We start from the raw sequence: 90,551 nt of genomic DNA on the forward strand, positions 1-90,551 counted from the left end.
CGGTATCGGCTGTGGTCGCGCGGCGGCCATATCGCAGAGCGCGCCCCCCCCCGTCAGCGAGCCGGTAAAGCCGACCGCCTGGATCGCCGGATGCTTGACCAGCGCTTCACCGACCCCCGCGCCGTAGATCATGTTGAACACGCCCTTGGGCATGTCGGTTTGCTCGGCGGCGCGGATAATTGCATCGGCCACCCGTTCGGCGGTCGCCATATGCCCGCTGTGGGCCTTGAACACCACCGGGCAACCAGCGGCGAGGGCCGCAGCGGTATCGCCGCCGGCGGTGGAGAAGGTCAGGGGGAAATTGCTTGCGCCGAACACCGCGACCGGGCCAACGCCGATCCGGTATTGGCGCAGATCGACTCTGGGCAGTGGTTGACGCTCGGGCAAGGCGCGGTCGATGCGCGCGCCATAAAAATCGCCACGGCGCAGGACTTGCGCGAACAGGCGCATCTGGCCGCTGGTGCGCGCGCGTTCGCCCTGGATACGGCCGCTGGGCAGGGCCGTTTCGCGGCTGACCAGGGCGATAAAGTCATCACCCAGTGCATCCAACTGCGTGGCGATGGCCTCAAGAAACTCCGCGCGGCGGTTGGCCGACAGGTTGCGAAAAGCCGGATAGGCAGACGCCGCAGCCTGGGCGGCGGCGTCTACTTCCCCGACGGTGGCTTGGCTGAAAATGAAGGGCAGCGCCTCACCGGTGCTGGCGTCATGGCTGTGCAAGGTGAGGCTGCCGGCGGCGCTACGCGCACCGCCGATGTAGTTGTGGCCGATGATCTCGGACATGGAGAACTCCTGTCGGAAAAACTCAGAGGCCGACGTCCGGCAACTGCGGACGACTGGCCATGGCCTTGGCCATGATCTGCTCGACAAACAGCCGGTCGGCTTCCGGCAAGGCCAGGCGTGGCGGACGGGTCAGGGCGCTGCCGCGACCGGCGATGGCCTCGCACAACTTGATGCACTGCACCAGGTCGGCCCGGGCGTCGAGGTGCAGGATCGGCATCAGCCATTCATAGATCGGCATGGCTTCGGCGAAGCGTCCGGCCTTGGCCAGGCGGAAGATGGTTTCGCCTTCGATCGGGAACACGTTGGACATGCCCGAGACCCAGCCTTCGGCGCCCACCGCGATGCTTTCCAGCACCACATCGTCGAGGCCGGCGAACAGCACGAAACGGTCGCCGACTTCATTGCGCACGTCGATGAAACGCCGGGTGTCGCCGGAGGAGTCCTTGAAGCACACCACGTTGTCGCAGTCGGCCAGAGAAATCAGGATGTCCGGGGTCACGTCGTTTTTGTAGATCGGCGGGTTGTTGTAGACCATCAGCGGCACATCGGCGTTTTTCGCCACATAGCGAAAGTGCTCGGCGGTCTCGAACGGCTTGGAGCCGTAGACCAGCGCCGGCATCAGCATCACGCCGTCGACCCCGACCTTGCGCACGGCGTTGGCCACCTTGGCCGCTTGCACGCTGGTGAATTCAGCGACGCCGCAGATCACCGGCACGCGACCACGGGAGGCGTCCACCGCGACTTCGGTCACGGCGATCTTTTCTTCGGCGCTCAGCGAGGTGTTTTCCCCCACCGAACCACACACCACCAGGCCGGAGACACCGTCACGGATGACGTTGGAAATCACCTGGTGGGTCTTTTCCAGGTTGATGGTGAAGTCGTCGTTGAATTGAGTGGTGACCGCCGGGAAGACGCCGCTCCAGTTGATGCGTTTGCTCATGATGTTCTCCAGTGATTAAACGTATTTCGTATACGATATTTTAAGTGAAAAGATTAGGCCAGTATTTTTTCGCCGGACGCCGCCGGTTTGTCTCAAACCGCCGTCAAGCCTTGGCGTTGCTGCTCAAGCACCGGGCCAGGTGTCCGACAACCGGTAGCCCTGTGGCCAGGGATCGCTCGGGTCGAGCAGCAATTGATGGGTGCCGGTGATCCAGGCCCGCCCGGACAGGCACGGGTAGATCGCCGCGCGCCCGGCCAGTTCGGTCAGGGAGTCGATGCGGCAATGAAACTCCGAGCCGATGATCGACCGCCCGATAAAACGTTCGCCGACCTGCAGCAGGCCCTTGGCCTGCAACACCGCCATGCGCGCCGAGCAGCCGGTGCCACAGGGCGAGCGGTCGATCTTGCCGGGACGGATCACCACGGCGTTGGCCCCGCTGGCGATGCCGTTCTCGTAGACCAGCGGCGCGGCGATCTGGCAGAAGGAGATATGCGACCAGTCCGGGTTCAGCGGGTGGACGAACCCCAGTTGCTCGTTGGCCGCCCGGGTGATCTTCAGACCGATCGCGACCATGTCCCGGGCTTCGTCGGGGCGAATGGCAAACCCCAGGCGCTGGGCATCGACAATGGCGAAGCTGTCGCCGCCATAGGCGGTGTCGACCTGGATCGAGCCCAGGCCCTCGACCTCGATCCAGGCATCGAGGCGGTCGGCGAACGACGGCACGTTTTTGATTTCGACCCGCTGGACCTTGCCGTCCCGGCACTCGGCCACGGCTTCGATCAGCCCGCCGGGGGCTTCGAGGACCAACCGGGTCTGCGGCTCGCTCATCGCCAGGATGCCGCTGTCGAGCAGCACCGTGGCCACGCACAGCGAATTGGAGCCGGACATGGGTGGGGTATCGGCCGGTTCCATGATGATCCAGGCCATCTGCGCCCGCGGGTCCTTGGCCGGCACCAGCAGGTTGACGTGGCGGAACACCCCGCCGCGCGGTTCGTTGAGGACGAAGTTGCGCAGGCTTTGATCCTCGGCGATCCAGCGCGACTGTTCCCAGACGCTGGCCCCGGGCGGGGCGGCGACGCCGCCGACAATCACATCGCCGACTTCACCTTCGGCGTGGCAACTGACCACATGCACGATTTTCGATGAGCGCATTGCATACTCCTCTTGTGATTGTCCGCTGCCCCTACAGGGGGTGTTTTATTCAGGGATCATGGTTATTTCACGGATTTGAGGAACGCCGCCGTTTCCGGCCGCACGGGGTTGCCGATGACCTGGTCGGGCGCGCCGATCTCGTGCACCAGGCCGTTGCGAAAGAACGCCACGCGATCGGATACATCACGGGCAAAACGGATTTCATGGGTCACCAGGACCATGGTCATGCCGTCTTCGGCGAGCATGCGCATGGTGTCCAGCACCTCGCCCACCAGTTGCGGGTCAAGAGCCGAGGTGGCTTCGTCGAACAGCATGTAGTCCGGCGACATGGCCAGGGCCCGGGCAATCGCCATGCGCTGCTGCTGACCACCGGAGAGCTTGCCGGGGAAGGTCTTGAGCTTGTCACCCAGGCCCACGTGGCTGAGTTGCCGGACCGCCAGTTCCTCGGCCTCCTGCTTGCTCTTGCCGAGCACCTTGCGCGGCGCCAGCATCACGTTTTCCAGCACGGTCAGGTGCGGGAAGGCGTTCCACTGCTGGAACACGATGCCGATCTTCTGCCGCAGGCGGTTGAGGTCGGTGGCCTTGTCGTGGACCTCGATGCCGTCGACGCGCACGCTGCCCTTGTGAATCGATTCCAGGCCGTTGATGCACATCAGCAGGGTCGATTTACCCGAGCCGGAACCGCCGATGATCGAGACCACCTCACCCTTGTTCACCGTCAGGCTGACGCCCTTGACCACTTCGAGGTCGCCGAAGGATTTGTGTACGTTGTCGATCTCAATCATTTTCTTGCCACCTTCTTTCCAGACGAGCGCCGAGGCGAGCGACCACCAGGCTCATGACGTAGTAGATAAGGCCCGCGATGCACAGCACCAGCAGCGGTTCCTGGATGCGCGTGACGATGGTTTGCGAGGCGCGCAGCAGTTCGACGATGCCGATCCACATCACCAGCGCGGTGTCTTTCATCACCCCGAGCACCAGGTTCAGCCAGCCGGGAAAGGCCACCCGCGAGGCCATCGGCAGGACGATCCAGCGCAGGTCCTGGAAAAAGCTCAGGCCCAGCGAGCGGCTGGCCCGGCGCAGGGTGAGCGGCACCGACAGCACGCCACCGCGGACAATCTCGGTGAAGTACGCGGCGGTGTAGATCCCGAGCACGATGCAGCCGACACTGAAGGCGCTGATGTTCAGACCGACGATGCTTTTCAGCGAATTGAACAATACGAACTGGATCAGCAACGGCACGCTGCGAAACGCGTCGAGGACCCAGGCCAGGGGCAGGCTGGCGCGCGGCAGCAAGGCCCGCAACAAGCCGAACAGCAGTCCGGCGCAAGAGCCGAGGAGGATCGCCCAGAACGTCAGTTGCAAGGTGACCCAGGCGCCGTTGAGCAGGAACAACAGGTCGTTCCAGGAGAAACTGGTGGAAAACATGCTCACCTCCTCAGTAGCGGAACAGTCGCCAGGCCATCAGCCGGGCCGCCGCGACGATCGCCTTGGCAATCAGGTAATACAGCACCGCGGCAATGGCGAAGAATTCGAAGGTACGGAACGTCTTGACGTTGTACTCCTGGGTCACTCCGGTCAGGTCATTGTTCAGCCCGACCACCACCCCCAGCGACGTCATCAATACCGCCCAGACCATTTGATTGCTCAGCGGATAGAAGACGATGCGCAGCAGTTGCGGGACGATGATCATCCGATAGGCCTGGAAGGCACTCATGCCCAGCGAACGGGCGGCGCGTACTTGGGTTTCGGGCACCGCCTTGAGCCCGCCGCGAAAGTTTTCCGCGAGATAACCGGCGTTGTTGAAGGTGATCCCGGCGAGCAGCGCGAACCATGAGCTGACATGCAGATCCAGCGAGCCGAGGCCGAAGTAGAGGATGTAGATCTGGAACAGCGAAGGGGTGTTGCGGGCGATCGACACCCAGCCATTACCGATGCCGCGCAGCAACGGATTCCGGGTTTCGCGCATCACCGTCAGGGCCAGGGCGATCAGCACGCCGAATATCATCGACAAGGCGGCGGTCTCGAAGGTGACGACGGCTCCGCCGAGCATGTCCGGCAAGGCGCGCAGGGCCGCGCGCCATTGGAAGGTGTAATCAAACATGTGCGCGATTCTCCTGTGGGACGGCCGCTGCCAGCCAGGCCGGCAGGCGCCCGCTGGCCCTGGCGGTGCAGGCGGCATTGACGCATTCGGCCAGGCTGGCGAAGTGCACCTTGCGGCCCACCAGCCCGGGGGCGTAGTGGGCGTACTTGCCCGAGTTGGTCATCAAGCTGGTCGCGGCGGGTGGGATCACCGGCTCGCCGAGCATGCACCAGCAGGTATCGGTCACCAGGCTGGCGCCAAAGGCTTCGATCACGGCGATATGTCCGGCGGCGCGCGCCTGTTCCAGTACCGCGCGCCCGCAGGTGATGGCGAGGACCACGTCGGGGTGCTTGCGCCAACCCCGGCAGAGACGGGCCAGATGGGCAAATTCGCCGAGGGAAAAATGCGGATTGCCCAGCGATACCACATCCACTCGAGGATCGTCGGCACTGTTGAGTTCCCGCCAGCTCAGCAACAGGTCTTGCAGGCGGATCTTTTCCAGCGGTAGCGGCGCATCCGTCTCCAGCACCTGGCTCGGGTCAAGGGCCTCCGGGGTCACCCCGGCGATATGAAACAGTGGCGCCGCGGAAGTGGTGGCGAAGGCCGCGCCGAAGGCTTTCAGCTCGTCCAGGCTCGGCTGGCGCTGTTCCAGCCCGAGGACCAGGGGAATCCGGCTGCCGGCCAGGGCGCCGATGTGATAACCGAGCAGCGGGTAGAACGAGTCATCCAGTTCGCCCAGGGCCGGCAGTTCGATTTGCAGTTGGGCTTTGCGTTGGGCGTCCAGATGGCAGCCGATCATCGGCGCGCGACCCGTGAGGGCAATGCAGATATCCAGGTAGTCCGGATACTTCAGGGTACGCGCGCCGAGCACGCTGTTGGCATAGACCACGGCATTGGATTCGGCCCAGACAATCTGTTCGCCGGCTTTCGGCGCACTGTCGAGCAAGTAGGGCGCGCAGGTGAAGCTGAGCTGCGCGCCCATTGCCATATAGGCATCGCCCAAGGCGCTGGCCGGGACACCGAGGGCCGGGTCGATGCCCAACTCGCGCCAGCGCCGCTGGTCCACGGAAATGGAATTGAGGGTGGTCGGGACACGCACGCGCGCGCCCCATTGCACCAGTTGTTCGGCAAAGCGCAGGCTCGCGGGCCCCGTATAGATGCAACCGTCGATATGCGCCTGGGTCACGTCGAGCAAGGCCGGTGCACCTTGCAGCTCGGCCATTTGCAAGATGATCCGCATGGCCACCTGGGCGGCCTGGCCATACTGGCCGTCAAGCAGGGCCAGGTCGTGTTCGCTGAGTTCGACGCTGCTGGCCGCCGCGGGGGCCGGCAGCAGGGTGGTCGGGGCCTGCCAATGATCGCCGGGTGTCTCGTCGAAGAGTTTCAGGCTGGCGCCTTCGACCCGCGCAAAGGCCTTGCCGCGCAAGGCGGCGAAGGCCTCCTGGCCGATGCACAGCACCGGCAAGGAGCGTTGGAAAATCACCTGGGCCACCAGCACGCCAAGGGTCAGGATCTCATCGGCCTCGGCCAGCACCAGTGCCGCGGGCGCATGGCCGTTGCTGATCAGTTCCATCATCACGCTGCTGCCGGTACACGAGCCGCGGCCGCTGGGCAGCGCCAGCACGCGGCCGGCCAGCTGTTCGCCGCTCAAGGGGTGATGGCGGTCGATCACCTCGCCACTGAACGGATCGACCCCGCCCCAGAAACTCAGGCCGACATCGGCGAACAGCAAGGGACCTTGGGCTGCTCCCTCGACCAGGCGGCGTCCGGTCAGGGCAGTGGGCGTGCTGGGCATTCAACGCTCCTCAGTAGTAGACGTGGGGCACGGTCAGGTCGGTCGGCGGAATCTCGGTGCCGACCCATTTGACGAACAGCTCCTTGTAACGTCCGGTACGTACCTGTTGGTTGATGAACAGGTTGAGGTAGTTGATCAGGCCATACTCGTTGCGCTTGGCGCCCAGCGAGACGTAGTCGATCACGTAGGGGGCATTGCCGGCGACCTTCAGGTTCTTGTATTTGCCTGATTTGAGCGTAGCGGCCGCCACGGTATTGGTGACGACGGTGGCGTCGATATGACCCTGGGCCACGGCCAGGATGGTGTCGTTCTGCGATTGATAGGCGCGGAAGCTGCCGGTGCCCCAACTCTTCTGGTCTTTTTCCAGGGCGAGGGCTTCAAAGGTGCCGCTGGTGTTGCCGACCGGCTTGCCCTTGAGGTCCTCGTACTTGTTGATACCGGTATCGCCGCGGGTCAGGACCACCATCTGGAAGGCGAAGTAGGGCAAGGACAGGCCAACGGTCTTGGCCCGCTCGAGGGTGTCGGAGGTAGAGGCGACGATCACGTCGGCGCGGCCCGAGACCAGCGCCGGAATCCGATCTGGAAACGGCGTTTCGACGATCTCGGCATCGACCCCGAGGACCTTCGCCAGGTCGTTGCAGTAGTCGACATCGAAGCCCACTGGCTTGTTGCTTTCATCGCGGGAGCCCATCGGCGGGAAGTCCAGGGTCACCGCGCAACGCAGTTTGCCCGAGCCGATGATGTCGTCGAGTTTGTCGGCCTGGGCCGTGGCGATAAATGAGGTACTGAGCACAGCGCTGAGGGCTACGGCAAATGCGGGGTTTTTCATAGAGGCCTCGTGGTCGGTTAAGTGCTGTTAGATATCGTATTGCGAATTTCGTATACGATATTTTATTAGCAATGAGCGTGCCCGTTTCAACGTCAGGGCGTGAACTCTTCGTTGGTCCTCGGCTTAGAAGGGTTGCCGGGGGGGCAGGACTCAGGCGTTTACTGATAGGGAGGGAGGGGATGTTACTGAAGGGAGCATGTTTTCGTGGCAACGCCCTGTAAAGGAACACCAGCGTCAGCCAGAGTCGACTCAGTCACTGTGGGAGGATCAGCGCCGGCTGTCGCGATACTGGCTGGGGGCGAGGCTGGTCAGGGCGCGGAACTGGCGGCTGAAGGCGCTGTGGTCGGTGTAACCGCAGCGCAGGGCGATTTCGGTGATCGGCAAGTCGGTGTCCAGCAGCAGCCGCGAGGATTCCTCCAGGCGGGCCTTGTGAATCATTTGTCGTGGGGTGAGCTGGAACACCCGCTTGCAGTGGCGTTCCAGCTGCGCCACCGAGAACCCGGCAATCGCGGTCAGTTCGGCGAGGCTGATGGGCCGGGCGAAGTGGCGGCGGATATGTGCATCCACCGCCGCGAGCTTGGGGAACGCCGGGTGGCTGGACTGGGGCAATTGCAGGTCGCGGGAGATTCCGGCGAGGCCGACGATACGCCCTTGCAGGTCGTGCAGCGCGAGCTTGTGGGTCAGGCACCAGATCGGCTGGTTGCCGTAATAGAGGTGCAGCTCGAGTTGGTCGGCGAGCTCGCGACCACTCGCCAGCACCCGGCGATCCTGCGCGGTGTACAGCGGGCCGAAGCGTTCCGGGAAGACCATGTCGGCGGTGCGCCCGAGCAGCTCGGCGCTCTGTTTGAAGCCGCAGCGCCGCGCCAGCGTCTGGTTGACGAAGGCATAGCGGGCTTCGCTGTCCTTGATGAAGAACACCACGTCCGACAGGGTATCGAGCAGCGGCGCGATCGGCTGCAAACTGCTCAGCAGCGTGGGCAGGTCGCAGGGTTTGAAATGGTTGAGCGAGGCGTACATGGCGCTGCAAGTCTGGGGGCGATCCTGCCGATCATAGAGACTCGCCGCCAGCCCCGGAAGCCCCGGGCCGGCATTCAGGCCGGCGGCGAGTCGTCCAGGCATGCCAGGGTCTCGATCCGGGCCGGGCTGAAGGGCGGGCGCGGTGCCGGAGGTTGCCAGCCGAACAGGTGCTGCGCGGCGGCGCCACAGACCCGGCCCTGGCAGGCGCCCATCCCGCAGCGACTGGCCAGTTTGGCCGCGCGCCAGTCAGCGTGCGGCGTCAGCGCGGCATAGGGCACATCCTCGCAGCGGCACACCAGGGTGTCGGGCCGGGCCAGTGACTTGAGCCGTGGGTCGAGCCTGAAGCTGTTCTGCAAGGCCTTGGCAAAGCCCTGCCAGCGTGCGCGTTGCGGCCACCAGGCCTGGGCTTGCGCACGCTCGCCGACCGCCGCGTGACCGGCAATCATGCCTTCGACCAAGGCCAGCTCACTGCCACCGAAACCGGTGCATTCGCCCGCCGCATAGTGATCGGCGCGGTTGCTGGCTTGCCAGGCATCGACCGCCAGCGCCTGGCCATTGAGTTCATAGCCCAGCGCCTGGCCGAGCTGGGTGTTGGGGATCAGGCCGAAGCCGCAGGCCAGGCGCTCGCAGGCCAGCTCGACGATCTTGCCCCGCTGTTGCAGGCGCACGCCTTCCAGGCGATCAGTGCCCAGGGCGGCGAGGACATGGCTACCGGTCCGATAATGCCGGTCGAACAGGCCGAACGACTGCAGCAGCTTGCCCGGCCAACGCGGCAGTTGCGCGGCGAAGGCGGCGATGGCGCTGGCGCCGGCCTGCTCGGCAATGCGCAGCACCTGGGCGCCGTGCTGGCGGGCCGTCGCGGCGCTGGCCAGCAGCAAGGGCCCGCTGCCGGCAATCACCAGGCGTTGATCGCGTACCGCCAGCCCGCCCTTGATCAGCGCCTGGAGGCCGCCGGCAGCGGTCACGCCGGGCAAGGTCCAACCGGGGAAGGGCAGCAGCAATTCGCGCGCGCCGGTACACAGGATCAGTTTGCCGTAGGTAATGATCCAGCCGCGCTCATCGTTTTCCACCAGCAACTGTTGCGGACCGGCACAGGCAATCACCCGCGTGCTGGCATGGCGCTGGATATTGGCGCGGTTCTCCAGTTGCTCGCGCAGACGACGGGCTTGGTCCGGCAGCTTGGCCTGGGGCCCGTCGCGCCAGATCTGTCCGCCCGGCAGTGGGTTGTCGTCGAGGATCACGATCCGCGCGGCGCTTGGCGCGGCGGCGAGCGCGGCGGCCATGCCGGCGGGGCCGGCACCGATGATCAGCAGGTCGGCGTATTCGCTCATGGGAGGGTCTCCACCCGCATGCCGTCACGGCAGAGGGTCTGGCAGGCCAGGCGACGGCGCCCGTCGATGGTCACTCGGCATTCCTGGCAGATACCCATGCCGCACAGCGGCGCGCGCCGTTGGCCGCCGACCGAGGTTCGCGTGCAGCCGTCGCCGACCAGGGCCAGGGCCGCCGCGACACTGCTGCCCTCGGCAACCTTCAGGGCACGTCCATCCAGCATCAAGTCAGGCATAAACAGGTTCCCCGAGAAAACGTTGCGGCAGATAGGGTTGTGCCGCCAGCGGTGGCGTTTCATCGAACAGTTGCGCCACCAGCAGGTCGGCGGTGCCGGGCGCCGTGGTAACCCCCAGGCCTTCGTGACCGACGGCGAGCCACAGACCTTGGCGCTGCGGGTGCTGGCCCACCAGTGGCAAGCCGTCGGGGCTGGCGGCGCGAAAGCCGGTCCAGGCGCGGATGCCATTGAGTTGCGCCAACCCGGGCATGTACTCGACGGCTCGCTTGAGCATCCTGGCGAGCATCCAGCCTTCGACCTGCGGGTCGCGGCTGCCGAATTGCCGCGAGGCGCCAATAAACAGCTGCCCGGTCGGGCGCGGCTGGATATTGCAGGCGGTCGAAGGCCCGCTGGCGTTGTGGGCGCTGGTGACATAGCCGAGTTCCACCAGCGTATGGGTGATTTTGCCGGGGTAGCGGTCGGTGATCAGCAAGTGGCCTTTTTTCGGCTCGATCGGCAGTTCCGGACACAGCTCGCTGGCCTGGACGCCGTTGGCCAGAATCACCGCCTCGGCCTGCAGCCAGTGCCCGTCGTCGAGGCGCACGCGGTTGCCCTCGACTTCACTGACCCGCGCCCGACGCTGTTGGATATTCGCGGTTTCGAGCATCCAGCGCGCCGTCTCCGGGGCATAGAGAATGCCGTCGCCATGGATCAGCAGTCCGCCTTCCAGGCCCTCGCGCAATGCCGGTTCGCGTTGGCGCAAGGCGTTGCCGCCGACCAACTCGCAGGCCACGCCATGGGCTTGCAGGTTCAGGTATTTACTCTGGGCGACGGCCATCTCTTCGGCATTGGCCGCCAGCCACAGGGTGCCGTTGCCACGGTAGGCGCAGCTGTCGGGAAGCGCCGCCGCCGTTTCGCGCCAGCGTTGCAGGGAGTATTGGCTGAGGGCCAGTTCGGCCGGGTTGTCGTCGAGCACCAGCAGATGGCCCATGCCCGCCGCTGTCGCCCCGGGCAGGCCAGCGTCCAGCACCAGGACCTGCAAGCCGCGCCGGGCCAGCGCCTGGGCACAGGCGGCGCCGATGATACCGGCACCGATCACGATCACATCGGCCACCTGGCCCGCGTTCACGGACGAATGCCCCAGGCGAACGGGTCGTCCTGTTCGATGATCAGGCAGGTTTCGGCGCTGATAAAGGCCCGGCCACGAATGGTCGGCACGATGCGCTCGCCCTGACGTTCGTAGGAACCCTCGAATTCGCTGCCGATGACACTGGCCTGGCGCCAGATCTGCCCCGCTTGCAATTTGTCATCGGCCGCCAGGCACGCCAGTTTGGCGCTGGTACCCGTGCCGCAGGGGGAGCGGTCGTAGGCCTTGCCGGGACACAGGACGAAATTGCGGCTGTCGGCGTGCGGGTCATCGGCGAACAGTTCGATATGATCGATCAAGCCGCCATCTTCACCACGAATACCCTGGGCCTCGAGGGCTTGCTGGACGGCGAAGGTATAGGCGGTCAGGGCCTCGAGATTGTCGCCGGCGATGTCCAGGCCATGTTCGGCGATCAGGAAAAACCAGTTGCCGCCCCAGGCGATATCGCCAACCACCGAGCCGATGCCCGGCACCTCCAGCGCCAGGGCTTTTTGGTAACGATAGGCCGGGACGTTACGCACGCTCACCGAATGGTCTTCGTGCAAGGTTGCCTGCACCGTGCCCACCGGCGTTTCGATGCTGTGCACGCCGGGGCCGATCCTGCCCAGGTGCGCCAGCGAGGCCACCAGGCCGATGGTGCCGTGGCCGCACATGCCGAGGTAGCCGCTGTTGTTGAAGAAAATCACCCCGGCGCAGGCGCTCGGATCCACCGGCTCACAGAGCAGCGCGCCGACCAGCACGTCGCTGCCGCGGGGTTCGAGCACGCAAGCGGCGCGCCACTGATCATGCAGTTCGGCCAGGCGCTGGCGTCGCACGGCCATGCTGCCATGGCCCAGGTCAGGAAAACCGGCGGTCACCAGGCGGGTGGGCTCGCCGCCGGTATGGGAGTCGATCACGCTGATACGTTTCATGGGGAGGGCCACGTCCGTTCCGATAAGTGAAGGACAGAGTGGCCCGCGCAGGGGGGCGCCGGCTTGAGGGTTTTAGCCTGTGCCGATGACGAAATCGGCACAGTGCGTTGCGCCATCAATGGCTGTGGGGCAGGTGCTCGAACAGGGTCTTGCAGACGCCGGCGATATGCTCGTCGAGCAGCTTCACCGCGAGATCGACGTCACCGGCGCGACAGGCCGCGAGAATCTCCCGGTGTTCATGGTCGGCGCGCTCCTTGCCGGCCGAAAGGCTCATCTGCATGCGCAGGTAACGCTCGAGCTTGTCGTTGACCGAGCGGATCAACCCGACCAGGAACGGCCGTTGCGCCGGTTCGTAGAGACAGGCGTGCAATTCCCAGTTGAGTTCGGCCCAGCGGCCGACGTCATCTTCGCCAATAAACTCCTGGCAGATGCGTTCGGCGCGGGCGAAGGTCTCTGCGGTCATGTTCGGAATCGCCAGGCGCAGCACCTTGTCCTCCAGCAGCATGCGCACTTCGAACATCTGCGCCAGCTCGGCATCGGAAACCCGCGTGACCATCGCCCCGCGATTGCGCTGGAACAGCACCAGGCCTTCGGCTTCCAGGCGCTTGAGGGCTTCGCGCACCGGAATCTTGCTGACGTTGAACTGGCGGGCGATATCGTCCTGGCGAATCGGCTGATCCTCGGCGAAATGCCCGGCGACGATGGCGTCGCGCAGATGACGGGTGATGATTTCCGAAGTCGAGGGCGAGTTGCCAAGGTCGGGAGCGTTGAGTTTTGGTAGGGCCACGGTATTGATCGTTCAGAATGATTTGCGTAGATGGTATACGAAATTGGCCGGGTGTTCCTGTGTGGCGGCCCGGGCGGTTGCCTGTCGCGAAGTTTTTCGGTGCGCCTTGAAAAGGCCGCTTTCAACGGGGGCCCAGAGTGAGTAGCAGAAGGACGACAAGCGAGGACAGCGCACTATAATTAATCCGTGTGGCCGTGGCGCGTACTCCACGGTCGCGCCCATGGGATGAACAGTACGTCTGAAGACTCGACAGAGGGTTCTGCCATGAAAAACCACTCCTTGCAGCATTACTCCCACGATCTGGGCATGGCCGTGCACGACACGTGGACGACCACCCGGGTCAAATCCGCCCTGGCCCGGGCGGACTCGGCCCAAAGCCTGCACATCCACGTCAAGACCCATGCCGGCACAGTGGCGTTGAGCGGTCGGGTGCTGACCTATCGTCAGTACGACCAGGTGCTTGAGCGGGTCCGTGCGGTACCGGGCGTGCTCGACGTCGATGCCCGGGAGCTGCGGACCCATGTGTCCGTGCCCACGGGCTCAATGCAAGCGCCCAACGCGGAGGAGACCAACGAGTACCGCTCGCCATTGCCACCTCGCGAGGATGACCAATAGCACTCCCACCTATCGGCGGCAGGGGCGACGGTTGCCGACCCTGCCTGGCCAGGGTCCTTGGGGCGTGTTCGGTATTAGCATCGACTGGGTATCCGGCGCCGCGACGGCAACAGCACCGGGTTAGTCGCCACCCTTGATGTCATCGGCGAACTTGCGCATGAGCCGCACCAGGTCGGCAACCTCCTGAGGCTGCCAGGTGGCGAAAATGGCTTGCCCAATCCTTTCCCGCGCTTCATCGATCCGATCCGTCATCGCCTTGCCTTTCTGCGCGATGACGGTTTCCCGGACGCGGCGGTCGCTGGCGCTCTCCTGGCGGTTGACCAGGCCGAGGCTTTCCAGCTTTGCCACCTGTCGGCTGACGGTGGTGTAGTCGCGCCCGACGCGGTCAGCCAGCTCGACAACCCCGATGGGACCTAACCGCTCTACCAGAACCAGCAATGGGAACAGCGCGCGGTCGAGGGCTATGCCGGCCTCTCGCACCATTGCTTCGTCGCGCTGAGGGCGGTTCATGACACCCACAATCTCGACCAGGGCCCCATGCAGCTCGCGGAGCTGAGCGTTTATATGTGTATTTTGCACTTTTTCTGTTGACACGATTTTCTCTCGGGACTAACACTTATATGTGCAAACTACACATATTGAGGTCGAGATGAAAGAGCAATTTGACGTCGACGTACTGATTTGCGGCGCGGGTGCGGCCGGTTTGACGCTGGCGATCGACCTGGCGCGAAGGGGCATTGCCTTCCGTCTGATCGAGAAGCTGACGAGCCCCTTCGGTGGCTCGCGTGGCAAGGGTATCCAGCCCAGAACCCAGGAGATTTTCGAGGATCTCGGCATCCTCGAGCGACTTGTCGCGACCGGTGGGGAATACCCGCCTCAGCGGCATTACCGCGCCGATGGCAGTTCTACCGACACGGATGGCATGGAGCGCGCCGAGCCGACACCGGGCGAGCCTTATCAACGGCCATTGATGGTGCCGCAGTTCCTGACCGAAGGCGTTATGCGCGAGCGTTTGCTCGAGTTGGGCCACCGACCGGAGTTTGGCTGTGAACTGGTCGCTATCGAACAGGATACGGACGGTGTTACGGCGCGTCTCGCCGGCCCGGCCGGTGACGAGCGCATCCGCGCGCGTTGGCTGGTGGGCGCCGATGGCGGCCGCAGTTTCGTGCGCAACGCGTTGGATATCGGCTTTGCGGGCAAGACCCTCGGCGTTCGCGCGATCGTCGCCGATGTCATGTTGACGGGCCTGACGCGTGATGTCTGGCATTGCTTCAACGACGGCGACATGCAGCGGCAGATCTATCTTTGCCCGCTCGCCGGAACCGAAATGTTCCAGATACAGGGCCCCATCGCGCTCGACGTCGATATCGACCTGGGTGTCGAAGGGCTGGCGGCCATGGTGGCGCAGCGCACTGGACGCGATGATATCCGGATCCAATCGGTCTCCTGGGCATCGGCTTACAACATGAATGCGCGGCTGGCCGATCGCTATCGCGTCGAGCGCGTGTTCCTTGTCGGGGATGCCGCGCATATCCATCCGCCGACTGGTGGCCAGGGTCTCAACACCAGCGTGCAGGATGCCTGCAACCTGGGCTGGAAGCTTGCGGCGGTGGTGCATGGGGCGGCGCCGACGTTGCTCGACACCTACGAGGAGGAGCGCCGCCCGGTGGCGGCGGCAATGCTCGGCCTGGCGACCCGGCTGCTCGATGCCCAAGGGCGGGGCAATATGCGCCGTGGTCGTGAGGTACACCAACTGGATATCGGTTATCCCGAATCCTCGCTTGCGCTGCAAAAGGTCGCCGGTAGTGGCTCGGTGGTCGCCGGCGAGCGCGCGCCGGACGCGCCGGTCCGGGGCGCGGCTGGCCAACCGATCCGGCTGTTCGCCTTGTTTCAAGGGGCGCACTGGACTTTGCTCGGATATGAGGCCGAGCGCGGGTTGGTACCGCCACGTCCAGGGCTGCACATCCATATCATCGGCCCACGCGGCGACCTGTTCGATGATGGAGGCCACTTTCGTGACGCCTACGCGCCCACCGCCGGCGACTGGGTGTTGGTGCGTCCGGACGGCTACATTGCGGCCATTCTCGCCAGCGACGAGGTCGCGCTGTTGCAGGGCTACCTTGCGCGGGTCGGACTCGCCGCCGGTTGAGGTAATGAGCTGGCCTGTATGCAATGGCGCGGGATAAAGCCGAGACCGATGGCCTGCTACAGGTCGGCTGTGGCCGTGCCGTGCTTGATCTATCCTATAGGGGGGGATAGTATATTTGGGTAATTCATTGAGACCCGAGACGCCCGTCATGAGTGAGCACGAACACGGCCACCCCCATCCTCATCCCCACCAGAGTCATGAAGCGATCATCAAGCGGCTGAAGCGCGCCGACGGTCATTTGCGCGGCATCATCACCATGATCGAAGAGGGTCGTGAGTGCGTCGACATTGCCCAGCAACTGCACGCAGTGGAAAAAGCGGTGTGCCAGGCCAAGCGCACGCTCATCCAGGATCACATCGATCACTGTCTGGAAGACACCGTTTTGGCACTGAACACGGGCGAGCGCGCGCCCCTGGAAGCCTTTAAACAAATCACCAAGTACCTCTAGGTTCTGACATGCCCAACTTCGCTGAACTCTTGCAACAGGGCGGTTCACACGCCTGGCTGTACTTCCCGAGCGCTATCCTGCTCGGCGCCCTGCATGGCCTGGAACCCGGCCACTCGAAAACCATGATGGCGGCGTTCATCGTGGCGATCCGTGGCTCGGTAAAGCAGGCTGTGTTATTGGGCCTGGCCGCTACGCTGTCGCACACCGCGGTGGTGTGGTTGGTGGCCATCGGCGGTATGTACCTGGGCAAAGGCCTGGATGCGCAGACCACCGAGCCTTACTTTCAGCTCGCGTCCTCGGCGCTGATCATTCTGATTGCGCTCTGGATGCTGTGGCGGACCTGGCGTGGCGAGCAGATGTTCAAGTTCGAGCAAGGCGATGATCACCATCATGGTGAGCATGACCATGACCATGACCATGACCATGACCATGGTCACCATGACGAAACCCATCGGATCGATACCGGTCATGGCCGCGTCGAACTGTCGATCTTTGAACAGGGCATGCCACCGCACTGGCGCTTGAAGACACTGAGCGGGCAGGCGTGGTCGGCTTCAGACGTGCGCTTGACGACCAGCCGTCCAGACGGCAGCACTCAAACCTTTGCGTTCGTCGAGCGCGAAGGTTTCCTGGAGTCGACGGTCGATATTCCCGAGCCGCATGAATTCAGCGCGCGCCTGAGTCTCGGGCACGCCGGGCATTCCCATGATTACGATCTGGAATATCTGGAGCATGATCACGGGCACGTACATTCCGAGCTGGAAGGCCTGGAGTTGTCGATCGATGGCTATCAGGACGCCCATGAGCGGGCGCACGCCAATGATATCCGCAAGCGCTTCACCAACCGTGAGGTCACCACCGGGCAGGTCATCGTGTTCGGTCTGACCGGCGGCTTGATTCCTTGTCCGGCGGCGATCACGGTTCTGTTGCTCTGTCTTCAGGTCAAGGAGGTCGCGCTGGGCGGGATGCTCGTCCTGTGCTTCAGCATCGGCCTGGCACTGACCCTGGTCACGGTGGGGGTTGCCGCGGCGATTGGCGCCCGGCAGGCGTCCAACCGCTGGCCTTGGCTGGGCAGCGTTGCGCGTCGGGCACCTTATCTGTCCAGCGTCTTGATCATTGGCGTTGGCCTGTACGTGGGTATCCACGGTTGGATCGGCCTGACCGCCTGAGTGCTTGGCCCGCCCGTTACATTGGTCTGTTCCTGGCGGCATCCGCTGCCGCCACGTGACTGCCCAGGTGTGCTGAAGCCGTGGCTCAATTGCCAGGATAATCGGCGATGACCTGATCGGCGCCTGATTGGGTCTGGCCTATCACTTGATACGGCTGCCGGGTTGGGCCGCCATCCATTCCGGGCGACCCCATGGGCATGCCGGGAACCGCGATTCCGACGAGGTCGGGGTGGTTCTTCAAGTCGCGGATCTGCGCGGCTGGCACATGTCCCTCGACGAATTTACCGTCAATCACCGCGGTATGGCAGGAGGCCAGGCGCGGAGCGACGCCAAGGCGCTGTTTGAATTCGCTCATATTCGGTTCGACATGGTCGCGAACGCTGAAACCATTGCTCTCAAGATGCTTGATCCAGGCCTTGCAGCAGCCGCAGTTCGGGTCGCGGTAAACGTCGATGACTTCAGCGGCCTGGGCCGCTCCGGTCAGCAGCAAGGTCGTGAGCATCGCGATGCGTAATCTGGTGTTCATGGGTGTTCTCCCGTTCAAAAAACAGCACTGACCGATAGCCGCAACCACGCTGCGGCTTTCTTGGATTCTGACTTTATCTTCAACCTTTCCACAGTGGTAAGGTCAAGCCGACTTCCCGGACTCAAACTATCGAAACACGGCGCAGGCGCAAAGCATTGAAGACCACCGAGGCCGAGCTGACGCTCATGGCCAGCGCGGCAATCAGTGGGGACAGCAGGTGTCCGCTCAGCGGGTAGAGCAAGCCGGCGGCCAGCGGGATGCCCATGGCGTTGTAGAGGAAAGCGAACGTCAGGTTCTGATGCATGTTTCGCACTGTGGCCAGCGACAGGCCGCGAGCCCGCAGGATACCGAGCAGGTCGCCCTTGACCAGGGTGACCTGGGCACTGTTCATCGCCACATCGGTGCCGGTGCCCATGGCGATCCCCACGTCGGCGCGCGCCAGTGCGGGGGCATCGTTGATGCCGTCGCCGGCCATTGCCACGTGGTGTCCGGCTTGTTGCAGCGCCGCGACCAGGCGTTCTTTGTCTTGCGGTTTGACCTCGCCATGCACTTCCTCGATACCCAACTGGCGGGCTACCGAGCGCGCGGTGCCGAGGCCGTCGCCCGTGGCCATGATCACCCTGACTCCATCCGCCTGCAGACGCTCGACCGCCCGTTTCGAGGTCGGCTTGATGGGGTCGGCAACCGCCAGCAAACCCGCCAGGGCGCCGTTGACCGCCAGGTACATGATGCTTGTGCCGTCGCCACGCAGCTTGTCGGCCTGCGCTTGCAAGCGCTCGGTGGCGAAGCCAGCCTCCTGCATCAACAGCGTATTGCCCAAGCGCAATTGGTGACCTTCGACCAGGCCGCTGACGCCAATACCGGAGGCGGACTCGAAGTGTTCAGCTGGGCTCAGTATCAGGCCGATGGCCTGTGCTTGTTTGACGATAGCCTGGGCTAGCGGGTGCTCGCTGCCCTGATCGAGGCTCGCGGCCAGGCGCAGTACTTCCTGCTGAGTAAATCCGGGTAAGGCCTCGACGCTATGGAACGCGGGGCGGCCTTCGGTGAGGGTGCCGGTTTTGTCGACGATCAGGATATCTATCTTGCGCAGGTTCTCGATGGCGGCGGCATCGCGAAACAAGACACCGCTGCCCGCCGCCTTGCCGGTGGCGACCATGACCGACATGGGCGTTGCCAGGCCAAGGGCACAGGGACAGGCGATGATCATGACCGCGACCGCATTGATCAGGCCGAACACCCAGCTGGGTTCGGGGCCCCACAGCCCCCAGCCGAGTAGCGTCAGGGTGGCGATGCTGATCACCACCATTACGAAGTAACCGGCAATCACGTCCGCCAGACGTTGCATCGGCGCTTTTGAGCGTTGCGCCTGCACCACCAACTGCACAATCTGCGCGAGCAGGGTGGCCGAGCCAATTTTCTGCGCCAGCATCACCAAGCTGCCGTGGCTGTTGAGAGTCGCGCCGATCAACGTGTCGCCCGGCCGCTTTATCGTCGGTATCGGCTCGCCGGTGAGCATCGACTCGTCCACGGCACTTTCGCCTTCAAGCACCTGGCCGTCGACTGGCACTTTTTCCCCTGGTCGCACCCGTAGCCGGTCACCGTTGTGTACGTGGCTCAGGGGGATGTCTTGTTCCGTGCCATCGGCGTTGATCCGTCGGGCTGTTTTGGGGGCCAGTCCAAGCAGCGACTTGATGGCCGCCGAGGTTTGTGAGCGCGCCTTGAGTTCGAGCAACTGGCCGAGCAGGGTCAGCGAGATGATCACGGCCGCCGCCTCGAAGTACACACCAACGCGACCCTCCATCATGAAGTCGCTGGGGAAGGCGCTGGGGGCCAGGGTGGCGACGACGCTGTACAGGTAGGCCGCCGCGGTACCGAGGCTGATCAGTGTCCACATGTTCGGGCTGCGCTGAATGACTGAGCGCACCCCACGCCGATAAAACGGCCAGCCGGCCCACAGCACGACGGGGCTGGCCAGTCCAAACTCGAGCCAGTTTTGCGTGGCAGCGTGAAACAGCACCAGGGCATGGCCACCCATGGCCAGCAGGGTGACAATTACGGTCAATGGCAAGGTCCACCAGAAGCGCCGGGTGAAGTCCTTGAGTTCGGGGTTCTCTTCTTCCTCCGGTTCGGCAATCAGCGGTTCCAGGGTCATGCCGCACTTCGGGCAGATGCCGGGGCCGATCTGGCGGATTTCCGGGTGCATGGGGCAGGTGTATTCAGTGGCCGCCGCGGGTGCCGCTGTTGCGAGCTGTTCGATTTCAGATTGGGTTATTGGGGGGTGCCCATGATGGTGTTCAACACTGTGCATGAGTTAATTCCTTTTCTCATCCTGGGTGGGAGCCGAGCTTTCTCCGTGATGTCCGTGACCACTGTGGTGGTGCCCGAAGAAATGCATCAGCGGGCACAACAGCAAAATCATATAAGGCAGCACGCCCAGCATATGGCCATAGTGCTCCCTGGCCAGATAGAACATCCCGATCACCAGCAGCATGCCTAGCGCTATGCCAGGTCTGCTTCTCCAGAAGGTCGGCGAGGTGTTGCTGGCGTGGGGGGCATTCATCATGGTCCTGTACTCCTGAAAGAGTGCTATCCAGTGGTTCGATGTTTGGCGGTTTCACCCTGGCCTGGCCGGCCAGGGCGAAATCGCCATTGCAGCTACATCGCTATGCTCGGGATCACTTGCCCATGGGCATTTTCATCATGCTCGACTGTTGATCCATCATCTTCATCATCATGTTCATCATTCCCATGCCGCCGTTGTTGCCGGACATGCCCATGCCGTTACAGTTTTGCTGCAGCATGCCCACGCCGTCTTTCATCGTCTGCATGCCTTCCTGCATGGCCGCCCTTCGCTCGGCGGGGGTCTTGGCGGCGACCATTTTGTCGCGTGCCGCCTGCATCTTTTGCATTTGTTCGGTCATGGCCTGGTTCTGCATGGGCGTGGTTGTGTCGCTGGTTTGAGCCGGCGCGCTCGGCGTCTGCTCCGGGTGATGCTCGTCGGCGGCCGAGGCAATGAATGGGCTGCTCACAAGCAGGGCGGCCAGGATCAATTTCAATGAGCTATGCATGACAATCTCCAGAGGGTGAGGACAACACAGGTAAAAGCAAGCCGCGCCGGGTTGGCGCAGTCAGGTGTAGCGGCCGGAGTTCGGCGCGCTGAAAGTCGCTTTAATCGTTGAGGCGGACGAAAATCAGGCGGGCAGGCGGCTTGGCTGGTGCAAGGCGCCGTAGGACGAGAAAGGGACAAACAGACAGCGTGGCGGGGTACAACATGAGCAACGCGGGGATCAGCAACAGCAACGACCAACTGAACAGGTCGAACGCTTGAAGATGGGGCGAAGGACTCACGGCTATCGCGGTATCGGCACAGTGTTGCAGGCAACCAGAGGCATGGGCATCGTGGCTGGCGCCATCTTGCGCGATGTTGAGCGAAACATGGGTTGTCGCCGGATTGTGCTCGGGAAGTACCAGGCAGCCCTGGCTCGCCGCCAAGCCAAACGCCAACAGCCACAGCACGATGGCCAGGCGTATGAACGTTGCTTGACGATGGCGAAACCAGGACATGACGCTTCCCCGGGAATGGGTGACGGGTTGTGGTTTTTCAAACTACAGAACCTCGAAGCGTCACGATTGATCTACATCAAAGTAAGCCGCCGGCTGGTTTCGATTCAAGCATCGGTCGTCACGCCACGGCGTTTCTGCCGCTCGGACTCCAGCCAGATCACCAGTGCCAGCAGGCTGCCACCGGCTATCAGCAAACTCATCAGCCAACCCAGGGTCTCGGCGAGTTGAGTGAAAAACAGCGTGTAGAGCTGGATGATGAAGAAGGTCGAGCCATAGCCCACCAACATGCCGAAACGCAAACGAATCCCCAGCGCCAGAATCCCCAGGCTGACCAGCGCCCAGAGCAGGTTGTACCTCACCAGCTCGCCGGCATCGGCCAGGTGCCAGGGGTCGTCGATCAACTCGTAGCTGCCAAACAGCGACAGCAGCCACAGCGACATTTCGGCGACAAACAGACCGCAGGAAATCCACACCTTGGCAAAGCCGTTGTAACGCCGCAGCAAGCTGGCCTCACCGTGCAAATGCAGCGCGCCCGTCGCGATCAACGCGACCGCGGCGCCGAGAAAACGCAGCGGGTAGTTCATGCCGAACCAGTAGGCGCCCCAGCCGGACTGATAGCCGCTGCGACCGCCAAACCAGACAAAGAACAGCACGCTGCACAATGTCAGCAGCAAGACGTTGTTCAGGACATAGCTGAGCACCAGCAGTATCAGCAGATCGACCAGCAGCAACGCCGGCCAGTTGCCCGAGCCATCCGAATAGATCATGCCCAGCACAACGCTGGTACCGATCAAGGCAAAGCCGCCAAGCAACTCCAGCGTGCCGCCAAACAGCTTCAGTTGCCTGCCGATCAGCCAGCGGCCGCCGATAAACAACCCCAGCGTTACCAGTGTCAGGCTGACGGCCAGTTTCGGCAGGCTGAACTCCAGGTGTTCACGCAGAAACAGCAGCAGTCCCGCCGCCAGGCTGATCGCGCCAAAGGTCAGGAACCAGCGGCCCAGAGAGCGCCAGTCCCAGCGCGTCAGTACGTAGCGCTGGCCAATCCGGGCGTGCTGGTCGATGTCGATCTGGCCATCTCGCAGCCATTGATCCAGTGCCTTGTGCACCTGTTGATTGCGCTGATCCGGGCTCATTGTGAGGCTCCCTTGCCGCTCAGGGCCAGGCGTTCAAACGACCAGCCGAGTAACAGGCCGATGATCCCACCGACCGCGAAAAACGTTGCCACGCTCAAGCGGTCCCATGAGTACTCATAAAACCGCGTGTACAGGTCGATGCCCAGGAACACGACGGCGAAACCGGTGAAGCTCGGATGCTTGAAGCGCGCGCCGATCACCAGTTGGCCGATGGGCACCAGGGTAAACAGCACGGTCCAGATACGCGTGTCGCGGCCCCAATCATCCAGGCTGAGAAACCAGAGCGAGCAATTGAGGTAGAGCAGCCCGAAGATCACATACAGCCGGCCAAATCCGCAGAAGCGACGCAGTTCACGCTCCTCGGCCAGTTGGTGGCATAACCCCAATACCGCCGCCAGCGCGGCAATCACCGCCATCGAACGCGGATCCTGGATATTGAAAAAATAACCGCCATGCCCGACGTACCGGCCCCAGGCGCCTAGTCCGTGGAATGCACACAACAGCCCCAGCAGCAACGGCCAGCGCAAACGGTAACGGTAGGCGGTGAGGATGCTCAGCAGCGCCGTGACCAACAGCGCCAACGGCACATTGCCCAACTCGCCCTCGTAATCATTTGAGGAGCCCAGTAACAGGCTTGCGCCGATCAGGATCAGGCCGATGGTCAGGATCGCGACACCAGTGACCGGCGTCCGTTGGGCCGGATTGCGGGCCATGCGCACACCGACCCACCACAAGCCGGCCCCGGCGCAGCAGAACAGCACTGCACCGACCATCACCGACTGGCTGAACAGGCTCAGGCCCCCCAGCACCGCCATGCCGATCAGCAGCACCGCGCCGATCCCCAGCCATTGCAGCACGCTGGACAACAGCTGGCCAGGTTGTTCGTAAGGTGCGCTCAGCCGCTTGCGGGCTTCGGCGTCGATCAGGCCACGATGATGCCAGTCGGCGATTTCGTGAACCAGCAACTGCTTTGTCGTTTTTCTCATGGTGTCCAGCGGTCCGTGACGTGAAAAATCCAATGGCCTACAGCACATTAGTGTCATTTTCGGCCCGTGGCGTCACATTTTGAAAAACGAATTCTGCCCAGGCCCCACGCGTGGCCTGATCCGAAGCTCGATACGATCAGCCTTGCACGTGACACCTCACCCGTTGCTGTGTCTCTCCCAGCAATGCCTGCGGTTTTTCACAGCCGGCAGTACACAAGGCGCACCGCTCACGAAAGAAACAGCCCGACGGAAGGCGACGGTTTCCCGGCAACTCGGTCGGCGCCGCCATCTGTTCCGCATGCAAGGGCACGCCCAGTCGCGGTACTGCTTCGAACAGCAGGCGGGTGTAAGGATGGCGCGGCTGATCCAGCACCTGGGCGGCGCTGCCCAGCTCGACGATCTGCCCCAGGTACATCACCGCCACCCGGTCGGCCATGTGCCGCACCACGGACACGTTATGCGAAATCAGAATGTAGGTCAGGTTGCGCGCGCGTTGCAGTTCCGCCAGCAGGTTGAGGATCTGCGCCTGCACCGAGATGTCCAGCGCCGAGGTCGGCTCGTCGAGGACAATGATGTCCGGGTCGGACGACAGGGCGCGGGCAATCGCGATCCGCTGGCGCTGGCCACCGGAAAACTGATGGGGGAAGCGGTCCAGGTACTCCGGGCGGATGCCGACCTGGGCCGCGACCCTGGCCGCGATCGCGCGCATCTGTGCCCGCGGCGCGTGACCCCGGGCGTACAGCGGCTCGGTAATGATCCGCCAGATCGGCAGGCGTGGATCCAGCGAGGATTGTGGGTCCTGGAACACAATCTGCACATTGCTGCTGGCCTGGCCGTCGGCGCGGGGGGCCCAGCTCAGTGCGCCGCTGCTCGGCGTCACCAGGCCCATCAACAGCTGCGCCAGGGTGCTTTTGCCGCAGCCCGACTCACCGACGATGCCCAGGGTTTCGCCGGCCCTGACCTGCAGGTCGATGCCGTTCAGCGCGTGGGCGTAGCCCCGTGGTCGGCCCAGCCAGTCATTGCTCACCGGGAAGCGTACGCGCACATCGTCCAGCCGGAGAATTTCCGGCGCCGTGTCGGTCACGGAGTGAATCACGGCACTGTTCATCACGAAAGCTCCTTGACCGGTAACCAGCACGCGCTTGCGCGTTGCTCATTACCGTTGATGGGATTGAGGCGCGGGCGCTGAGCGCAGATCGGCATGCTATGCGGGCAGCGTTCGGCGAAGGTGCAGCCGACGGGCAGGGCGGCCAGGTTCGGCACCTGGCCGGGGATGGTCAGCAGCGGCTGTCCCGGCTCGACCATCTCCGGAAGGCCGCTGAGCAAGCCCTGGGTGTAAGGATGCTGCGGATTGCCCATCACCTCGGCGGTGCAACCTTGCTCGACCACGGCGCCGGTGTACATGACGTAGACCCGGTCGCAGAACTGCGAGACCAGGGCCATGTCGTGAGTGATCAGCAAAATGGCGGTGCCTTTTTGCCGGGCCTTTTCCCGGAGCAGCAACAGCACCTGGCGTTGCACGGTGACGTCGAGGGCGGTGGTCGGCTCGTCGGCAATCAGCAGTTGCGGTTCGCAGGAGAACGCCAGCGCGATCATCACCCGTTGGCGCATGCCGCCGGACAGCTCGAACGGATAGCTCTCCAACACCTGTTCGGGGCTGGCGATATGCATGTCATGCAACAGCGCGATGGCCTTGAGACGGGCTTCGGCCGCGCTGATCTTCTGGTGATGGATGATCACGTCGAGCATTTGCCGACCGATGCGCCGGGTCGGGTTCAGGGCGGTCATCGGTTCCTGGAAAATCATCGCGGCGTCGCGGCCGCGGATCTGTAGCAAGTCCTTTTCGCTGGCCGCGAGCATGTCGCGATCGAGCATGCGCAGGCTACCGGCGGTGATGCGATAACTGCGTTCGGGCAGCAGACGCATGCTGAGCATGGCGGTCACCGACTTGCCCGAGCCGGACTCGCCGACCACGCCGACGATTTCGCCGGGATTGACCTGCAACGAAACGCCGTTCAGCGCCTTGACGTTGTTCTTGTACGCCGGGAATTCCAGGCTCAGGTTATCGATGGCCAGTACTGGAGTGGAAGTGTGCATGCTCATTTCCCCTGTTGCCGTGGATCGAGCAGATCGCGCACGCCATCGCCGAGCAGATTGAAACCGGTGGCGGTGATCAGGATCGCCAGGCCGGGAAAGGTCGAATACCACCAGTTGTCGAGGATATAGTTGCGCCCGGTGGCGACCATCGCCCCCCATTCGGCGGTCGGCTGTTGTGCCCCGAGGCCGATGAAACCCAGGGCCGAGGCCATGAGAATGGCGCTGCCGATATCCAGGCTCAGTTGCACCAGCAACGGCGGCATGGCGTTGCGTGCCACGTGCCAGTGCACCATGTGCCAGCGGCCGGCGCCGAAGGTCTGCGCGGCCTTGACGTAGCCCATCTGGCGGATGCTCAGGGCCTGGCCGCGGGCCAGCCGCACATAGGATGGAATCCGCACCAGGGTGATCGCCAGCATGGCGTTGAACAGGCTGGCGCCCAGTGCCGCGGCCAGGGCCATGATCAGCACCAGCGAGGGCACCGACAGCATGATGTCCATCAGGCGCATGATCAGGGCGTCGAAACGCCCGCCGATCACCCCGGAAAAACACCCCAGCAAGCCGCCGATCAGACACGAGGCAAAGGCCACGAACAGGCCGACCCCCACCGACTGCTGGCTGCCGAACAGGACGCGGCTGAACAGGTCGCGACCGACCTCATCGGTGCCGAACCAATGCTCGGCCGACGGCGCCATCAGGCGCGCGCCGAGGTCCAGCGCGTTGGGATCGTGGCTGGCCAGCCAGGGGGCGAAGATCATGCACAGCAGCACGATAAAACTGATCGCCAGGCCGGCCATGGTCAGCGGGCTGCGGCGGATCTGGTAGGCCAGGTAGGCGAGTTTTTCGTTCCAGCGTGGACCGCGCGCGGCGGTCAGGGGGATGGACATTTCAATTCACCTCGCCGATGCGTGGGTCGATCACGCGGTACAAAAGATCGATGGCCATGTTCAGCAGCACATAGATGAATGACACCAGGATCGCGAAGCCCATTACCGCCGGAAAATCCAGTGACTGGATCGACTTGACCACATAGGCGCCCATGCCGGGCCAGGCAAATACGGTTTCGGTCAGCACGGCGCCATACAGCAGGTCGCCGAGGGTCAGCCCGAGCACGGTCACCGAAGGGATCAGGGCATTGGGCAGGGCGTGGCGCAGGATCACCGTCCAGCGCGACAGGCCATAGGCGCGGGCGGTGCGAATGTAGTCCTCGGCCAGTTGTTCGAGCATCGCCGAGCGAATCTGCCGGGCGACCACGCCCAGGGTCACGAAGCCCAGGGTCGCGGCGGGAAGAATCAGGTGTTGCAGCACGTCGAGAAACAGGCCGCCGTCACCGGCCAGCAGCGCGTCGATCAGGTAGAAACCGCTGAAGGTCGGCGGCGGCGCCAGCCCTTCGGACAGCCGGCCACCACCGGGCAACCAGCCCAGTTGGCCGTAGAACAGCACAATCGCGCCGAGGCCGAGCCAGAAGGCCGGGGTGGAAATGCCGGTGACCGCGAGGGTGCGGGCGATCTGGTCGATGGCGCGGTTATGGTAGACCGCCGACAGCACGCCCAGCGGCACGCCGACCAGGATCGCCAGCAGCAGCGCCACCAGCGCCAGTTCCAGGGTCGCCGGGAAGAACGCCTGCAAGTCTTCGAGAACCGGGCGGCTGGTGCGTATCGAGGTGCCCAGGTCGCCGTGCAGCAGGTCCAGCAGGTAACGGCCGTATTGTTGATACAACGGCAGGTCCAGGCCCAACTGGTGGCGGATGCCGGCGACCAGCGCATCGCTGGCGCGGTCGCCGGCGATCAGCCGGGCCGGGTCGCCGGGGATCAGGTGCGAAATTGCAAAGGTAATCAGCGAAACACCGAACACGACCAACACCAGGCCGAGCAGGCGCTTGCGCAATAAAGTCAGGAAGGCCATTTGGCACCTCAGTCACAGCAACGACGAGAATCAGACGCCGCGCCAGCCGCGAACGGCTGACGCGGGGGGAGCAGGTTTACTTGCTCATGCCGCCCAGGTTGAAGACCTGTTCGAGCATCGGGTTGAACACGTAGCCTTTGACCGAATCGCGCATCGGCAAGGTGTAGCTCTTCTGATAGAGGTAGGCGTAGACGCTGTCCTTGAGCACCATTTTCTGCGCGCTCTGGTACAGCTCGACGCGCTTGGCGGTGTCACTGGTGGCGGCCGCTTCGCGGATCAGCGTGTCGACTTCGGGGTTGCTGTAGAACGAACGGTTGCCTTGCAAGCCCTGCATCTTCGAGTCAAACCAGAAGTTCATGAACATGTAGGGGTCGGCAAAGTCCGGGCTCCAGGCGCCCGAGGCAATGTCGTAGTCGGCCTGGCCGACGCGTTCGCGCAGGGTCGCGTTGGCGAGTTTTTCCATTTTCAGGTTGATGCCCAGTGGTGCCAGCGCGGCTTGCAGGGTCAGGCCGATCGGTTCCCAGTTGGGATCCTTGTCCGAGTACATGTAGCTGAGGTTGGTGATCTTCTGCGGGGCCTTGGCCAGGCTGGCCTTGGCGGCGGCGAGGTCCTGTTTCATCGGCGGCAACGAGCTGTCATAGGCCCACATGCCATCCGGGATCGGCCCGTTCATCAGCTTGGCCTTGTCCTTGAGAATGCCTTTGACGATGCCGTTGTAGTCCACCGCTTCGGTAATCGCCCGGCGCGCATCGACGCTGCTCAGCGGACCCTTCTTGTTGTTCAGGTACAGGTAGGTCACCCGCAACGACGGGAACTCCCTGACCACCACGCCGGACTTCTTGGCGAGTACGCCGAGCTGGTCTTCGGGCATGTCCTCGATGATGTCCAGGTCACCGTGTTCCAGTTGCAGGCGGCGCACCGAGGGTTCGGCGATGATCTTGATGACCACGCTTTTCAGCGCCGGCTTGGGCCCGGCGAAATAGCTGTTCGGCTCCATCGTCAATGACTGGCCTTTCTGCCAATTGCTCAGGCGGAAGGGACCGGAACCGGCGGTGTGACTGGACAGCCAGGCGTTGACGTCGGCGCTCTTGGTCAGCACATCCGGGTTGATGATCGAGGCGCCGTTGTGGGCCAGGGTAAACAGGAAGGGTGCAAACGGTGTTTTCAGGGTGAAGCGGATGGTCTGCGGATCGACCACCGTCACCACCATGTCCTCGGGGAAGGCGCCGGACGGCCCTTGCTTGAGGGTCATCAGACGGTCGAAGGAAAACTTCACCGCGGCGGCATCCACCGGGGCGCCGTCATCGAATTTGTTGCCGGGCTTGATCTTGAATTCCCAGACCAGGTTGTCCGGGGAAACAGTCCAGCTTTCGGCCAGGTCGCCCTGGACCTCGGTGCTGCTCTTGTCGCCCTCGATCTTGTAGCCGACCAGGCGTTGGTACGACGGATAGGTAATGGTCCAGTCGTTGTTGTCAAAGGTCACGGCCGGGTCGAGGGTCTGCGGATCGGCCGGTTTGCCGATGACCAGCGTGTCTTTGGGGACCGCCGCCGTCGCGGCCTGCCAGGCGCCGAGGCTCAAGGCGCTGAACAGAACGGTCAGCAGCAGTTTGCCAGTGCCGGGAAAGGAGTTGCGGGTCACGGTGTGCGTTGGGTTCATGCCGGTTTCCTCGATCATTCGATGTATGGAAGTGCGTCAGGTTTTTTATAAAAGCTATAACCGGGCAGTTGCAGGTGAAGCATCAATAATGCGGTCTTGTTGTTGTTATCAGCCGCACCCGAGGTGGGCTGTGCTGTGTCGCTTGCGAAACTCTGTGGCTTCGTCAGTGTTGGCGTTGTGGCTCGAGCGGTTTTCGCGGTGGTTGCTTACTCATCCTCCAGCAGTGGGTAGTCGTCGGCATTCGGTAGTTCGTAATGCCACCATTCCGTGGCAATCGCCTGGAATCCGGCGCCGAGCATGATCCCCAGCAGCAGCAGGCGATTGCGCTGCACGTCGGCGGGCAGGTCGGGGTAGAACTGATGGGAGCGCTCTTGCATGGCGTCGAAGGCGGTACCCATCTCCAGTGGCTCGCCCGCGCCGTCCACCAGGGTCAGGTCCACGGCCACGCCACGGCTATGGTGGGAACCCAGGTGCGGGTCGCGCACGTAGTCGTTGTCCGGCAGCGCCTGCCACAGCAGGAACTGGGCGTAGGGCGGTCGATAGGCGTCATAGATGCGCAGGGTCAATCCGGCCTGGCGCGCCAGTCGGCTGGCCTTGTGCAAACAGTCGGCGGCTTGCCGATGCAAGCGGCAACGGGCCGTCGGGTAGATCACTTTTCCAGCCAGGTTGTCCGCACTGGCGTAGATCAGGTCGATTTGCACCTGATAACGCTCGGCATCAATGTCTACAAGGGGGCTGTGGTTCACGCAAATACTCCAGTCGATGGGTCAGCCTTCGAACTGACCGAAGGCTTTTTGCAGTTGACGATTCTTCGCCAGGCGCTCGTCGAGACGCTCGCCGTACTTCTCCGCGACGGCCGAAACCACCAGGTTCAACAGACAGGCCAACGGGGCGGGGGAGTCCCAGAACTGCCCGACATCGGTTTTCAACTGCAACAGATCCAGTGGGTAGTCCCGGGCCCAGGGGCATTGCAGGTCGGTGATCAGGGCCAGCGGCAGGGCGTTGTCCAACGCTGCCTCGCAGAAGGTCTGGGTCACGCTGGAATAAGCCCGGAAGTCGGCAATGATCGCGTAGGGATTGGCAAAGCCGGAGTTCAGGGTTTCGGCGTAGATGCCCGACAGACCGTCGACGTAGTAGACCTTGGGGCGAATGTACTCAAGGTGGCTATGAAACGCGGTGAGAATCCCGCGGGTCGACTGGATCCCGAGAATGAACACGGCGTCGGCTTCATGGATGCGCTGCACGATCTTGGCAAAGACCTCGCCGCGTGCCAGGCCATAGGCGTGCTGGATTGCCTCGATCTCGCGATTCAGGGAGCGGTCGAGCGCGTCGTCCTGGTTGGCTTCGGCACGGAAGGCGGCAATCCGGTCGGTGATCAGCCACGACGCCGGCGCTTCACCGCGCAGGCTGCGCTTGACCTCGTCGATGTTCTGGTAACCCAGGGAGCGGAAAAAACGCCCCACGGAAATCCCGGTGGTGGACGCTTGCTGCGCGATGCTGTCGGCCGACTCGAAAGGCAGCTGTTCCGGGTTGCCCAGCAGATAGCTGGCAATGCGTTTCCCGGTGGGGGTCAGGCTGGAGAACTGTTGCTCCAGCAACTGAAGAAAGCTGTTCTTTTCCAGGGACATATCGGCGCGCCAGGATTGGGGTTGTTATTTGTGTGTCATTTATTTTCTTGGTGTTATAAACATAACATTGGTTTTCAAGACAACACAACGTCTTTTTCCGGCGATGTCATACGGCGCTTCGCACGGAGCATCCGGGTTTCTTGATTAACATCAACGGCGGGCGCCGGTTGGCGCTGTAGCCTCGCAGCAGGCCGATGACCGACGGCTCCAGGGCAACGCCCCGGTGTCCGGGCCATGGGGCCGACCTCATTCCATCTCCTGCCGATACCTAGGGCCCCATGATCTATCCGCTGTTACTCACGTTGCATCTGTTTGCCGCGCTGGTGTTTATCGGTACCGTGTTCTTCGAGGTGCTGTTCCTGGAGAGCATTCGTCGGCAGCTTCCGGCCCGGGTCATGCTGCTGGTCGAGCAGGGTATCGGGCGGCGCGCCCGGACGTTGATGCCCTGGGTCTTGCTGGTGTTGTTCGGCGCCGGGCTGGGCATGGTCTGGTTGCGTTATCTGCCAGCCCTCGCGGCGCCGCTGGCCTCTTCGTTCGGTACCTTGCTGGCCTTGAAAATACTGCTCGCCACCAGTGTCCTCGGGCATTTCCTGGTGGCCATGTTCCTGTTCAAAAGCGCACGCATGAATACCCGCTACCTGAACTTCATTCATTACAGCCTGTTCGGCCATATGGTGCTGATCGTGCTGCTGGCCAAGGCGATGTTCTACCTGAGCTGGTGAGGCGCGCGCGGGTGCCGCGCCTGCTTGATGTAAATCAAGGAGCGCCGGGCGCTAACACCGGACACTGCAGATCCGTAGCCCGGCTCGGAGCCCTGTCATGTTCGATTCTCTTTACCTACGCAGCGAACTGCCGGTTCGACGCGATCAAGGCGTTCTCGACCTCAACGGTCATGCCGACACCCGCAAGTTTCACACCGGTATCGGCTCACTGGATTTGTTGCGGGCCTTGCGTGGCAGCCGGCAGAAGCGCCGTCCACTGTCCTTGGCCGTGCAGCTTCTCACCCTGAGCGATCAGCGCGACCGTAGCGCGGCGTATCTGCAGCGACTGGAACGCGAGATCGATCTGGTCGCTTGTCACCTGGGCACGGAGCAACGGATCGAGCAATTCCACCTGGGTGGCGCCACCCCGGACGCGGGCGGGCTGCGGCGGTTGATGAACCAACTGCGCAAGCGCTTCGATTTTCTCGATCACGATGGCGGCGACTACAGTGTCGAAGTCGATCTGCATCACACCGACTGGGCAACCATGGGCTTGCTCCGCGAACAGGGCTTCAACCAGGTCAGCATCGGCGTGCCGGATATTGGCACGGACAGCGAACTGTCCGTGGCCTGCTACCAGAACCCGGCCCCGATCCATTCGCTGATCGACGCCGCCCGGACCTTTGGCTATCGCTCGGTCAATGTCGACCTGGGCTATGGCCATGCCTGGCAGACCCCGGCGAGCTTCGCGCTGAAACTGGCGACCCTTATCGAGCTGGAGCCCGACCGCCTGCAGGTGTTCGACTACGCCCAGCCGCCGCGCCGCTACCGCTGCGAGAACGATCACCGCAGAGCCGCCAGCAGCCAGGCGGACAAGGCGGCGATGCGGCGGATCTGCTTCGAGCAGTTGCTGGCCGCGGGTTACCAGTACATTGGCCTGGGGCAGTTCGTCCGCGCCGACGATGACTTGCTGATGGCCCAGGAGCGCGGCCGCTTGCGCCGCAACTGTCAGGGGTTTACCTGCCACGGCTATTGCGACCATATCGGTTTCGGCCTGGGCGCCATCAGCCAGCTCGACGAACTGTCGGTGCAAAACAGCGAAGCGCTTTCAGATTATTTGCAGCAACTGGACATGGGCCAGTTGGCCACCTGCCGTGGCTGGCGCTGCGAGGCCGGCGAGCAGGTCAGGCAACGGGTCATGGAGCGCCTGGAATGTGACCTGGAACTGGACATCCCGGCCCTCGAAAGCCGCTACGGACTGATTTTCCGCCAGTACTTCTCGGCCGCCTGGCCGCGCCTTGAGCAAATGGCCCGCGACGGGCTGGTGGAGTTATCGGAGCGTTTCATCAGTATTCTTCCCGCCGGCCGGCCGGAAGTGGATGCCATCTGCCAACTGTTCGTCGCGGATGTGCACAGCCCGGCGTATTCACCCCATCACGAGTTTGTCGAACATGATGCCTGTCTTTGATTTCAACCGCGCCCTGGTCGAGAAGTACGATCGTCCGGGGCCGCGCTATACCTCTTACCCCACCGCGCCGCAGTTCCATCAGGCGTTTGCCATGGACGACTACCAGCAAGCGGTGCGGGCCAGCAACCAGGCGACGACGCCCAAGCCCCTCTCGGCCTACATTCATATTCCGTTTTGCCAGAGCCTTTGCTACTACTGCGCCTGCAACAAGATCATCACTCGCAAGACCCATCGCGCGGTCGAGTACCTGGGCTACCTCAAACGCGAGATCCTGATGCAGGGCGCCTTGTTCGAACCTGGTCGCAAACTCACGCAACTGCACCTGGGCGGCGGCACGCCGACCTATCTGAGCGGCGAACAGTTGGCTGAACTGATGGCGTGCCTGCATCAGGCCTTTGATATGGATGACAGCGACGACCACGAGTTTTCCATCGAGGTCGACCCGCGCACTATCGATACCGAGCAGATCCATGTGTTGCGTCGACTGGGCTTCAATCGCCTGAGCTTTGGCGTGCAGGACTTCGATCCGGCGGTCCAGGCGGCGGTCAACCGCCAGCAAAGCGAAGCACAGATCTATGCGCTGGTCGAGGCGGCGCGGCAGGCGCGCTTCAAGTCGATCAGCGTCGACCTGATCTACGGCCTGCCGCTGCAAACGGTGCGGAGTTTCGATGTCACCCTGGGCAAGATCATCGCCCTGCGCCCGGATCGGATCGCTGCCTACAGCTACGCGCATTTGCCCGAGCTGGTCCGCGCGCAGCGGTTGATTCGCCCGGCGGACATGCCACCGCCGGAGCGCAAGCTGGAGTTGCTCGAGCTGACCATCCGCCGCCTGACCGAGGCCGGCTATGTGTACATCGGCATGGACCATTTCGCCTTGCCCGAGGACGAGCTGGCGCTGGCCCGGGCCAACGGCACCTTGCACCGCAACTTCCAGGGCTACTCGACCCATGCCGATTGCGACCTGATCGGCCTCGGAGTGTCGGCCATCGGCAAGGTCGGCGACAGCTACAGCCAGAGCGTCAAGGAGCTTTCGCAGTACTATGCGCGGCTCGATCAAGGCTTGTTGCCGGTGCATCGCGGTTACCGCCTGAATGCCGACGACCTGTTGCGCCGCGAAGTGATCAACGACCTGATGTGCCATGGCCGCATCGACTTCGGCAAGTTCGAGGCCGCCCATGGCATCCGCTTCGCGCATTACTTCGCCGAGGCCCTGGGGCAACTGCAGGAGCAGGTTCACGACCGTCTGCTGGAGATAGGCGCCGACGGCCTGCGATTGCTGCCCCAGGGACACCTGATGATGCGCAGCACCGCCATGGCCTTCGATGCCTACCTCGGGGCCGGGCAGAAAGGCCTGTTCTCCCGGACCGTTTGAGGCACCGCCGCGCCTAGTGGGAGGTGCCTTCGGCGAACTCGATCTTGTTGCCGACGTTGTATTTGCCCGAGGGCTTGTTCATCGGGATACGCTTGATTTCCTTCAGGCTGTGGCTGTCATAGACGATCAAGGCACCGTCGCTGGCCCAGATGCTCAGCAGCAGATAACGGCCATCGTGGGTGAATTCGACGTGGGCGGCGGTCTTGCCGGGCATCGGCCGCAGGGTGTGGGCGATTTCCAGGGTCTGTTTGTCGATCAGGTGGATCGCATCGTTGTCCGGGCCAAAGAACACATCGCTCCAGGCATACGGCGAATTGATATGGCTGCGCATGAAGAAGCCCGGCCCAAGGGTGGGGATTTCCTTGATCAGCTTCCAGGTCTCGAGGTCGATGACCGAGATCAGCCCCTTGCTGATATTCGGCGTGGCGAACACCCAGCGGCCGTTGCGTTGCCAATAGGTGCCCGAGCCCAGGTGCGGCATGCCCGGCAGCGTGATCTCGGTGACCGCCTGACCACTGTCGAGGTCGATCACCTGGCCGCCCGCGGCCTTGCGCGAGGTGGCCAGCAACTGGTGGTAGTCCGGGGAGAAGGAGAAGTCGTCGAGGTAGTCCTCGGCGTGGATCCGCCGCGGTTGCCAGTCTGGCGTGCCGCGGCTGGACAGTTCCCAGACTTCCTTGACGTCCTTGAGGGCGACGATGAAGCTGTCCCGTGGCGGCGCGGTATACACCGCACTGACCCGCGAGGGACTACCGTCCTGGCCGAGCGCCGGGATGTTCTTGACCAGGGACAGGTCGCGGGCGTCGAGCACGATCAGGTTGCCGGGCAGGTAGTTGCCCACCAGCACCCAGCGGCCATCCTTGCTCACCGCCAGGTTGCGAGTGTTGAGCCCGGCGCGGACCTCGGCGATCAGCTTCAGGTTGTACAGGTCGTACAGGCTGATCCAGCCGTCGCGGGAGGCAATGTAGACGAAGCGCCCGTCCGGGGAAAACTTCGGTCCGCCATGCACGGCAAAGTGCGAGGCAAAGCGCGCCAGTACGGTAAAGCGATCGCCATCGAGAATGTCGATGTGGTGATCGCCGGCTTCCACTACCACGAACAGGTTCAGCGGGTCGGCGTCATGCTGGGGCGTGGTGGGTAGTTTGCCGATATCGTTGAGCACGCTGTGGCTGGCGCGGATATCTTCGCTGCTCCAGCTCGGCGGGGTGGCCGGTGGGCGCTGCAGGTAGTCCGCCAGGGCGTCGATCCGCGCGCCGCTGAAGACGCCGGCAAAGCCGTTCATCTGGCTGGCCGGGCGACCTTTTTCAATCACCTCGCGAATTTCCGCGGGTTTGATCCGGCTGAGGCTTTCCGGCAGCAGGGCCGGCCCGGTGGCGCCAAAACGCTGGGCGCCATGACAGCTCTGGCACTGCGCCTGATAGTCCTGCGCGGCCTGTTCCAGCGCCGCGCCGGAGAGCGCGGCCGCCGCGCCGCCCTGGACCGCGCCGAGGCAGGCCAGCGTGAGCAGCAGACGGCGCTTCATACCGCCATCCTGGCGCGGGGTTGGGCAAGCGGCGCGCCAGCAAAGCGGGCCGGATACTCCGGTTGCCGGTTGGCGAACAGTGCGACCACCTGGCCGATCACCGCGAGTGTCGGCGTGTCGCCCGGACACCGCAGCGCCAGGCTCGGCAATTGCCGCAGGGTCCCGCGCGCGACCTGCTGGTCGGGGAGGGTGCCGTTGCTGATCAAGGCCGCCGGGGTGTCGGCGGCGAGGCCCGCGTCGATCAGGCGTCGGGCGATCACCTCCAGGTTCGCCAGGCCCATGTAGAACACCAGGGTCTGGCCGCTGTCCGCCAGGTTGCGCCAGGGCAGCGTCAACTCATTATCCTGCTGCAAGTGGCCGGTGATGAAACGGCAGGAGCTGACCAGGTCGCGATGGGTCAGCGGAATGCCCGCATAGGCGCTGCAACCGGCCGCGGCGGTGATGCCCGGGACCACCTGGCAATTGATGCCGCGCTGCAACAGGTAGTCCAGCTCCTCGGCACCACGGCCGAAAATGAACGGATCGCCGCCCTTGAGCCGGACCACGCGCTGATCCGCGCTGGCCAGCTCGGCGAGCAGGTGGTTGATCTGCTCCTGGGGCAGGCTGTGGCGGCCACTGGCCTTGCCGACGTAATGGCGGGCACAGGTCAGCGGGATCAGCGCCAGTAGTTCAGGGCTGATCAATCGGTCATACACCACGGCATCGGCCTGTAGCAACAGACTCCAGGCACGTAGGGTCAGCAGGCGCGGGTCACCCGGGCCGGCACCGACCAGGGCGACTTCGCCGGGGCTGAATGGGGACTGCAGCGCGGCGGGTAAAACAGTGACTGAGGGCATGGCGGCTTCCTGGATGCTTGATCGGGTGTGTCGGCGCCATCCTCTGCCGGAGGGTGGGCCGGGCAGGCGCTTCAGTGCATGACGCAAGGAATGGTGGGTGGGGTCGGCAGGCCGATTTCTTCGTCGCTGAGGTGGCAGCCGGGGTCCTGGCCCCAGAGGTCGCCCTCGGCCCAGGCACGGGTCCGGGTATTGCCGTTGCAGATGCTCAGCCAACGGCACTCGGCGCAGCGCCCGCCAACGGCGCGGGGGTGTTCGCGCAGGCGCAGCAGCAACGGATCGGGCTGCTCCAGCCAGAGTTGACGAAAGGCGGTCTGGCGCACATTGCCCACCGAGTGCTGCCACCAGTAGGTGTCCGGATGGACCTCGCCGGTGTTGTCGATATTGGCGATGCCGCTGCCCGACGCGTTGCCGCCCCAGGCGCGCAGCATCTGTTCCAGGCGTGGGTAGTACGCCGGCAGCCGGCGACCTACCCACTGCAGCAGGAGAATCGCATCGGCATCGTTGTTGCCGCTGACAAAGTCACTGTCGCGGCCCTGTTCGATATCCGCCCAGGCCTGTTCGAACAGCAGGTCCATGGCCTCGCGGCTCATCTGTTGGCGGGCGTCGAGGCGCCGGCTGCGTTTGCCGCGACCGCTGTAGTTGAGGTGCGACAGGTAGAATTTCTGCACGTCGTACTCGCGCATCAGTGCCAGCAATTGCGGCAGCTGGGCGTGGTTTTCCTGGGTCAGGGTGGTGCGCATGCCGACCCGGATAGCCTGTTCGCGGCACAGCTGGATCGCCCGCAGTGAGCGGGCAAAGCTGCCCTGGCACTGGCGGAAGGCGTCATGGGTGGCCTCCAGGCCGTCGAGGCTGATGCCCACATAGTCGAACTGGGCCGAGCTGATCCGGGCGATGGTCTGCTCATCGATCAGCGTGCCGTTGCTGGAGAGGGCGACAAACATGCCATAGGCCCTGGCGTGGGCGCTGAGCTGGAACAGGTCCTCGCGCAGCAGCGGTTCGCCGCCGGACAGGATCAGCACTTGCACTCCGGCGGCGTGCAGGTCGTCGATCACCCGCAGCGCCGCCGGAGTATCCAGTTCGTCGCGAAAGACGCTGTCGGCCGAGGTCGCGTAGCAGTGCTTGCAGGTCAGGTTGCAACGCCTGAGCAGGTTCCAGATCACCACCGGCGCGCGCGGGCTGCCGGGGGCGGCGGTTCTCGGGGCGGGGCTCTGGCCGGCGAGGGCCCGCAGGTAATGGCTGATCCTTAACATGTACCTCTCCTCGGGGTGGTTCAGTACTGGGCGGCGGACAGGCGCAAACCGGTCTTTTTCAGGATGCGGCTGCTCACCAGCATCGCGTCGGCGGCATTGGCATCACCGAGCAGGTCGCGCAGTTGCTCGCGGTAAGCATCGATTTCCTTGGCGCTGCGGCCATGGACCATGGCGAACAGGTTGTAGCGCCAGGCCGTTCGGCGTGGCCGGCGATAGCAGTGGCTGACGAAAGGCTGGGCGCCGATCAGCGCGCCGAGGCGCGGCATCTCGGCGTCCTGGACATCCCAGACGGTCATGCCGTTGAAGCGATAGCCCAGACGATAGTGGTTGGGCACGGCGGCGATACGGCGGATCGCGCCCTCGGCCTGCAAGCGCTTGAGCAGCTCCAGGGTCGACTCGACGCTCAGTTCCAACTGTTCGGCGAGCCAGGTCCACGGGTCGTCCAGCAACGGTAGGCCGGCCTGGGTCAGTTCGATCAGGCGTCGGGCCAGGCGATCTTCAGAGTGGCAAGTACAGACCGACATGGTAGGTCTCCTCCTTGGGCAGGTTGAGCGGCACCAGGCCGGTCTGGCGCTCGATGTGCCGTAGCGCCTCGTCGAGGTCTTGCCGGGTGGCGCAGCCGAGCACGAACCACATGTTCCAGGCATGTTCGCGGCGGTAGTTGTGTGCCACTTCGGGCATGTCGTGGAGCAACTCGGCGACCGCCTCGAAACGCTCTTCGGGGACCGCCAGCGCGGCCAGGGTGAAGGCGCCGCCCAGCCGTTCGATGTCGAACATCGGGCCGAAGCGGGTGAGGGTGCCGTTTTCCAGCAGTTGCCGCAGGCGTTGGCGCAGTTCAAGGCTGCTGCTGTCCAGTTCGTCCGCCAGCTCGCGCCAGGGATCGCGCACCAGCGGCAGGCCCCGTTGCAGGCGGTTGATCAGACGGCGGTCGAGTTCATCCATGGGCGCGGGCTCCGTCTGGCGGCGCTGGGGCAAAGCGCGCGCCGCATTGTTTGAAGGCCTGGGTACTGAAGAGGACCTGATGGGGCAGGTCGCTCAGCAGATGTTGCTCCAGCAACGCCTGGATCTGTGCCTCGACCTGCTCGCGCCGGCGTCCGTGAATCATGCAGAACAGGTTGTAGCGCCACTGCGGCAGCCGGCGTGGGCGCTGATAGCACAGACTGATGCCGGCTTCGCGCCCCAGGCGGTGTCCGACCTCGTCGACCAGGGCATCGGGAATATCCAGGACCAGCATGGCGTTGGCGGCAAAGCCCAGGGCGCGATGGTTGAGCACCAGGCCGATGCGACGGAACAGCTGTTGCCGCTGCCATTGGTGCATTTGCGCGAGGACCTGGCTTTCCTCGGCGCCGATCTGTTGCGCCAGGGCCAGGTACGGCCGTGGTACCAAGGGCAAACCGAGTTCCAGTTGGCGCCGCAGGGCCAGGAGCTGTTCGGCCTTGAGGAGCGCTTTCATGGTATTTCTCCCAGGGTAAAACCCAGGTCGATGCGGTAGGCGCTGAGCATCGGCAGGTCCAGCGGGACGAGACCGGTGTCGTCCTGCAATTCGTCGAGAATGCGCCGCAGGTGCTGGCGATCCGGACCGGTCAGGACGAACCACAGGTTGTAGTGATGCTCCCGGGCATAGTTGTGATTGACCTCGGGGTAATGGTTGATGCGTTCGGCCACCTGTTGCAGGCGCTCGGCGGGCACCGCCAGGGCGGCCAGGGTGCTGGCCCCGGCGCGGCTGTGTTCGAACACCGGACCGATCCGTGACAGGCTGCCGGCCTGTTGCATCCGTTGCAGGCAGGCGAGCACCTGGTCCTGGCTGCAATCCAGCGCTTCGGCCATCTGTCGATAGGGTTCGGCGCCGATCGGCATGCCGTGCTGGAAGTGTTCGATCAGGCGCTGTTGGAGAGTGTCGGGAGTCATCTCAATACCCCGTCTTTTGCGCGCGGCTGCTGAAGAATATGCCGCTCGGCTTGCTGGCCGGCAGGCTGCCCAGCTGTTTCAGGCTGTAGGGGTCCCAGATCTGCACCTGATCGCCGTCGCGGGTGGACAACCAGAGCTGATCGCCCCGGGCGGTGAACTCCATATGCAACACCGCCGGCCCCGGACGCAGGTCGGCGACCAGCGCGTGGGTCTCGCTGTCGAAGACCTGTACCCGATCGTTGTCCGGGTAGGCGAAGTTGACCCACAGTTGTCGGCCATCCGGGCGCGAGGTGACAAAGACCGGCTGACCGGCGACCTTGATCGCATCGGTCTGCTGCCAGTCGCGGGTGTCCATCACCAGCACCTGGTGCTGGCCGACGGCGGGGACGAAGGCCTGGTTGTTGGCCACGGCCCAGCCTTTGAGGTGGGGCATCTTGTACACCGGCAGTTTCGCCTGGCCGTGACCGTAGTCGCCGAGTACCCGGCGCACCCCGCGCTCGGGATACCAGAGATCGAGTTGGGCCATGCCGTCCTCGCCGAACAGCCCGGCCATGTAGTAGCGCCCGTCCCCGGTGATCAGCGCGTCATAGGGTTGTTTGCCGATAGCGCTGAAGCGGGTGATCCGTGGCGTCAGGCCCTGGCTGAAATCGGCGCTCCAGATTTCGCCGGTATCGAACAGACTGAACACGAAGCGTTGTCCGGGGGCATCCACCAGGCCGACCACCCGCGAGCGTTTGACGCCGTCGGGCAGCAGGGTGGCGGGAATATCCGCGACCTGTTGCAGGGTCACGGCGTCGAATACCTTGACGCCGCCGGGTACGTAGTTGGAGACCGCGACCAGCTTGCCGTCCTGGCTGATGGCGCCGCTGATGCTGTTGTTGGCCTGGAGCACCCGCCGATCGATGCGTTGGCCGAGCAGGTCGACCTTGCTCAAACCGCCGTCGCGGCCGAACACGTAGGCGTAACGCTGGTCGCGGGAGAACACCACCGAGGCATGGGACAGGTCGCCAAACCCTTCGATTCGGGCCAGCGCGGTCTTGCCGTCGCTTTCGATGATTTGCACGCTGCCGGAGGCGCGTTCCACCACCAGCCCGAGGTCGCCGGTACCGCGCAAGGGCGGCTGGACACAGGCGGACAACGACAGGCCGAGGGCCGCCGAGAGCAGGAATGAACGGATCATGGTGCGGGGTATCCTTGCAGAAGAAGGTCGACCAGCCAGCGAATGTCGTCAGGGCTGAGCAGGGGCCCCCAACCGGGCATGGCAGTGCCAGGCCGGCCGAGGGTCACAGTGGCAATCAGGCTGCCGCGGGATTTGCCAGCCAGTGAGGCCCGGGTCAGATCGGAGCCGAGCCCCCCGGTCATGTGCAGCCCGTGGCAGGCGCCGCAGTCCTGGGCCAGGAGGTTTTCCAGTTGCGCCTGGCGGTGGACATCGGGCGCCGCCAGCACGGGGGCCTGGAACAGCAGGAGGACGAGGAGAGTCATCGCGTATCGACCCGTCTTCATGACACCCTCCCAGGGCTTGTTTGAGACTCGGGACCCAAGTCGCAGCTGCTTGGCTGGGTCATCGGTCACTGGATTGGCCGGCATCGGCGATGGCACTCAATAGATGTCGTATTGGGTGTTGTAGACGTTGAACTTGCCGGTTGGCGTAATCAGCCGCTTGTCCTTGATCACCGCCTTGAGCTTGAGGGTCTTGTCGTCGATCACCACCAGTGCCGACTCGTCCGCCTGGCCGCTCCAGACCGAGAACCAGACTTCATCGCCGGCCCTGTTGTATTCCGGTTGCACGACGCGCAGGGCGCCTTGCTTGATCCCGGCGTATTCGGCGATCGGCAGCACGCTGTAGCCGGCGTCGAGCTTGTCGATGTCGAACACCGCCACCGACTGGCTGATCTTCGCGTCCGGGTTGAGCGGGGTATCGACATACAGGTGGCGGGAGTTGGGGTGGGTCTTGATAAACAGTGAGCCGCCGCCCTGGCCCTTGAGCGAGCCGACCTGTTTCCAGGCGTATTGCGGGTGCTTCAAGGGATCGGTGCCGATCATCGAGATCCCGGCGTCGCCCAGGTGGCTGGTGGCCCAGACCGGACCGTACTGCGGGTGCACGAAGTTGGCGCCACGTCCCGGGTGCGGGGTTTTGCCGACCTCCACCAGCGCGGTCAACTTGCGCTCCTTGGAGTCGATTACCGCGACCTTGTTCGAGTTGTTGGCCGCCGTCATGAAGTAGCGGTGCGTGCTGTCCCAGCCACCGTCATGCAGGAAGGGGGCGGCGTCGATGCTGGTGATGGTGAGGTTCTTGATGTCCTGGTAATTGACCAGCAGGACCTTGCCGGTTTCCTTGACGTTGACGATGAACTCCGGCCATTCGTGGGAAGCGATGATTGCCGCGACCCGTGGTTCCGGGTGGTACTCCTGTTTATCGACGGTCATGCCGCGGGTCGAGACGATCTGTTTCGGTTCGAGGGTTTCGCCATCCATGATGGTGAACTGCGGCGGCCAGTACGATCCGGCGATGGTGTATTTGTCTTCGTAGCCCTTGAACTTGGAGGTCTCCACCGAACGTGCTTCGATGCCGACCTTGATTTCCGCGACCTTGGTCGGCTCCAGTGGCCACAGGTCGATCATGTCGATGCGGGCGTCGCGACCGATCACCAGCAGGTAGCGGCCGGAGGCGGAGATCCGCGAGATGTGCACCGCATAGCCGGTCTCGATGAGTTTGACGATCTGCTTGCTGTCGCCGTCGATCAGGGCGATCTTGCCGTCGTCGCGCAGGGTCACCGAGAACAGGTTCTGCAGGTTGAGTTTGTTCAGTTGGTGGGTCGGGCGGTCCTCGGGCTTGACCAGGACTTTCCAGGTTTTCAGGGTTTCGGCCATGCCCCATTCCGGCGGTTGCGGGGGCGTGTGCTGGATGAACTTGGCCATCAGCGTGACCTGCTCCCTGGTCAGCGCGTTGGAGGTGCCCCAGTTCGGCATGCCCGCTGGCGAGCCATAGGTGATCAAGGCTTCCAGATAGGCCTGGCCGCGGGACTGGGTAATGTCCGGAGTCAGTGGTTTGCCGGTGGCCCCCTTGCGCAGTACGCCGTGACAGCCGGCGCAACGCTGGAAGTAAATCTGCTTGGCGGTGTCGAAATCGGCCTGGCTCAGGTCGGGCGCGCCGGGGCTACTGACCATCGCTGGCGCGGTTGCTGTTGCTGTTTCTGTCGCGGCGCTGGCGACGTGGGGCAGGGTCAGGGCCATGGCCGAGAACAACCCGGCGAGGCTCAGGGCAAAGGATTTTCTACTGCTGATCGGCATTCCATCTCTCCTCAGGCAAGACCTTTGCGGTGGGCTGGAACGCCAGTCCAGGCGCAGGTTCTTAGTGTCGGCCAAGGCTATGCCCGGGCAGGGCGATGTTCGCTTGACGGCGATCAAGATTGCCGGCCAGGTCACTTGCCAGGTTGTCGCAGGGCGCCTTAGCGTGGGCCTTGAACCCGCTGTCGAATCAGGTACCCCCATGGACCCCAGGCAAGCTTGCGAACCCTTCTACCAACCGCTGAACAATGAACAGGCGCTGTTCGAACAGGCTTGGCGTCATGGCCTGCCGGTGCTGATCAAGGGGCCCACGGGTTGCGGCAAGACCCGCTTCGTCCAGTACATGGCCCACCAACTGAAACTGCCGCTGCACACCGTGGCCTGCCACGACGACCTGAGCGCCGCCGACCTGATCGGCCGCCATCTGATTGGCAGCCAGGGCACCTGGTGGCAGGACGGGCCGTTGACCCGGGCGGTGCGCGAAGGCGGGATCTGTTATCTCGATGAAGTGGTCGAAGCCCGCCAGGATACGGTGGTGGTCCTGCATCCGCTGGCCGATGGCCGCCGCGAGTTGTTCCTCGAACGCACCGGGGAAGTACTGCAGGCGCCGCCATCGTTCATGTTGGTGGTGTCCTATAACCCCGGTTACCAGAACCTGCTCAAGGGCATGAAACCGAGTACCCGCCAGCGTTTCGTGGCGATGCGTTTCGACTATCCGCCGGCGGCCGAGGAAGAGCGCATCGTGCGGCGCGAGGCACAGGTCGATGGCGCGCTGGCGAGCCAGGTGGTCCGGCTCGGGCAGGCCCTGCGCCGGCTGGAGCAGCATGACCTGGAGGAGGTGGCCTCCACCCGTCTGCTGATTTTCACCGCGCGGATGATCGGCGCCGGCATGAGCCCGCGGGAGGCTTGCCTGGCTTGCCTGGCCGAACCGCTGAGCGATGACCCGGTAACGGTGGCCGCGTTGATGGACGTGGTCGATGTTCACTTCGGTTGAGCTCGCCGATCCCCCGCGCCGCCACTTGCCGGGGGATCTGGCGATGTGGTTTTTCATCCTGGCCGAGCTCTCGGTATTCGCCATCCTGATCCTGGTGTTCGCCGTGACCCAGGTGCTCAAGCCGCAATTGTTCGCCGCCGGCCGCCAGTTGCTCGATACTTCCACCGGGCTGGCGATGACCCTGAGCCTGCTGACCGCCGGGTTGTTCGCGGCGTTGGCCCAGGAGCGGGTCAGGCATTCACGACCGCGCCAGGCGGCGCTCCTGTTGCTGGCGGCGTTGCTCGTCGCCTGTGGCTACCTGTTGCTCAAGCTCGGTGAATACCGGCATCTGCTGGAGTTGGGGCTGGGCATCGAGCACAACACCTTCTTCACCCTGTACTGGCTGCTCAGTGGCTTTCATTTCCTGCATGTCGTGCTCGGCATGCTGATTCTCGGTTGGTTGGCCGAGGGTTGTCGGCGTCGCCGGTATGACGCCGACAGGCGTAGCGGCTTCGAATCCGGCGTGCTGTATTGGCACATGGTCGATCTGATCTGGGTCCTGCTGTTTCCGTTGGTCTACGTTCTGGGTTGACGAGGTACGCATGTCCGCTCGCGGTTATTTGCTGGTTTGTTGGACGGCTCTGGTCAGCCTGAGCCTGTGCACCGTGCTGCTGGCGCAGGGCGGCGGGCGTTGGCGGGTGACGCTGGCCATTTTACTGGTGGCGCTGGCCAAGGCCTGGCTGATTACCGACGGCTTCATGGAGTTGCGTCATGCGCCACGGCTGTGGCGCCGGCTGCTGCTGGGCTGGCCCCTGGTGGTGGCGGTATTGCTGGGTGTGAGCCTGAGCCTGCGCGGCTAATACCTGAGTAAAACCATCGGAGTTTCTTGATCGCCATCAAGCTGTTTTCACCCCCCCGCTTCCTAGAATGGACAGGCCAAGCAAAGAGGAAGCGACCATGTCAGAGACCTTCACCAAAGGCATGGCCAGGAATATCTATTTCGGGGGAAGCGTGTTCTTTTTCCTGATATTCCTGGCCTTGACCTATCACTCGGAGCAGACCTTTCCCGTTCGCAGCAACGAAGCGCAATTAAGCGACTCGGTGCTGCGCGGCAAGTTGGTCTGGGAGCAAAACAACTGTGTCGGTTGCCACACGCTGCTGGGGGAGGGCGCCTATTTCGCGCCGGAACTGGGCAACGTGTTCCAGCGCCGTGGTGGCGAGGCGGGTTTCAAACCCTTCCTGCAGGCCTGGATGAAGATGCAACCCCTGGGAGTGCCCGGACGCCGGGCGATGCCGCAATTCAACCTGAGTACGCAGGAAGTCGACGACATCGCCGAGTTCCTCAAGTGGAGCTCGAAAATCAATACCAATGGCTGGCCGCCAAACAAGGAGGGCTAAGAGATGAGTATTGCCAATCCCCATCTGAAATTCGCCTCGCAAGCCGTGGCCAAACCGTACTTCGTGTTCGCCCTGATACTGTTTCTCGGCCAGATACTGTTCGGTTTGATCATGGGCCTGCAATACGTGGTGGGGGACTTCCTGTTCCCGACCATTCCCTTCAACGTATCGCGGATAGTGCACACCAACCTGTTGATCGTCTGGCTGCTGTTCGGCTTCATGGGCGCCGCGTACTACCTGATTCCGGAAGAGTCCGACCGTGAACTGCACAGTCCGAAGCTGGCTATCGTGCTGTTCTGGGTGTTCGCCGCCGCGGCCGTGCTGACGATCCTCGGCTACCTGCTGGTGCCTTACGCGGGGCTGGCCAGGCTGACCCACAACGAGCTGCTGCCGACCATGGGCCGGGTGTACCTGGAGCAGCCGACCATCACCAAGATGGGTATCGTGGTGGTGTGCCTGGGGTTTCTCTACAACATCGGCATGACGATGCTCAAAGGGCGCAAGACCACGGTCAGCGTGGTGATGATGACCGGGTTGGTGCTGCTCGCGGTGTTCTTCCTGTTCTCCTTCTACAACCCTGGCAACCTGGTGCGCGACAAGTTCTACTGGTGGTGGGTGGTGCATCTCTGGGTGGAAGGCGTCTGGGAGCTGATCATGGGCTCGATGCTGGCCTTCGTACTGATCAAGATCACCGGGGTCGACCGCGAAGTGGTCGAGAAATGGCTCTATGTGATTATCGCCATGGCGCTGATCACCGGGATCATCGGTACCGGTCACCACTACTTCTGGATCGGTGGGCCCGAGGTCTGGCTGTGGGTCGGTTCAATCTTCTCGGCGATGGAGCCGCTGCCGTTCCTGGCCATGGTGATCTTCGCCTTCAGCATGGTGAAGAACCGTCGCCGGCAACACCCGAACCGCGCCGCCACGTTGTGGGCCAAGGGCACCACGGTGACCGCGTTTTTCGGCGCCGGGGTCTGGGGCTTCCTGCATACCCTGGCACCGGTCAACTACTACACCCACGGTACGCAGTTGACCAACGCTCACGCCCACCTGTCGTTCTACGGGGCCTACGCGATGATCGTGATGACCCTGATCAGCTACGCCATGCCGCGCTTGCGCGGGTTGGGTGAAGCCGCCGACGAGCGCGCGCAGAAACTGGAGATCTGGGGTTTCTGGTTGATGACCCTGTCGATGGTGATGATCACGCTGCTGCTCACCGCCGCCGGTGTCGTGCAGATCTATCTGCAACGCTGGCAGCCCGACGGCATTGCCCTGCCGTTCATGGCGACGATGGACCATCTGCGCACGCTGTTCTGGGCCCGTCTGGCCAGTGGGGTGGGGTTCCTGGCGGGATTGATCTGCTATCTGCTGAGCTTCCGCCAGCGCGGTCGGGCGGCCTTGCGCGCGCCGGCGGCCGTGGTTCCTTCCTGAGTCGTGACATCTGGGAAAGGTCGGCCCGGCTGGTATAGCGGGCCGTTTTGGGTTCTCGAACGAGGCGCGCTCCATGGCTTTTACCCTTGAACTGGAAGAGTGGGTCGGCAGTGTCTGGCATCGCTTCATCACCCGCCGCGCCAGCGTGGATTTCCCCGAGGCGCGGGTCGAGCTGGCCCAGCGGCAACGTGGCCTGGCGCTGTTGTTTCGTGCCATGGGCGGGGTCGGCCGGGGACTGGAAACGGTCTGCGAGCGGGACCTGTTGTTGCGCCGCAGCCTGTTGCAACAGATCGCCGGGACCTGCCGGCAAGTGCCGCTGGCCTGCTGCGACGCCGATAACCTGCGCCTGCCGGCGAGCCTCGCGGTGTTCCCCGAGGCCGGACTGAATGAGGAACTCTATCGCTGGCTGGCGTTGCTGGCGGCGCAGTCCGGGCCGATGCGGCACTGGGGCCGGGACAATCAGCGCTGGACGCAAGTGTTGTTGCAGCGTTATCCAGCGCTGGTGCCGCGTTACCGGCGGCTGGTCGCGGCGCACCTGCAACTGCGTCCGGATCCCGCCTCCTTGAAGCCGGCCGAGGCCGCCCTGGAACGGGCCCTGTGCCAGGCTTTGCGCGAGCCGGGCAGTGTCGCGGTGTTTCCCCGCAGCGAGCGGGCGGCCTGGCCGTTACCGTTGTGGCTGTACCCGCCGCTGCATCTGGCCAGCCCGCAGGCCGCCGATCTCGACGACTCGCCGGAGTCCTTGCCGGCCTCTCCCGGCGAGCAGGAGGGCGGGCGCAAGCGCGCCACCCGGATTGATGACAGTAGCCGCGAGGGCGGGCTGCTGATCGTAAGGCTGGAGAATCTGTTCAGTTGGACCGAGCATGTCGATCTGGATCGCTGGTCGGACGACAGCGAAGACCCGGATGCGGCCAGGGTCGCCTCCGACCTGGATGAACTGAGCCTGTCGCGTACTCGGCTGCGCAAGGGCGGCGGACTTAAACTGCACCTGGACCTGCCGCCGGCGGATGTCGACGACATTCCGCTGGGCGAGGGCATCAAGTTGCCGGAGTGGGATTACCGCAAAGGTTGCCTGCAGGACGATTTCGTCAATCTGCAAATGTTCGTGCCACGCGATTGCCAGGCCCAGCCGCTACCGTTGCGCCTGCGGCCGGCGGCGCAGCGTTTGCGCCGGCAGTTCGAGCACCTGCGCCCCGAGCGTCAGTGGTTGCGTCAGCAGCCCCAGGGTACGGAGCTGGATATGCAGGCCTGGCTGGATTTTTACGTCGAGCGCGAGCACGGTCGTTGTGCCGAGCGAGGTTTGTTCAAGGAGCAGCGCCAGACCCATCGGGACCTGGCGTGCCTGTTGCTGGCCGATATCTCGATGTCCACTGACGCGCACCTGAACGACCAGCATCGGGTGATCGAGGTGATCCGCGACAGCCTGCTGCTGTTTGCTGAAACGCTGTCGGTGCTGGGCGACGAATTTGCCTTGTACGGGTTTTCCTCGCTGCGCCGCCAGCACGTGCGCCTGCAGGAACTCAAGGCGTTCAAGCAAGGCTATGACGACCACACGCGCGGGCGTATCCAGGCGCTCAAGCCGGGTTACTACACGCGCATGGGCGCGGCGATTCGCCAGGCCACCCGTCTGCTGAGCGGCTGCAAGCGCCGGCGCAAGCTGTTGCTGTTGCTGACCGATGGCAAACCCAATGACCTGGATCTCTACGAGGGCCGCTACGGTGTCGAGGACACCCGCCAGGCGGTACTGGAAGCCCGGCGCCAGGGCCTGACCCCGTTCTGTATCACCATCGATCGCGAAGCCGGGGCTTACCTGCCGTACATGTTCGGCGCCAATGGTTACACGCTGATCCGCCAGCCGGAGCAATTGCCCCTGCGCTTGCCGCAGCTGTATCGGCAGTTGACCCAGCCATGAGGCGTTCGTTCGGTTTATGGAATGCTGCGTGGCAGCCAGAAGAACATGATCACGCAGAAGATCGTCAGGCCGATGCAGAACCCTTTGAAGCGCCGCAGCCGGCGTGCTTCGGCCTGCGCCGCCAGGGCCGGCAGCGGCATGCCGCAGCGCTGGCATTCGCTTTCTCCGGCCGGGTTGGGATGCTGGCAGTACAGGCAGACGGGCATGGCCTTCATTCGAATTGTTCCAGGCGCGGACGATCCAGGATGACGATCTGGCGACCGTCCTGGGTGATGATTTTCTCATCGATCAGGCGGCGGATGATCCGCGAGAAGGTTTCCGGCTGGATCGACAGGTGTCCGGCGATCAGTTGCTTGGCCATCGGCAGTTCGAACTGATAGTTGACGGGCTGCAGGCGCACCAGTTGCGTCAGTAGATAACGCACCACCCGGTGAGTGGCGTTCTTCAGCGACAGGGTTTCGATTTCGTTGACCCGTTGGTGCAGGCGCACACAGAGTTTGCCGAGCAGGGCGAACGTCAGGCGGCTGTTGCCCTGGAGCAAGCGCATGTAGGTGCTGTTGGACAAGCGATAGAGTTGGCACGGACCGACGGCTTCGGCCGAGGCCACATAGTTCGGGGTGTCCATCAGCATCATCGCCTCGGCGAAAGTCTGTCGTGGACCGATGACCTCGAACACCTTCTCCTGGCCGTCCGGAGTCAGGCGGTAGATCTTCACCGCGCCGGCAATCACGAAGTAGAAGGCGTCGGCCGGCTCGCCCTGGCGGAACAGCGGTTCACCCTTGTCGATGCTGAGCAAATGGCTGGAAGCCATCAACTCATCCATCTCTTGGTCACTCAATGGTTCGAACAAGTGGTGGCTGCGTAGAATCTGGTGATGGACGCGGTGGAGCACCATGGCAATTCATCCTGATAGTGGAAAGGGAGGTGTCGTCCCCTCAGACGAGGCCGAGCGAGATACCGCTGGCAATGGCGATGACCGAACCCAGGACAACAAACCAGGCCAGTGGCTGGATAACTGCTTTCATGATGACTCCGGTTGTTCGAGAGGGACTTGACGGTGTGCTGGTTGAGCAAGACCCGGGCCAGCGGCCGGGTCCCAATGCCGTTCAGTCAAGGACACAGGACATTGAAAACGTCACGGAACCCTGTGGGAGCGGAGCTTGCCCGCGAAGTTTTTAGCGGTCTCAAGGGCGCCTTCGCGAGCAAGCTCTGCTCCCACGGGGACCGTGTTCGGCCTTCACTGAACGGCACTTCGCCGAACCCATGGCTATTGAATATTCAGCTTCAAGGTTAAAAATACCCTTTCTATTGGGGTATAAATAACCATCTAATGGTTGTTTTTACCCGATCCGCGGGCGCCGACAATCGGTGCTGTAGCCTGCTTCCGGCGGGATGCACCGCACTATCACTGGCTGGCGTGGTTGCCTCCGGTTCGGGGCACGGCCCTTGCACTGCCATGTCTGGCAGCGGCTGGGTAGGTTACCCAGGCGCTCCCCGGCAAGCTTGATCTATGACAACCGCAAGGGTATGCGGACAACTGATGATGCCCGGGGACCTCATTCGCCGCGTGCGGCCTCGTGTCAGGTCGGCGGCAAGGTAAAGGAGTGGTTTCATGCAAGTACTTGACCGTCGTACAGCGTTGGCGATCACGCCGCTGTTGCGTCTGGCCTTCCGCCCGTTTTTCCTGGCCGGCTGTTGCCTGGCGTTGCTGGCGGTGCCGCTCTGGCTGGTGGCCCTGAGCGGTGCCGGCGGCGGCTGGCAACCGGCGGGGGGCTGGCTGGCGTGGCATCGGCACGAATTGTTGTTCGGCTTTGGCCTGGCAATTGTCGCCGGCTTTTTGCTGACCGCGGTACAGACCTGGACCGGTCAACCTGGCCTCAGCGGCAAGCCGCTGGCGGCACTGGCCTTGCTCTGGCTGGTGGCGCGCCTGGCCTGGTTGGCGAATCTGCCCTGGCCGTTGCTGGCGCCGCTGGAGCTGGCGTTTCCCCTGGCGGTGGCCGTGCTGATGGGAACCACGCTGTGGAAGGTGCGGCAGAAACGCAACTACCCGATTGTCCTGGTGCTGCTGCTGTTGGCCGGCGCCGACGGCCTCTCGGTATATGGCCTGGTGCCTGGTCACGAAGGCTGGCAGCGGCAGGCCGTGCTGACCGGCATCTGGCTGGTGGCGGCGATGATGGGCCTGATCGGTGGTCGGGTCATTCCGTTTTTCATCCAGCGCGGTCTGGGCCGGGTCGAGGGCGTTGCCCCCTGGCCCTGGCTCGATCGCCTGTTGCTGGCCGGTTCCGCGCTGGCGGCACTGTTGTATGCCAGCGGGCCCGCGCTCTTCGCCAATCCCTGGGTCGGCCTGCTGTTTGGCGGGTTGGCGGTGGGGCATCTGCTGCGCCTGCTGCGCTGGCATGACCGCGGACTTTGGCGCGTGCCGCTGCTATGGTCACTGTACCTGGCTTACGGCTGGTTGGCGCTGGCTTGCCTGGGCATGGCTGTGTGGCACTTCGGCATGCCGTTGAATCCCAGCCTGGCGGTGCATTGCCTGACCATAGGGGCGATGGCCGGATTGATCCTGGCGATGATCGCGCGGGTCAGCCTCGGGCATACCGGTCGGGCGCTGGAGCCTCCGGCCGGCATGACCCTGGCGTTCATCCTGGTCAATCTGGCGTGTTTCAGTCGGGTCGTGCTGGTGCTGTTCCTGCCACTGGCCGGGTTGTGGCTGGCGGGGCTGTGCTGGGTCCTGGCGTTTGCCCTGTATGCCTGGCGCTACGGCCCGATGCTGCTGCGTGCCCGGGTCGACGGGCATCCGGGATGAGTCGGTTGGGCGGAGGAGGTGGGCAATGATCTATCCCTGGTTACTGGTTACCCATTTGCTGGCGGCCATCGCTTTTATCGGCACGCTGTTTTTCGAGGTGTGCATCTGGCATGCGGCGCGCCGGCAATTGACCGAGGGCACGCAGGCGAGCGCCGACCAAGCCATCGCGGTGCGCTCGCGCAAGGTCCTGCATGGCGTGGTGTTGCTGTTGTACGGCGCCGGCATCGGCCTGGCCTGGCAGCATCGGGGCGCCTTGAGTCATCCCCTGGACAGTAGCTTTGCCAGCTTGTTGAGCCTGAAGATCACCCTGGCCCTGAGCATCGTCGGGCATTACCTGTTGTTGGCCTACTGGCTGCAACGGGCACGGCTGACGGCACGCCGGGCGGACTGGATCCGGCGCAGTATTCTCGGACACATGGTGTTGATCGTGATCCTGGCCAAGGCCATGTTCTATTGGCACGGCTGAGTCGCGACCCGCCGCGCGAGCAAGAAAAAACCCGCGGCCGCCATCTGGCGGTTGCGGGTTCGCTTGCTGGGTGGGGCTCAGTGGGCAGGGTTCAGGGCGCTGACGAAGAGGATGTTGTTTTCCAGGTGGATGTGCTGCATCAGGTCATCGCGAAATTCCAGCAGTCCGCGATACAGGGCGCGCCAGGTGTTACAGGCCTCGGCGGGCGGGGTGATGTTGTCGGTCAGGGCCAGCAGGATTTCCAGGGCCGCGCCATGTTGATCGTGTTCCAGGCGCAGCACCTGGATCGGCGGGGCGGTCTGGCGACCGAGGCCGCGCTGCAGCATCGGGAAGAGCACCTGCTCCTCCTTGAGCATGTGCCCTTCGAGTTCCTGTTGCATGTCGTGCAGGTGGTCGGCCAGGCCGTTCGGGCAATTGTCGCGGGCACCGTGGACCTGCTCGACGCGCCGCGCCAGGCGGATCAGCTCTGGCAGTTGTTCGCGGTGCCGGGCGTGATAGCGCTCGAGGATATGCGCGATCAGCAGGTCCTCGGGTTCGTTGCGCCAGTCATGCTGGCTCGCGCCGCTGTCCTGCAGGTCGTGCAGGGCGTCGGCAATCAGCAATGGGTCGAGGTGTTTGCCCAGGGCCGCTTCGCGCAGGGTTTTCTGCCCGCCGCAACAGAAGTCCAGGTTGAAGTGATGGAAAATCCGCGTGGCGCCAGGAATATCGCATGCCAGTTGGCCGAGGCTTTGTTCGAGAAGTGTCTGGCTCATCAGGGTTCCTTCGTGGGGTTTCAGGGGTTCCCTCGGCTTGTTGCATCCGGCATGCCAGCTATAACCGATTGAAAGTACTGGATTATTTTTTTGTTGTGGTGATGATGACCCTGATGCGTCAGGGTGAATAAAACCATAAGGGGTAATGACTACCATGCTGCGTGAAAGTCTGGCGGCCGACCTGATCGTCGAGTTGCCCAACGCCGTGCGCTTGCAACGACTGGTGCAGACCCTGCGCGAGTACTTCAACAGTGGCGCCGTGGGCCTGCTGCGCCTGGATGACGACAGCCTCAGGCCGGTAGCGACGGTGGGGCTGGTGCACGAAGCCTTGGGGCGGCGCTTTGTGATTGCCCAGCATCCGCGCCTGGCGGCGATCATGGCGTCACGCGAGCCGACCTGGTTCGAGCCCGACAGCCGTCTGCCGGACCCCTATGACGGGCTGCTCGACAATGCGGTCAACGAACCCCTGGCGGTGCATGACTGCATGGGCGTGAGCCTGTATGTGGAAGGGCGGGTCTGGGGCGCGATCACCCTGGATGCATTGCAGCCCGGCACCTTCGATCGCCAGGCGCGGGATGAGCTCAAGCGTTGCACCTTGCAGATCGAGGCTGCCGTGCGGGTCACCCGTCTCGAACAGGAAAACCGCAGCCTGCGCTTGTCCCGCAGCGATCCCCGGGACCTGCGGATGCCGGTCGAGGAGGGCGAGATCCTCGGGCGGAGCGAAGTCCTGCATCAATTGCTCAACGAGCTGGACGTATTGGCCGACTCCGACTTGCCGGTGTTGCTGCTGGGCGAGACCGGAGTCGGCAAGGAATTGTTCGCCCGCCGCCTGCACCGTCTGTCCCGGCGCAGTCGCAAGCCGCTGATTCAGGTCAACTGCGCGGCCTTGCCGGAGTCCCTGGCCGAGAGTGAGTTGTTCGGGCACGTCAAAGGGGCGTTTTCCGGGGCGACCAGCGACCGTGCCGGGCGTTTCGATGCCGCCAATGGTGGCACGCTGTTTCTCGACGAGGTCGGCGAGCTGCCCTTGAGCGTACAGGCCAAGTTGTTGCGCACCCTGCAAAACGGCGAGATCCAGCGCCTGGGCGCGGACAAGCCGCTGCATGTGGATGTGCGCATTATCGCCGCGACCAACCGGCATCTGCCGGACAGCATTCGCGACGGGCTGTTTCGCGCCGACCTCTACCACCGGCTGTCGGTGTACCCGGTGCCGATTCCACCGCTGCGCGAACGCGGCAACGATGTGCTGCTGCTGGCCGGGCATTTTCTCGAACTCAATCGCACCCGGCTCGGCCTGCGCGGTCTGCGCCTGTCGCTGGCGGCCGAGCGCGCGCTGCTGGCCTACCACTGGCCGGGCAATATACGCGAGCTGGAACATGTGATCAGCCGCGCCGCGCTGAAACAGCTCAGTCGTGGCGGCAGTCGCGGCCTGATCAGTACGCTGGAGCCGGAAATACTCGATCTCGACAGCACCCTGGGCGCGGCGCAGACGCTGAATCGGTTGCCCCCGGAGGTGAACCGCGACCTGCCGTTCCAGTCCCTGGGTGAAGCCATTGACGATTGTCAGCGACAGAAAGTCCTCCAGGCCTTGAGTCTGGCCGGGAACAACTGGGCCAGCGCCGCCCGGCTGCTGGCGGTCGATTCCAGCAATCTGCACAAACTGGCCCGGCGCCTGGGCCTCAAGTAGGGACCGAGCGAGGCTCGCTGTTGATGACGGTCAAGGTGTTGGCGCGCGCGGTCTCGCAGACTGTGCGCAACCCTTACCGGAGATCACCCGCATGCCTCTTTCCCTGGCTCAGATGCGCCGTAACTACACCCTGGACGGTCTGCCGGACGCGACGGCACCGGATGATCCATTGCTGCTGTTCCGCCAGTGGATGCAACAGGCCCGCGACACCGAGCAGGCACCGGTCGAAGCCAACAGCATGTGCCTGGCAACGGTCGACGCGCAGGGCCGGCCGCATTGTCGGGTGTTGCTGCTCAAAGGCTTCAGCGAGGCCGGCTTTACCTTCTTCGGCCATTACCAGAGCGCCAAGGGCCAGGACCTGGCGGCCAACCCCCATGCCGCCATGACCTTCTTCTGGCCGGGGCTGGAGCGTCAGGTGCGGATCGAAGGCCCGGTCTGCCGGTTGGACCCGCAGCTGTCCGATGCCTACTTCGACTCACGTTCCATGGCCAGTCGTCTTGGCGCCTGGGCCTCACCGCAAAGCCAGCCACTGGCCGACCGGGCGCAATTGGAAGCGCTGCTGGCGCAAACGGTCGAGCGCTTCGCCGAGCAGTCGCCGCCGCGTCCCGAGCAGTGGGGCGGTTACTGCCTGCAACCGGAACGCCTGGAGTTCTGGCAGGGACGTGCCGACCGCCTGCACGATCGTCTGGATTACCGGCTGCACGACGGCGTCTGGACGCATGGCCGCCTGGCGCCGTGAGCCGTGCTGCCAGTCGAGGTACCTCCTTGGAGGAATAGGTTCACACACTGTTTCGGTTCAGGCTTGGGCCGATATTTATCTACAGGAAGGCTGGATATGGCCCATCTGACGCAACGCACCTTTGCACCACTGAACATCGCCGTGCTGACTATCAGCGATACGCGCACCCTGGCCACCGACACCTCGGGGCAGACCCTCAGCGACTTGCTGCAAACCGCCGGGCATGTACTGATCGATCGTGCGCTGGTCCAGGACGATATTTATCAGATCCGCGCCAAACTCTCGCACTGGATCGCCGATCCCGAGGTCCAGGTGGTGTTGACCACCGGTGGTACCGGCTTCACCCCGCGCGACAATACGCCGCAAGCGGTGCAGCCGCTGCTGGACAAACAGGTGGATGGTTTCGGCGAATTGTTCCGCCAGGTGTCCCTGGCGGAAATCGGCATGTCCAGCCTGCAGTCACGGGCGCTCGCCGGGATGAGCAACGGCGTGCTGGTGTGCTGCGTGCCGGGCTCGCCGGGTGCCTGCCGCACCGCCTGGAACAGCATCCTGGTCGAACAACTGGACAGCCGTACCGGCCCGTGCAATTTCGCGCCGCACCTCAAGCCGCAGGCGCAGCGGGTGATCGAGGCTTGCGAGGTGCGCTCATGAGCGGCCGGGTCTGCGACAGTGGTCACCTGACGCCGGTGGACCAGGCGATCGCTCATCTGCTGGACCAGGCGCCACCACCACCAGCGGTGCAGACGGTTCCTCTGGATCAGGCCTTGGGGCGGGTGCTCGCACAGGACCTGATGGCGCCGCTGAGCCTGCCCGGCTGGAACAACAGCGCCATGGACGGTTATGCCTGCTGTGCCGCCGACCTGCCGCCGGGAGGCGGCTGGCTGACCCTGGGCGGGCGGATTGCCGCCGGGCAAGCGGCGGCGGCGCCCTTGCTGCCACGGCAGGTGGCGCGGATCTTTACCGGGGCGCCGTTGCCGCCGGGGGCCGACACCGTGGTGCCGCAGGAGCATTGTCGGGCCAACGAGGGGCTGGTCTGGTTGCCGTCGGTCGCTGCCGGCGAGCATGTGCGCAAGGAAGGCGAGGAGGTTTGTCGGGGGCAATTGCTGCTGAGCGCCGGCAAACGCTTGCGGGCCCAGGAGCTGGGGTTGCTGGCGGCTGTCGGCATCGCCCGGGTCGAGGTCTATCGACCGTTGCGGGTGTGTCTGCTGAGCAGTGGCGACGAGTTGCGCGAGCCCGGTCAGCTTCTGGCGCCAGGGCAGATCTACAACAGCAATCGCTATTGTCTGTCGGCGTTGCTGCGCGGTTGGGGCGTGGAGGTGCATGACTACGGGGTCATGGCCGACCAGTTGGCCGCCAGCCGGGACGCCTTGAGCCTGGCCTCTTCGGAATGCGATCTGCTGCTGACCTCGGGCGGGGTTTCGGTGGGCGAGGAAGATCATCTCAAGCAGGCGATCGAGGCGCTCGGCAGCCTGGATTTCTGGCGCCTGGCAATCCAGCCGGGCAAGCCGCTGGCCTTTGGCGAAGTGGCCGGCAAGCCTTGGTTCGGCCTGCCAGGCAATCCCTCGGCGGCGTTGATTACCGCCCTGGTGGTGCTGCGGCCGTTCCTGCTCAGGGCCCAGGGCGTGAGCGAGGTACTGCCTCGGCCACTGGCCTTGCCGGCCGGTTTCGACTGGCCGCAGCGTAACAAGCGGCGGCAGTATCTGCGGGCCAAACTGGTGCCCAGGGCCGATGGCCAGCTGTGGCTGGAACTGCACCCGCAGCAGAGCTCGGCGATGCTGAGCGCGGCCTGTTGGGCCGACGGCCTGGCAGTGGTGGAGTGTGAGCAGCAGGTGCGCCAGCACGACCTGGTCAGTTTCCTGCCCTTCGCCGAGCTGATGCATTGATGGCAATTGATTGCCGTCAAGGCCGTGGCTGCCGGTCTCGCTAGACTGGCAGCGCATTGTCGATCGCCCCGGGCCTGCTGGCGACACGCAGTGCACACGGGGCCAGACAAGTTCTTTCATGAGGATTACCCATGCAACTGGTCTGCCCGGCAGGAAACCTGCCTGCGCTGAAAGCGGCCGTGCGCGAAGGCGCCGATGCCGTCTACGTCGGCTTTCGCGATGACACCAACGCCCGGCATTTCGCCGGCTTGAACATGGACGACAAACAGTTCGACGCGGCGGTCGCGCATATTCGCCAACATCAACGCAAACTCTATGTCGCGGTCAATACCTACCCGCAGCCCAAGGGCTGGGAGCGCTGGCAGCGTGCGGTGGATCGTGCCGCCGACCTGGGCGTGGACGCACTGATCGCCGCTGATCCGGGGGTCTTGAGTTACGCCAGCCAACGTCATCCGCAACTGCCCCTGCACTTGTCGGTGCAGGGCTCGGCGACTCATGCCGGCGCGCTGGCGTTCTACGCCCAGCGCTACAACATTCGCCGCGCCGTGCTGCCCCGGGTGCTGTCGTTGGCCCAGGTGCGCCAGGTCGCGGCCAGCAGTTCGGTGCCCATCGAAGTCTTCGGCTTCGGCAGTTTGTGCATCATGGCCGAAGGGCGCTGCCACCTGTCTTCCTACATTACCGGCGAGTCGCCGAACCTGTGCGGCGTCTGTTCGCCGGCCAAGGCGGTGCGCTGGAGCGACGATGCCGAGGGTTTGAGCGCACGCCTGAGTGAAGTCCTGATCGACCGCTATACCCCCGACGAGCCGGCCGGCTATCCGACCTTGTGCAAAGGCCGGTTCCTGGTCGAGGGCAAGCGCTTCCACGCCCTGGAAGAGCCCACCAGCCTCGACACCCTGGACCTGTTGCCGGAACTCGCGGCGATCGGTGTCGCCGCGGTGAAGATCGAAGGCCGCCAACGCAGCCCGGCGTATGTCGAGCAGGTCACCCGGGTCTGGCGCGCCGCGCTGGATGCCTATCGCGCCCAGCCCCACGGCTTTGCGGTCAAGGACCAGTGGCGCCAGGCGCTGGCCGGTTTGTCCGAAGGCAGCCAGACCACTCTGGGTGCTTATCATCGAGCCTGGCAATGAGGGACTGGAAATGAAGCTCAGCCTGGGACCCGTGCTGTTTTACTGGGACAAAACGCAATTGGGGCAGTTTTACTCCGAGATGTCGGCCTTGCCCCTGGATGTGATCTACCTGGGGGAAACCGTGTGTTCGAAACGCCGGGCCTTTTCCCTCGATCAATGGTTGGGCCTGGGACGCGAGTTGCAAAGCTGCTCCCAGGCGCAACTGGTGCTGTCGAGCCTGACCCTGATCGAGGCCGCGTCGGAATTCTCCAGCCTGCGGCGCCTGTGCGACAACGGCGAGTTGCTGGTGGAAGCCAACGATATGGGCGCGGTGCAGTTTCTCGCCGAACGCCAGCTGCCCTTCGTCGCTGGCCCGGCGCTGAACCTGTACAACGGGCATGCCCTTGGGCAGTTGCTCGATTGCGGGATGATCCGCTGGGTACCACCGGTGGAGTGTTCGGCGGCGCTGATCCGCGCGGTGCTCGACCAGGTGCGCGAACTGGGCCGGGCGCTGCCGGAAGTCGAAGTCTTTGCCTATGGGCATTTGCCCCTGGCCTATTCGGCGCGCTGTTTCACCGCCCGCGCGCAAAACCGACCCAAGGACGACTGCCAGTTCTGCTGCATCGAATACCCTGATGGCCTGGCGTTGAGCAGTCAGGAAGGCCAGCCGCTGTTCACCCTCAACGGCATTCAGACCATGTCGGCCGAGGTCACCAATCTATTGGCCGATTATGCCGGGCTGGTCGCCTGCGGTGCCGATCTGTTACGCCTGAGCCCTCGGGCGCAGGGCATGGCCGAGGTGATCGCGGCCTATCAGCGGGTCCGCCAGGGCGAGACGCCACCGTTGTTTGTGGACGGCTGCAACGGCTATTGGCATGGCCAGGCGGGGATGTTGCGTGTCGAGGAGGTGGGCCTGTGTTGAATCGGAAAAAGTGGCTGTTGCGCGGTGCCGACCGCTTGCTGCCGTTGGTCCGCCGGGTGCCGTTCGGGCTGCAACGGCTGGCCTTGCAGCAGGGGCTCAACCGCTGTTTCGCCGAGCCGTTGAGTGAGGGTCGGTTCGACCTGTTGCGCGGCCGCTGGTTGTGCCTGCGGGTGCCCGATCTGGGGCTGACCTGGTACCTGACCCGAGGCCGCGAGGGCTTGCAGATTGCCGCGCGGGCCCGGGCCGATGTGACCATCAGCGGCAACTGGCGGGAGTTCCTGCTCCTGGCCAGTCGCCAGGAAGATCCGGACACGCTGTTCTTTCGTCGGCGCCTGGTCATCGAGGGCGACACCGAGCTGGGCTTGACCCTGAAGAACCTGATCGACAGCCTCGACCCCGAGGTCCTGCCGGCCTGGCTATGGCGCAACCTGGAACGTGCCGGGAAGGGCCTGGCGGCGGGCTGAGGCAGGTTTGAAGTGGTGGCGGGGGGCTTAACTGAGCGGCAGTGGGGCTGGCTGCCGGTCATGCTCAAGCAGTTGCCCGATCTCGGCAAACAGCTCCTCGGCCTGTGCCGGACTGCAATCTTCGCCGTAGCGTTTGCGCACGCCGTGCTGGCTGAGGATCAGGTGCATATCGGCTCGCAGGCCATGCTGTTGCAGACAGCTTTCGACGCATTGCAGCGGGCAGCCGTCCAGCGCCAGGATCCGTCGTCCCGAGCGGGCCTTGTTGACCAGCGCGGCGACATGCCCGCCGACTCCGACGATGCAGGACATTTCCGCGAGGCCCTCGCGATCCAGGCGCAGGGCCAGGGTGTTGGCCAGTTGGGCGACGTTGGAGCAACCTGAGCAGGAGTAAACCAGAGGCAAGGATGAAAGGGACATGAACGCTCTCCGCTGATGGACCCTCCCAGTGTGCGAGGCTGTCAGTTCCGCGCCTTGATTGCGATCAAGTCCGCTCGCGCCGGGGCTGCCGAGGGCCATGCGCTTCAGCCGGCGCCGCGCAGATGCTCCATGGCCCATACCGCCGCCTCGACCCGCGAGCGCAGGCCGAGTTTGTGCAGCAGGTTCTTCACGTGAACCTTGACCGTGCCTTCGGTAATGCCCAGCTTGTGGCCGATCACCTTGTTGCTCAAACCGCTGGCAATGGTCTTGAGTACCTGGCGCTCGCGCTCGGTCAGCTCGACCTCGACCTGGCGCGGTGGCGAGCGCAGGGCCTGGGCCATGACCCGGGTCAGGCCCGGGCTGACCACCAGGGTGCCGTTCAAGGCATCGCGGATGTACTGGATCAGCAACTCGGGCTCCATGTCCTTGAGCAGATAACCATCGGCATCCAGGCGCAGCGCATCGCGAATATCGTCTTCGGCGTCGGACACGGTGAACAGCAGGACTTTGCCCTGGTAGTTCATGGCGCGCAGGCAACGCAGGGTCTCGATGCCGTTCATCCGCGGCATGTTGTTGTCGAGCAGCACCAGGTCGGGTTGCAGCGGCTCGATCAGGGCCAGGGCTTCTTCGCCGTGACTGGCTTCGCCGACGATCTGGAAGTCGTCCTCCAGTTCGAGTATCTGGCGGATGCCATGGCGCATCATCGGATGGTCGTCGACCAGCAGGATCCGGTATTGCGGGGACAGTTTCATGTGAGGCTACCTTCTGTTTGCTGCCCGAGAAATTCCGGTCGGAATTCCATCTGGACCAGGGTGCCCTGGGGCACCCTGGAAAATATCTGGAACTGGCCATGCAGGCTGCGGGCGCGTTCCTTCATGATGTTCAGGCCGTGATGTTCGCGTTGGTCGACGCTGCCGCTGATGCCACGGCCATCGTCCTCGATCGACAGGCGCACGGTTTCGCCGTCCTGGCGCAGTTGCAGCCAGGCATTCTGCGCGTGGGCGTGGCGCAGGCAGTTGGATAGCGCCTCGCGAGTGATTTGCAGAATGTGGATCTGTTCGCTGGCGGACAGTTCGAAGGCCAGGCTGTCGACGTGCAGATGCACCTGGAAATCGCCTCGGCTGGAGAACTCCTCGGCCGTGTCCTGAAGTTCCTGCACCAGCCCGGCGTCATGAATCTGCAAGCGAAAGGTGGTCAGCAATTCGCGCAACTGGCGGTAGGCGTTGTTCAGCCCCTCGCGCAGTTCGGCGGTGACGGTTTCCAGGGTCGCCACCGGTTCGCCACGGCGCATCAGGGTCTGCATGCGGCTGACTTGCAGCTTCATGTAGGACAGCGCCTGGGCCAAGGAGTCGTGCAGTTCGCGGGCGATGATGGTGCGTTCTTCGAGCAGCAGCAGGCGATGGTCCTGTTCCCGTTGGCGCTTGAGCGAGAGCGAGGTGCCGATCAGGTTGGCCAGGGCCTGGATCAGCTTGGTTTCCCAGGCTTGCGGCGCGTGTCCGTCGACGAAGTGCGCCTTGAGCTCGCCCAGCTCGCTGCCCTGGTTGCTGATGCTGAAGGATTGCGGGTTGCCCTGGTGATGCTTCTGGCAGGTGGCGCAGTGACCGCCGGCACACACATCCCGGCTGTTGGCGCCATGCAGGACGAGCAGTTGCTGGGCCGGAGCCTGCAACCGGCCTTGCAGGCACAGCGACAGGCTCAAGCCGGGCAGACGCTGCTGGAAGCGCCGGATCAGCTCATCCAGCCCTTCGGCATTGGCCAGGCGCGTGGCCAGGCTGCGACTGCCTTGATAGAGCAGTTCCAGGGCGGCATTGGCCTGTTGCAGGTTCAGGGTCTTTTGCCGGACCTGGGTCTCCAGCGTGTGGTGGGACGCCTCGATGGTCTCGGCCATGGCGTTGAAGCTGGTGGCCAACTCTCCCAGCTCGTCCGTGGACTGGTGGTTGACCCGCGCCTGGAAGTCGCCGCGGCGAAAGCGCTGGGTGGCCTCCACCAGCTCTTTGAGCGGGGTGACCACGCTGTACTGCAGCTCGTACAGCCCCAGCAACAGGATGATCATGGTGGTGAACAGGGCCGCGCCTTGAATCACCTGTTGCCAGCCTTGTTTTTGCTCGCTCTGGCGTTGCAGGAGGCTGACAAACTGATTCAACTGTTCGACGAAGGGCTCGGCGCTGGCTTGAAACGTGCCGCTATCGCCCCGTTCGAGGGCCGGACGCAGCGTCTCGGTCCAGTTTTGCTGAATCTGTTGGTAATTGCCTTGCAGGTCGAAGTTCGTGCCGTCTTCCAGCACGGCCTTGAGCGACTGGCTGTTGAGGCGTTGTTGCAGGCTCTCGATAAGGTGGCCGATGTCTTCGTGGCTGGCGCCCGAGGCCAGTTTCCAGCTCAGGTGATAGGTTTCCATGCGCACCGAGCCGGCGGTGTTGATGGCGGCCGCATCGCCCTGGCTGAACCAGGCGATCAGCCCGGCGCTCAATGAACTGGCAAGGGCGAGTATGGCGATCAGGATCACCGCGAGCCCGGCGCGGGCGGGCAGGGAGCTGCGCAACCAGCGAATCACTTGCGTTGCCCCGGGGCAACGAGGGGAAAACCGGGCATATCGAACTCCAGGGCAGGGTTGGCAATGGTGTTGCTGCCGATCCCTGGCGTTCTACCTCTAAAGAGTTGTCGATCGTTCGATGCCAGCAAAAACTTCGCGGAACGAAGGCAAGAGGCTGATAAACAAAGGCTCTGGAGGGTTTTTCCGTCTACCTCTTTGGAGGTAGACGTCGCCAGCATAGGCCAGGAACCCCCAGGGCTTCGTTGATAAGGATCAAGTTTTTACGGGGTCCGCCTCTCTAGTCTGCCGCCATGGTTAACTGACTGGAGAGCGACATGACCCAACCGCGTGTACGACAAGGCCTGGTGCTGGGTATGAGCACGCTGGCCTTCACTGTGTGTTTCATGGTCTGGATGATGTTTGCCGTGCTCGGCGTGCCGATCAAGGAACTGCTCCAGCTCAACGAAACCCAATTCGGCCTGCTGGTCGCCACCCCGGTCCTGACCGGCTCGCTGGTTCGCTTGCCGCTGGGGCTGCTGACCGACCGGTTTGGTGGACGCATTGTGTTTTTCCTGTTGATGCTGTCCTGCGTGTTGCCGCTGTACCTGATCACCTACGCCAGCGCCTACTGGCAGTTCCTGGTCCTGGGGCTGTTCGTCGGCCTGGCCGGCGGGTCGTTTTCCGTCGGTATCGCCTATGTCGCCAAGTGGTTCGACCAGGACAACCAGGGCTTCGCCATGGGCATCTTCGGTGCAGGCAATGCCGGGTCCGCGCTGACCAAGTTTCTCGCCCCGGCGCTGATCGCCGCGGGTAGCTGGCACCTGGTGCCGAAAGTCTTCAGCGCGATCCTGTTCATCACCGCGTTGCTGTTCTGGTTTCTCACTGCCGAAAACAAGACGCACCGTAGTGCTTCGGGCATCCCTCTGCGCGAACAGCTTGCTTCACTGAAGGACCCGGCGGTCTGGCGCTACTGCCAGTACTACTCGATCGTCTTCGGCGGTTATGTCGCGCTGGCATTGTGGATGACCAAATACTACGTGCAGGAATACGGCTTCAGCCTGCAAAGCGCGGCGCTGCTGGCCGCCTGCTTTTCCCTGCCGGGCGGCGTGCTGCGCGCCGTCGGTGGCTGGATGTCGGATCGCTGGGGCGCGCAGAGCGTGACCTGGTGGGTGCTCTGGGTCAGTTGGATCTGCCTGTTCCTGCTGTCCTACCCGCAGACCCAACTGCAAGTGCAAACCATCAACGGCCCGCTGGATCTGCATATCGGCCTGAGCCCGACGCTGTTCACGGTGCTGCTGTTCGTCATGGGCATCGCCTTCGCCTTTGGCAAAGCCTCGGTTTTCAAATACATCGCCAACGACTACCCGAAAAACATGGGCGCGGTGTCCGGCATCGTCGGCCTGGCCGGTGGCTTGGGTGGCTTCGTCCTGCCGATTCTGTTCGGCGCGCTGGTGGACCTGACCGGCGTGCGCTCCTCCTGCTTCATGTTGATGTACGGCGTGGTCTGGGTCTCCCTGACCTGGATGTACTTCAGCGAAATGCGCCGTCGCCCGCTGTTGGGTAAACAGCCCGCGGTCGCCATTGCCCCGTTTTCCAGCATTGTCCAAGGAGACGAATATGTCCGTTCTACAAAAGCCTGACAGCGGCCCGGTCATTCATGACTGGCGCCCGGAGGACCCCGCGTTCTGGGGCCGTAGCGGCAAGAAAACAGCGACGCGCAACCTGTGGATTTCCATTCCCGCGCTGCTGTTGGCCTTTGCCGTGTGGATGGTCTGGAGCACGGTGATCGTGCGCTTGAACGCCATCGGCTTCAGCTTCACCACTGACCAACTGTTCTGGCTGGCGGCGTTGCCGGGGCTGTCCGGGGCCACCTTGCGGGTCTTCTACTCCTTTATGGTGCCGATCTTCGGCGGCCGCCGTTGGACCGCCCTGAGCACCGCATCGCTGCTGTTGCCGTCGATCTGGATGGGCTTCGCGGTGCAGGACCCGGGTACTTCCTACAATGTGTTCGTGCTGATTGCCTTGCTCTGCGGTTTTGGTGGCGGCAATTTCGCCTCGAGCATGTCCAACATCAGCTTCTTCTATCCAAAATCCCAGCAGGGCACGGCCCTGGGACTGAATGCCGGGTTGGGTAACCTGGGCGTTTCGGTGATGCAGTTCTGTGTGCCGCTGGTGATTTCCTTCGGCGTGTTCGGTGCCTTGGGCGGTGCGTCGCAAGCCTTGCCGGACGGTGGCCAGTTGTGGCTGCAGAACGCCGGGTTCATCTGGGTTCCCTTCATTATCGCGGTCACGCTGGCGGCCTGGTTCGGCATGAATGACTTGTCCAGTGCCAGGGCCTCGTTCAGCGAGCAGGCGGTGATCTTCAAACGCAAGCACAACTGGCTGATGTGCTGGTTGTACCTGGCGACCTTCGGCTCGTTCATCGGCTTTTCCGCGGCGTTTCCGCTGCTGATCAAGACCTCCTTCCCGGATGTCATCGCCTTGAAATTCGCCTTCCTCGGCCCGCTGGTCGGTGCGCTGGTACGCCCATTGGGTGGCTGGCTGGCGGACAAGCTCGGCGGCGCGAAGGTGACTCTGTGGAACTTCGTGGCGATGATCGTGATGGTGTTCGGCGTGTTGCACTTCCTGCCCCACGGCGGCGTGGGCGGCAACTTCTACGGCTACCTCGGCATGTTCATGCTGCTGTTCGTCACCACGGGGATCGGCAACGGTTCCACGTTCCGGATGATCCCGGTGATCTTCCGCACCCTGCATGAAAAACGCTCCGCCGGGCAAGCCCCCGCCGTCCGCGAACAGGCCCTGAAAGATGCCGGCAAGGAATCGGCCGCGGTCCTGGGCTTCAGTTCGGCTGTCGGCGCCTTCGGTGCGTTCTTCATTCCCAAATCCTTCGGCACTTCGATGGCCCAGACCGGCGGTCCGGAGATGGCCTTCTACATGTTCGTCGGCTTTTACCTGAGCTGCATCGTGGTGACCTGGTGGTGGTACGCGCGCAAAGGCGCCGCGACACCCTGCTGAGTCGACCCGAATCCAACCATTGCGTGGGCGGGGCACAGAACCCCGCGGCAAGTCTGAGAGGTGTACAGCGTGAGTCATTTACTGGATCAACTGCGGTTTTTCAACCGCAAGCAAAGCGAGTTCGCCGACGGTCACGGGGAGACCCGCAAGGAGTCCCGCGACTGGGAGAATGTCTACCGTTCGCGCTGGCAGTACGACAAGATCGTACGCTCTACCCACGGGGTCAACTGCACCGGCTCCTGCTCGTGGAAGATCTACGTGAAGAACGGCCTGATTACCTGGGAAACCCAGCAGACCGACTACCCGCGTACCCGCAACGACCTGCCCAACCATGAACCGCGTGGCTGTCCTCGGGGTGCCAGCTACAGCTGGTACATCTACAGCGCCAACCGGCTCAAGTACCCGAAGATCCGCAAGCCGTTGCTCAAGCTCTGGCGCGATGCGCGGCAGACCCTGGAACCGGTCGAAGCCTGGGCCAGCATTGTCGAGGACAAGGCCAAGGCCGATTCCTATAAAAGCAAGCGCGGCATGGGCGGCTTCATTCGCTCCAACTGGGAAGAAGTCAACGAGATCATTGCCGCGGCCAACGTTTACACCATCAAGCAATACGGTCCCGACCGAGTGGTGGGCTTCTCGCCGATTCCGGCCATGTCGATGGTCAGCTACGCCGCCGGTGCCCGCTACCTGTCGCTGATCGGCGGCGTCTGCCTGAGCTTCTATGACTGGTACTGCGACCTGCCACCGGCCTCGCCGATGGTCTGGGGCGAACAGACCGACGTGCCGGAGTCGGCCGACTGGTACAACTCCAACTACATCATCGCCTGGGGTTCCAACGTTCCGCAGACCCGCACCCCCGACGCGCACTTCTTCACCGAGGTCCGCTACAAGGGCACCAAGACCGTGGCCATCACCCCCGACTATTCGGAAGTGGCCAAGCTCACCGACCTCTGGCTCAACCCCAAGCAGGGCACCGACGCGGCGCTGGCCCAGGCGTTCAACCATGTAATCTTCAAAGAGTTCCACCTGGACAAGCCGAGCGCCTATTTCACCGAATACGCCAAGCGCTACACCGATTTGCCGGTGCTGGTGCTGCTCAAGCCGATGCTTGGTGTCGCCCCGGGTTCCGGTTATCAACCGGACCGCTTCCTGCGGGCCTCGGACCTGACCGACAACCTCGGCCAGGAAAACAACCCGGAATGGAAAACCATTGCGCTGGATGCCAGCGGCGAACTGGTCTCGCCCCAAGGTTCCATCGGCTATCGCTGGGGCGAGAAGGGCAAGTGGAACATCCTCGCCCGTGAAGGCGGACAAGGCCGCGAGATCGATTTGAAGCTGAGCCTGATCGGCGATGCGGTCGCCGAAGTGGCGTTCCCGTATTTTGCCGGCGAGTCCCAGGAGCACTTCCAGCATGTTGCCGGCGATGCCGTGCAATACCGCCGCGTGCCGGTGCACAACCTGACCCTGGCCGATGGCAGCCAGGTCAAGGTCGCCACCGTGTTCGACCTGTCGGCGGCCAACCTGGCCATTGACCGTGGCCTGGGCGGCGCCAACGTGGCCCGTGACTACGACGACGCCAGCGTCCCCGGCACCCCGGCCTGGCAGGAGCAGATCACCGGCGTCAGCCGCGAGAAGGCGATCCAGATCGCCCGCGAGTTCGCCGACAACGCCGACAAGACCCGTGGTCGCTCGATGATCATCGTCGGCGCGGCGATGAACCACTGGTACCACATGGACATGAACTACCGCGGGCTGATCAATATGCTCATGCTCTGCGGTTGCGTCGGCCAGACCGGTGGCGGCTGGGCACACTATGTCGGTCAGGAAAAGCTGCGCCCGCAATGCGGCTGGCTACCCCTGGCCTTCGGCCTGGACTGGAGCCGTCCGCCACGGCAGATGAACGGCACCAGCTTCTTCTACGCCCACAGCTCCCAGTGGCGCCACGAGAAAATGAGCATGCACGACGTGCTCTCGCCACTGGCCGACAAGAGCCAGTTCCCCGAGCATGCCCTGGACTACAACATCCGCGCCGAGCGCGCCGGCTGGTTGCCCAGCGCCCCGCAATTGAACACCAACCCGCTGCATATCTGCCGCGATGCCGCCGCCGTCGGCCTGCCCCCCAAGGACTATGTAGTCAAGGCGCTGCAGGACGGTTCCCTGCGTTTTGCCTGTGAGCAGCCGGACAGTCCGGTGAACTTCCCGCGCAATATGTTCATCTGGCGTTCCAACCTGCTGGGCTCCTCGGGCAAGGGCCACGAGTACATGCTCAAGTACCTGCTCGGCACCAAGAACGGGGTAATGAACGAAGACATCGGCCAGGTTGGCGACTGCAAGCCTGAAGAGGCGGAATGGGTCGACGAGGGCGCCATTGGCAAGCTCGACCTGGTGACAACCCTGGACTTCCGCATGTCTTCGACCTGCGTCTACTCGGACATCGTGTTGCCGACGGCAACCTGGTACGAGAAAGACGACATGAACACCTCGGACATGCACCCGTTCATTCACCCGCTGTCGGCGGCCATCGATCCGGCCTGGGAATCGCGTTCGGACTGGGAGATCTACAAGGGCATCGCCAAGTCGTTCTCGGCCATGGCGGTCGGACACCTGGGCGTCGAGCAGGATCTGGTCACCGTACCGTTGATGCATGACAGCGTTGGCGAGCTGGCCCAGCCGTTCGGCGGCACCGACTGGAAAACCGCCGGCGTGGCGCCGCAGCCAGGCAAGAACGCGCCGAACCTGCAGGTGGTGGAGCGCGACTACCCGAACATCTACAAACAGTTCAGCTCCCTCGGGCCGCTGCTGGAGAAGCACGGCAACGGCGGCAAGGGCATCAACTGGAACACCGAGGAGGAAGTGAAATTCCTCGGCGAGCTGAACTACCGCGAAGGCGCGGCGGGCATCAGCCAGGGGCGGCCGAAGATCGACACGGCCATCGACGCCGCTGAAGTGATTCTCTCCCTGGCCCCGGAAACCAATGGCCATGTGGCGGTGAAGGCCTGGGCCGCGCTGTCCGAGTTCACCGGCATCGACCACAGTCACCTGGCCCTGTCCAAGGCCCACGAGGCGATTCGCTTCCGCGATATCCAGGCGCAGCCGCGCAAGATCATTTCCAGCCCGACCTGGTCCGGGCTCGAGGACGATCACGTCAGTTACAACGCCGGCTACACCAACGTTCATGAAGCGATTCCATGGCGCACCATCACCGGTCGCCAGCAGTTCTACCAGGATCACCCGTGGATGCAGGCCTTCGGCGAGCAACTGATGAGCTACCGGCCGCCGGTCAACACCCGGACCATCGAAGGGGTGAAAGGCAAGCGCGGCAACGGCGAAATCGAAATCGTCCTGAACTGGATCACCCCGCACCAGAAATGGGGCATCCACAGCACCTACAGCGACAACCTGTTGATGCTCACCCTCAGCCGTGGCGGGCCGATTGTCTGGCTCTCGGAAATCGACGCGAAACGCGCCGGCATCGAGGACAACGACTGGATCGAATGTTTCAACGTCAACGGCGCGCTGACCGCCCGGGCCGTGGTCAGCCAGCGGGTCAAGGAAGGCATGGTGATGATGTACCACGCCCAGGAGCGGATCGTGAACGTACCCGGTTCGGAAACCACCAAGACCCGCGGCGGTCACCACAACTCGGTCACCCGGGTAGTGCTCAAACCGACCCATATGATCGGCGGCTATGCCCAGCAGGCCTACGGTTTCAACTATTACGGCACGGTCGGTTGCAACCGCGACGAATTCGTCGTGGTACGCAAGATGGCCAAAGTCGACTGGCTCGACGGTTCGTCCGGCGATGACCTGCCGCGTCCCCTGCCGACCGAGCTGGATTGAGGAGAACTGACATGAAGATTCGCTCACAAATCGGCATGGTTCTGAACCTGGACAAATGCATCGGTTGCCACACCTGCTCGATCACCTGCAAGAACGTCTGGACCAGCCGCGAAGGCATGGAATACGCCTGGTTCAACAACGTCGAATCGAAACCCGGGATCGGTTACCCGAAGGAATGGGAAAACCAGGACAAGTGGAAGGGTGGCTGGGTTCGTAACGCCAACGGTTCGATCAACCCACGGATCGGCGGCAAATTTCGCGTGTTGGCGAATATTTTCGCCAACCCGGACCTGCCGAGCCTCGACGACTACTACGAGCCCTTCGATTTCGATTACCAGCATCTGCACACCGCGCCGCTGGGCGAGCATCAGCCCACCGCGCGGCCACGTTCGATCGTCACCGGCAAGCGCATGGAGAAAATCGAATGGGGCCCGAACTGGGAGGAAATCCTCGGTACCGAGTTTGCCAAACGGCGCAAGGACAAGAACTTCGACCAGATCCAGGCGGACATCTACGGTGAGTATGAAAACACCTTCATGATGTATTTGCCGCGCCTCTGCGAGCACTGCCTCAACCCGGCGTGCGCGGCGTCCTGCCCGAGCGGGGCGATCTACAAGCGCGAGGAAGACGGGATTGTCCTGATCGACCAGGAGAAATGTCGCGGCTGGCGCATGTGCATCAGCGGCTGCCCGTACAAGAAGATCTATTTCAACTGGAAAAGCGGCAAGTCCGAGAAGTGCATCTTCTGCTACCCGCGTATCGAGGCCGGGATGCCGACGGTCTGTGCCGAAACCTGCGTCGGGCGCATTCGCTACCTCGGGGTGCTGCTGTACGACGCCGACCGTATCGCCGAAGTGGCGAGCACCGCCAATGAGCAGGATCTGTACGAGAAACAACTGGAGATCTTCCTCGATCCGAACGACCCGGCGGTGATCCGCCAGGCCCTGGCCGATGGCGTGCCGCAGTCGGTGATCGATTCGGCGCAACGTTCGCCGGTCTACAAAATGGCCGTGGACTGGAAGCTCGCGCTGCCGCTGCACCCGGAATACCGCACCTTGCCGATGGTCTGGTACGTGCCGCCACTGTCGCCGATCCAGAATGCCGCGACCGCTGGCACCGTGGGCATGAACGGGGTGATCCCGGATGTCGACAGCCTGCGCATTCCGCTGCGCTACCTGGCCAACCTGCTGACGGCGGGCGATGAGAAACCGGTCAAGCGCGCCCTGAAACGCTTGCTGGCGATGCGCGCCTACAAACGTTCCGAGCAGGTCGACGGGGTCCAGGACCTGCAAGTGCTGGCGGATGTCGGTTTGAGCGTGGCCCAGGTCGAGGAAATGTATCGCTACCTGGCGATCGCCAACTACGAAGACCGTTTTGTCGTGCCCAGCGCGCACCGTGAAGACGCCATGAGCGATGCCTTTGCCGAACGCTCCGGTTGTGGCTTCAGTTTCGGCAGCGGCTGCAGTGGCAGCTCCGACACCAACATGTTCGGCGCGAAGAAGGCCAATCGCCGCGACATTTTGAAAACCGTGCAGTTGTGGGAGGAATGAGCATGCGCATTCTCAAAGTGATTTCGCTGCTGCTCGACTATCCCACCGAAACCCTGGTGAGCGGTCGTGACGAACTGGAACAGGCGATCATCCAGGCCCGGGAAATCAGCCCGAAGCAGCGCGGTGCGTTGTTCGAGTTGCTCGAACTGATCTGCACCAACGACCTGATGGACGGGCAGGAGCACTACGGTGCGCTGTTCGGTCGTGGGCGCTCACTGTCGCTGCTGCTGTTTGAGCATGTGCACGGTGAGTCCCGTGACCGCGGCCAGGCGATGGTCGACATGATGGCGCAATACGAAGCCGCCGGCTTTGCCATCGGTGTCAAGGAACTGCCCGACTATATCCCGCTGTACCTGGAGTTCCTGTCCACCCGCGAAGACCTCGAGGCCCGCGAGGGCCTGGCGGACGTCGCGCACCTGCTGGCCTTGCTCGCGGCGCGTCTGGACGAGCGTGAAAGTGCCTACGCCAGTTGTTTCCGGGCGTTGTTGCAGATTGCCGGTGCCGAGCCGCAGCAGGCGGTCGCCGAGCTGCGCGCGCAAGTCGCCGCCGAACCGAGGGACGACTCGTTGGAAGCGCTGGACAAGATCTGGGAGGAGGAGGCAGTGGACTTTCTCCAGGCCGAACAACAGGACCGTTGCGGTTCGCTGCCAAGCGCTCCGGGCAAGGCCCGGGAGGAAAGCGCGGTGCCATTGCACTGGGTGGATTTTCAGCATGAAGGGCTGGCCGCCGTGCCGGCCGGGGAGGTGGGCAATGTCTAACTGGAACCTGTTGTTGTTCGGGATCTATCCCTATGTCGCCCTGGCGATTTGCCTGATCGGCAGTTGGGCGCGCTTCGATCTGTCGCAGTACACCTGGAAGGCCGGCTCCAGCCAGATGCTCAACCCGCGCGGCATGCGCGTGGCGAGCAACTTCTTCCATATCGGTGTGTTGTTCATCCTGGCCGGGCATTTCGTCGGCCTGCTGACCCCGTCGGCGGTGTATCACCATGTGATCAGTACCGAGAACAAGCAACTGCTGGCGATGGTCTCCGGTGGGTTGTTCGGCCTGTTGTGCCTGGTCGGCCTGCTGATGCTGGTCAATCGGCGGCTGGGCGATCCACGGGTTCGCGCCACTTCCAGCACCTCGGACATCCTGGTGTTGCTGGTGCTGTTGGCGCAGCTGGTGCTCGGGCTGCTGACGATTGTGGCGTCCACCGAGCATATGGACGGTTCGGTGATGGTCCTGCTCGCCGATTGGGCGCAGAACACCGTGCTGTTGCGTCCGACGGAAGCGGCGGCGTCCATGGCTCCGGTCGGCTTGATCTACAAACTGCATGTGTTTCTCGGTTTGACCCTGTTCGTGCTGTTCCCCTTCACCCGTCTGGTGCATATCGTCAGTGCGCCGATCTGGTACCTGGGACGCCGTTATCAAATCGTTCGGCAGAAAATCTGAGGAGACAATCATGTCAGGTGGATGTGGATGTGGTGGTGGTAAAGGCGGTGGCGGTGGCTGCGGATCTTCAACACAAGCGCCGTCGCCGGCACCCGAAGTAGTCGACAACGCGTCGGCCGCCGTGGTGCAGTTCGAAGCGCTCGCGCCCGAACCGGCGGTTGCCGATGAGACCCCGGCGCAGTTGATCGCCAGCAGCGAGCAGGAGTGGCCGATTATCAGTGTCAACGAGGTGTCGATCACCCCGCAGGCGCTGGCCCAGGAGCTGCAATATCACCCGGCCGAAAGCCGCGAGGAGGCGGTGTACCTGGCCGCCCGGGCGCTGGTGATCCGCGAGTTGTTGCAGCAGCGCATTGCCGAACTGGGCCTGGCGCTGCAGGTCGGTGCCGGCGAGAACGAAGAGGAGGCCGCCACGCGCTTGTTGCTCGAGCGCGAGGTGCAGGTCCCTGAGTGCGACGAGGCCACTTGCCTGCGTTACTTCGAGAACAACCGTGGGCGCTTCCACAGCGCCCCGTTGCTGGCAGTGCGACATATCCTGCTCGAATGCGCGCCGGACGATGCCGAGGCCCGCGCCCTGGCCCGTGATCAAGCCGACGTGCTGTTGCAGCGCCTGGAGGGGTTGCCCGGTAGTTTCGCTGAACTGGCGGTGAAGTATTCGGCCTGTCCGTCGAAGGCCCAGGGCGGTTCCCTGGGACAGATCAGCAAGGGCCAGACCGTGCCGGAATTCGAGCGCCAACTGTTCACCCTGGCCCCGGGACTGGCCAGTAAACCCCTGGAAAGTCGCTACGGCTGGCATGTGGTCAGTGTCGACCAGCGGATCGAAGGTATGGCGTTGCCCTATGAAGCGGTGTCGACGGCGATTCGCACGCAGTTGCAGCAAGGTGTCTGGCAAAAAGCCCTGGTGCAGTACCTGCAAACCCTGATCGGTGCGGCGGATATTCGCGGTATCCGGCTGCAGGGTGCCGACTCACCGCTGGTGCAGTGACGACTTGGCCAACCGGGGGAATGCGATGAGCACTGGGATGCAGGATGGATTTGGGCGCCAGATCGACTATCTGCGAATGTCGGTGACGGATCGTTGTGATTTTCGCTGTGTGTATTGCATGGCCAAGAACATGACCTTCCTGCCGCGTCAGCAGGTGCTGACCCTGGAAGAGTTGCAGCGCCTGGCCGCGCTGTTCGTCGGCCTGGGCGTGCGCAAGATCCGTCTGACCGGTGGCGAGCCGCTGATTCGTCCGGGCATTGTCGGGTTGTGCCGTGGTATCGCGGCCTTGCCCGGCTTGCGCGAACTGGTGATGACCAGCAACGGCTCGCAACTGGGCCGTCTGGCACGACCGCTGGCGGAGGCCGGGGTCAAGCGGATGAACATCAGCCTCGATAGCCTGGACGGGCAGAAGTTTCGCGCGATCACCCGCAACGGCGATCTCGATCAGGTGCTCGACGGCATCGAGGCCGCCCGCGGCGCGGGGTTCGAGCGGATCAAGCTCAATTGCGTGGTGATGAAAGGGCGCAATTTCGATGAAGTCCCGGCATTGGTGCAATACGCCATCGAGCAAGGTATCGATATCAGCTTTATCGAAGAAATGCCGCTGGGCGAGGTCGGCCGTTCACGGGGCGAGTCGTTCTGCTCCAGCGACGAAGTGCGGGCGCTGATCGCCAGTCGTTATCGCTTGCTCGACAGCACCGAGAACAGCGGCGGTCCGGCGCGTTATGTGCGCCTGGAGCGCCATCCCGAGACCCGTATCGGCTTCATTTCACCCAACAGCCACAACTTCTGCGGCAGTTGCAACCGTGTGCGAATGACCGTTGAAGGGCGCTTGCTGCTCTGTCTGGGCCAGGACGACGCGCTGGATCTGCGCGGCTTGCTGCGGCGTTATCCGCTGGACGACCAACCGCTGATCAAGGCGGTGCAACAGGCGCTGCGGCGCAAGCCGCTGCGTCACGATTTCAGCCCCGAAGGGGAGGTGCAGATCGTCCGCTTCATGAATATGAGTGGTGGTTGACGCGTGGTTTTTTTCGGCCGCCGGGGGGCGGCTTTTTTTTGCCTGCGATTCTTGACGTCGATCAATTTCAACCCGGCACTATCTCCGTAGTATCCACTGCATATTGTGTTTTCTGTATTTTAAATATCTATATGTAGTGTCTGGAGGGCGAATGCAGAGCATGCTGATTTCAGTGGGATGTAACCGCTTGCACAAACGCGACGGCACGCGGGTGGCCTTCGATGCCGACAAGATCCGGCAGGCATTGATCGCCGCCGGCAGGGCCACCGGGGAGTACACCGAGGTCGAAGTCGAAGGCTTGCTGCAAGCCGTGTTGGCCCGCCTGGAAGGACTGCCGAGATTGCATGTCGAGCAGATCCAGGATCGGGTCGAGCGGGTCTTGATGGACGCCGGTTTTTTCCTCGCCATGCGCGCCTATATCGTCTACCGCGAACAGCACGGGCGTTTGCGGCGTGACCGCCGGACCCTGGTCGAAGTGGCGACCTCGATGAACGAATACCTGGACCGCGAGGACTGGCGGGTGCAAGCCAATGCCAACCAGGGTTACTCGCTGGGCGGCCTGGTACTCAACGTGTCGGGCAAGGTTACCGCCAACTATTGGCTGGACGAGGTCTACAGCGAAGCCATCGGCCAGGCCCACCGCGAGGCGGACCTGCACATACATGACCTCGACATGCTGGCCGGCTACTGCGCGGGCTGGTCGCTGCGCACGTTGTTGCACGAGGGCCTCAATGGCGTGCCCGGGCGCGTCGAGGCCGGGCCGCCGAAGCATTTGAGCAGCGCCCTGGGACAGATGGTGAATTTCCTCGGCACCTTGCAGAACGAATGGGCCGGTGCCCAGGCGTTCAGCTCGTTCGATACCTACCTGGCGCCCTATGTGCGCAAGGATCGCCTGAGTTTCCCGCTGGTGCGCCAGGCGCTCCAGGAGTTCATCTACAACCTCAACGTGCCGTCGCGCTGGGGCACCCAGACACCTTTTACCAACCTGACCTTCGACTGGGTCTGCCCGGAGGACTTGCGCGAGCAGATCCCGATAATAGGTGGCGAGGAAATGCCCTTCGCCTATGGCGACCTGCAAGTCGAAATGGACCTGCTCAACCGCGCCTATATCGAAGTGATGCAGGCCGGCGACGCCAAGGGGCGGGTGTTCACCTTTCCCATACCGACCTACAACATCACCCATGATTTCCCCTGGGACAGCGAGAATGCCGAGCGCCTGTTCGAAATGACCGCCCGCTACGGGCTGCCGTATTTCCAGAACTTCCTCAACTCGGACATGCAGCCCAACCAGGTGCGCTCGATGTGTTGTCGATTGCAGCTGGATGTCCGCGAGTTGCTCAAGCGCGGTGGAGGCCTGTTCGGCTCGGCGGAACAGACCGGTTCGCTAGGGGTGGTCACCCTCAACTGCGCGCGCCTGGGCTATGTATTCAAGGGCGATACCAGCGGTCTGCTGCAACGCCTGGACAGCCTGATGGAATTGGCGATGGAGAGCCTGGAGGTCAAGCGCAAGGTGATCCAGCACCATATGGACGCCGGTTTGTACCCCTACACCAAGCGTTACCTGGGGACCTTGCGCAATCACTTTTCGACCATCGGCCTCAACGGGCTGCATGAGATGCTGCGCAACTTCAGTGGCGACCAGGAGGGCATGCACACCGCCCCGGGTCGCGCGTTCGCCCTGATGCTGCTGGACCATGTCCGCGCGACCCTGGTGCGTTTCCAGGAGCAGACCGGTCATCTCTACAACCTCGAAGCGACGCCGGCGGAAGGCACCACCTACCGTTTCGCCAAGGAAGATCTCAAGCGTTACCCCGACATTCTCCAGGCCGGCACGCCTCAGGCGCCGTATTACACCAACTCCTCGCAACTGCCGGTGGGCTACACCGACGACCCCTTCGAGGCCTTGGAGTTGCAGGATGAGCTGCAATGCAAATACACCGGCGGCACGGTGCTGCACCTGTACATGGCCGAGCGGATTTCCTCGACCGAGGCCTGCAAGCAACTGGTGCGCAAGGCGCTCGGGCGTTTTCGCCTGCCCTATTTGACGGTGACCCCGACGTTCTCCATCTGCCCGGTGCATGGCTATCTCGATGGCGAACATGAGTTCTGTCCCAAGTGTGACGAGGTCTTGCTGCGTGAGCAGCAGCCCGTTGGCATCCATTGATTCCGCTTTATCCAACCGCAAGGAGCTTCATCATGACCGCATTGCAAACATTGCCCCTGGCTAAACGTCAACGCTGCGAAGTCTGGACCCGGGTGATGGGTTATCACCGCCCGGTCTCGGCGTTCAATCCGGGTAAACAGTCCGAGCACCGTGAGCGGCTGCATTTCACCGAGCGTGGTGCCGCGGCCGGGTGCCAATGAGTCGAACACTGCGGGTCGGGGGCATGGTGCCCCTGACCACACTCGACTATCCGGGAAAGCTGGCGTGCGTGCTGTTTTGCCAGGGCTGCGCCTGGCGCTGTCGTTACTGCCATAACCCGCAGTTGATTGCTCCGCGCGGCAGTGAGGAAGTTGACTGGCGCCAGGTGCGGGCCTTTCTGCAGCGCCGCCAGGGCTTGCTCGATGCAGTGGTTTTCAGCGGCGGCGAGCCGACCTTGCAGGACGCGTTGCCCCAGGCGATGGACGAGGTGCGGGCGCTGGGGTTCCAGATCGGCCTGCACAGCGCCGGGATCAAACCGGCGGCCTTTGCCAAGGCGCTGGCCGGCGCCGATTGGGTCGGCTTCGACGTCAAGGCACTGGCCGAGGACTGCCAGGCGATCACCCGGGTCGCCGGCAGTGGCGTGGCCAACTGGCGCAGCCTGGAGCATCTGCTGGCCAGTGGTGTCGACTATGAGTGTCGCACCACCGTGCATTGGCATCTGTTCGAGCCGAACCGTTTGCTGATCCTGGCGCAGCGCCTGCACGCGCTCGGCGTCAGGCGTTTCGCCGTGCAGTTGGTACGCACCGCGCGCATGCTCGATCCGCAGTTGTCGGGCGTTTCGATGCAAGCTTCGCTGCCCGAACTGTGGCGGACCCTGGGCGAGCTGTTTCCCGAGTTCGTATTGCGCGACTAGGCTTGGTGCCATTCAGTTAAGGGCATTTAAAACCGGGCATGGTCTTGTGGCGAGCGGGCTTGCCCGCGCTGGGGCAGCTCGTGCGTCTGGGCGAATAATCGAATGTCGGCCGACCTCCTCAAACCCAGCCCCAGAATTGCAACCACCAGCCATACCCCACCAACCCGTTGGCCAGTAACAGGCACGCGCCGGCGCCGCCACGGCGAACCGGGGCCAGGCCCTGGCGTCCCAGCAGTTTCCAACCCAGCAGCAGGCTCCAGCCGATGGCTGCGAGCAACAGCCCGGCCCGCGCCGACTGCACCCAGCCCAGCAGCAGGCCTTCATAGCGCAGCAGTTTGACGGTGGTGGCCGACAGCCCGAGAAACAATCCCGCGCCACCCAGCGGCGTGAGGCTCAGGCTCAGCGCCCGATAGAGCTCCGGGGCCCGCGCGATCCGCGCCGCCAGCCGTACCAGGAGCAGCAGGGCGCCGCCAAGCAACAGGGCGCTCGCACCCAGGTACAGGATGATGCTGAAACCATCGAGCCAGCTGAAGCTGTCGTTGAGCTGCGGGTAGTGGGTCAGCAACCACCAGGGGGCGTTGTCCTGCAATGGCCAGAGCAGGTCGCGCCCGACCAGCCAGTTGGCGAGCTGCTGCTTGAGGCTGACGAACCACGGGCTGACGGTCCACTGGAAGGCGCCCATGGCCAGGCCGATGATGCCGAACAACAGCAGGCGGGTATCCCAGGGCGACAGCGGATGTGCCGTGGCCTGCAGAATCTCCTGGTTGCTGGAGCGGGCGATCAGGCGTACCGCGTCGCGTTGTCCGCTGCACCGGCCGCAGGCATGACAGTCACTGGCGCCGCGCATACGCCGGATATCCAGCAGGGGCGCGCAGTTGGGGGTGGCAGGCGCGGCCCGGCGTTGGCCTTCCAGCGCGGTTCATCGACCTGGAAGTGCACGGGGGCGAGGCGGGCGAGCAGGGCAAAGACACCGCTGACCGGGCACAGGTAACGACACCAGACCCGCTTGCCCCTGGCGAACAGCAGGCCGACGCCGACCGCCGCGAGCGTGGAGCCGCCGAGAATCAGCAGGGCGGCCTGAGCGTAGTCATAGACGCTGATCAGTTGCCCGTAGAGCGTGGTCAGGCAGAACGCCAGGGTCGGCCAGCCGCCCCAGCGCAACCAGCGGGGGATGCCGAGGCCCTTGCCGTAATGGCTGGCCCATTCGCTCAGCGTGCCTTCCGGGCACAGCACGCCGCACCAGAGCCGGCCGAACAGGACCATCGACAGCAGCACGAACGGCCACCAGATCCCCCAGAACAGAAACTGCGCGAGCAGGGTCAGGTTATCCAGCAGTCGCGCCTGGCTGTCCGGTAGCGGCAACATGGCCGGCAGCACCAGCAGCACCGCGTAGAACACCACGACGAGCCACTGCGCGGCACGAATGACGGAGGCATGCCGACGCATGCCGTCCCCCAGGCGCTGGAGCCATCGATTGCCGCGACTCAGCTCGGACATGGACGGCTTTCCAGGGTCCGCTGCCGCAACCAGCCAGTGACGATCAACCAATAACCGACCCAAACGAGCAAGGTCATGGCGCTCGGGGTGGCCCGATAACCGGCGAAGCCGGCCAGGAAACTGCCCAATCCGTGGCTGTCGCTCAACAGCGCGCTGCTGTCCCAGAGGGCCTCGCCGACGCTGCTGTAGACCATGCCCGGTACATCCATGGCGAGCAGTTGGCCGCCGATTCGCTCGCTGGCACTGACCAGCAACGCTGAGCCGAGCAGCAGCAGGATGGCTTCGCTGACGCTGAAGAAACGCCGCCATGAAATGAAGCGGCGACTGCTGTTCAGCAGCACCAGCGTCAACCCCGAGAGTGCCAGCCCGGCAACACCGCCGATGGCGAACAGGCCGAGTTGCGGACCTTGCAGGCGGGCCCCGGCGCCATACAGGAAAACCACGGTTTCGCTGCCTTCGCGGCTGACCGCGAGCATGGCCAGCAGCAACAGCCCCAGGCCACCTTGGCGGGCCAGGTGGCTGTCGGCGTGGCGGCGCAAATCGTCCTTGAGCGTGCGTCCATGCCGATGCATCCAGCCGACCATTTGCACCATCAGCAGGCTGGCCACCAGCGCCAGCGCGGCCTGGAACCACTCGTTGGCGGAACCGCTCATGGCATCCCCGGCAAACAGGATCAGTAGCGCCAGCAGGCCCGAGAGCAGTACCCCGAGGACCACCCCGGCCCAAAGGTATCGGCCCAGGCGCCGGCCTTGTTCCTGCTGGCTGGCCAGCCTGAGAATCCGTCACCAGCAGGTGACCTTTCGCGCCAGCCAGCAGGAACAAGGCCGGCGCCTGGGCCGATACCTTTGGGCCGGGGTGGTCCTCGGGGTACTGCTCTCGGGCCTGCTGGCGCTACTGATCCTGTTTGCCGGGATGCCATGAGCGGTTCCGCCAACGAGTGGTTCCAGGCCGCGCTGGCGCTGGTGGCCAGCCTGCTGATGGTGCAAATGGTCGGCTGGATGCATCGGCATGGACGCACGCTCAAGGACGATTTGCGCCGCCACGCCGACAGCCACCTGGCCGCCAAGGTGGCCTGGGGCTGTTGCTGCTGGCCATGCTCGCGGTCAGCCGCGAAGGCAGCGAAACCGTGGTTTTCCTGTATGGCGCCGGGGCCCGCCTGCAAGGTCCGCAACTCGGCCTGTTCGCCATCGGCGGTGTTGCCGGGCTGGCACTCTCGGGGTTGACGCTGGTGCTGCTGAACAGCAGTCGCCGCTTCATTTCATGGCGGCGTTTCTTCAGCGTCAGCGAAGCCATCCTGCTGCTGCTCGGCTCAGCGTTGCTGGTCAGTGCCAGCGAGCGAATCGGCGGCCAACTGCTCGCCATGGATGTACCGGGCATGGTCTACAGCAGCGTCGGCGAGGCCCTCTGGGACAGCAGCGCGCTGTTGAGCGACAGCCACGGATTGGGCAGTTTCCTGGCCGGCTTCGCCGGTTATCGGGCCACCCCGAGCGCCATGACCTTGCTCGTTTGGGTCGGTTATTGGTTGATCGTCACTGGCTGGTTGCGGCAGCGGACCCTGGAAAGCCGTCCATGTCCGAGCTGAGTCGCGGCAATCGATGGCTCCAGCGCCTGGGGGACGGCATGCGTCGGCATGCCTCCGTCATTCGTGCCGCGCAGTGGCTCGTCGTGGTGTTCTACGCGTGCTGCTGGTGCTGCCGGCCATGTTGCCGCTACCGGACAGCCAGGCGCGACTGCTGGATAACCTGACCCTGCTCGCGCAGTTTCTGTTCTGGGGATCTGGTGGCCGTTCGTGCTGCTGTCGATGGTCCTGTTCGGCCGGCTCTGGTGCGGCGTGCTGTGCCCGGAAGGCACGCTGAGCGAATGGGCCAGCCATTACGGCAAGGGCCTCGGCATCCCCGCTGGTTGCGCTGGGGCGGCTGGCCGACCCTGGCGTTCTGCCTGACCACGCTCTACGGGCAACTGATCAGCGTCTATGACTACGCTCAGGCCGCCCTGCTGATTCTCGGCGGCTCCACGCTCGCGGCGGTCGGCGTCGGCCTGCTGTTCGCCAGGGGCAAGCGGGTCTGGTGTCGTTACCTGTGCCCGGTCAGCGGTGTCTTTGCCCTGCTCGCCCGCCTCGCCCCCGTGCACTTCCAGGTCGATGAACCGCGCTGGAAGGCCAACGCCGGGCCGCGCCTGCCACCCCCCAACTGCGCGCCCCTGCTGGATATCCGGCGTATGCGCGGCGCCAGTGACTGTCATGCCTGCGGCCGGTGCAGCGGACAACGCGACGCGGTACGCCTGATCGCCCGCTCCAGCAACCAGGAGATTCTGCAGGCCACGGCACATCCGCTGTCGCCCTGGGATACCCGCCTGCTGTTGTTCGGCATCATCGGCCTGGCCATGGGCGCCTTCCAGTGGACCGTCAGCCCGTGGTTCGTCAGCCTCAAGCAGCAGCTCGCCAACTGGCTGGTCGGGCGCGACCTGCTCTGGCCATTGCAGGACAACGCCCCCTGGTGGTTGCTGACCCACTACCCGCAGCTCAACGACAGCTTCAGCTGGCTCGATGGTTTCAGCATCATCCTGTACCTGGGTGCGAGCGCCCTGTTGCTTGGCGGCGCCCTGCTGCTCCTGGTACGGCTGGCGGCGCGGATCGCGCGGGCCCCGGAGCTCTATCGGGCGCTGAGCCTGAGCCTCACGCCGCTGGGTGGCGCGGGATTGTTTCTCGGGCTGTCGGCCACCACCGTCAAACTGCTGCGCTATGAAGGCCTGCTGCTGGGCTGGGTGCAGTCGGCGCGGGCCGGGCTGTTGCTCGCAGCCATCGGCTGGAGCCTGCTGCTGGGTTGGAAACTGCTGGGACGCCAGGGCCTGGCCCGGTTCGCCGTGGCGGCGCCGGCGCGTGCCTGTTACTGGCCAACGGGTTGGTGGGGTATGGCTGGTGGTTGCAATTCTGGGGCTGGGTTTGAGGAGGTCGGCCGACATTCGATTATTCGCCCAGACGCACGAGCTGCCCCAGCGCGGGCAAGCCCGCTCGCCACAAGACCATGCCCGGTTTTAAATGCCCTTAACTGAATGGCACCAAGCCTAGTCGCGCAATACGAACTCGGGAAACAGCTCGCCCAGGGTCCGCCACAGTTCGGGCAGCGAAGCTTGCATCGAAACGCCCGACAACTGCGGATCGAGCATGCGCGCGGTGCGTACCAACTGCACGGCGAAACGCCTGACGCCGAGCGCGTGCAGGCGCTGCGCCAGGATCAGCAAACGGTTCGGCTCGAACAGATGCCAATGCACGGTGGTGCGACACTCATAGTCGACACCACTGGCCAGCAGATGCTCCAGGCTGCGCCAGTTGGCCACGCCACTGCCGGCGACCCGGGTGATCGCCTGGCAGTCCTCGGCCAGTGCCTTGACGTCGAAGCCGACCCAATCGGCGCCGGCCAGCGCCTTGGCAAAGGCCGCCGGTTTGATCCGGCGCTGTGCAGGCCGATCTGGAACCCCAGCGCCCGCACCTCGTCCATCGCCTGGGGCAACGCGTCCTGCAAGGTCGGCTCGCCGCCGCTGAAAACCACTGCATCGAGCAAGCCCTGGCGGCGCTGCAGAAAGGCCCGCACCTGGCGCCAGTCAACTTCCTCACTGCCGCGCGGAGCAATCAACTGCGGGTTATGGCAGTAACGACAGCGCCAGGCGCAGCCCTGGCAAAACAGCACGCACGCCAGCTTTCCCGGATAGTCGAGTGTGGTCAGGGGCACCATGCCCCCGACCCGCAGTGTTCGACTCATTGGCACCCGGCCGCGGCACCACGCTCGGTGAAATGCAGCCGCTCACGGTGCTCGGACTGTTTACCCGGATTGAACGCCGAGACCGGGCGGTGATAACCCATCACCCGGGTCCAGACTTCGCAGCGTTGACGTTTAGCCAGGGGCAATGTTTGCAATGCGGTCATGATGAAGCTCCTTGCGGTTGGATAAGCGGAATCAATGGATGCCAACGGGCTGCTGCTCACGCAGCAAGACCTCGTCACACTTGGGACAGAACTCATGTTCGCCATCGAGATAGCCATGCACCGGGCAGATGGAGAACGTCGGGGTCACCGTCAAATAGGGCAGGCGAAAACGCCCGAGCGCCTTGCGCACCAGTTGCTTGCAGGCCTCGGTCGAGGAAATCCGCTCGGCCATGTACAGGTGCAGCACCGTGCCGCCGGTGTATTTGCATTGCAGCTCATCCTGCAACTCCAAGGCCTCGAAGGGGTCGTCGGTGTAGCCCACCGGCAGTTGCGAGGAGTTGGTGTAATACGGCGCCTGAGGCGTGCCGGCCTGGAGAATGTCGGGGTAACGCTTGAGATCTTCCTTGGCGAAACGGTAGGTGGTGCCTTCCGCCGGCGTCGCTTCGAGGTTGTAGAGATGACCGGTCTGCTCCTGGAAACGCACCAGGGTCGCGCGGACATGGTCCAGCAGCATCAGGGCGAACGCGCGACCCGGGGCGGTGTGCATGCCCTCCTGGTCGCCACTGAAGTTGCGCAGCATCTCATGCAGCCCGTTGAGGCCGATGGTCGAAAAGTGATTGCGCAAGGTCCCCAGGTAACGCTTGGTGTAGGGGTACAAACCGGCGTCCATATGGTGCTGGATCACCTTGCGCTTGACCTCCAGGCTCTCCATCGCCAATTCCATCAGGCTGTCCAGGCGTTGCAGCAGACCGCTGGTATCGCCCTTGAATACATAGCCCAGGCGCGCGCAGTTGAGGGTGACCACCCCTAGCGAACCGGTCTGTTCCGCCGAGCCGAACAGGCCTCCACCGCGCTTGAGCAACTCGCGGACATCCAGCTGCAATCGACAACACATCGAGCGCACCTGGTTGGGCTGCATGTCCGAGTTGAGGAAGTTCTGGAAATACGGCAGCCCGTAGCGGGCGGTCATTTCGAACAGGCGCTCGGCATTCTCGCTGTCCCAGGGGAAATCATGGGTGATGTTGTAGGTCGGTATGGGAAAGGTGAACACCCGCCCCTTGGCGTCGCCGGCCTGCATCACTTCGATATAGGCGCGGTTGAGCAGGTCCATTTCGACTTGCAGGTCGCCATAGGCGAAGGGCATTTCCTCGCCACCTATTATCGGGATCTGCTCGCGCAAGTCCTCCGGGCAGACCCAGTCGAAGGTCAGGTTGGTAAAAGGTGTCTGGGTGCCCCAGCGCGACGGCACGTTGAGGTTGTAGATGAACTCCTGGAGCGCCTGGCGCACCAGCGGGAAACTCAGGCGATCCTTGCGCACATAGGGCGCCAGGTAGGTATCGAACGAGCTGAACGCCTGGGCACCGGCCCATTCGTTCTGCAAGGTGCCGAGGAAATTCACCATCTGTCCCAGGGCGCTGCTCAAATGCTTCGGCGGCCCGGCCTCGACGCGCCCGGGCACGCCATTGAGGCCCTCGTGCAACAACGTGCGCAGCGACCAGCCCGCGCAGTAGCCGGCCAGCATGTCGAGGTCATGTATGTGCAGGTCCGCCTCGCGGTGGGCCTGGCCGATGGCTTCGCTGTAGACCTCGTCCAGCCAATAGTTGGCGGTAACCTTGCCCGACACGTTGAGTACCAGGCCGCCCAGCGAGTAACCCTGGTTGGCATTGGCTTGCACCCGCCAGTCCTCGCGGTCCAGGTATTCGTTCATCGAGGTCGCCACTTCGACCAGGGTCCGGCGGTCACGCCGCAAACGCCCGTGCTGTTCGCGGTAGACGATATAGGCGCGCATGGCGAGGAAAAAACCGGCGTCCATCAAGACCCGCTCGACCCGATCCTGGATCTGCTCGACATGCAATCTCGGCAGTCCTTCCAGGCGGGCCAACACGGCTTGCAGCAAGCCTTCGACTTCGACCTCGGTGTACTCCCCGGTGGCCCTGCCGGCGGCGATCAATGCCTGCCGGATCTTGTCGCATCGAAGGCCACCCGCGTGCCGTCGCGTTTGTGCAAGCGGTTACATCCCACTGAAATCAGCATGCTCTGCATTCGCCCTCCAGACACTACATATAGATATTTAAAATACAGAAAACACAATATGCAGTGGATACTACGGAGATAGTGCCGGGTTGAAATTGATCGACGTCAAGAATCGCAGGCAAAAAAAAGCCGCCCCCCGGCGGCCGAAAAAAACCACGCGTCAACCACCACTCATATTCATGAAGCGGACGATCTGCACCTCCCCTTCGGGGCTGAAATCGTGACGCAGCGGCTTGCGCCGCAGCGCCTGTTGCACCGCCTTGATCAGCGGTTGGTCGTCCAGCGGATAACGCCGCAGCAAGCCGCGCAGATCCAGCGCGTCGTCCTGGCCCAGACAGAGCAGCAAGCGCCCTTCAACGGTCATTCGCACACGGTTGCAACTGCCGCAGAAGTTGTGGCTGTTGGGTGAAATGAAGCCGATACGGGTCTCGGGATGGCGCTCCAGGCGCACATAACGCGCCGGACCGCCGCTGTTCTCGGTGCTGTCGAGCAAGCGATAACGACTGGCGATCAGCGCCCGCACTTCGTCGCTGGAGCAGAACGACTCGCCCCGTGAACGGCCGACCTCGCCCAGCGGCATTTCTTCGATAAAGCTGATATCGATACCTTGCTCGATGGCGTATTGCACCAATGCCGGGACTTCATCGAAATTGCGCCCTTTCATCACCACGCAATTGAGCTTGATCCGCTCGAACCCCGCGCCGCGGGCGGCCTCGATGCCGTCGAGCACCTGATCGAGATCGCCGTTGCGGGTGATCGCGCGAAACTTCTGCCCGTCCAGGCTATCGAGGCTGATGTTCATCCGCTTGACCCCGGCCTCCGCCAGCGGTCGTGCCAGACGGCCCAGTTGCGAGCCGTTGCTGGTCATCACCAGTTCGCGCAAGCCGGGCAAGGCCGCGATACCACGGCACAACCCGACAATGCCCGGACGAATCAGCGGCTCGCCACCGGTCAGACGGATCTTGCGCACGCCCAGGCCGACGAACAGCGCGGCCAGGCGCTGCAACTCTTCCAGGGTCAGCACCTGCTGACGCGGCAGGAAGGTCATGTTCTTGGCCATGCAATACACACAGCGAAAATCACAACGATCCGTCACCGACATTCGCAGATAGTCGATCTGGCGCCCAAATCCATCCTGCATCCCAGTGCTCATCGCATTCCCCCGGTTGGCCAAGTCGTCACTGCACCAGCGGTGAGTCGGCACCCTGCAGCCGGATACCGCGAATATCCGCCGCACCGATCAGGGTTTGCAGGTACTGCACCAGGGCTTTTTGCCAGACACCTTGCTGCAACTGCGTGCGAATCGCCGTCGACACCGCTTCATAGGGCAACGCCATACCTTCGATCCGCTGGTCGACACTGACCACATGCCAGCCGTAGCGACTTTCCAGGGGTTTACTGGCCAGTCCCGGGGCCAGGGTGAACAGTTGGCGCTCGAATTCCGGCACGGTCTGGCCCTTGCTGATCTGTCCCAGGGAACCGCCCTGGGCCTTCGACGGACAGGCCGAATACTTCACCGCCAGTTCAGCGAAACTACCGGGCAACCCCTCCAGGCGCTGCAACAGCACGTCGGCTTGATCACGGGCCAGGGCGCGGGCCTCGGCATCGTCCGGCGCGCATTCGAGCAGGATATGTCGCACTGCCAGCAACGGGGCGCTGTGGAAGCGCCCACGGTTGTTCTCGAAGTAACGCAGGCAAGTGGCCTCGTCGCACTCAGGGACCTGCACCTCGCGCTCGAGCAACAAGCGCGTGGCGGCCTCCTCTTCGTTCTCGCCGGCACCGACCTGCAGCGCCAGGCCCAGTTCGGCAATGCGCTGCTGCAACAACTCGCGGATCACCAGCGCCCGGGCGGCCAGGTACACCGCCTCCTCGCGGCTTTCGGCCGGGTGATATTGCAGCTCCTGGGCCAGCGCCTGCGGGGTGATCGACACCTCGTTGACACTGATAATCGGCCACTCCTGCTCGCTGCTGGCGATCAACTGCGCCGGGGTCTCATCGGCAACCGCCGGTTCGGGCGCGAGCGCTTCGAACTGCACCACGGCGGCCGACGCGTTGTCGACTACTTCGGGTGCCGGCGACGGCGCTTGTGTTGAAGATCCGCAGCCACCGCCACCGCCTTTACCACCACCACATCCACATCCACCTGACATGATTGTCTCCTCAGATTTTCTGCCGAACGATTTGATAACGGCGTCCCAGGTACCAGATCGGCGCACTGACGATATGCACCAGACGGGTGAAGGGGAACAGCACGAACAGGGTCAAACCGAGAAACACATGCAGTTTGTAGATCAAGCCGACCGGAGCCATGGACGCCGCCGCTTCCGTCGGACGCAACAGCACGGTGTTCTGCGCCCAATCGGCGAGCAGGACCATCACCGAACCGTCCATATGCTCGGTGGACGCCACAATCGTCAGCAGCCCGAGCACCAGCTGCGCCAACAGCACCAGCAACACCAGGATGTCCGAGGTGCTGGAAGTGGCGCGAACCCGTGGATCGCCCAGCCGCCGATTGACCAGCATCAGCAGGCGACCAGGCACAACAGGCCGAACAACCCACCGGAGACCATCGCCAGCAGTTGCTTGTTCTCGGTACTGATCACATGGTGATACACCGCCGACGGGGTCAGCAGGCCGACGAAATGCCCGGCCAGGATGAACAACACACCGATATGGAAGAAGTTGCTCGCCACGCGCATGCCGCGCGGGTTGAGCATCTGGCTGGAGCCGGCCTTCCAGGTGTACTGCGACAGATCGAAGCGCGCCCAACTGCCGATCAGGCAAATCGCCAGGGCGACATAGGGATAGATCCCGAACAACAACAGGTTCCAGTTAGACATTGCCCACCTCCCCGGCCGGCACGGCGGCCAGCCCTTCATGCTGAAAATCCACCCAGTGCAATGGCACCGCGCTTTCCTCCCGGGCCTTGCCCGGAGCGCTTGGCAGCGAACCGCAACGGTCCTGTTGTTCGGCCTGGAGAAAGTCCACTGCCTCCTCCTCCCAGATCTTGTCCAGCGCTTCCAACGAGTCGTCCCTCGGTTCGGCGGCGACTTGCGCGCGCAGCTCGGCGACCGCCTGCTGCGGCTCGGCACCGGCAATCTGCAACAACGCCCGGAAACAACTGGCGTAGGCACTTTCACGCTCGTCCAGACGCGCCGCGAGCAAGGCCAGCAGGTGCGCGACGTCCGCCAGGCCCTCGCGGGCCTCGAGGTCTTCGCGGGTGGACAGGAACTCCAGTACAGCGGGATATAGTCGGGCAGTTCCTGACACCGATGGCAAAGCCGGCGGCTTCGTATTGCGCCATCATGTCGACCATCGCCTGGCCGCGGTCACGGGACTCACCGTGCACATGCTCAAACAGCAGCAGCGACAGTGAGCGCCCACGACCGAACAGCGCACCGTAGTGCTCCTGCCCGTCCATCAGGTCGTTGGTGCAGATCAGTTCGAGCAACTCGAACAACGCACCGCGCTGCTTCGGGCTGATTTCCCGGGCCTGGATGATCGCCTGTTCCAGTTCGTCACGACCGCTCACCAGGGTTTCGGTGGGATAGTCGAGCAGCAGCGAAATCACTTTGAGAATGCGCATGCTCATTCCTCCCACAACTGCACGGTTTTCAAAATGTCGCGGCGATTGGCCTTCTTCGCGCCGAACATGTTGGTGTCGGAGCTGCCACTGCAGCCGCTGCCGAAACTGAAGCCACAACCGGAGCGTTCGGCAAAGGCATCGCTCATGGCGTCTTCACGGTGCGCGCTGGGCACGACAAAACGGTCTTCGTAGTTGGCGATCGCCAGGTAGCGATACATTTCCTCGACCTGGGCCACGCTCAAACCGACATCCGCCAGCACTTGCAGGTCCTGGACCCCGTCGACCTGCTCGGAACGTTTGTAGGCGCGCATCGCCAGCAAGCGTTTCAGGGCGCGCTTGACCGGTTTCTCATCGCCCGCCGTCAGCAGGTTGGCCAGGTAGCGCAGCGGAATGCGCAGGCTGTCGACATCCGGGATCACCCCGTTCATGCCCACGGTGCCAGCGGTCGCGGCATTCTGGATCGGCGACAGTGGCGGCACGTACCAGACCATCGGCAAGGTGCGGTATTCCGGGTGCAGCGGCAGCGCGAGCTTCCAGTCCACGGCCATTTTGTAGACCGGCGAACGTTGCGCCGAATCGATCACCGACTGCGGCACGCCATCGCCAGGGCCTGGCGGATCACCGCCGGGTCGTTCGGATCGAGGAAGATCTCCAGTGTTTCTCGTACAGATCCTGCTCATTGGCGGTGCTCGCCACTTCGGCGATACGGTCGGCGTCGTACAGCAGCACCCCGAGGTAGCGAATGCGCCCGACGCAGGTTTCGGCACAGACCGTCGGCATCCCGGCCTCGATACGCGGGTAGCAGAAGATGCACTTCTCGGACTTGCCGCTTTTTCCAGTTGAAATAGATCTTCTTGTACGGGCAGCCGCTGATGCACATGCGCCAGCCGCGACATTTCTCCTGGTCGATCAGGACAATCCCGTCTTCCTCGCGCTTGTAGATCGCCCCGCTCGGGCAGGACGCCGCGCACGCCGGTTGAGGCAGTGCTCGCAGAGGCGCGGCAAATACATCATGAAGGTGTTTTCATACTCACCGTAGATGTCCGCCTGGATCTGGTCGAAGTCTTGTCCTTGCGCCGTTTGGCAAACTCGGTACCGAGGATTTCCTCCCAGTTCGGGCCCCATTCGATTTTCTCCATGCGCTTGCCGGTGACGATCGAACGTGGCCGCGCGGTGGGCTGATGCTCGCCCAGCGGCGCGGTGTGCAGATGCTGGTAATCGAAATCGAAGGGCTCGTAGTAGTCGTCGAGGCTCGGCAGGTCCGGGTTGGCGAAAATATTCGCCAACACGCGAAATTTGCCGCCGATCCGTGGGTTGATCGAACCGTTGGCGTTACGACCCAGCCACCCTTCCACTTGTCCTGGTTTTCCCATTCCTTCGGGTAACCGATCCCGGGTTCGATTCGACGTTGTTGAACCAGGCGTATTCCATGCCTTCGCGGCTGGTCCAGACGTTCTTGCAGGTGATCGAGCAGGTGTGGCAACCGATGCATTTGTCCAGGTTCAGAACCATGCCGATTTGTGAGCGAATCTTCATGTCAGTTCTCCTCAATCCAGCTCGGTCGGCAGGGGACGCGGCAGGTCATCGCCGGACGAACCGTCGAGCCAGTCGACTTTGGCCATCTTGCGTACCACGACGAATTCGTCGCGGTTGCAACCGACCGTGCCGTAATAGTTAAACCGTAGGCCTGCTGGGCATAGCCGCCGATCATATGGGTCGGTTTGAGCACTACCCGGGTGACCGAGTTGTGGTGACCGCCGCGGGTCTTGGTGTTTCCGAACCGGGTACGTTCACGATCCGCTCCTGGGCGTGGTACATCATCACCATGCCTTCCTTGACCCGCTGGCTGACCACGGCCCGGGCGGTCAGCGCGCCGTTGACGTTGAAACATTCGATCCAGTCGTTGTCCTCGATGCCGGCGCGTTTCGCGTCGATTTCCGAGAGCC

At 63.6% G+C, this 90,551-nt stretch carries 82 protein-coding genes and 9 pseudogenes (1 of these 91 cut by a window edge); 35 read left to right on the top strand and 56 right to left on the bottom strand.

What is annotated here, in order from left to right; translation table 11 throughout:
* The 14 genes from PFEN_RS11280 to PFEN_RS11345 form a co-directional block, all read right to left on the bottom strand.
* Positions 1 to 780: the 5' end (the start) of an aldehyde dehydrogenase (NADP(+)) gene (locus PFEN_RS11280; protein ID WP_191486908.1), read on the bottom strand. Its footprint begins 801 nt before the window's first position; only the first 780 of its 1,581 coding nucleotides appear in the window; it begins with the start codon at positions 778 to 780; its stop codon lies beyond the left edge, outside the window.
* Positions 781 to 802: 22 nt separating this feature from the next.
* Positions 803 to 1,720 (bottom strand): dihydrodipicolinate synthase family protein, encoded by a 918-nt coding sequence (locus PFEN_RS11285; protein ID WP_191486909.1) that lies wholly within the window; start codon positions 1,718 to 1,720, stop codon positions 803 to 805.
* 123 nt (positions 1,721 to 1,843) lie between these two features.
* Entirely contained in the window at positions 1,844 to 2,872 is a 1,029-nt protein-coding gene (locus tag PFEN_RS11290) for a trans-3-hydroxy-L-proline dehydratase (RefSeq protein ID WP_191486910.1), read from the bottom strand.
* Positions 2,873 to 2,934: 62 nt separating this feature from the next.
* Entirely contained in the window at positions 2,935 to 3,657 is a 723-nt protein-coding gene (locus PFEN_RS11295; protein ID WP_191486911.1) for an amino acid ABC transporter ATP-binding protein, read from the bottom strand.
* Complete coding sequence (locus PFEN_RS11300; RefSeq protein ID WP_191486912.1) at positions 3,650 to 4,300, bottom strand: amino acid ABC transporter permease; 651 nt, start codon at positions 4,298 to 4,300, stop codon at positions 3,650 to 3,652. The genes PFEN_RS11295 and PFEN_RS11300 overlap by 8 nt, the downstream gene beginning before the upstream one ends.
* A 10-nt stretch (positions 4,301 to 4,310) precedes the next feature.
* Positions 4,311 to 4,976: an amino acid ABC transporter permease gene (locus PFEN_RS11305; protein WP_191486913.1), complete on the bottom strand. Its 666-nt coding sequence runs from the start codon at positions 4,974 to 4,976 to the stop codon at positions 4,311 to 4,313.
* Positions 4,969 to 6,750 carry an aconitase X gene (locus PFEN_RS11310; RefSeq protein WP_191486914.1) on the bottom strand — a complete coding sequence of 594 codons (1,782 nt, stop codon included), beginning with the start codon at positions 6,748 to 6,750 and terminating at the stop codon, positions 4,969 to 4,971. Before PFEN_RS11310 ends, PFEN_RS11305 begins: the two co-directional genes overlap by 8 nt.
* A 10-nt stretch (positions 6,751 to 6,760) precedes the next feature.
* Complete coding sequence (locus PFEN_RS11315; RefSeq protein WP_191486915.1) at positions 6,761 to 7,579, bottom strand: transporter substrate-binding domain-containing protein; 819 nt, start codon at positions 7,577 to 7,579, stop codon at positions 6,761 to 6,763.
* A 267-nt stretch (positions 7,580 to 7,846) separates the two neighbouring features.
* On the bottom strand, positions 7,847 to 8,596 hold the full coding sequence (locus tag PFEN_RS11320; RefSeq protein ID WP_191487001.1) for an AraC family transcriptional regulator: 750 nt from the start codon (positions 8,594 to 8,596) through the stop codon (positions 7,847 to 7,849).
* 74 nt (positions 8,597 to 8,670) lie between these two features.
* Positions 8,671 to 9,927 (bottom strand): FAD/NAD(P)-binding oxidoreductase, encoded by a 1,257-nt coding sequence (locus PFEN_RS11325; RefSeq protein WP_191486916.1) that lies wholly within the window; start codon positions 9,925 to 9,927, stop codon positions 8,671 to 8,673.
* Positions 9,924 to 10,160, bottom strand: a complete 237-nt coding sequence (locus tag PFEN_RS11330; protein WP_191486917.1) for a (2Fe-2S)-binding protein — start codon at positions 10,158 to 10,160, stop codon at positions 9,924 to 9,926. Before PFEN_RS11330 ends, PFEN_RS11325 begins: the two co-directional genes overlap by 4 nt.
* A complete protein-coding gene (locus PFEN_RS11335; protein ID WP_191486918.1) occupies positions 10,153 to 11,268 on the bottom strand; it encodes an NAD(P)/FAD-dependent oxidoreductase in 1,116 nt (371 codons plus the stop codon). Before PFEN_RS11335 ends, PFEN_RS11330 begins: the two co-directional genes overlap by 8 nt.
* Positions 11,265 to 12,197: a 4-hydroxyproline epimerase gene (locus tag PFEN_RS11340; protein WP_191486919.1), complete on the bottom strand. Its 933-nt coding sequence runs from the start codon at positions 12,195 to 12,197 to the stop codon at positions 11,265 to 11,267. The genes PFEN_RS11335 and PFEN_RS11340 overlap by 4 nt, the downstream gene beginning before the upstream one ends.
* A gap of 115 nt (positions 12,198 to 12,312) precedes the next feature.
* Positions 12,313 to 12,984 (bottom strand): GntR family transcriptional regulator, encoded by a 672-nt coding sequence (locus PFEN_RS11345; protein ID WP_191486920.1) that lies wholly within the window; start codon positions 12,982 to 12,984, stop codon positions 12,313 to 12,315.
* 264 nt (positions 12,985 to 13,248) lie between these two features.
* Between PFEN_RS11345 and PFEN_RS11350 the strand changes: the two genes are divergently transcribed.
* Positions 13,249 to 13,599 (top strand): BON domain-containing protein, encoded by a 351-nt coding sequence (locus tag PFEN_RS11350; protein ID WP_191486921.1) that lies wholly within the window; start codon positions 13,249 to 13,251, stop codon positions 13,597 to 13,599.
* Between the two features lie 120 nt (positions 13,600 to 13,719).
* On the opposite strand, the gene PFEN_RS11355 is transcribed toward PFEN_RS11350, so the two are convergent.
* Positions 13,720 to 14,193: a MarR family winged helix-turn-helix transcriptional regulator gene (locus PFEN_RS11355; RefSeq protein WP_191486922.1), complete on the bottom strand. Its 474-nt coding sequence runs from the start codon at positions 14,191 to 14,193 to the stop codon at positions 13,720 to 13,722.
* A gap of 55 nt (positions 14,194 to 14,248) precedes the next feature.
* Between PFEN_RS11355 and PFEN_RS11360 the strand changes: the two genes are divergently transcribed.
* From PFEN_RS11360 to PFEN_RS11370, 3 genes are all read left to right on the top strand, one after another.
* Positions 14,249 to 15,748 carry an FAD-dependent oxidoreductase gene (locus PFEN_RS11360; protein ID WP_191486923.1) on the top strand — a complete coding sequence of 500 codons (1,500 nt, stop codon included), beginning with the start codon at positions 14,249 to 14,251 and terminating at the stop codon, positions 15,746 to 15,748.
* 148 nt (positions 15,749 to 15,896) lie between these two features.
* On the top strand, positions 15,897 to 16,196 hold the full coding sequence (locus tag PFEN_RS11365) for a metal-sensing transcriptional repressor (protein WP_191486924.1): 300 nt from the start codon (positions 15,897 to 15,899) through the stop codon (positions 16,194 to 16,196).
* Between the two features lie 8 nt (positions 16,197 to 16,204).
* Entirely contained in the window at positions 16,205 to 17,365 is a 1,161-nt protein-coding gene (locus tag PFEN_RS11370; protein WP_191486925.1) for a nickel/cobalt efflux protein RcnA, read from the top strand.
* 85 nt (positions 17,366 to 17,450) lie between these two features.
* Here PFEN_RS11370 and PFEN_RS11375 read toward each other — a convergent pair whose 3' ends face one another.
* The 14 genes from PFEN_RS11375 to PFEN_RS11440 form a co-directional block, all read right to left on the bottom strand.
* Positions 17,451 to 17,891, bottom strand: coding sequence for a DUF411 domain-containing protein (locus tag PFEN_RS11375; RefSeq protein ID WP_191486926.1), 441 nt, complete (start codon positions 17,889 to 17,891; stop codon positions 17,451 to 17,453).
* Between the two features lie 121 nt (positions 17,892 to 18,012).
* Positions 18,013 to 20,094 (bottom strand): copper-transporting P-type ATPase, encoded by a 2,082-nt coding sequence (locus PFEN_RS11380; protein WP_224770946.1) that lies wholly within the window; start codon positions 20,092 to 20,094, stop codon positions 18,013 to 18,015.
* A 108-nt stretch (positions 20,095 to 20,202) separates the two neighbouring features.
* Positions 20,203 to 20,454, bottom strand: a complete 252-nt coding sequence (locus PFEN_RS11385; protein WP_191486928.1) for a DUF2933 domain-containing protein — start codon at positions 20,452 to 20,454, stop codon at positions 20,203 to 20,205.
* Positions 20,455 to 20,566: 112 nt separating this feature from the next.
* On the bottom strand, positions 20,567 to 20,959 hold the full coding sequence (locus PFEN_RS11390) for a hypothetical protein (RefSeq protein ID WP_191486929.1): 393 nt from the start codon (positions 20,957 to 20,959) through the stop codon (positions 20,567 to 20,569).
* Between the two features lie 100 nt (positions 20,960 to 21,059).
* Positions 21,060 to 21,455, bottom strand: coding sequence for a hypothetical protein (locus PFEN_RS11395; protein ID WP_191486930.1), 396 nt, complete (start codon positions 21,453 to 21,455; stop codon positions 21,060 to 21,062).
* 104 nt (positions 21,456 to 21,559) lie between these two features.
* Positions 21,560 to 22,588 (bottom strand): hypothetical protein, encoded by a 1,029-nt coding sequence (locus tag PFEN_RS11400; protein WP_191486931.1) that lies wholly within the window; start codon positions 22,586 to 22,588, stop codon positions 21,560 to 21,562.
* Entirely contained in the window at positions 22,585 to 23,574 is a 990-nt protein-coding gene (locus PFEN_RS11405) for a DUF2157 domain-containing protein (RefSeq protein WP_191486932.1), read from the bottom strand. Before PFEN_RS11405 ends, PFEN_RS11400 begins: the two co-directional genes overlap by 4 nt.
* Before the next feature lie 136 nt (positions 23,575 to 23,710).
* Positions 23,711 to 24,682: an oligopeptide/dipeptide ABC transporter ATP-binding protein gene (locus PFEN_RS11410; RefSeq protein ID WP_191486933.1), complete on the bottom strand. Its 972-nt coding sequence runs from the start codon at positions 24,680 to 24,682 to the stop codon at positions 23,711 to 23,713.
* Positions 24,682 to 25,671, bottom strand: a complete 990-nt coding sequence (locus PFEN_RS11415; protein ID WP_224770943.1) for an ABC transporter ATP-binding protein — start codon at positions 25,669 to 25,671, stop codon at positions 24,682 to 24,684. Before PFEN_RS11415 ends, PFEN_RS11410 begins: the two co-directional genes overlap by 1 nt.
* A gap of 2 nt (positions 25,672 to 25,673) precedes the next feature.
* Positions 25,674 to 26,555, bottom strand: a complete 882-nt coding sequence (ddpC, locus tag PFEN_RS11420) for a D,D-dipeptide ABC transporter permease (protein WP_191486935.1) — start codon at positions 26,553 to 26,555, stop codon at positions 25,674 to 25,676.
* Position 26,556: 1 nt separating this feature from the next.
* Complete coding sequence (locus tag PFEN_RS11425) at positions 26,557 to 27,573, bottom strand: ABC transporter permease (RefSeq protein WP_191486936.1); 1,017 nt, start codon at positions 27,571 to 27,573, stop codon at positions 26,557 to 26,559.
* A 76-nt stretch (positions 27,574 to 27,649) separates the two neighbouring features.
* The gene (locus PFEN_RS11430) at positions 27,650 to 29,230 is read right to left on the bottom strand and encodes an ABC transporter substrate-binding protein (protein ID WP_191486937.1); all 1,581 of its coding nucleotides are present in this window, start codon (positions 29,228 to 29,230) and stop codon (positions 27,650 to 27,652) included.
* Between the two features lie 206 nt (positions 29,231 to 29,436).
* Complete coding sequence (gene ddpX / locus PFEN_RS11435; protein WP_191486938.1) at positions 29,437 to 29,976, bottom strand: D-alanyl-D-alanine dipeptidase; 540 nt, start codon at positions 29,974 to 29,976, stop codon at positions 29,437 to 29,439.
* Between the two features lie 21 nt (positions 29,977 to 29,997).
* Positions 29,998 to 30,858, bottom strand: a complete 861-nt coding sequence (locus PFEN_RS11440; RefSeq protein ID WP_191486939.1) for a MurR/RpiR family transcriptional regulator — start codon at positions 30,856 to 30,858, stop codon at positions 29,998 to 30,000.
* 278 nt (positions 30,859 to 31,136) lie between these two features.
* On the opposite strand from PFEN_RS11440, the gene PFEN_RS11445 reads away from it, so the two are divergent.
* The 3 genes from PFEN_RS11445 (at position 31,137) to hemN (ending at position 34,399) form a co-directional block, all read left to right on the top strand.
* Positions 31,137 to 31,580, top strand: a complete 444-nt coding sequence (locus tag PFEN_RS11445; RefSeq protein ID WP_191486940.1) for a CopD family copper resistance protein — start codon at positions 31,137 to 31,139, stop codon at positions 31,578 to 31,580.
* A 97-nt stretch (positions 31,581 to 31,677) separates the two neighbouring features.
* Positions 31,678 to 33,027 carry a coproporphyrinogen III oxidase gene (locus PFEN_RS11450; RefSeq protein ID WP_191486941.1) on the top strand — a complete coding sequence of 450 codons (1,350 nt, stop codon included), beginning with the start codon at positions 31,678 to 31,680 and terminating at the stop codon, positions 33,025 to 33,027.
* Positions 33,011 to 34,399, top strand: coding sequence for an oxygen-independent coproporphyrinogen III oxidase (gene hemN / locus PFEN_RS11455; protein ID WP_191486942.1), 1,389 nt, complete (start codon positions 33,011 to 33,013; stop codon positions 34,397 to 34,399). The genes PFEN_RS11450 and hemN overlap by 17 nt, the downstream gene beginning before the upstream one ends.
* A gap of 13 nt (positions 34,400 to 34,412) precedes the next feature.
* On the opposite strand, the gene PFEN_RS11460 is transcribed toward hemN, so the two are convergent.
* From PFEN_RS11460 to PFEN_RS11505, 10 genes are all read right to left on the bottom strand, one after another.
* Positions 34,413 to 35,918, bottom strand: a complete 1,506-nt coding sequence (locus tag PFEN_RS11460; protein WP_191486943.1) for a nitrite reductase — start codon at positions 35,916 to 35,918, stop codon at positions 34,413 to 34,415.
* Positions 35,915 to 36,754 carry a uroporphyrinogen-III C-methyltransferase gene (gene cobA / locus PFEN_RS11465; RefSeq protein ID WP_191486944.1) on the bottom strand — a complete coding sequence of 280 codons (840 nt, stop codon included), beginning with the start codon at positions 36,752 to 36,754 and terminating at the stop codon, positions 35,915 to 35,917. Before cobA ends, PFEN_RS11460 begins: the two co-directional genes overlap by 4 nt.
* Positions 36,755 to 36,825: 71 nt before the next feature.
* Positions 36,826 to 38,004 carry a heme d1 biosynthesis radical SAM protein NirJ gene (gene nirJ / locus PFEN_RS11470; RefSeq protein WP_191486945.1) on the bottom strand — a complete coding sequence of 393 codons (1,179 nt, stop codon included), beginning with the start codon at positions 38,002 to 38,004 and terminating at the stop codon, positions 36,826 to 36,828.
* 20 nt (positions 38,005 to 38,024) lie between these two features.
* A complete protein-coding gene (locus tag PFEN_RS11475; protein ID WP_191486946.1) occupies positions 38,025 to 38,528 on the bottom strand; it encodes an Lrp/AsnC family transcriptional regulator in 504 nt (167 codons plus the stop codon).
* Entirely contained in the window at positions 38,503 to 38,946 is a 444-nt protein-coding gene (locus tag PFEN_RS11480; RefSeq protein WP_191486947.1) for an Lrp/AsnC family transcriptional regulator, read from the bottom strand. The genes PFEN_RS11475 and PFEN_RS11480 overlap by 26 nt, the downstream gene beginning before the upstream one ends.
* Positions 38,939 to 39,457: an AsnC family protein gene (locus PFEN_RS11485; protein ID WP_191486948.1), complete on the bottom strand. Its 519-nt coding sequence runs from the start codon at positions 39,455 to 39,457 to the stop codon at positions 38,939 to 38,941. Before PFEN_RS11485 ends, PFEN_RS11480 begins: the two co-directional genes overlap by 8 nt.
* Positions 39,454 to 39,912, bottom strand: coding sequence for an Lrp/AsnC family transcriptional regulator (locus PFEN_RS11490; RefSeq protein ID WP_191486949.1), 459 nt, complete (start codon positions 39,910 to 39,912; stop codon positions 39,454 to 39,456). Before PFEN_RS11490 ends, PFEN_RS11485 begins: the two co-directional genes overlap by 4 nt.
* A gap of 1 nt (position 39,913) precedes the next feature.
* The gene (locus PFEN_RS11495; protein WP_191486950.1) at positions 39,914 to 41,092 is read right to left on the bottom strand and encodes a cytochrome D1 domain-containing protein; all 1,179 of its coding nucleotides are present in this window, start codon (positions 41,090 to 41,092) and stop codon (positions 39,914 to 39,916) included.
* A complete protein-coding gene (locus PFEN_RS11500; protein ID WP_412071416.1) occupies positions 41,089 to 41,394 on the bottom strand; it encodes a c-type cytochrome in 306 nt (101 codons plus the stop codon). Before PFEN_RS11500 ends, PFEN_RS11495 begins: the two co-directional genes overlap by 4 nt.
* A 117-nt stretch (positions 41,395 to 41,511) precedes the next feature.
* Complete coding sequence (locus PFEN_RS11505; RefSeq protein WP_191486952.1) at positions 41,512 to 43,203, bottom strand: nitrite reductase; 1,692 nt, start codon at positions 43,201 to 43,203, stop codon at positions 41,512 to 41,514.
* Between the two features lie 199 nt (positions 43,204 to 43,402).
* On the opposite strand from PFEN_RS11505, the gene PFEN_RS11510 reads away from it, so the two are divergent.
* The 6 genes from PFEN_RS11510 (at position 43,403) to PFEN_RS11535 (ending at position 48,911) form a co-directional block, all read left to right on the top strand.
* Positions 43,403 to 44,194 (top strand): CbbQ/NirQ/NorQ/GpvN family protein, encoded by a 792-nt coding sequence (locus tag PFEN_RS11510; RefSeq protein ID WP_191486953.1) that lies wholly within the window; start codon positions 43,403 to 43,405, stop codon positions 44,192 to 44,194.
* Positions 44,178 to 44,765, top strand: a complete 588-nt coding sequence (locus PFEN_RS11515; protein WP_191486954.1) for a cytochrome c oxidase subunit 3 — start codon at positions 44,178 to 44,180, stop codon at positions 44,763 to 44,765. Before PFEN_RS11510 ends, PFEN_RS11515 begins: the two co-directional genes overlap by 17 nt.
* Positions 44,766 to 44,775: 10 nt before the next feature.
* Positions 44,776 to 45,033, top strand: a complete 258-nt coding sequence (locus PFEN_RS11520) for a cytochrome C oxidase subunit IV family protein (protein WP_191486955.1) — start codon at positions 44,776 to 44,778, stop codon at positions 45,031 to 45,033.
* Between the two features lie 97 nt (positions 45,034 to 45,130).
* Positions 45,131 to 45,571: a c-type cytochrome gene (locus PFEN_RS11525; RefSeq protein ID WP_191486956.1), complete on the top strand. Its 441-nt coding sequence runs from the start codon at positions 45,131 to 45,133 to the stop codon at positions 45,569 to 45,571.
* 3 nt (positions 45,572 to 45,574) lie between these two features.
* Entirely contained in the window at positions 45,575 to 47,002 is a 1,428-nt protein-coding gene (locus PFEN_RS11530) for a cbb3-type cytochrome c oxidase subunit I (protein WP_191486957.1), read from the top strand.
* Between the two features lie 73 nt (positions 47,003 to 47,075).
* On the top strand, positions 47,076 to 48,911 hold the full coding sequence (locus PFEN_RS11535) for a nitric oxide reductase activation protein NorD (protein ID WP_191486958.1): 1,836 nt from the start codon (positions 47,076 to 47,078) through the stop codon (positions 48,909 to 48,911).
* Between the two features lie 14 nt (positions 48,912 to 48,925).
* Here the strand turns inward: PFEN_RS11535 and PFEN_RS11540 are convergent, their stop codons facing one another.
* A complete protein-coding gene (locus PFEN_RS11540; RefSeq protein WP_191486959.1) occupies positions 48,926 to 49,126 on the bottom strand; it encodes a protein DnrP in 201 nt (66 codons plus the stop codon).
* Positions 49,123 to 49,806 (bottom strand): Crp/Fnr family transcriptional regulator, encoded by a 684-nt coding sequence (locus PFEN_RS11545; RefSeq protein ID WP_191486960.1) that lies wholly within the window; start codon positions 49,804 to 49,806, stop codon positions 49,123 to 49,125. Before PFEN_RS11545 ends, PFEN_RS11540 begins: the two co-directional genes overlap by 4 nt.
* Positions 49,807 to 50,523: 717 nt before the next feature.
* On the opposite strand from PFEN_RS11545, the gene PFEN_RS11550 reads away from it, so the two are divergent.
* Positions 50,524 to 51,714, top strand: a complete 1,191-nt coding sequence (locus PFEN_RS11550; RefSeq protein WP_191486961.1) for an NnrS family protein — start codon at positions 50,524 to 50,526, stop codon at positions 51,712 to 51,714.
* Between the two features lie 25 nt (positions 51,715 to 51,739).
* A complete protein-coding gene (locus tag PFEN_RS11555) occupies positions 51,740 to 52,180 on the top strand; it encodes a CopD family copper resistance protein (protein WP_191486962.1) in 441 nt (146 codons plus the stop codon).
* 77 nt (positions 52,181 to 52,257) lie between these two features.
* On the opposite strand, the gene ytfE is transcribed toward PFEN_RS11555, so the two are convergent.
* Positions 52,258 to 52,932 (bottom strand): iron-sulfur cluster repair protein YtfE, encoded by a 675-nt coding sequence (gene ytfE / locus PFEN_RS11560; RefSeq protein ID WP_191486963.1) that lies wholly within the window; start codon positions 52,930 to 52,932, stop codon positions 52,258 to 52,260.
* Between the two features lie 154 nt (positions 52,933 to 53,086).
* Here ytfE and norR point away from each other — a divergent pair, with 154 nt between their 5' ends.
* From norR to ubiT, 7 genes are all read left to right on the top strand, one after another.
* Positions 53,087 to 54,616: a nitric oxide reductase transcriptional regulator NorR gene (norR, locus tag PFEN_RS11565; protein WP_191486964.1), complete on the top strand. Its 1,530-nt coding sequence runs from the start codon at positions 53,087 to 53,089 to the stop codon at positions 54,614 to 54,616.
* Between the two features lie 91 nt (positions 54,617 to 54,707).
* Entirely contained in the window at positions 54,708 to 55,355 is a 648-nt protein-coding gene (gene pdxH / locus PFEN_RS11570) for a pyridoxamine 5'-phosphate oxidase (protein WP_191486965.1), read from the top strand.
* 96 nt (positions 55,356 to 55,451) lie between these two features.
* Complete coding sequence (gene moaB / locus PFEN_RS11575) at positions 55,452 to 56,006, top strand: molybdenum cofactor biosynthesis protein B (RefSeq protein ID WP_191486966.1); 555 nt, start codon at positions 55,452 to 55,454, stop codon at positions 56,004 to 56,006.
* Positions 56,003 to 57,238, top strand: coding sequence for a gephyrin-like molybdotransferase Glp (gene glp / locus PFEN_RS11580; protein ID WP_191486967.1), 1,236 nt, complete (start codon positions 56,003 to 56,005; stop codon positions 57,236 to 57,238). The genes moaB and glp overlap by 4 nt, the downstream gene beginning before the upstream one ends.
* Positions 57,239 to 57,369: 131 nt before the next feature.
* A complete protein-coding gene (gene ubiU, locus PFEN_RS11585) occupies positions 57,370 to 58,365 on the top strand; it encodes a ubiquinone anaerobic biosynthesis protein UbiU (RefSeq protein ID WP_191486968.1) in 996 nt (331 codons plus the stop codon).
* A 10-nt stretch (positions 58,366 to 58,375) separates the two neighbouring features.
* On the top strand, positions 58,376 to 59,266 hold the full coding sequence (locus PFEN_RS11590) for a U32 family peptidase (RefSeq protein ID WP_191486969.1): 891 nt from the start codon (positions 58,376 to 58,378) through the stop codon (positions 59,264 to 59,266).
* Positions 59,260 to 59,730, top strand: a complete 471-nt coding sequence (gene ubiT, locus PFEN_RS11595; protein WP_191486970.1) for a ubiquinone anaerobic biosynthesis accessory factor UbiT — start codon at positions 59,260 to 59,262, stop codon at positions 59,728 to 59,730. Before PFEN_RS11590 ends, ubiT begins: the two co-directional genes overlap by 7 nt.
* A gap of 27 nt (positions 59,731 to 59,757) precedes the next feature.
* On the opposite strand, the gene PFEN_RS11600 is transcribed toward ubiT, so the two are convergent.
* The 3 genes from PFEN_RS11600 to PFEN_RS11610 all read right to left on the bottom strand — a co-directional run bounded on the left by PFEN_RS11600 (position 59,758) and on the right by PFEN_RS11610 (position 62,698).
* Entirely contained in the window at positions 59,758 to 60,147 is a 390-nt protein-coding gene (locus PFEN_RS11600; protein WP_191486971.1) for a putative zinc-binding protein, read from the bottom strand.
* A 104-nt stretch (positions 60,148 to 60,251) separates the two neighbouring features.
* Positions 60,252 to 60,899 (bottom strand): two-component system response regulator NarL, encoded by a 648-nt coding sequence (narL, locus tag PFEN_RS11605; protein WP_191486972.1) that lies wholly within the window; start codon positions 60,897 to 60,899, stop codon positions 60,252 to 60,254.
* The gene (locus PFEN_RS11610; RefSeq protein ID WP_191486973.1) at positions 60,896 to 62,698 is read right to left on the bottom strand and encodes a HAMP domain-containing protein; all 1,803 of its coding nucleotides are present in this window, start codon (positions 62,696 to 62,698) and stop codon (positions 60,896 to 60,898) included. Before PFEN_RS11610 ends, narL begins: the two co-directional genes overlap by 4 nt.
* A 314-nt stretch (positions 62,699 to 63,012) precedes the next feature.
* Between PFEN_RS11610 and PFEN_RS11615 the strand changes: the two genes are divergently transcribed.
* The 11 genes from PFEN_RS11615 to PFEN_RS11665 all read left to right on the top strand — a co-directional run bounded on the left by PFEN_RS11615 (position 63,013) and on the right by PFEN_RS11665 (position 77,566).
* A complete protein-coding gene (locus PFEN_RS11615) occupies positions 63,013 to 64,317 on the top strand; it encodes an MFS transporter (protein WP_191486974.1) in 1,305 nt (434 codons plus the stop codon).
* Complete coding sequence (locus PFEN_RS11620) at positions 64,295 to 65,692, top strand: NarK family nitrate/nitrite MFS transporter (RefSeq protein WP_191486975.1); 1,398 nt, start codon at positions 64,295 to 64,297, stop codon at positions 65,690 to 65,692. The genes PFEN_RS11615 and PFEN_RS11620 overlap by 23 nt, the downstream gene beginning before the upstream one ends.
* Before the next feature lie 69 nt (positions 65,693 to 65,761).
* Complete coding sequence (locus tag PFEN_RS11625) at positions 65,762 to 69,529, top strand: nitrate reductase subunit alpha (protein ID WP_191486976.1); 3,768 nt, start codon at positions 65,762 to 65,764, stop codon at positions 69,527 to 69,529.
* An 11-nt stretch (positions 69,530 to 69,540) separates the two neighbouring features.
* Entirely contained in the window at positions 69,541 to 71,079 is a 1,539-nt protein-coding gene (gene narH, locus PFEN_RS11630) for a nitrate reductase subunit beta (RefSeq protein ID WP_191486977.1), read from the top strand.
* Between the two features lie 2 nt (positions 71,080 to 71,081).
* A complete protein-coding gene (gene narJ, locus PFEN_RS11635) occupies positions 71,082 to 71,837 on the top strand; it encodes a nitrate reductase molybdenum cofactor assembly chaperone (protein ID WP_191486978.1) in 756 nt (251 codons plus the stop codon).
* Positions 71,830 to 72,510, top strand: coding sequence for a respiratory nitrate reductase subunit gamma (narI, locus tag PFEN_RS11640; RefSeq protein ID WP_191486979.1), 681 nt, complete (start codon positions 71,830 to 71,832; stop codon positions 72,508 to 72,510). Before narJ (PFEN_RS11635) ends, narI (PFEN_RS11640) begins: the two co-directional genes overlap by 8 nt.
* Before the next feature lie 10 nt (positions 72,511 to 72,520).
* Positions 72,521 to 73,492, top strand: a complete 972-nt coding sequence (locus PFEN_RS11645) for a peptidylprolyl isomerase (protein WP_191486980.1) — start codon at positions 72,521 to 72,523, stop codon at positions 73,490 to 73,492.
* Positions 73,493 to 73,517: 25 nt separating this feature from the next.
* On the top strand, positions 73,518 to 74,510 hold the full coding sequence (gene moaA, locus PFEN_RS11650; RefSeq protein ID WP_191486981.1) for a GTP 3',8-cyclase MoaA: 993 nt from the start codon (positions 73,518 to 73,520) through the stop codon (positions 74,508 to 74,510).
* A gap of 151 nt (positions 74,511 to 74,661) precedes the next feature.
* Positions 74,662 to 76,674 carry a ribonucleoside triphosphate reductase gene (locus tag PFEN_RS11655; RefSeq protein ID WP_191486982.1) on the top strand — a complete coding sequence of 671 codons (2,013 nt, stop codon included), beginning with the start codon at positions 74,662 to 74,664 and terminating at the stop codon, positions 76,672 to 76,674.
* 32 nt (positions 76,675 to 76,706) lie between these two features.
* On the top strand, positions 76,707 to 76,874 hold the full coding sequence (nrdD, locus tag PFEN_RS31010; protein WP_191486983.1) for an anaerobic ribonucleoside-triphosphate reductase: 168 nt from the start codon (positions 76,707 to 76,709) through the stop codon (positions 76,872 to 76,874).
* Positions 76,871 to 77,566, top strand: coding sequence for an anaerobic ribonucleoside-triphosphate reductase activating protein (locus PFEN_RS11665; protein WP_224770944.1), 696 nt, complete (start codon positions 76,871 to 76,873; stop codon positions 77,564 to 77,566). Before nrdD (PFEN_RS31010) ends, PFEN_RS11665 begins: the two co-directional genes overlap by 4 nt.
* A gap of 118 nt (positions 77,567 to 77,684) precedes the next feature.
* Here PFEN_RS11665 and PFEN_RS11670 read toward each other — a convergent pair.
* Together PFEN_RS11670 and PFEN_RS11675 are read right to left on the bottom strand one after the other, a co-directional pair.
* Positions 77,685 to 79,063: pseudogene (locus PFEN_RS11670) on the bottom strand (4Fe-4S binding protein).
* Positions 79,051 to 79,827: pseudogene (locus PFEN_RS11675) on the bottom strand (FTR1 family protein); the annotation flags it as partial. The pseudogenes PFEN_RS11670 and PFEN_RS11675, both read right to left, overlap by 13 nt.
* Before the next feature lie 43 nt (positions 79,828 to 79,870).
* Between PFEN_RS11675 and PFEN_RS11680 the strand changes: the two are divergent.
* A pseudogene (locus PFEN_RS11680) lies at positions 79,871 to 80,645 on the top strand (FTR1 family iron permease); the annotation flags it as partial.
* A pseudogene (locus PFEN_RS11685) lies at positions 80,633 to 82,008 on the top strand (4Fe-4S binding protein). The pseudogenes PFEN_RS11680 and PFEN_RS11685, both read left to right, overlap by 13 nt.
* Before the next feature lie 118 nt (positions 82,009 to 82,126).
* On the opposite strand, the pseudogene PFEN_RS11690 reads toward PFEN_RS11685, so the two are convergent.
* The 9 genes and pseudogenes from PFEN_RS11690 to PFEN_RS11730 all read right to left on the bottom strand — a co-directional run.
* Positions 82,127 to 82,821 (bottom strand): annotated as a pseudogene (locus tag PFEN_RS11690) (anaerobic ribonucleoside-triphosphate reductase activating protein).
* Positions 82,818 to 82,985, bottom strand: coding sequence for an anaerobic ribonucleoside-triphosphate reductase (gene nrdD / locus PFEN_RS31015; RefSeq protein WP_191486983.1), 168 nt, complete (start codon positions 82,983 to 82,985; stop codon positions 82,818 to 82,820). Before nrdD (PFEN_RS31015) ends, PFEN_RS11690 begins: the two are co-directional and overlap by 4 nt.
* Positions 82,986 to 83,016: 31 nt before the next feature.
* The gene (locus tag PFEN_RS11700) at positions 83,017 to 84,936 is read right to left on the bottom strand and encodes a ribonucleoside triphosphate reductase (protein ID WP_412071418.1); all 1,920 of its coding nucleotides are present in this window, start codon (positions 84,934 to 84,936) and stop codon (positions 83,017 to 83,019) included.
* A gap of 243 nt (positions 84,937 to 85,179) precedes the next feature.
* A complete protein-coding gene (gene moaA / locus PFEN_RS11705; protein WP_191486981.1) occupies positions 85,180 to 86,172 on the bottom strand; it encodes a GTP 3',8-cyclase MoaA in 993 nt (330 codons plus the stop codon).
* A gap of 25 nt (positions 86,173 to 86,197) precedes the next feature.
* Positions 86,198 to 87,169, bottom strand: coding sequence for a peptidylprolyl isomerase (locus tag PFEN_RS11710; RefSeq protein WP_191486980.1), 972 nt, complete (start codon positions 87,167 to 87,169; stop codon positions 86,198 to 86,200).
* Between the two features lie 10 nt (positions 87,170 to 87,179).
* Positions 87,180 to 87,859 (bottom strand): annotated as a pseudogene (gene narI, locus PFEN_RS11715) (respiratory nitrate reductase subunit gamma).
* Positions 87,852 to 88,605: pseudogene (gene narJ / locus PFEN_RS11720) on the bottom strand (nitrate reductase molybdenum cofactor assembly chaperone). Before narJ (PFEN_RS11720) ends, narI (PFEN_RS11715) begins: the two co-directional pseudogenes overlap by 8 nt.
* Before the next feature lie 2 nt (positions 88,606 to 88,607).
* Positions 88,608 to 90,141, bottom strand: a pseudogene (gene narH / locus PFEN_RS11725) (nitrate reductase subunit beta).
* An 11-nt stretch (positions 90,142 to 90,152) separates the two neighbouring features.
* Positions 90,153 to 90,551 (bottom strand): annotated as a pseudogene (locus PFEN_RS11730) (molybdopterin dinucleotide binding domain-containing protein); the annotation flags it as partial.

This window comes from Pseudomonas sp. FEN, from assembly GCF_904067045.1.
GTDB lineage: Bacteria > Pseudomonadota > Gammaproteobacteria > Pseudomonadales > Pseudomonadaceae > Aquipseudomonas.

What these genes read in the sequence shown, in the direction of transcription:
- PFEN_RS11285 (WP_191486909.1), bottom strand. Translation starts at nt 1,720, where the DNA reads ATGAGCAAACGCATCAACTGGAGCGGCGTCTTCCCGGCGGTCACCACT.
- PFEN_RS11290 (WP_191486910.1), bottom strand. Translation starts at nt 2,872, where the DNA reads ATGCGCTCATCGAAAATCGTGCATGTGGTCAGTTGCCACGCCGAAGGT.
- PFEN_RS11295 (WP_191486911.1), bottom strand. Translation starts at nt 3,657, where the DNA reads ATGATTGAGATCGACAACGTACACAAATCCTTCGGCGACCTCGAAGTG.
- PFEN_RS11300 (WP_191486912.1), bottom strand. Translation starts at nt 4,300, where the DNA reads ATGTTTTCCACCAGTTTCTCCTGGAACGACCTGTTGTTCCTGCTCAAC.
- PFEN_RS11305 (WP_191486913.1), bottom strand. Translation starts at nt 4,976, where the DNA reads ATGTTTGATTACACCTTCCAATGGCGCGCGGCCCTGCGCGCCTTGCCG.
- PFEN_RS11310 (WP_191486914.1), bottom strand. Translation starts at nt 6,750, where the DNA reads ATGCCCAGCACGCCCACTGCCCTGACCGGACGCCGCCTGGTCGAGGGA.
- PFEN_RS11315 (WP_191486915.1), bottom strand. Translation starts at nt 7,579, where the DNA reads ATGAAAAACCCCGCATTTGCCGTAGCCCTCAGCGCTGTGCTCAGTACC.
- PFEN_RS11320 (WP_191487001.1), bottom strand. Translation starts at nt 8,596, where the DNA reads ATGTACGCCTCGCTCAACCATTTCAAACCCTGCGACCTGCCCACGCTG.
- PFEN_RS11325 (WP_191486916.1), bottom strand. Translation starts at nt 9,927, where the DNA reads ATGAGCGAATACGCCGACCTGCTGATCATCGGTGCCGGCCCCGCCGGC.
- PFEN_RS11330 (WP_191486917.1), bottom strand. Translation starts at nt 10,160, where the DNA reads ATGCCTGACTTGATGCTGGATGGACGTGCCCTGAAGGTTGCCGAGGGC.
- PFEN_RS11340 (WP_191486919.1), bottom strand. Translation starts at nt 12,197, where the DNA reads ATGAAACGTATCAGCGTGATCGACTCCCATACCGGCGGCGAGCCCACC.
- PFEN_RS11350 (WP_191486921.1), top strand. Translation starts at nt 13,249, where the DNA reads ATGAAAAACCACTCCTTGCAGCATTACTCCCACGATCTGGGCATGGCC.
- PFEN_RS11360 (WP_191486923.1), top strand. Translation starts at nt 14,249, where the DNA reads ATGAAAGAGCAATTTGACGTCGACGTACTGATTTGCGGCGCGGGTGCG.
- PFEN_RS11365 (WP_191486924.1), top strand. Translation starts at nt 15,897, where the DNA reads ATGAGTGAGCACGAACACGGCCACCCCCATCCTCATCCCCACCAGAGT.
- PFEN_RS11370 (WP_191486925.1), top strand. Translation starts at nt 16,205, where the DNA reads ATGCCCAACTTCGCTGAACTCTTGCAACAGGGCGGTTCACACGCCTGG.
- PFEN_RS11375 (WP_191486926.1), bottom strand. Translation starts at nt 17,891, where the DNA reads ATGAACACCAGATTACGCATCGCGATGCTCACGACCTTGCTGCTGACC.
- PFEN_RS11380 (WP_224770946.1), bottom strand. Translation starts at nt 20,094, where the DNA reads ATGCACCCGGAAATCCGCCAGATCGGCCCCGGCATCTGCCCGAAGTGC.
- PFEN_RS11385 (WP_191486928.1), bottom strand. Translation starts at nt 20,454, where the DNA reads ATGATGAATGCCCCCCACGCCAGCAACACCTCGCCGACCTTCTGGAGA.
- PFEN_RS11390 (WP_191486929.1), bottom strand. Translation starts at nt 20,959, where the DNA reads ATGCATAGCTCATTGAAATTGATCCTGGCCGCCCTGCTTGTGAGCAGC.
- PFEN_RS11395 (WP_191486930.1), bottom strand. Translation starts at nt 21,455, where the DNA reads ATGTCCTGGTTTCGCCATCGTCAAGCAACGTTCATACGCCTGGCCATC.
- PFEN_RS11400 (WP_191486931.1), bottom strand. Translation starts at nt 22,588, where the DNA reads ATGAGCCCGGATCAGCGCAATCAACAGGTGCACAAGGCACTGGATCAA.
- PFEN_RS11405 (WP_191486932.1), bottom strand. Translation starts at nt 23,574, where the DNA reads ATGAGAAAAACGACAAAGCAGTTGCTGGTTCACGAAATCGCCGACTGG.
- PFEN_RS11410 (WP_191486933.1), bottom strand. Translation starts at nt 24,682, where the DNA reads ATGAACAGTGCCGTGATTCACTCCGTGACCGACACGGCGCCGGAAATT.
- PFEN_RS11415 (WP_224770943.1), bottom strand. Translation starts at nt 25,671, where the DNA reads ATGCACACTTCCACTCCAGTACTGGCCATCGATAACCTGAGCCTGGAA.
- ddpC (WP_191486935.1), bottom strand. Translation starts at nt 26,555, where the DNA reads ATGTCCATCCCCCTGACCGCCGCGCGCGGTCCACGCTGGAACGAAAAA.
- PFEN_RS11425 (WP_191486936.1), bottom strand. Translation starts at nt 27,573, where the DNA reads ATGGCCTTCCTGACTTTATTGCGCAAGCGCCTGCTCGGCCTGGTGTTG.
- PFEN_RS11430 (WP_191486937.1), bottom strand. Translation starts at nt 29,230, where the DNA reads ATGAACCCAACGCACACCGTGACCCGCAACTCCTTTCCCGGCACTGGC.
- PFEN_RS11440 (WP_191486939.1), bottom strand. Translation starts at nt 30,858, where the DNA reads ATGTCCCTGGAAAAGAACAGCTTTCTTCAGTTGCTGGAGCAACAGTTC.
- PFEN_RS11445 (WP_191486940.1), top strand. Translation starts at nt 31,137, where the DNA reads ATGATCTATCCGCTGTTACTCACGTTGCATCTGTTTGCCGCGCTGGTG.
- PFEN_RS11450 (WP_191486941.1), top strand. Translation starts at nt 31,678, where the DNA reads ATGTTCGATTCTCTTTACCTACGCAGCGAACTGCCGGTTCGACGCGAT.
- hemN (WP_191486942.1), top strand. Translation starts at nt 33,011, where the DNA reads ATGATGCCTGTCTTTGATTTCAACCGCGCCCTGGTCGAGAAGTACGAT.
- PFEN_RS11460 (WP_191486943.1), bottom strand. Translation starts at nt 35,918, where the DNA reads ATGAAGCGCCGTCTGCTGCTCACGCTGGCCTGCCTCGGCGCGGTCCAG.
- cobA (WP_191486944.1), bottom strand. Translation starts at nt 36,754, where the DNA reads ATGCCCTCAGTCACTGTTTTACCCGCCGCGCTGCAGTCCCCATTCAGC.
- nirJ (WP_191486945.1), bottom strand. Translation starts at nt 38,004, where the DNA reads ATGTTAAGGATCAGCCATTACCTGCGGGCCCTCGCCGGCCAGAGCCCC.
- PFEN_RS11475 (WP_191486946.1), bottom strand. Translation starts at nt 38,528, where the DNA reads ATGTCGGTCTGTACTTGCCACTCTGAAGATCGCCTGGCCCGACGCCTG.
- PFEN_RS11480 (WP_191486947.1), bottom strand. Translation starts at nt 38,946, where the DNA reads ATGGATGAACTCGACCGCCGTCTGATCAACCGCCTGCAACGGGGCCTG.
- PFEN_RS11485 (WP_191486948.1), bottom strand. Translation starts at nt 39,457, where the DNA reads ATGAAAGCGCTCCTCAAGGCCGAACAGCTCCTGGCCCTGCGGCGCCAA.
- PFEN_RS11490 (WP_191486949.1), bottom strand. Translation starts at nt 39,912, where the DNA reads ATGACTCCCGACACTCTCCAACAGCGCCTGATCGAACACTTCCAGCAC.
- PFEN_RS11495 (WP_191486950.1), bottom strand. Translation starts at nt 41,092, where the DNA reads ATGATCCGTTCATTCCTGCTCTCGGCGGCCCTCGGCCTGTCGTTGTCC.
- PFEN_RS11500 (WP_412071416.1), bottom strand. Translation starts at nt 41,394, where the DNA reads ATGACTCTCCTCGTCCTCCTGCTGTTCCAGGCCCCCGTGCTGGCGGCG.
- PFEN_RS11505 (WP_191486952.1), bottom strand. Translation starts at nt 43,203, where the DNA reads ATGCCGATCAGCAGTAGAAAATCCTTTGCCCTGAGCCTCGCCGGGTTG.
- PFEN_RS11510 (WP_191486953.1), top strand. Translation starts at nt 43,403, where the DNA reads ATGGACCCCAGGCAAGCTTGCGAACCCTTCTACCAACCGCTGAACAAT.
- PFEN_RS11515 (WP_191486954.1), top strand. Translation starts at nt 44,178, where the DNA reads ATGTTCACTTCGGTTGAGCTCGCCGATCCCCCGCGCCGCCACTTGCCG.
- PFEN_RS11520 (WP_191486955.1), top strand. Translation starts at nt 44,776, where the DNA reads ATGTCCGCTCGCGGTTATTTGCTGGTTTGTTGGACGGCTCTGGTCAGC.
- PFEN_RS11525 (WP_191486956.1), top strand. Translation starts at nt 45,131, where the DNA reads ATGTCAGAGACCTTCACCAAAGGCATGGCCAGGAATATCTATTTCGGG.
- PFEN_RS11530 (WP_191486957.1), top strand. Translation starts at nt 45,575, where the DNA reads ATGAGTATTGCCAATCCCCATCTGAAATTCGCCTCGCAAGCCGTGGCC.
- PFEN_RS11535 (WP_191486958.1), top strand. Translation starts at nt 47,076, where the DNA reads ATGGCTTTTACCCTTGAACTGGAAGAGTGGGTCGGCAGTGTCTGGCAT.
- PFEN_RS11540 (WP_191486959.1), bottom strand. Translation starts at nt 49,126, where the DNA reads ATGAAGGCCATGCCCGTCTGCCTGTACTGCCAGCATCCCAACCCGGCC.
- PFEN_RS11545 (WP_191486960.1), bottom strand. Translation starts at nt 49,806, where the DNA reads ATGGTGCTCCACCGCGTCCATCACCAGATTCTACGCAGCCACCACTTG.
- PFEN_RS11550 (WP_191486961.1), top strand. Translation starts at nt 50,524, where the DNA reads ATGCAAGTACTTGACCGTCGTACAGCGTTGGCGATCACGCCGCTGTTG.
- PFEN_RS11555 (WP_191486962.1), top strand. Translation starts at nt 51,740, where the DNA reads ATGATCTATCCCTGGTTACTGGTTACCCATTTGCTGGCGGCCATCGCT.
- ytfE (WP_191486963.1), bottom strand. Translation starts at nt 52,932, where the DNA reads ATGAGCCAGACACTTCTCGAACAAAGCCTCGGCCAACTGGCATGCGAT.
- norR (WP_191486964.1), top strand. Translation starts at nt 53,087, where the DNA reads ATGCTGCGTGAAAGTCTGGCGGCCGACCTGATCGTCGAGTTGCCCAAC.
- pdxH (WP_191486965.1), top strand. Translation starts at nt 54,708, where the DNA reads ATGCCTCTTTCCCTGGCTCAGATGCGCCGTAACTACACCCTGGACGGT.
- moaB (WP_191486966.1), top strand. Translation starts at nt 55,452, where the DNA reads ATGGCCCATCTGACGCAACGCACCTTTGCACCACTGAACATCGCCGTG.
- glp (WP_191486967.1), top strand. Translation starts at nt 56,003, where the DNA reads ATGAGCGGCCGGGTCTGCGACAGTGGTCACCTGACGCCGGTGGACCAG.
- ubiU (WP_191486968.1), top strand. Translation starts at nt 57,370, where the DNA reads ATGCAACTGGTCTGCCCGGCAGGAAACCTGCCTGCGCTGAAAGCGGCC.
- PFEN_RS11590 (WP_191486969.1), top strand. Translation starts at nt 58,376, where the DNA reads ATGAAGCTCAGCCTGGGACCCGTGCTGTTTTACTGGGACAAAACGCAA.
- PFEN_RS11600 (WP_191486971.1), bottom strand. Translation starts at nt 60,147, where the DNA reads ATGTCCCTTTCATCCTTGCCTCTGGTTTACTCCTGCTCAGGTTGCTCC.
- narL (WP_191486972.1), bottom strand. Translation starts at nt 60,899, where the DNA reads ATGAAACTGTCCCCGCAATACCGGATCCTGCTGGTCGACGACCATCCG.
- PFEN_RS11615 (WP_191486974.1), top strand. Translation starts at nt 63,013, where the DNA reads ATGACCCAACCGCGTGTACGACAAGGCCTGGTGCTGGGTATGAGCACG.
- PFEN_RS11620 (WP_191486975.1), top strand. Translation starts at nt 64,295, where the DNA reads ATGTCCGTTCTACAAAAGCCTGACAGCGGCCCGGTCATTCATGACTGG.
- narH (WP_191486977.1), top strand. Translation starts at nt 69,541, where the DNA reads ATGAAGATTCGCTCACAAATCGGCATGGTTCTGAACCTGGACAAATGC.
- narJ (WP_191486978.1), top strand. Translation starts at nt 71,082, where the DNA reads ATGCGCATTCTCAAAGTGATTTCGCTGCTGCTCGACTATCCCACCGAA.
- narI (WP_191486979.1), top strand. Translation starts at nt 71,830, where the DNA reads ATGTCTAACTGGAACCTGTTGTTGTTCGGGATCTATCCCTATGTCGCC.
- PFEN_RS11645 (WP_191486980.1), top strand. Translation starts at nt 72,521, where the DNA reads ATGTCAGGTGGATGTGGATGTGGTGGTGGTAAAGGCGGTGGCGGTGGC.
- moaA (WP_191486981.1), top strand. Translation starts at nt 73,518, where the DNA reads ATGAGCACTGGGATGCAGGATGGATTTGGGCGCCAGATCGACTATCTG.
- PFEN_RS11655 (WP_191486982.1), top strand. Translation starts at nt 74,662, where the DNA reads ATGCAGAGCATGCTGATTTCAGTGGGATGTAACCGCTTGCACAAACGC.
- nrdD (WP_191486983.1), top strand. Translation starts at nt 76,707, where the DNA reads ATGACCGCATTGCAAACATTGCCCCTGGCTAAACGTCAACGCTGCGAA.
- PFEN_RS11665 (WP_224770944.1), top strand. Translation starts at nt 76,871, where the DNA reads ATGAGTCGAACACTGCGGGTCGGGGGCATGGTGCCCCTGACCACACTC.
- nrdD (WP_191486983.1), bottom strand. Translation starts at nt 82,985, where the DNA reads ATGACCGCATTGCAAACATTGCCCCTGGCTAAACGTCAACGCTGCGAA.
- moaA (WP_191486981.1), bottom strand. Translation starts at nt 86,172, where the DNA reads ATGAGCACTGGGATGCAGGATGGATTTGGGCGCCAGATCGACTATCTG.
- PFEN_RS11710 (WP_191486980.1), bottom strand. Translation starts at nt 87,169, where the DNA reads ATGTCAGGTGGATGTGGATGTGGTGGTGGTAAAGGCGGTGGCGGTGGC.